95 protein-coding genes, 1 pseudogene and 1 riboswitch (2 of these 97 running past the window's edge) are annotated in these 115,343 nt (G+C 55.5%); of the genes and pseudogenes, 45 read left to right on the forward strand and 51 right to left on the reverse strand.

All coding sequences use genetic code 11. From position 1 onward, the window contains the following. On the reverse strand, nucleotides 1-110 hold the beginning of the coding sequence (cobO, locus tag GFR01_RS09805) for a cob(I)yrinic acid a,c-diamide adenosyltransferase (RefSeq protein ID WP_099182303.1). It extends 499 nt beyond the left edge of the window; the window shows 110 of its 609 coding nt (coding positions 1-110); the start codon lies at nucleotides 108-110; its stop codon lies off the left edge, out of view. Further along, on the reverse strand, nucleotides 107-1,429 hold the full coding sequence (locus tag GFR01_RS09810; RefSeq protein WP_099182304.1) for a cobyrinate a,c-diamide synthase: 1,323 nt from the start codon (nucleotides 1,427-1,429) through the stop codon (nucleotides 107-109). The genes cobO and GFR01_RS09810 overlap by 4 nt, the downstream gene beginning before the upstream one ends. Here GFR01_RS09810 and GFR01_RS09815 point away from each other — a divergent pair. After that, the gene (locus GFR01_RS09815) at nucleotides 1,423-2,595 is read left to right on the forward strand and encodes a cobalt-precorrin-5B (C(1))-methyltransferase (RefSeq protein ID WP_099182484.1); all 1,173 of its coding nucleotides are present in this window, start codon (nucleotides 1,423-1,425) and stop codon (nucleotides 2,593-2,595) included. The genes GFR01_RS09810 and GFR01_RS09815 overlap by 7 nt on opposite strands. Here GFR01_RS09815 and cobM read toward each other — a convergent pair. From cobM to cbiE, 3 genes are read right to left on the reverse strand one after another with little or no spacing between them, the layout of a single operon-like run. Beyond that, nucleotides 2,559-3,326 carry a precorrin-4 C(11)-methyltransferase gene (gene cobM / locus GFR01_RS09820; protein WP_099182305.1) on the reverse strand — a complete coding sequence of 256 codons (768 nt, stop codon included), beginning with the start codon at nucleotides 3,324-3,326 and terminating at the stop codon, nucleotides 2,559-2,561. The two genes, GFR01_RS09815 and cobM, sit on opposite strands and share 37 nt — an antisense overlap. Then, the gene (locus GFR01_RS09825; protein ID WP_082872654.1) at nucleotides 3,323-3,709 is read right to left on the reverse strand and encodes a cobalamin biosynthesis protein; all 387 of its coding nucleotides are present in this window, start codon (nucleotides 3,707-3,709) and stop codon (nucleotides 3,323-3,325) included. Before GFR01_RS09825 ends, cobM begins: the two co-directional genes overlap by 4 nt. Next, complete coding sequence (gene cbiE / locus GFR01_RS09830) at nucleotides 3,706-4,926, reverse strand: precorrin-6y C5,15-methyltransferase (decarboxylating) subunit CbiE (RefSeq protein ID WP_099182306.1); 1,221 nt, start codon at nucleotides 4,924-4,926, stop codon at nucleotides 3,706-3,708. Before cbiE ends, GFR01_RS09825 begins: the two co-directional genes overlap by 4 nt. Nucleotides 4,927-4,955: 29 nt before the next feature. Between cbiE and GFR01_RS09835 the strand changes: the two genes are divergently transcribed. Then, nucleotides 4,956-5,717 (forward strand): cobalt-precorrin-6A reductase, encoded by a 762-nt coding sequence (locus GFR01_RS09835; RefSeq protein WP_099182307.1) that lies wholly within the window; start codon nucleotides 4,956-4,958, stop codon nucleotides 5,715-5,717. Here GFR01_RS09835 and cobJ read toward each other — a convergent pair. The 8 genes from cobJ to cobU form a co-directional block, all read right to left on the reverse strand. Continuing rightward, nucleotides 5,690-6,442 carry a precorrin-3B C(17)-methyltransferase gene (gene cobJ / locus GFR01_RS09840; protein ID WP_099182308.1) on the reverse strand — a complete coding sequence of 251 codons (753 nt, stop codon included), beginning with the start codon at nucleotides 6,440-6,442 and terminating at the stop codon, nucleotides 5,690-5,692. The two genes, GFR01_RS09835 and cobJ, sit on opposite strands and share 28 nt — an antisense overlap. Beyond that, nucleotides 6,439-7,164, reverse strand: a complete 726-nt coding sequence (locus GFR01_RS09845; RefSeq protein WP_099182309.1) for a precorrin-2 C(20)-methyltransferase — start codon at nucleotides 7,162-7,164, stop codon at nucleotides 6,439-6,441. Before GFR01_RS09845 ends, cobJ begins: the two co-directional genes overlap by 4 nt. Continuing rightward, nucleotides 7,161-7,802, reverse strand: a complete 642-nt coding sequence (locus GFR01_RS09850) for a precorrin-8X methylmutase (protein ID WP_099182310.1) — start codon at nucleotides 7,800-7,802, stop codon at nucleotides 7,161-7,163. The genes GFR01_RS09845 and GFR01_RS09850 overlap by 4 nt, the downstream gene beginning before the upstream one ends. Next, a complete protein-coding gene (gene cobG / locus GFR01_RS09855; protein WP_099182311.1) occupies nucleotides 7,799-8,983 on the reverse strand; it encodes a precorrin-3B synthase in 1,185 nt (394 codons plus the stop codon). Before cobG ends, GFR01_RS09850 begins: the two co-directional genes overlap by 4 nt. Next, nucleotides 8,980-12,351, reverse strand: a complete 3,372-nt coding sequence (gene cobN / locus GFR01_RS09860) for a cobaltochelatase subunit CobN (protein WP_099182312.1) — start codon at nucleotides 12,349-12,351, stop codon at nucleotides 8,980-8,982. The genes cobG and cobN overlap by 4 nt, the downstream gene beginning before the upstream one ends. Before the next feature lie 7 nt (nucleotides 12,352-12,358). Next, complete coding sequence (gene cobW / locus GFR01_RS09865; RefSeq protein WP_082872655.1) at nucleotides 12,359-13,411, reverse strand: cobalamin biosynthesis protein CobW; 1,053 nt, start codon at nucleotides 13,409-13,411, stop codon at nucleotides 12,359-12,361. Then, entirely contained in the window at nucleotides 13,408-13,800 is a 393-nt protein-coding gene (locus GFR01_RS09870) for a DUF1636 family protein (protein ID WP_099182313.1), read from the reverse strand. The genes cobW and GFR01_RS09870 overlap by 4 nt, the downstream gene beginning before the upstream one ends. A gap of 121 nt (nucleotides 13,801-13,921) precedes the next feature. Further along, a riboswitch (cobalamin riboswitch) is annotated at nucleotides 13,922-14,156 on the reverse strand. A 37-nt stretch (nucleotides 14,157-14,193) separates the two neighbouring features. After that, complete coding sequence (gene cobU / locus GFR01_RS09875; RefSeq protein ID WP_099182314.1) at nucleotides 14,194-14,781, reverse strand: bifunctional adenosylcobinamide kinase/adenosylcobinamide-phosphate guanylyltransferase; 588 nt, start codon at nucleotides 14,779-14,781, stop codon at nucleotides 14,194-14,196. Nucleotides 14,782-14,784: 3 nt separating this feature from the next. On the opposite strand from cobU, the gene cobT reads away from it, so the two are divergent. The 5 genes from cobT to bluB all read left to right on the forward strand — a co-directional run bounded on the left by cobT (nucleotide 14,785) and on the right by bluB (nucleotide 18,399). Further along, the gene (gene cobT / locus GFR01_RS09880; protein WP_099182315.1) at nucleotides 14,785-15,846 is read left to right on the forward strand and encodes a nicotinate-nucleotide--dimethylbenzimidazole phosphoribosyltransferase; all 1,062 of its coding nucleotides are present in this window, start codon (nucleotides 14,785-14,787) and stop codon (nucleotides 15,844-15,846) included. Continuing rightward, on the forward strand, nucleotides 15,843-16,610 hold the full coding sequence (gene cobS, locus GFR01_RS09885) for an adenosylcobinamide-GDP ribazoletransferase (RefSeq protein ID WP_099182316.1): 768 nt from the start codon (nucleotides 15,843-15,845) through the stop codon (nucleotides 16,608-16,610). The genes cobT and cobS overlap by 4 nt, the downstream gene beginning before the upstream one ends. 170 nt (nucleotides 16,611-16,780) lie before the next feature. After that, nucleotides 16,781-17,005 (forward strand): CbtB domain-containing protein, encoded by a 225-nt coding sequence (locus GFR01_RS09890; protein WP_099182485.1) that lies wholly within the window; start codon nucleotides 16,781-16,783, stop codon nucleotides 17,003-17,005. Nucleotides 17,006-17,020: 15 nt separating this feature from the next. Then, on the forward strand, nucleotides 17,021-17,764 hold the full coding sequence (locus GFR01_RS09895; RefSeq protein ID WP_099182317.1) for a CbtA family protein: 744 nt from the start codon (nucleotides 17,021-17,023) through the stop codon (nucleotides 17,762-17,764). Beyond that, nucleotides 17,761-18,399, forward strand: coding sequence for a 5,6-dimethylbenzimidazole synthase (gene bluB / locus GFR01_RS09900; RefSeq protein ID WP_099182318.1), 639 nt, complete (start codon nucleotides 17,761-17,763; stop codon nucleotides 18,397-18,399). The genes GFR01_RS09895 and bluB overlap by 4 nt, the downstream gene beginning before the upstream one ends. Here the strand turns inward: bluB and GFR01_RS09905 are convergent. Beyond that, nucleotides 18,389-18,940, reverse strand: a complete 552-nt coding sequence (locus GFR01_RS09905) for a histidine phosphatase family protein (protein WP_244902239.1) — start codon at nucleotides 18,938-18,940, stop codon at nucleotides 18,389-18,391. The genes bluB and GFR01_RS09905 overlap by 11 nt on opposite strands. Nucleotides 18,941-19,078: 138 nt before the next feature. Between GFR01_RS09905 and GFR01_RS09910 the strand changes: the two genes are divergently transcribed. Further along, nucleotides 19,079-20,797 (forward strand): M20/M25/M40 family metallo-hydrolase, encoded by a 1,719-nt coding sequence (locus GFR01_RS09910; protein WP_099182320.1) that lies wholly within the window; start codon nucleotides 19,079-19,081, stop codon nucleotides 20,795-20,797. A gap of 47 nt (nucleotides 20,798-20,844) precedes the next feature. On the opposite strand, the gene GFR01_RS09915 is transcribed toward GFR01_RS09910, so the two are convergent. Beyond that, nucleotides 20,845-21,735 (reverse strand): NAD-dependent epimerase/dehydratase family protein, encoded by an 891-nt coding sequence (locus GFR01_RS09915; protein WP_099182321.1) that lies wholly within the window; start codon nucleotides 21,733-21,735, stop codon nucleotides 20,845-20,847. Between the two features lie 119 nt (nucleotides 21,736-21,854). On the opposite strand from GFR01_RS09915, the gene GFR01_RS09920 reads away from it, so the two are divergent. Then, nucleotides 21,855-22,760: a LysR family transcriptional regulator gene (locus tag GFR01_RS09920; RefSeq protein ID WP_099182322.1), complete on the forward strand. Its 906-nt coding sequence runs from the start codon at nucleotides 21,855-21,857 to the stop codon at nucleotides 22,758-22,760. Here GFR01_RS09920 and panS read toward each other — a convergent pair. Then, nucleotides 22,742-23,677: a ketopantoate/pantoate/pantothenate transporter PanS gene (gene panS, locus GFR01_RS09925; RefSeq protein WP_099182323.1), complete on the reverse strand. Its 936-nt coding sequence runs from the start codon at nucleotides 23,675-23,677 to the stop codon at nucleotides 22,742-22,744. The two genes, GFR01_RS09920 and panS, sit on opposite strands and share 19 nt — an antisense overlap. 201 nt (nucleotides 23,678-23,878) lie before the next feature. On the opposite strand from panS, the gene GFR01_RS09930 reads away from it, so the two are divergent. Continuing rightward, a complete protein-coding gene (locus GFR01_RS09930) occupies nucleotides 23,879-26,512 on the forward strand; it encodes a M1 family metallopeptidase (protein ID WP_099182324.1) in 2,634 nt (877 codons plus the stop codon). A 43-nt stretch (nucleotides 26,513-26,555) separates the two neighbouring features. Here GFR01_RS09930 and GFR01_RS09935 read toward each other — a convergent pair whose 3' ends face one another. From GFR01_RS09935 to GFR01_RS09970, 8 genes are all read right to left on the reverse strand, one after another. Next, nucleotides 26,556-27,773 carry a cation:proton antiporter gene (locus GFR01_RS09935; protein ID WP_099182325.1) on the reverse strand — a complete coding sequence of 406 codons (1,218 nt, stop codon included), beginning with the start codon at nucleotides 27,771-27,773 and terminating at the stop codon, nucleotides 26,556-26,558. 113 nt (nucleotides 27,774-27,886) lie between these two features. Beyond that, on the reverse strand, nucleotides 27,887-28,822 hold the full coding sequence (locus GFR01_RS09940) for an ABC transporter permease (RefSeq protein ID WP_099182326.1): 936 nt from the start codon (nucleotides 28,820-28,822) through the stop codon (nucleotides 27,887-27,889). Between the two features lie 2 nt (nucleotides 28,823-28,824). Continuing rightward, a complete protein-coding gene (locus GFR01_RS09945; RefSeq protein ID WP_099182327.1) occupies nucleotides 28,825-29,871 on the reverse strand; it encodes an ABC transporter permease in 1,047 nt (348 codons plus the stop codon). After that, nucleotides 29,868-31,454 carry an ABC transporter ATP-binding protein gene (locus GFR01_RS09950; RefSeq protein ID WP_099182328.1) on the reverse strand — a complete coding sequence of 529 codons (1,587 nt, stop codon included), beginning with the start codon at nucleotides 31,452-31,454 and terminating at the stop codon, nucleotides 29,868-29,870. Before GFR01_RS09950 ends, GFR01_RS09945 begins: the two co-directional genes overlap by 4 nt. Further along, entirely contained in the window at nucleotides 31,447-32,550 is a 1,104-nt protein-coding gene (locus GFR01_RS09955; protein WP_099182329.1) for a BMP family ABC transporter substrate-binding protein, read from the reverse strand. The genes GFR01_RS09950 and GFR01_RS09955 overlap by 8 nt, the downstream gene beginning before the upstream one ends. Then, on the reverse strand, nucleotides 32,541-33,101 hold the full coding sequence (locus tag GFR01_RS09960) for a glutathione S-transferase family protein (protein WP_099182330.1): 561 nt from the start codon (nucleotides 33,099-33,101) through the stop codon (nucleotides 32,541-32,543). Before GFR01_RS09960 ends, GFR01_RS09955 begins: the two co-directional genes overlap by 10 nt. Then, entirely contained in the window at nucleotides 33,098-33,709 is a 612-nt protein-coding gene (locus GFR01_RS09965) for a Rieske 2Fe-2S domain-containing protein (protein ID WP_099182331.1), read from the reverse strand. Before GFR01_RS09965 ends, GFR01_RS09960 begins: the two co-directional genes overlap by 4 nt. Then, on the reverse strand, nucleotides 33,706-33,933 hold the full coding sequence (locus GFR01_RS09970) for a hypothetical protein (protein ID WP_099182332.1): 228 nt from the start codon (nucleotides 33,931-33,933) through the stop codon (nucleotides 33,706-33,708). The genes GFR01_RS09965 and GFR01_RS09970 overlap by 4 nt, the downstream gene beginning before the upstream one ends. A 128-nt stretch (nucleotides 33,934-34,061) precedes the next feature. On the opposite strand from GFR01_RS09970, the gene GFR01_RS09975 reads away from it, so the two are divergent. The 8 genes from GFR01_RS09975 to GFR01_RS10010 all read left to right on the forward strand — a co-directional run bounded on the left by GFR01_RS09975 (nucleotide 34,062) and on the right by GFR01_RS10010 (nucleotide 45,346). Continuing rightward, nucleotides 34,062-34,901 (forward strand): aromatic ring-hydroxylating oxygenase subunit alpha, encoded by an 840-nt coding sequence (locus tag GFR01_RS09975; RefSeq protein WP_099182333.1) that lies wholly within the window; start codon nucleotides 34,062-34,064, stop codon nucleotides 34,899-34,901. After that, a complete protein-coding gene (locus GFR01_RS09980; RefSeq protein WP_099182334.1) occupies nucleotides 34,898-36,247 on the forward strand; it encodes an amidohydrolase family protein in 1,350 nt (449 codons plus the stop codon). Before GFR01_RS09975 ends, GFR01_RS09980 begins: the two co-directional genes overlap by 4 nt. After that, entirely contained in the window at nucleotides 36,241-36,735 is a 495-nt protein-coding gene (locus GFR01_RS09985; RefSeq protein ID WP_099182335.1) for a nucleoside deaminase, read from the forward strand. The genes GFR01_RS09980 and GFR01_RS09985 overlap by 7 nt, the downstream gene beginning before the upstream one ends. A gap of 106 nt (nucleotides 36,736-36,841) precedes the next feature. Next, nucleotides 36,842-38,248 carry an 8-oxoguanine deaminase gene (locus tag GFR01_RS09990; protein WP_174694703.1) on the forward strand — a complete coding sequence of 469 codons (1,407 nt, stop codon included), beginning with the start codon at nucleotides 36,842-36,844 and terminating at the stop codon, nucleotides 38,246-38,248. A 146-nt stretch (nucleotides 38,249-38,394) separates the two neighbouring features. Beyond that, the gene (locus GFR01_RS09995) at nucleotides 38,395-40,029 is read left to right on the forward strand and encodes a S10 family peptidase (RefSeq protein ID WP_099182336.1); all 1,635 of its coding nucleotides are present in this window, start codon (nucleotides 38,395-38,397) and stop codon (nucleotides 40,027-40,029) included. Between the two features lie 210 nt (nucleotides 40,030-40,239). Beyond that, nucleotides 40,240-41,526, forward strand: a complete 1,287-nt coding sequence (locus GFR01_RS10000; RefSeq protein ID WP_099182337.1) for a cation:dicarboxylate symporter family transporter — start codon at nucleotides 40,240-40,242, stop codon at nucleotides 41,524-41,526. Nucleotides 41,527-41,672: 146 nt separating this feature from the next. Further along, a complete protein-coding gene (locus tag GFR01_RS10005; RefSeq protein WP_099182338.1) occupies nucleotides 41,673-44,108 on the forward strand; it encodes a TonB-dependent receptor plug domain-containing protein in 2,436 nt (811 codons plus the stop codon). A gap of 65 nt (nucleotides 44,109-44,173) precedes the next feature. Beyond that, complete coding sequence (locus tag GFR01_RS10010) at nucleotides 44,174-45,346, forward strand: FAD-dependent oxidoreductase (RefSeq protein ID WP_099182339.1); 1,173 nt, start codon at nucleotides 44,174-44,176, stop codon at nucleotides 45,344-45,346. Nucleotides 45,347-45,439: 93 nt separating this feature from the next. Here the strand turns inward: GFR01_RS10010 and GFR01_RS10015 are convergent, their stop codons facing one another. From GFR01_RS10015 to GFR01_RS10045, 7 genes are all read right to left on the reverse strand, one after another. Further along, the gene (locus GFR01_RS10015) at nucleotides 45,440-48,520 is read right to left on the reverse strand and encodes an efflux RND transporter permease subunit (RefSeq protein ID WP_099182340.1); all 3,081 of its coding nucleotides are present in this window, start codon (nucleotides 48,518-48,520) and stop codon (nucleotides 45,440-45,442) included. Between the two features lie 11 nt (nucleotides 48,521-48,531). After that, the gene (locus GFR01_RS10020; RefSeq protein ID WP_099182341.1) at nucleotides 48,532-49,686 is read right to left on the reverse strand and encodes an efflux RND transporter periplasmic adaptor subunit; all 1,155 of its coding nucleotides are present in this window, start codon (nucleotides 49,684-49,686) and stop codon (nucleotides 48,532-48,534) included. Then, on the reverse strand, nucleotides 49,683-50,966 hold the full coding sequence (locus tag GFR01_RS10025) for a TolC family protein (RefSeq protein WP_244902240.1): 1,284 nt from the start codon (nucleotides 50,964-50,966) through the stop codon (nucleotides 49,683-49,685). Before GFR01_RS10025 ends, GFR01_RS10020 begins: the two co-directional genes overlap by 4 nt. Before the next feature lie 19 nt (nucleotides 50,967-50,985). Continuing rightward, nucleotides 50,986-51,252: a metal-sensing transcriptional repressor gene (locus GFR01_RS10030; protein ID WP_063903826.1), complete on the reverse strand. Its 267-nt coding sequence runs from the start codon at nucleotides 51,250-51,252 to the stop codon at nucleotides 50,986-50,988. Nucleotides 51,253-51,531: 279 nt separating this feature from the next. Next, nucleotides 51,532-54,630: a TonB-dependent receptor domain-containing protein gene (locus tag GFR01_RS10035; protein WP_167384236.1), complete on the reverse strand. Its 3,099-nt coding sequence runs from the start codon at nucleotides 54,628-54,630 to the stop codon at nucleotides 51,532-51,534. 615 nt (nucleotides 54,631-55,245) lie between these two features. After that, the gene (locus tag GFR01_RS10040) at nucleotides 55,246-56,604 is read right to left on the reverse strand and encodes a carbohydrate porin (RefSeq protein WP_244902241.1); all 1,359 of its coding nucleotides are present in this window, start codon (nucleotides 56,602-56,604) and stop codon (nucleotides 55,246-55,248) included. Nucleotides 56,605-56,794: 190 nt separating this feature from the next. Then, a complete protein-coding gene (locus GFR01_RS10045; RefSeq protein WP_244902242.1) occupies nucleotides 56,795-59,263 on the reverse strand; it encodes a membrane-bound PQQ-dependent dehydrogenase, glucose/quinate/shikimate family in 2,469 nt (822 codons plus the stop codon). Between the two features lie 239 nt (nucleotides 59,264-59,502). Between GFR01_RS10045 and GFR01_RS10050 the strand changes: the two genes are divergently transcribed. The 5 genes from GFR01_RS10050 (at nucleotide 59,503) to GFR01_RS10070 (ending at nucleotide 67,228) form a co-directional block, all read left to right on the forward strand. Then, nucleotides 59,503-60,267, forward strand: coding sequence for an IclR family transcriptional regulator (locus GFR01_RS10050; RefSeq protein ID WP_082872658.1), 765 nt, complete (start codon nucleotides 59,503-59,505; stop codon nucleotides 60,265-60,267). A 49-nt stretch (nucleotides 60,268-60,316) separates the two neighbouring features. Next, nucleotides 60,317-60,997 (forward strand): hypothetical protein, encoded by a 681-nt coding sequence (locus tag GFR01_RS10055; protein ID WP_174694704.1) that lies wholly within the window; start codon nucleotides 60,317-60,319, stop codon nucleotides 60,995-60,997. 433 nt (nucleotides 60,998-61,430) lie between these two features. Continuing rightward, the gene (locus GFR01_RS10060) at nucleotides 61,431-64,601 is read left to right on the forward strand and encodes an efflux RND transporter permease subunit (protein ID WP_099182491.1); all 3,171 of its coding nucleotides are present in this window, start codon (nucleotides 61,431-61,433) and stop codon (nucleotides 64,599-64,601) included. Then, nucleotides 64,594-65,745 carry an efflux RND transporter periplasmic adaptor subunit gene (locus GFR01_RS10065; protein WP_174694705.1) on the forward strand — a complete coding sequence of 384 codons (1,152 nt, stop codon included), beginning with the start codon at nucleotides 64,594-64,596 and terminating at the stop codon, nucleotides 65,743-65,745. The genes GFR01_RS10060 and GFR01_RS10065 overlap by 8 nt, the downstream gene beginning before the upstream one ends. 55 nt (nucleotides 65,746-65,800) lie before the next feature. Beyond that, on the forward strand, nucleotides 65,801-67,228 hold the full coding sequence (locus GFR01_RS10070) for an efflux transporter outer membrane subunit (protein WP_244902260.1): 1,428 nt from the start codon (nucleotides 65,801-65,803) through the stop codon (nucleotides 67,226-67,228). Nucleotides 67,229-67,845: 617 nt separating this feature from the next. On the opposite strand, the pseudogene GFR01_RS15975 reads toward GFR01_RS10070, so the two are convergent. From GFR01_RS15975 to GFR01_RS10100, 7 genes and pseudogenes are all read right to left on the reverse strand, one after another. Beyond that, nucleotides 67,846-68,347: pseudogene (locus GFR01_RS15975) on the reverse strand (Hint domain-containing protein). A gap of 66 nt (nucleotides 68,348-68,413) precedes the next feature. Next, complete coding sequence (locus GFR01_RS15980) at nucleotides 68,414-68,863, reverse strand: hypothetical protein (protein WP_244902243.1); 450 nt, start codon at nucleotides 68,861-68,863, stop codon at nucleotides 68,414-68,416. Between the two features lie 213 nt (nucleotides 68,864-69,076). Then, complete coding sequence (locus tag GFR01_RS10080) at nucleotides 69,077-71,257, reverse strand: TonB-dependent siderophore receptor (protein ID WP_244902244.1); 2,181 nt, start codon at nucleotides 71,255-71,257, stop codon at nucleotides 69,077-69,079. Nucleotides 71,258-71,287: 30 nt separating this feature from the next. Further along, a complete protein-coding gene (locus GFR01_RS10085) occupies nucleotides 71,288-72,418 on the reverse strand; it encodes an LLM class flavin-dependent oxidoreductase (protein WP_099182346.1) in 1,131 nt (376 codons plus the stop codon). Nucleotides 72,419-72,667: 249 nt separating this feature from the next. Next, the gene (locus GFR01_RS10090) at nucleotides 72,668-73,273 is read right to left on the reverse strand and encodes a nitroreductase family protein (RefSeq protein WP_099182347.1); all 606 of its coding nucleotides are present in this window, start codon (nucleotides 73,271-73,273) and stop codon (nucleotides 72,668-72,670) included. A 27-nt stretch (nucleotides 73,274-73,300) separates the two neighbouring features. After that, nucleotides 73,301-74,035, reverse strand: a complete 735-nt coding sequence (locus tag GFR01_RS10095; RefSeq protein WP_099182348.1) for an ABC transporter ATP-binding protein — start codon at nucleotides 74,033-74,035, stop codon at nucleotides 73,301-73,303. Then, entirely contained in the window at nucleotides 74,032-74,871 is an 840-nt protein-coding gene (locus GFR01_RS10100) for an ABC transporter permease (protein ID WP_099182349.1), read from the reverse strand. The genes GFR01_RS10095 and GFR01_RS10100 overlap by 4 nt, the downstream gene beginning before the upstream one ends. A gap of 185 nt (nucleotides 74,872-75,056) precedes the next feature. Here GFR01_RS10100 and GFR01_RS10105 point away from each other — a divergent pair, with 185 nt between their 5' ends. Both GFR01_RS10105 and GFR01_RS10110 read left to right on the forward strand, forming a co-directional pair. Then, the gene (locus GFR01_RS10105) at nucleotides 75,057-75,995 is read left to right on the forward strand and encodes an aliphatic sulfonate ABC transporter substrate-binding protein (RefSeq protein WP_099182350.1); all 939 of its coding nucleotides are present in this window, start codon (nucleotides 75,057-75,059) and stop codon (nucleotides 75,993-75,995) included. A 45-nt stretch (nucleotides 75,996-76,040) separates the two neighbouring features. Beyond that, entirely contained in the window at nucleotides 76,041-77,204 is a 1,164-nt protein-coding gene (locus tag GFR01_RS10110) for an acyl-CoA dehydrogenase family protein (protein WP_099182351.1), read from the forward strand. 53 nt (nucleotides 77,205-77,257) lie between these two features. On the opposite strand, the gene GFR01_RS10115 is transcribed toward GFR01_RS10110, so the two are convergent. Genes GFR01_RS10115 through GFR01_RS10135 form a run of 5 tightly spaced genes read right to left on the reverse strand, consistent with a single transcriptional unit; the run spans nucleotide 77,258 to nucleotide 82,392 of the window. Further along, the gene (locus GFR01_RS10115) at nucleotides 77,258-78,865 is read right to left on the reverse strand and encodes a rhodanese-like domain-containing protein (RefSeq protein WP_099182352.1); all 1,608 of its coding nucleotides are present in this window, start codon (nucleotides 78,863-78,865) and stop codon (nucleotides 77,258-77,260) included. Next, nucleotides 78,862-79,458: a cysteine dioxygenase family protein gene (locus tag GFR01_RS10120; RefSeq protein ID WP_099182353.1), complete on the reverse strand. Its 597-nt coding sequence runs from the start codon at nucleotides 79,456-79,458 to the stop codon at nucleotides 78,862-78,864. Before GFR01_RS10120 ends, GFR01_RS10115 begins: the two co-directional genes overlap by 4 nt. Nucleotides 79,459-79,472: 14 nt before the next feature. Continuing rightward, entirely contained in the window at nucleotides 79,473-80,279 is an 807-nt protein-coding gene (locus GFR01_RS10125) for a class II aldolase/adducin family protein (RefSeq protein ID WP_099182354.1), read from the reverse strand. Nucleotides 80,280-80,298: 19 nt separating this feature from the next. Further along, nucleotides 80,299-81,294 (reverse strand): NAD(P)-dependent oxidoreductase, encoded by a 996-nt coding sequence (locus tag GFR01_RS10130; protein WP_099182355.1) that lies wholly within the window; start codon nucleotides 81,292-81,294, stop codon nucleotides 80,299-80,301. A 3-nt stretch (nucleotides 81,295-81,297) separates the two neighbouring features. After that, on the reverse strand, nucleotides 81,298-82,392 hold the full coding sequence (locus GFR01_RS10135; protein WP_099182356.1) for an LLM class flavin-dependent oxidoreductase: 1,095 nt from the start codon (nucleotides 82,390-82,392) through the stop codon (nucleotides 81,298-81,300). A 143-nt stretch (nucleotides 82,393-82,535) separates the two neighbouring features. Between GFR01_RS10135 and GFR01_RS10140 the strand changes: the two genes are divergently transcribed. The 7 genes from GFR01_RS10140 (at nucleotide 82,536) to GFR01_RS10170 (ending at nucleotide 89,072) form a co-directional block, all read left to right on the forward strand. Next, on the forward strand, nucleotides 82,536-83,420 hold the full coding sequence (locus GFR01_RS10140; RefSeq protein WP_082872661.1) for a LysR substrate-binding domain-containing protein: 885 nt from the start codon (nucleotides 82,536-82,538) through the stop codon (nucleotides 83,418-83,420). A 97-nt stretch (nucleotides 83,421-83,517) separates the two neighbouring features. Beyond that, nucleotides 83,518-84,204 carry a peroxiredoxin-like family protein gene (locus GFR01_RS10145; protein ID WP_099182492.1) on the forward strand — a complete coding sequence of 229 codons (687 nt, stop codon included), beginning with the start codon at nucleotides 83,518-83,520 and terminating at the stop codon, nucleotides 84,202-84,204. Then, complete coding sequence (locus tag GFR01_RS10150; protein WP_099182357.1) at nucleotides 84,194-84,739, forward strand: flavin reductase; 546 nt, start codon at nucleotides 84,194-84,196, stop codon at nucleotides 84,737-84,739. The genes GFR01_RS10145 and GFR01_RS10150 overlap by 11 nt, the downstream gene beginning before the upstream one ends. Nucleotides 84,740-84,762: 23 nt before the next feature. Then, nucleotides 84,763-85,839 (forward strand): ABC transporter substrate-binding protein, encoded by a 1,077-nt coding sequence (locus GFR01_RS10155; protein ID WP_099182358.1) that lies wholly within the window; start codon nucleotides 84,763-84,765, stop codon nucleotides 85,837-85,839. After that, nucleotides 85,836-86,831, forward strand: coding sequence for an ABC transporter permease (locus GFR01_RS10160; RefSeq protein ID WP_099182359.1), 996 nt, complete (start codon nucleotides 85,836-85,838; stop codon nucleotides 86,829-86,831). Before GFR01_RS10155 ends, GFR01_RS10160 begins: the two co-directional genes overlap by 4 nt. Continuing rightward, entirely contained in the window at nucleotides 86,825-87,601 is a 777-nt protein-coding gene (locus GFR01_RS10165; RefSeq protein WP_099182360.1) for an ABC transporter ATP-binding protein, read from the forward strand. The genes GFR01_RS10160 and GFR01_RS10165 overlap by 7 nt, the downstream gene beginning before the upstream one ends. A gap of 427 nt (nucleotides 87,602-88,028) precedes the next feature. After that, nucleotides 88,029-89,072, forward strand: a complete 1,044-nt coding sequence (locus GFR01_RS10170) for a LysR family transcriptional regulator (RefSeq protein WP_099182361.1) — start codon at nucleotides 88,029-88,031, stop codon at nucleotides 89,070-89,072. 32 nt (nucleotides 89,073-89,104) lie between these two features. Here GFR01_RS10170 and GFR01_RS10175 read toward each other — a convergent pair whose 3' ends face one another. Further along, a complete protein-coding gene (locus tag GFR01_RS10175; RefSeq protein ID WP_063904044.1) occupies nucleotides 89,105-89,527 on the reverse strand; it encodes a RidA family protein in 423 nt (140 codons plus the stop codon). A 154-nt stretch (nucleotides 89,528-89,681) separates the two neighbouring features. On the opposite strand from GFR01_RS10175, the gene GFR01_RS10180 reads away from it, so the two are divergent. Then, entirely contained in the window at nucleotides 89,682-90,500 is an 819-nt protein-coding gene (locus GFR01_RS10180; protein WP_099182362.1) for an aldo/keto reductase, read from the forward strand. A 70-nt stretch (nucleotides 90,501-90,570) separates the two neighbouring features. Here GFR01_RS10180 and GFR01_RS10185 read toward each other — a convergent pair whose 3' ends face one another. Further along, complete coding sequence (locus GFR01_RS10185) at nucleotides 90,571-92,631, reverse strand: hydantoinase/oxoprolinase family protein (protein ID WP_099182363.1); 2,061 nt, start codon at nucleotides 92,629-92,631, stop codon at nucleotides 90,571-90,573. A 171-nt stretch (nucleotides 92,632-92,802) separates the two neighbouring features. Between GFR01_RS10185 and GFR01_RS10190 the strand changes: the two genes are divergently transcribed. From GFR01_RS10190 to GFR01_RS10215, 6 genes are read left to right on the forward strand one after another with little or no spacing between them, the layout of a single operon-like run. Then, the gene (locus tag GFR01_RS10190) at nucleotides 92,803-94,098 is read left to right on the forward strand and encodes an NAD(P)/FAD-dependent oxidoreductase (RefSeq protein ID WP_099182364.1); all 1,296 of its coding nucleotides are present in this window, start codon (nucleotides 92,803-92,805) and stop codon (nucleotides 94,096-94,098) included. 50 nt (nucleotides 94,099-94,148) lie between these two features. Continuing rightward, nucleotides 94,149-95,702: a hydantoinase B/oxoprolinase family protein gene (locus tag GFR01_RS10195; protein ID WP_099182365.1), complete on the forward strand. Its 1,554-nt coding sequence runs from the start codon at nucleotides 94,149-94,151 to the stop codon at nucleotides 95,700-95,702. A 22-nt stretch (nucleotides 95,703-95,724) separates the two neighbouring features. After that, nucleotides 95,725-96,438: an SDR family NAD(P)-dependent oxidoreductase gene (locus tag GFR01_RS10200; RefSeq protein ID WP_099182366.1), complete on the forward strand. Its 714-nt coding sequence runs from the start codon at nucleotides 95,725-95,727 to the stop codon at nucleotides 96,436-96,438. Then, on the forward strand, nucleotides 96,435-96,752 hold the full coding sequence (locus GFR01_RS10205) for a (2Fe-2S)-binding protein (RefSeq protein ID WP_099182367.1): 318 nt from the start codon (nucleotides 96,435-96,437) through the stop codon (nucleotides 96,750-96,752). Before GFR01_RS10200 ends, GFR01_RS10205 begins: the two co-directional genes overlap by 4 nt. After that, entirely contained in the window at nucleotides 96,742-98,148 is a 1,407-nt protein-coding gene (locus tag GFR01_RS10210; RefSeq protein ID WP_167384237.1) for an NAD(P)/FAD-dependent oxidoreductase, read from the forward strand. The genes GFR01_RS10205 and GFR01_RS10210 overlap by 11 nt, the downstream gene beginning before the upstream one ends. Continuing rightward, nucleotides 98,148-99,251, forward strand: coding sequence for an NAD(P)/FAD-dependent oxidoreductase (locus GFR01_RS10215; RefSeq protein WP_099182369.1), 1,104 nt, complete (start codon nucleotides 98,148-98,150; stop codon nucleotides 99,249-99,251). Before GFR01_RS10210 ends, GFR01_RS10215 begins: the two co-directional genes overlap by 1 nt. A 31-nt stretch (nucleotides 99,252-99,282) precedes the next feature. On the opposite strand, the gene GFR01_RS10220 is transcribed toward GFR01_RS10215, so the two are convergent. Continuing rightward, a complete protein-coding gene (locus tag GFR01_RS10220; RefSeq protein WP_099182370.1) occupies nucleotides 99,283-100,092 on the reverse strand; it encodes an IclR family transcriptional regulator in 810 nt (269 codons plus the stop codon). Nucleotide 100,093: 1 nt separating this feature from the next. Beyond that, complete coding sequence (locus GFR01_RS10225) at nucleotides 100,094-101,380, reverse strand: MFS transporter (protein ID WP_099182371.1); 1,287 nt, start codon at nucleotides 101,378-101,380, stop codon at nucleotides 100,094-100,096. Nucleotides 101,381-101,626: 246 nt separating this feature from the next. On the opposite strand from GFR01_RS10225, the gene GFR01_RS10235 reads away from it, so the two are divergent. Next, entirely contained in the window at nucleotides 101,627-104,056 is a 2,430-nt protein-coding gene (locus GFR01_RS10235; protein ID WP_244902246.1) for a TonB-dependent receptor, read from the forward strand. Between the two features lie 248 nt (nucleotides 104,057-104,304). Here GFR01_RS10235 and GFR01_RS10240 read toward each other — a convergent pair whose 3' ends face one another. The 4 genes from GFR01_RS10240 to GFR01_RS10255 form a co-directional block, all read right to left on the reverse strand. Next, on the reverse strand, nucleotides 104,305-105,597 hold the full coding sequence (locus GFR01_RS10240) for an NAD(P)/FAD-dependent oxidoreductase (RefSeq protein ID WP_099182493.1): 1,293 nt from the start codon (nucleotides 105,595-105,597) through the stop codon (nucleotides 104,305-104,307). A 184-nt stretch (nucleotides 105,598-105,781) separates the two neighbouring features. Beyond that, nucleotides 105,782-107,173 (reverse strand): NAD-dependent succinate-semialdehyde dehydrogenase, encoded by a 1,392-nt coding sequence (locus GFR01_RS10245; protein ID WP_099182373.1) that lies wholly within the window; start codon nucleotides 107,171-107,173, stop codon nucleotides 105,782-105,784. Nucleotides 107,174-107,394: 221 nt separating this feature from the next. Beyond that, nucleotides 107,395-107,991, reverse strand: a complete 597-nt coding sequence (locus GFR01_RS10250; protein WP_063903898.1) for a TetR/AcrR family transcriptional regulator — start codon at nucleotides 107,989-107,991, stop codon at nucleotides 107,395-107,397. 402 nt (nucleotides 107,992-108,393) lie between these two features. Further along, complete coding sequence (locus tag GFR01_RS10255) at nucleotides 108,394-109,071, reverse strand: helix-turn-helix domain-containing protein (RefSeq protein WP_167384238.1); 678 nt, start codon at nucleotides 109,069-109,071, stop codon at nucleotides 108,394-108,396. 336 nt (nucleotides 109,072-109,407) lie between these two features. Here GFR01_RS10255 and GFR01_RS10260 point away from each other — a divergent pair, with 336 nt between their 5' ends. From GFR01_RS10260 to GFR01_RS10280, 5 genes are all read left to right on the forward strand, one after another. Then, the gene (locus GFR01_RS10260) at nucleotides 109,408-111,498 is read left to right on the forward strand and encodes a TonB-dependent receptor (RefSeq protein WP_373317620.1); all 2,091 of its coding nucleotides are present in this window, start codon (nucleotides 109,408-109,410) and stop codon (nucleotides 111,496-111,498) included. 1 nt (nucleotide 111,499) lies between these two features. Beyond that, nucleotides 111,500-112,789: an MFS transporter gene (locus GFR01_RS10265; protein ID WP_099182375.1), complete on the forward strand. Its 1,290-nt coding sequence runs from the start codon at nucleotides 111,500-111,502 to the stop codon at nucleotides 112,787-112,789. After that, nucleotides 112,786-113,154, forward strand: a complete 369-nt coding sequence (locus GFR01_RS10270) for a cupin domain-containing protein (protein WP_099182376.1) — start codon at nucleotides 112,786-112,788, stop codon at nucleotides 113,152-113,154. The genes GFR01_RS10265 and GFR01_RS10270 overlap by 4 nt, the downstream gene beginning before the upstream one ends. 437 nt (nucleotides 113,155-113,591) lie before the next feature. After that, nucleotides 113,592-114,773 carry a nitrate/nitrite transporter gene (locus GFR01_RS10275; RefSeq protein ID WP_099182377.1) on the forward strand — a complete coding sequence of 394 codons (1,182 nt, stop codon included), beginning with the start codon at nucleotides 113,592-113,594 and terminating at the stop codon, nucleotides 114,771-114,773. Continuing rightward, on the forward strand, nucleotides 114,773-115,343 hold the 5' end (the start) of the coding sequence (locus GFR01_RS10280; RefSeq protein ID WP_099182378.1) for an alginate export family protein. Its footprint extends 1,076 nt past the window's final position; only the first 571 of its 1,647 coding nucleotides appear in the window; its start codon is at nucleotides 114,773-114,775; its stop codon lies beyond the right edge, outside the window. The genes GFR01_RS10275 and GFR01_RS10280 overlap by 1 nt, the downstream gene beginning before the upstream one ends.

Below are 115,343 nucleotides of genomic sequence, written 5' to 3' on the forward strand. Positions count from 1 at the left end.
ACAGCCAGAACACCTTTTTCCACGGTCTTGGACGCGACTTCCTGATCCTGCACGTCCTTGCGTTTCTGCATTTTTTCCCGATGCCGGGCGTTTTCATCCGTATTGCTCATGCCGCGTTCCTGTCCCTGCATGCCATGACGTGAAAAAATGAGCCTGACACGTGCCCGCGATACCCGCCCGCCTGTCCCAGATCGTTGCCATTGCCGTCCCGGAGCGTTGCCAACGGATTATCTGTTCCAGCATTCGTCACGCGGGCATAGTGGAATTCGTGCCCGCGGAAAACTGTCCCTTTCATGCCCAGAGCACAGTCCGTTTGAAGGGCCGCCTCCCGATAGCCGAGGTTCATTTTCCGCTTTGCAAAGCTGGTTTCGTGGCCAAGCAGACCGGCCATCCGATGTGTTGTGCCATTGGCATCCTCAAGCGTCTGCCCCAGAACCATGAAACCTCCACACTCTCCGTGAACGGGGCGTGTTCTGGAAAAAATCTCCAGACGGCTGAGAAATTGATTCGCCGTCGCCAAAGAGCCTGCATGTAGTTCCGGATATCCGCCGGGAAGCCAGCAGGCATCACAACTGTCGTCCGGCCCTTCATTGGCGAGCGGAGAAAACGGGACCAGCTCCGCCCCCGCTTGCCGCCAGCTTTTTGCAACATGCCCATAGAGAAACGAAAATGCCGCATCATCCGCAATAGCGATCCGTTGTCCCGGCGGCAAAACGGCAAGCTCCCCCTTGTCGTGCGCGTTCAATGGGGCCGCGGCCTGAAGAATCCCATCGAGATCAAGCGCCTCCTCCGTTCGGGTTCGAAGACGTTCTAGAAGTTCTGTTAATGTCGTCTGTTCGCGCGCCTGGACCAGACCAAGATGGCGCTCTGGCAACGCCAGAGAGGGATCACGCATGAAGGCCCCGAGAACCGGAATTCCTGCGGCCAGTACGGCCTCATGAGCCATGGACAGATGCCGGGGAGAAGCGACCTGATTCAGCACAACACCCGCGACATGGACGTCCGGGTCAAGCGTTGCGAAGCCATGCGCGATGGCTGCGGCAGACTGCCCCTGCCCCGAAACATCCAGAACCAGTACAACCGGAATACCGAAACGTGCCGCGATATCCGATGGCGCTCCACGCGATTTCTCCGGCCCGAGTAGCCCGTCGAACAATCCCATGGCCGATTCAACCACGAGTAGATCGGCACCCTCCGCGGACCGGGCCAGTATGGTTTCCAGCAGGTCGGGCGTCATAGCCCAGCTATCCAGATTGAGGCTGGGACGTCCCGTCACAACCTCATGAAACGCAGGGTCAATATAGTCCGGCCCGGTTTTCGCGGCCTGCACGGCAACGTTTCTTGCGCGCAGTGCAGCCAGTAGCCCAAGGGTCGTCGTCGTTTTCCCCCCACCTGAGCGAGGGGCGGCAATCATGATAGCGCGTGTCATTTTTGGCCTCCGCTCAGAGAGTGTGGCTCGCTTTCAGGTTGAAATATCGTATTCTGCACCCAATGACTGCCCACGCGCCCCCACTCCGATATGGCTGGACGACCGGAAGCTGCGCGACTGCGGCGGCCAAGGCGGCATGGACGGCTTTGAAGACGGGTCAGTTCCCCGACCCGGTCGTTATTACGCTGCCCGGTGGCAAATCTGTCAGCTTTGCTCTGGCCGGTCACGGATTCAACGAAAATGGCGCATGGGCGGCGGTCGTCAAGGACGCGGGTGATGACCCAGACGTCACGCATGGTGCTCTCATTCATGCTGCGGTCCGACAGCCGCCAGAGGGCCAAGGCGTTACGTTTATAGCAGGTGCTGGCGTCGGTACGATCACCCGCCCCGGTCTGCCTTTGCCGCCCGGAGAACCTGCCATCAATCCTGTCCCCCGCCAGATGATTATCCGAGCCCTCGAAGACGTATCCGGCCCGGATGTTTGTGCAGAAGTGACGGTATCCGTCGAAAACGGCGTGGCTTTGGCCCAGAAGACGCTGAACAGCCGCCTGGGTATTCTCGGGGGCCTTTCCATTCTGGGCACGACCGGAATTGTCGTGCCCTTCTCCTGTTCCGCATGGATCGACAGCATCCACCGGGGCATTGACGTGGCACGGGCCCTGAATCTTCCCCATTTGGCGGCGACCACCGGAAATGTGTCCGAACGTGCGGTTCAGGCTCTTTACGGGTTGCCTGAGACGGCTCTGATCGAAATGGGAGATTTCGCAGGCGGCGTTCTCAAATATATCCGGCGCCATCCTGTCCCGCGCCTGACGATCGGGGGCGGTATTGCGAAAATGACCAAGCTGGCTCAGGGCCGAATGGATCTGCATTCCAAACGTGGAAGCGCCGATATGCCTGCCCTCGCGGCGCTTGCTACTACTGCCGGTGCCGATATGGAGCTTGCCGCGTCCATTGCGGCTGCGCCCACCGTCGCGGAGGCGTTTCTGCTCGCATCCCATGCGGAGATTCCGCTTGGAGATCATATCGCTCAGGCTGCTCGGCAATTTGCGCTCAGCGTGCTGGAAGGCAGTGATGTCGTGCTGGACGTTCTGGTGTTTGACCGGCATGGTCAATGCGTTGGGCGCAGTCATCCAGTGGGTAATCCACCTCTGAAGCGTCTTTGATACTCGGGATCGTACAGCGCACTTTCGCGAAACCCCTCGGCCCCCAGAGCCGAACCGACCAGCACAAGCGCGGTGCGTTCAACCGGGTTTTCAGCAGCTTTTTCCAGCAGTGTGCCGAGTGTTGCCCGTACAGTGATCTGGTCCGGCCAGCTGGCCCGCGCGACAACGGCCACAGGGCAATCTGCACCATAAAACGGCAGCAGTTCCGTCACGATCCGCTCAAGCGCATGAACCGCGAGATGAATGGCGAGCGTCGCCCCTGTCGCGGCGTAAGCGGCCAGCGTTTCGCGGGCAGGCATAGACGACGCCCGCCCGCTGACACGTGTGAGCACGACAGTCTGCGCCACTTCCGGGACTGTGAGTTCTTTACCAAGAACAGACGCTGCCGCAGCGAAGGCGGGAACACCCGGTGTCATGGTCCAGGGGATACCAAGCCTGTCCAGACGGCGCGTCTGTTCGGCGATTGCGCTGTAAATGGAGAGATCACCGGAATGTAGACGCGCAACGTCCTGCCCGGCTTCGTGGGCGCGGACGTATTCCTGCTCGATCTGGTCGAGGGAAAGTGGTGCAGTGTTCACTTTGCGGGCATCCTGAGGACAATGCTCCAGCATGTCCTCAGGTACAATGGAGCCCGCATACAGACAGACCGGGCAGGACGCCAGAAGGTCACGTCCACGCAGGGTCAGAAGGTCAGCAGCGCCCGGACCGGCACCAATGAAATGAACCGTCATCCGTTCTCTATTCCTGTCATGTCTGATGATGTTGCGAGAGCGCAGGTCACGTCTCTGTCGCTTTGGCGCGTGACCAGAAGACGGCTCTTAGGTCCTGCACCGGCAAGAGCACAGGCCTCTGCAACGGAACTGAAGCCGGTTTTTTCAAAGGCAATTGCGGAATGCGTTTCACATTCCACCTGCCGTTCGGTCATGTCCAGAGCACCGACCCAGATAAGCTCGACCTTCAAAGCTTTTGCAAGGTCGGGAATGGCCGCCTCTCCCTGTCGAAACGACGGTGCAGCCAGCCTGTCCAGTGTGTGACGTCCCGCGACACGCTGAACGAGAGCCAATAGGGCGTCTGTAGTGATATCCGGCCGACAGCCAATTCCTGCGACAATCACGCTCCGTCTCCTGATACCGTGGTCGCGTACTGGGTCACACGCATGGCTGGTCGGAACGCATGCAGACGGCCAACTGTATCAAGCCGTTCAATGCCAATGCGCGTTAGGGTGCCACCATATTTCGCATGTTGAGACGCCAGTATGGCCTCCCCTTCGAGGGTCACGGCATTGGCAACGAGACGCCCTCCAATACGAAGCGCCTCCCTCACCTGTATGAAGATGTCTTCGCTGGTCAGGCCGCCGCCAATGAAAACGACGTCCGGTCGCTCCAGAGACCGCAGGACATCTGGCGCACGCCCTTCGACAACCTGCAAACCAGGAACGCCGAGCGTCAGTGCGTTGCGGCCAATACGGGCGACACGATCCGAATTCTGTTCAATGGCAATCGCGCGATTAGACGGATGACGCAGCATCCATTCAATAGCGATAGACCCAGCACCGGCGCCGACATCCCATAAAACCTCACCAGCTTTCGGAGCGAGTGTAGACAGCGTGATGGCACGGATTTCGCGTTTCGTAATCTGCCCGTCATGCTCGAACAGGTCGTCATCAAGCCCGGACACCAGAGGAATGACCCGCGCGTTTTCGTGCGCCTCAACTTCAATGCCCATTAGATTTAAAGCGGCGACAGAAGAGAAACCGTCTTCGGCCAGGCAACTCTGTGTACGTTCGTCAGGTCCGCCCAAATGCTCTATGACGTGCACTTTGGATTTTCCAAAGCCGCGATCAGCAAGAAAACGACAGACGGTGTCTGGCGTCGAACCGTCTGCGGAAAGAACAATCAGTCTTGCGGCCGGTTGTAATTGCGGTGCAAGCGTCTCGATGGGCCGACCACATAGCGAGATGATGCGCACGTCCTGTTGTGCCCATCCAAGACGAGCACAGGCCCATGAAATCGACGATGGCGCAGGCACGCAGAACAGTTCTCCGGGCTCAAGATGCTTTGCAAGCGTGCTTCCGACGCCAAAAAAGAATGGGTCTCCCGATGCGAGAACGGTAACCGGCCTTCCCCGCATTGCGAGAACGCGATGCACCCCATCAGAGAATGGAGTACCCCAGATCTCAGTCGTCCCCCGGATCAGGCTGGCCGCCAGCTTCAGATGACGCTCTCCACCGATAACGCTCTCGGCCTGAGCAATGATCTGGCGCGCCAGAGACGAAAGTCCCTCGACACCATCCTCGCCAATTCCGATAACGCTGAGCCACGGAGCTTTCATCGGCCCGCTCCGATAAAGGAACCAATCCTATGCGCGTCCTGATCCTTGGGGGCACCACCCAGGCCAGCCAGTTGGCTCAGCAGCTTGGCTCTCATGAGGGTTATGAGACCGTTTTTTCCCTTGCCGGAGTAACTAAAAATCCGGTTTTGCCAAACACTTCGGTCAGAATTGGCGGGTTCGGCGGCGTGGACGGTCTGCGTGATTTCCTGCGGGTTCAGAACATAGAGGCTGTTGTAGATGCCACTCACCCTTTTGCAGCCCAGATGAGTCGCCATGCTGCGATGGCCTGTGCCAGCAGCGGTGTTCCTGTGTTGCGCATAGACCGCCCAGCCTGGACGGAAGGTGCGGGAGATCGATGGACGCATGTTTCGAGCATTGAAGACGCCGCGGCAGCCCTTGGAGACAGCCCTCGGACTGTCTTCCTGACAACCGGCCGAAAGGATCTCGGCCCGTTTCAGCGCGCCTCTCAGCATCACTACATTCTGCGCAGCATCGACGCGCCCGAGCCATCGTCCTTGCCACGAAAGGTGACGCTTCTCCTCGCCCGTCCGCCATTTACCGTTGCCAGTGAAATGGCGCTTATGAAAGACCATGCGGTGACCGTGCTCGTTACGAAAAATGCCGGAGCTGAGGCTACGGCCGCCAAGCTTGTTGCTGCCAAGATGCTTGGTCTGCCGGTCATCATGATTGATCGCCCTGTATTGCCCCCAGTGAAGACGGTTTCGACCATTGAGAGTGCCATCGCATGGCTGTGTGAGCGTCGTCATGCTGGGACAGACCGGGACGTGTAGAGCCACGCCTCTCCCTGCGGGCGATCAATCTTCCGGGTCAGTTCGCTACCAATCAGAACCAGCGTGCTCATATCCACAAGCTCCGGATCAGCATGCGTAAGATCCGTCAGAACCAGCCGCTCGTCCGGGCGGCCGATGGCGCGGGCAAACGCGACGGGTACCGTGTCGGGCAGGCTTTTCCGCAGAACGTCCAGCGCCTCGCCAAGCTGCCAGGGTCTGGCTTTGGAGCGCGGGTTGTACAATGCGATCACGAACCCGGCCTCTGCCGCCAGTGTCAGCCTGCGACAGACCATGTTCCACGGTTTGAGATTGTCCGAGAGGGACATGACGCAGAAATCACCGCCCAAAGGTGCACCCATCCGGGCTGCCGCAGCAAGTACGGCCGAAACGCCGGGAACAACAGTCACGTCTGTGGCACGCCAGTGCTCCGGTCCTTGATCTATGGCCTCAAACAGAGCGCTGGCCATGCCAAACACGCCCGCATCGCCTCCAGAAACAATCGCTACACAGCGTCCTTGCTCCGCGAGTTCCAAGGCATGGCGGGCACGATCCAGTTCCACCCGATTATCGGACGGATGGCGCACAACAGTCTCAGGCAAATCCACTCGATCCACGTAAGGACCGTAGCCAATCACGTCCGTTGCCAGAGACAATGCATTTCGCGCTTCCGGAGTCTGCTGATCCGGATTGCCCGGACCAAGACCGATGACGAAAATTCGGCTCATCTAACGCCTCGGCGCCCCGGCAGGAGAGCAAGAGAAAAATATGGTGCAGGTTCACACATGTCGGCCAAAGGCATGACGCGGGCATCGTCCTGTGTGCCGCGCTCGACATAGACTGCGTCCTGCATTCTGCCTGCGCGTTTCAGGGCCGTCTGAAGTTTGGGAAGGTTACGCCCAAGCTTCATCACTACTGCTGCATCTGCCCGTTCAAGCCAGTGAGCCAGATCATCTTCCGGCATGGTGGCAGGCAGGACGCAGAGCACGTCATCGCCATGGGTCATGGGAAGCGCGGCTTCCGTCCAGCACCCGCTCATGCCCGTGATGCCCGGAATGACTTCACAGGAAATACCCGCTTTCAGACGATCAAACAGATACATGGCGGACCCATACAGGAACGGATCTCCCTCACACAGGATCGCTACATCTCGTCCAAGCCGGATTTCAGCTTCGATCCGGCTCGCACATTCGTCATAAAAAGATGACATATCAGGATGATAGGACGGATCATTCACCAGACGCTCTGTGGTGAACGGATAGGCAAATCTCAGCTCCCGCGTCCCTTCCGCAATATGAGCGTCAGCGATGCGACGAGCGTGACCCATCCGGTCATGGCGGCAGAAATACGCCACAGTGGGAGATCGGGCGATGACCCGCGCCGCTTTGAGCGTCATGAGTTCCGGATCGCCCGGGCCCACACCCACAACATAGACCGTAGCGTCTGTCATTCGGCTTCACTGGCCAGTGCATTAATGGCTCCAGCAGCCATTGCACTTCCCCCCAGACGTCCACGAACGATCACATGCGGTAGATCAGGCCTCTCGGCGAGCGCGTCCTTTGATTCAGCCGCTCCAACAAATCCTACCGGCATCCCGATAATGGCCGCAGGTCGTGGGCCGCCTGCGTCAATCAGTTCCAGAAGATGGAACAAGGCAGTGGGTGCATTTCCGATTGCAACAACGGCGCCCTCAAGCTGGTCTCCCCACAGATCAAGTGCCGCCGCAGAGCGTGTATTACCGATCTCCCGGGCAAGGTCAGGGGTGCGAGGATCACGAAGGGTACAGATCACAGCGTTATTCGCTGGAAGCCGCGCCCGGGTGACACCATGCGCGACCATCTCTGAATCACACAAAATGGGCTTTCCAGCCTTCAAGGCATTTCGCGCGGCACTCACAAGATCGGCTGTCATACTGACCGACCCCGCAACATCCACCATCCCGCAGGCATGAATGATGCGAACCACGATCTGTGCCTGCTCAGGGGTGAAGGCAGACAGGTCAGCTTCGGCCCGGATGGTGGCAAAGGATCGGGCGTAAATGGCTGCGCCATCCCGGATGTAGTCGTAAGAATAAGGTCCGGCGCTCAAGCCTGTATCTCCTTCAGTTCGCGGGACAGGAGGGCCCGGATGTCGGGTAAGTCCCTGTTACCCCATGAGATTATATCTTTCGTGCACCCATTGCGCACAACATCATATCGTCCGTTCCTGGCAATGAGCGTCATATCCGCTCCGCCGGGATGAGCGCATCCTTTTACGCAGCCTGAAACATGCAGCACACAGCCAGGAGGGACGTCAGATGCCAGAGCCAAGGCGGTTTCGGCAACATCCTCTGTTGCTCTTTCACATCCGGAAACGCCTACACAAGCCTCAACACGAAGACGCGGGTCAGTAGCGTCCATGATGAAACCCGGATGATCCATGGTTTTGTCTGGCATGATGACATTTCGCCATGGCGTAACACGCAGGCGGTCTTCTCCCTGCTGTTTAGCAAGAAAATAAAAATCGGATGCAGGAAGGCGCCCAAACGGAACCCCGAGGCCAACCCTGTGTCCAGGTAATTTCCCTACAGGAAGGGCAAAAGTCGGGGGCATCGTGGATTGGAGGCAGCCCTGCAACCCTGCCTTTTCCAGAACCTTCTTCGTAATGTTCGCATCGTGTGCAGGGCGTTTGACCTCAGGCTGCCGCGCGAACGTAAAGGAAATAGCCTGCACAGCGTTTACAGCCTGAGCTTCGTTGAGGGCTTCCGTAACAACCTCCCCGCAGCGCACTGACCACCCGTCTTGTCCGGCCTGAAGAACGAGATCGGCGGAAATCGCTCTCACAGGCAGTAATCCGCCGCCGTCCACACCCCAGCCAAATTTTCCCGGAAGGCTTGCAAGACGATCATCCGCAAGAAGTGCGGCCTGAAGTTTCCGGGCGACCGCGATTGTGTCAGGGTGACAGGCAGGGTCATATCCAGCCAGCGGCGAGACCAGAACCGCCCGTTTCCGCTCTCGTGCCGGGTCGGGATCGGCAAGTCCGCATTCTATCGCAGTTCTGCCCGCCAGACGCGCACTGTCCCGCGAAAAGCCACGCAGTTGCAGATTGCCCCGGTTTGTCAGTTCAATCGTACCATTGCCGTGATCGGACGCCAGGGCGGCTATGGTCTGCACCTGACCAGCATCAAGCCCTTCTATGGGAGGCCTGATCCGCACAAGAAAACCATCGCGGGCCTGCATTGGAGCAAACAGATCGGGACACCAGCCACGGACCAGAGGCGCATCGCTCATCCCTGCCCGTCCTCCAGAAGTGCTGCTACACTGTTAAGTCGGGGGTGCCACAGACCTCGAAGCATCATGTCGTGAAAGCGCTTTTGCATCGCACGTCTTGCCTGCGGGTTAGCGCTCCGCAGAAACACGTCGCACGTCTCATCCCCAAGCGTTGCTGCAAAGACAAGATCGAACTGATGATCGAACCTCGTCGGTAAAGTTGCGGCGAACGCACACAGTCCGTCCAGCCCACGCGCTATTTCCGCCGCCCCGCGATAATCATGTCGCTGCATGCCCTCAAGCCATCGCGGGTTCGCCAGACGCCCGCGTACGATCCGCGCAACTTCAGCTTCGGTATCGCGCAGACGTGGTGCTTCCGGGCGAGACGTGTCGCCATGCCAAAGGACGGGGTCTGCGCCTAGCAGCTCGGCCGCCGCTGAGAGACCACCCTCATGAGCCGCCACGTCGGGGCTTTCCAGAATATCGGTTTCTGCATGATCCTGAACATGCAGAATGGCATCTGTCCGTGCGAGCTTTTCTGCCAGCGCATCTGCATTCCGTGTGCCGTCCCGGCCTCCCCCATACATCCAGTCATTGCCATCAAGATAGGACTGACCGAGTTCAGACCGGTTCTCCCATGTTCCCCTTGCCAGCGTCTCCTCGATGCCGGTTCCATACGTTCCTGGAGCAGCCCCGAAGATCCGCGCCGTTGCCGCTTTGCGCTCTTCGCCTTCAAGGTGGAGGACACTGGCAGCAAGGGGATTCCACTCTTCCCCTTCTTCACGGGCTGCGACCGCCTGAACGGCCTGATCGAAAAGCGCGATCTGCCCCGGAAAAGCATCCCGGAAAAGGCCGGAAATCCTGAGTGTCACGTCCACACGCGGCCGATCCAGAACAGGCAGAGGCGTAACCTCAATTCCGGAGACACGTCCGCTTGAGGCATCCCAGACAGGCTCAACGCCCATCAGGAGAAGTGCCAGTGCCAGATCTTCGCCACCGGTTCTGAGCGTGGAGGAACCCCATAGGTCCATGACGATGCGCTGAAGTGGCTCTCCCTCTTCCTGAAGGTGCCGCAACAGGATCTGCTGGGCCTGCGCTTTCGCCAGTTCGACGGCAGACGCTGTGGGGACGGCCCGTGGGTCCATGGTAAACAGATTGCGACCAGTTGGAAGAACATCCACCCGCCCCCGCGTCGGCGCACCAGACGGCCCTGGCTGAACGAAACGTCCCTCCAGCCCAGCAAGCAGCGCATTCATTTCCGCGCCTGCGCTGGCTTCGATCAGTGCGGTTATGTCCTCCTTGGGCACCTGAGCAATTGAGGACACCATTGTCGCAAGCCTGTCTGCATGCGGAGCGACTTTTCCGAAGACGTGCAATCCATCGCGGATCTGCAGGTCCTTCACGTCACAGAGATAGGCATCCAGTCGGGCCAAAGCCTCGGCTTCATCGCCTTCGCCCGGCTTGACACCGGTCTCCGCCAGCAGACCCATTCCGGAAGCACGGTCCAGAATATCACGCCGCAGGATTGCCCCACGCCGGCGGTCCAGACCGTCTGCTTCCGCGAATTCGTCAATCAACTGCTCCAGATCAGCCATGCCAGCGTCCAGTCCGGCCTTCATGACGGGTGGGGTCATGTGCCCAATGGTCACAGCGCCAAGGCGTCGCTTGGCGGCGGCTGCTTCGCCGGGATTGTTGACGATAAAGGGATAGAGAACTGGCACTGAACCCCTTAGAACGGCAGGAGCACAGTTTTCCGACAATGCGACGGCTTTTCCGGGTAGCCATTCCAGAGTGCCGTGCGTTCCAAGATGGACCATCGCGTGGATCTGGCAAACCTGACGAAGCCAGATATGAAACGCGACATAGGCATGTCGGGGCGGCGTATCGGGGTCGTGATACTGCGTCTTGCGATCCTGTGGTGCGCCACGATCCGGCTGCACTGCGATGGTGATGTTCCCCAGCGTCAGGATTTTCAGGCAGAACGCTTCCCCCTGAACCGCCGCATCGTCCTGTGGCTCGCCCCATGCGGATAGAACAGCTTGCCGGAACTTATCCGGTAGCGCTTCAAACGCAGTCCGATAATCTTTCAGGCTGAGAACCTGCTTTGGTGGTTCCCCACAGAGCGACTGCACCAATGCCGCTTTGTTGGACCAGGCTCCGACCTGACCGCAGTCGTATCCAGCGTTCTTCAGCGTCCCAAGAATGGAGCAAAGGCTGGCAAATGTATCCAGCCCGACAGCATGTGCGGACTGACCTTCTGCGCCCGGATAGTCGGACAGGATCAAAGCCAGATGTTTGTTTGCAGGCTTGAGATGTCTCAGCCTCGCCCAGGCGCGCGCCTGGGCAACGATAGCCGATATGCCCGCGTGATAAGGGGCATGTCTGGCCGCATCACCGGGAGCTGTTTCCGACTTGAACGAAATTGGCCCTGCGGAGAGGCGTCCGTCCAGTTCCGGCAGAACGACCTGCATGGCGAGGTCGGACTGAGACAGGCCTCGGCCACTCTCTTCCCATGACTGATGGGTTGATCCGGGTTGCAGGACCTGAAGAACGGGCGCATCCGCATGGTCCAACGGGGAAGATCCTGTCTCGCCCCGGGCGGAAAAAAATGTTGCGTTCAGGATGATGTCTGGGCGCGTCTGTGCCAGATGACTGCGGACATATTCTACGGCGTCAGGGTTCTTGAGGGACGAGACGTACAGCACATCTGCTGACAGACCAGCCTCTTCCAACGCGTGCGCCAGGCAATCGATGGGAGCTGTATCAGCAGCGAGAAGATGGGCACGATAAAAGACAACAGTCGCACGCAAGGAAAGATCAGGCTTCCCGGCGCGATAGAGCCCAGCAAGCGGTAGAGGCTCTGGCGTCCCGACCAGATCCTCGCCACGACCAGCCAGATGCGCCATCAGAAGTAGTGCACGACGGGCGTTGTCCGGGCCTCCCTCTTTCAGAAAGCCGGTCAGACGTTCATGGATACCCACGTCAACATTGGACCAGTCTTCCAGTCGCGCATCCTGACGCGCATCTCCTGGAAGCAGGGCCAGCGGGATAGAGTTTCTGGCGCAGGAGTTTCGTACTTCTTCCGCACCATAGCGCCAGTAATCGACGCCTCCCAAGAGACGCACCACGACACAACGCGCTTCTGAAAGAGTCTGCTCCACATACAGATCAACAGACATCGGGTGCCTGAGCCGGGAGAGGCTTACTAATCTCAGCGAGAAACCAGCGCCTTCTGGCGACAGCGCGCTCAGGTCTTCATACGCTCGCTCAAGCGCCAGAAGGTCGCTATCCGAAAAAGACAGGAACACGACGTCAGCAGGCGCATGACCGAGATCCTCGGCCACGTCCTGGTCGTCTATTCCATGTCTTTCCCGGACGAGCAGATGCATGATGGGCTCAGGCGGCCAGTAGCGCTGCTTCGATGGCAGCCCGATCCAGACCGGTCTGACCAATCACGACAAGGCGTCCGTCACGCGTGTCGCCTGTCAGGGGCACATCGAATTCATGGCGGAAACGCGTGCCGACGCCCTGCACAGCCAGGCGCATTTTTTTGCCCTGTACGGCCATGAAGCCCTTCATCCGCAGGATATCGAACGTTCCAGCCACGTCGCTGAGACGCTTCAGCACTGCGTCAGCACTGGTTTGCTCCGGCAGAACGACAACAAAGCTTTCGAAATCATCGTGTTCATGATCATCCGCGCCATCATGATTGGATGGCCGCCCCTCAAGGTCATCTTCAGCGCCCGCTCCAATTCCGAGAAGCACAGCCGGGTCCAGTCGCCCTTCCACGGCCCGAAGTGTCACCACCTTGCGCGGCACAGCTTTGACGATCGCCGCCTCAACAGCATCCGTTTCGGTGCTGTCCAGCAGATCGGTCTTGTTGAGGACGATCAGATCCGCAGCGTTCAGCTGATCCTCATAAACTTCGGCGAGAGGGTTATCGTGATCAAGGGAAGGATCAGCCGCGCGCTGGGCTGCGACGGCAGCCGGATCATCAGCAAAACGGCCAGCCGCCACCGCAGGGGCATCGACCAGCGTGATCACGCCGTCCACTGTCATACGAGTGCGGATTGCGGGCCAACTGAAGGCTTTCAGAAGAGGCTTGGGCAATGCGAGGCCGGACGTCTCAATGACGATATGCTCTGGCGGATCTGCGCGATCAATCAGAGCCTGCATAGTGGGGATAAAGTCGTCTGCGACGGTGCAGCACAGGCAGCCATTTGTCAGCTCGACGATATCTTCGTCAGGGCAGTTTTCGATGCCGCAGGACCGCAGAACCTCGCCATCAATCCCCAGAGAACCAAACTCATTGACCACAATGGCAATCCGGCGACCATTCGCCTGCGCCAGGAGGTTCCGGAGAAGCGTGGTTTTCCCAGCCCCGAGGAAGCCTGTGATAATCGTGACCGGAATCTTGCGACCGGCACCTGAAACAGATTGGGACATCATGAAAGTTCCTGTGAGGCAGAAAGAGATGCTGGCAAACGGGCGAGGATCATATCAGAAAGAGACGCAGGCCGCTTCGATGGCATGACTGTTCCTGTTTTCGAAGTCCGATAGACGTTCAGGAATGTTAGCAGATCCTCGACCTTCTCAGGGCCAAGCTGCCCCAGAAGCAAGGTCCATTTTTTCGGCATGGAAACAGCCGCAACACACCCGCGGCTGCATGTGGCCATACATTCCACAGGCTCAACGCTGAAATCGCCGTTCTCAGCGTGGCTGGTCAGGGCATCGTAAAGCTGGCGCCCCTGAACGGGATCGTCCGTCAGTGGCAATCCGCGGCGGCATGTTATGCAGACATGCAGGACAGGCCTGGTCTGAGGCAGGTTTTCTGCCATGGTTTCGTCTCTCTTGCAGCCCGAAGAGGCATAACAAAAGGCGCGACAGAAGGCCTCCGCAGTTCGGAGGGGACGTGCCTGTATTGGCGCGACCTCACAGTCCGGGCACCCCGCCGGATCATGACACTCGGCTCAGATGGCAGGTCTCCTGACTTACGGTCGAGACGCCTTCAGCGCCTCCTCTCCTGCCAGACCTTCCCGGACTCAAGCCCAGTGGTCGCACACCCCAAAAAGATATGCCGACAGGACAGATAACCGTCCACAGTTGCGGGGGCAGTGCCGGATTTGACCAGTTTGGCCGCACCGGCTTCCCTTTTCATCCTCCTTTCGGAGGAACCATCACGTTCTTTCCTATCGCTGGTCTAGCAGAGTGTCAAAAGCCTTGGTGGTCGCTCATTTGAGTTTCACTGGCAAACCGGCGGCAACGAAGAGCACCTCGTCTGCGATGGCGGCAATCCGCTGGTGAAGCAGACCCGCCTCGTCCCGGAAACGTCGTGCAAGTGCATTGTCGGGAACAATCCCCAGCCCAACTTCATTGCCCACGAGCACGGTCTGATGCTGACGCTCGCAAAGCGCCGATAACAGCCCCTCCGTTGCAGCGCTGATGTCCCTCTCATCCAGAATAAGGTTCGTGAGCCAAAGCGTGAGGCAATCAACCAGAACAGGTTCTGGCCCTGCCTTTTGAAGCACGGTCGTGATGTCATAGGGCTCTTCAATTGTCTGCCAACCCAGCTCGCCACGGCTGGCGCGGTGCAAGTTAATCCGGCTCTGCATTTCGTCATCATAAGCACGGCCAGTGGCCAGATAAATCCACGGTGCGGGCTGACTTGTGATCAGGGCCTCGGCAACGCGGCTTTTCCCAGATCTTGCACCACCGAGAACCAGCGAAACCTGCCCACGCCCTGCTGGCTCAGCCGAATGCACCACGATCTCTCCCTCTTCCTCATCTTGCATGCGCCCGAATAACAGCACAAAAGACATCTCATGCCGACTGATGCCGCATTTTCCGTGTCCGAATTACAATTCACCAGCATGGCAGCCCTTCGGGCCGCCTGTCTGTCCTTGCCTGAACGGGATCTGGCCTGTGGAGATCGTATCAGACAACGGGATGCGGCGCTGACCAAGCCTCCCGGCAGTTTGGGTAGGCTTGAAGAACTGGCAGTTTGGCTGGGTGAATGGCAGGGCACTGACCGGCCCGCGCTGGATAAAGTCCAGATTACGATTTTCGCAGGCAATCACGGTGTTGTTCAACGCGGGGTGTCGCCTTGGCCCTCTGACGTTACACGCCAGATGGTCGCGAATTTCGAGCATGGTGGCGCGGCCATTAATCAGCTTGCGCGCAATGCCGGGGCTAAACTCAACGTGGTTTGCCTTCAGAATCTAAAGCCGACTGAAGACCTCTCTCAAACGGCCGCGATGACGGAAAAGGATTTTCTGTCTGCTGTTTCAGCCGGGTATAGGGCTGTTCCTAAAGATGCTGATCTGTTTTGCCCCGGTGAAATGGGAATTGGGAATACAACGCCGGCTGCATCGCTGTGTGCGGCGCTCCTGGGCGGAAGGGGCAGCGACTGGGCTGGTCGTGGAACAGGTCTCGATAATGACGGGGTGAGGCTGAAAGCCGCAGTCATTGATGACGCTCTTGCTCTTCACAGTCCCATCCTGAGTGATCCATTGGAGGTCGCCCGTAGCCTCGGTGGGTATGAACTGGCAGCTATTATGGGAAGCGTTCTGGCAGCGCGCCACTATGGCATTCCCGTACTTCTGGATGGATTTGTCTGTACGGCCGCAGTGTTGCCTTTTGTAAAGATAACGCCAGAAGCACTTGATCATACACGTCTTTCTCATTGTTCCGCAGAGGCAGGGCACCGCAGATTAGCAGCAGCTCTTGCGCTGAAGCCTCTTCTGGATTTCGGACTAAGGCTGGGAGAAGCGTCGGGCTCAGGTCTGGTTGTTCCACTTTTGCGTGGCGCTATAGCCTGTCACAATGGCATGGCGACATTTGCAGAAGCTGCCGTCTCCCAGCAGTCAGCTCCCCCCACAGAATGAAACTCTGGCGCATTATCCGAGAGGATATTGCCTGCGGTGCGGGGCTATTGACGCGCCTTCCGCTCGGATGGTTGCGCGTCAGGGGCCAGGCGTGGTCTTTGCCCAGATCTGTCTGGTGCTGGCCGCTGGTTGGAGCTTTTACGGGCGTTCTGGCCGGAACCGTATTTCTGATCCTCCGTGCCCTGCATGTTCCTGCCACCATTGCGGCTGTTTGGAGCATCGGGATACAGGTTCTTCTGACGGGCGGTCTCCATGAAGATGGTTTGGCGGATATGGCTGATGGCTGTGGCGGTGGTTCCACGTTGGAGCGACGGCTGGAGATCATGCGCGATAGCCGGATCGGAAGTTACGGGGCATTGGCCCTAGGGATATGCTTACTGATCCGTGTCACAGCACTTGCCGCCTTACCGGTCATGCTGGTCCTTCCTGCCCTTGCCTTGGCGGGCGCGTTATCTCGAGCCATGCTGCCGCTCCTGCCGTTCACTCTGCGTCCTGCCCGGGAGAATGGACTGGCACGTCAGCTGATAGGCCTGACACGGGATCAGGTATTGGGATGCCTTTTCTCAGCATTCTGTGTTGCGTTGCTCTGCGTCTCGTCACACGTCGCTCTGTTGGCCTGTCTGCTGGCTTTATGTGTGGCATGCGTCTTGAGAGCCACGGCCAAGCGGCTTCTGAACGGTTACACGGGTGACGTTCTCGGGGCCACCGCAAGCATTACCGACTGTGTGGTGCTGACGGCCCTCGTCGCTGTATGGAACGGTTGACACTTCACAGCGGAAGACTACTCTCGCAACACGCAGAACAAGGGGAAACCGGTGGAAACCCGGTGCGGTCGCGCCACTGTAACGCTTTTGCTGTCGCAATGCGGAGCCAGACCTCCTTTTTCAAAACAGTTTTTCACCGCAGAACGCGCATCTTCCTTGCGGAGTCCATCATGAGCCAAAGCCTCTCCTCTAATTCTCATTCCGGCAGTATCGTTGCTCCCGTAGCCATCCCGATCAGCGCTCTTGTGCCATGGGCCATCTTCACAATCGTGCTGAGCCTCCTGCTGCTTTATTTTGTGGGAGCCGAACAGGGCGCGACGTCGCTGATCTCCGGGCACGAGGTCCACGAATTTGTTCATGATGGCCGCCATCTTCTTGGATTTCCCTGCCACTAAGGGCTGGGTTTTATAATGGCTGGTCGTCTTCTGACCCGTGGCATGATCGCCGGGGTTGTTGCCGCTTTTCTTGCGTTCCTGTTTGCCCGCATCTTTGGCGAACCTCAGGTCAATCTGGCGATTGCCTTTGAAAGTGCAAAAGATCTCGCTGCTGGAGAACCTCCGGAAGCTGAACTGGTCAGCCGAGGCGTGCAGGCGTCCTTTGGACTTCTGACGGCTGCCGTCATGTATGGTGCGGCTTATGGTGGAATTTTCGCGACGGTTTTCGCATTCGCCTATGGCCGAGTGGGGCGTTTCTCACCGCGTGCTCTTTCAGCACTACTGGCTGCTGCTGCGTTTGTAGTGTTCGTGCTTGTCCCGGATTTGAAATACCCTCCCAATCCACCTGCTGTTGGCTTGCCGGGAACGATCAATTTGCGGACCGAAACCTATTTCGGAATGATCCTTCTTTCCCTGTGTGCAGCCGTGGCATCCTTTATGACCGGTCGGCCGCTTGTCCGGCGTCTTGGTGCGTGGAATGGAACACTTGTGTCCATAGTCATGTTCATTGCTCTCATCGCGGCGGTACAGTCTGGAATGCCGGATATCAATGAAGTACCGACGGACCTCCCTGCAACAGTTCTCTGGCGCTTTCGTGAAGCAGCCCTTGGAATGCAGATCGTTCTCTGGGCCACGATCGGGCTGATTTTTGGTCCGATGGCCGGTCGTATTCTCGATGAACAAGCTGGCCGTACCGGTTCGGCTATGGAAAAATTGTGACGTCTCCTGTGTTTTCTGACGAATTTCGGCTCGATCTCGAGCGTCTTTTCACCTGGCGCCGGGATGTCCGTCATTTCAGGCGGGATCCTGTTGTGCCTGCACTCCTTGATGATCTGCTTCAGGCGTCAACACTGGCGCCATCCGTAGGGTTGAGCGAGCCTTGGCGTTTTGTTCTGGTAGAGGATCAAGCTCGGAAAGCGGCAGTTCGTAACAGCTTTGAGGTGTGCAACGCACGGGCGCTGGAAGGTTATGAGGGCGAACAGGCAGCGGGGTATGCTGCCCTCAAACTTGCCGGGTTGGATGATGCCCCTCATCATGTTGCCGTCTTCTGTGAGACTGCTCCAGATCAGGGGCACGGGCTGGGGCGTGCGACCATGCCTGAAACCACCACATGGTCTGCCGTCATGGCGATCCACACGTTTTGGCTTGCCGCAACAGCATCGGGGGTCGGGCTCGGGTGGGTGTCCATTCTGGAGCCTGAAGCCGTTTCAACAATGCTGGATGCTGAACCGGGCTGGGATCTCGTCGCCTATCTTTGTGTCGGGTACCCGATGGAACAGGCCAATACGCCTGAACTGGAACGCATGGGGTGGGAAAAGCGAAACCCTGAACGCCGCCAGTGGATCAGACGCTGACGTAGTATAACCTGCTGCTTCCCTGGGGCATTGATGGAGCAAGAAGATCGGGGCGAATTCCCCGTGCCAAGCCATCCAGCAGACGTAACGGTCCCCCATGGGAAATAACCAACGCCGGCCGCGCGGCGCGGATCAGGTCTTCCCAGAAAGACTGCACTCGCTCGCGCAGGTTAGTGCCACTCTCCCCTCCTGGAGGAGAAAAGCCTTCCGGATCGGCGGCCCAGCTATCCAATGCCTCACGCGGCACATCAGCCCAGGTCATTCCTTCCCACTGGCCGAAATTCAGTTCCTGAAGACGCTCATCCTGCGAAACTGGCAAACTACTATGCTCTGCCAGCTTCCGTGCGACAGCCAAACAGCGCATGGAGGGCGAAGTATAGACGATGGAACAACCAATCCCCTTTGCCAAGGTTAGCAGACCGGATGCAATAGGCTCCCAGCCCGCCTTTAGCGTCATGTTCTGTCGGCCGTAACAAACGCCTTCGGCACTCTCAACCTGTGGATGACGGGATAGGAGAACCGGAAGAGTGGAAATTTTCATGTGAAGAAACATGGGGTGGGCGTCTGTTTTCCGTCAACCCACCATGCAAGCGATTTTATCCCATTTCCGGAACAGCCGTGTGATGTGTAAAGTGCTCGTCATCTCATCAGAACTGCCGTTAAGACATACACTGAGGACATGATGCACACACTGTCTTTCCGCCTTCGCCTACAACTCGCTACGGGTCTGGCAGCTTTCGCTTTCGCGCCTCTGGCAGCAGGTCTTTCCGCTGCACAGGCAGCGACGAACACTGGTGCCTCCGGGCCAATTGATCCGGCTCGCATGTCCGAGACAATGCGTGTGCTGTCGTCGGATGAATTCGAGGGCCGCGCACCGGGCACGCCAGGAGAAGCTGTTACAGTCAAATGGCTGATCGAGCAGTATCAGAAGATCGGTCTTGAACCGGGTGGCGAGAATGGCGGATGGACGCAAAACGTCCCAATGATCCGCACCCGGCCTGACCCAAAGGCAACAGCGACCGTGACCACACGCGGCCATACTTTGGAGCTGCACCAGCTCAAGGATGTGGCGCTTTCCACGTTGCAGCCCATTCAGCGCCTGCGTCTGTCGCATGTTCCGCTGGTGTTTGTTGGATATGGTGTGACGGCCCCCGAACGTCGCTGGAACGATTTCAAGCAGGTTGATCTGCACGGTAAGATTGCAGTCTTCCTCGTCAACGATCCGGATTTCGATGCTGGACCAGAAGAGCCTGTAGCCGGGCGTTTTGGCGGCAAGACCATGACCTATTATGGTCGCTGGACATACAAGTTCGAAGAAGCAGCCCGTCGCGGTGCTGCAGGTGCGCTGATCATTCATGATACGCCGGGTGCGTCCTACCCGTGGAGCACCGTTGTTGCACCACAGGGTGAGGAATATGACATCCTGCATGGTGACAAGGATCTGAAGTCCGTTCCGCTGATTGGCTGGATCGAAGGCAACGCGGCGCATGCGCTCTTTGCCCAGGCAGGGCTGGATCTGGATCGTCTGCGTCGTCAGGCTCGTTCGCCAGATTTCCACCCGGTCAATATCCATGACACGACGTTCTCGCTTGATATGCCGGTCAAGGTGGATCATCTCCAGAGCCAGAACGTGATCGGTAAGCTCACAGGCTCGACCTATCCGGACGAGACCGTCATGTTCGGCGCTCACTGGGATGCATTTGGCAAGAGCACAGACGCACAGGGCAACACCGTCATCCGCCGTGGCGCGATCGATGATGGCTCCGGCATTGCCGCTGTTCTTGAAATCGCCCGCGCTTTCAAGAATGGTCCGAAGCCAAAGCGCACGGTGAGCTTTGCGTCCTGGACGGGTGAAGAGCGTGGCCTGTTGGGGTCAAGCTGGTATGTGGCGCATCCCCTCGCCCCGCTGGACAAAACTGCTGCCAATCTGACGATGGATGTTCTTCAAATGGCTGGCCCCGCTCATAATGCCTTTATCATTGGTGCCGGTCAGGACACGCTTCAGGATGACTTCTCTGCCGCAGCCCTGAAGCAGGGTCGTACAACGCAGCCGGAAGCCATGCCGGAGCGTGGCGCATTCTATCGTGCAGACCACCTCCCCTTCGCGCGAGTTGGCGTGCCCGTTCTGGCCGTGATGGACATGGCTGGCCCATTCGATCTGCTCAATGGCGGAACAGCAGCAGGCAGCAAGTGGCTGACGTCTTACATGGCCTGCTATCATCAGGCTTGTGATGCCTGGAGCGCCGACTGGGATGTTCGCGGCGCAGCGCAGGACGTCGAAGTTGTTCGTCAGGTTGGTTATAGCGCCGCCTTCTCGCATGACTGGCCGACCTGGAAGGCTGGTTCGGAGTTCCGGGCTATTCGCGAGAAGAGCGACGCCAACCGCTCGGCTCATTGAGAGAGAATATCCGAGCGGATCCTGTGTTTAGTCCGCTCGGAATTCTTTCAGGCGATATCCTGCCGGATCCAGTCCGTCACTGAATGATGGACTGGTGCCCAGCCAAGTTCCCGCCTCGCCTTGTCAGCCCTGACGCGGCTGTTGGAACTCAGGCCAAACACCGCGAGTTCACGGCCCCAGCGCTTGATCGCCTCTTCAGGGGCCCAGTCCTGCGATGGCCCAAGACCTAAAGCGGCCCCAATCGCATCCGTGATTTCACGAAACGATGCTTCGCCGTTTTCAACAAAGTAAAAGCTGCCAGCTGGCGCTTTCGTAAGAGCCAGTTCGTATAACGCGGCAACGTCTGCAATATGGACGTTTGACCAGCGACTGAGACCACGGCCGATATGTCGGCTGATGCCGCTTTCCCGGGCCTGCGCCACGAGAGGCGGAATCTGAACACTCTGCGAAACTGGCCCCAAATGCCTCCCATAGATCATGGTGTTGCACAGAACTACTGAGCGGACACCAGGTGCGGCATTCCGAATGAGAGTATCGATTGCGATACGCGCAACCTTATCTGGTGCCGGAGCTACGGGGGTTTCTTCCGTAAAAATGGCATCGGAAGGTTCACCGAGGGCTTCGTCTCCGACTAGGGAGCTGCCGCTTGTATGCAAAAACGGCTTTCCGCTGCCTTCGAGCCCCTTTAAGAGCGCTTCAACCGCGCCACGGTGATCGCTGTCGGCAGCATTGATTACAGCATCAGCATTCTGCGCCTCAACCATCAGAAGGTCGCTATCGTCGAGGGTACCAACAACGGGTTCGATACCGAAAGATCGAAGTTCTTCCGCACGGGATTCATTGCGGATCAGACCTCGGATCTGATGCCCTTTTGCGGCGAGATGGGCTGCGACCGAGCCCCCGATATAGCCACTTGCGCCAGTGATGAAGATTTTCATCTGTTTTGCCTCTGCTTCAGAAAGACTGGAACGTACGGAAAAGATGATCTTTTCTTTGTGAGTTGATAATTCTCTCAATCTGCACAAAACTTGTGAATGAAATTCATAGGTGGATTTGCATGGATAATCGCGTCGGAGAAATGCAGGTTTTCGTGCGCGTTGTGGAGAGTGGCAGCTTTTCAGAGGCTGCACGTCTTTTGAGAATGACGCCCTCGACGGTCAGCAAGCTCATTGCACGCATTGAGGCTCGTCTGGGATTGCGCCTGATTGAACGGTCCACACGTCGCCTGTCCGTGACGCAGGAAGGGCAAACCTATTACGCGCGCGCCACCGCTCTGATCGCGGACCTTGATGACATTGAACGCAGCCTTACGACCGGGAACCTGCAGCCCAAGGGCACGGTCCGGGTGAATGCCTCGGTTGCGTTCGGAACGCTCGGGCTTGAACCCCTTCTGCCTGCTTTCTGGGAGGCTTACCCGGATATTGTGATTGACCTCTCCCTGTCAGATGAAATGACCGATCTTTATCTGGATCGAACGGATGTCGCATTCCGGGTAGGGCGTTTACAGAATTCAGGATTGACCGCACGGCCTCTTGGCTCTGTCCCGCGAAAGATCGTCGCATCTCCTGCCTATCTGGCACGACATGGAACGCCCCAGACACCCGAAGATCTGAGCCATCACCGGTGTCTGGGTTTCAACTTCCAACGATCCGCGCCTGTCTGGCCTCTTCATGAAAAAGGCAGGCTGGTTGACCGGTTGGTGCATGGGCCGCTGCTGGCCAATAATGGGGAGACCGTGCGCAGGCTTGCTCTTCAGGGCGCTGGTCTGGCGCGCTTGGGGGAGTACCATGTGCGGAATGATGTTCAGGCGGGGCGCCTGATCGAAGTCCTGACGGATGCAGGCATGCAGGATGAGGAAGACATTCATGCGCTTTATCCGGGGGGCCGTCAGAGTCCGCCCCGAGTGAGAGCCTTTCTGGATTTCATGGTCCCTCGCCTTCAGGATTATCTGGCGATGTCCTGAGCGTCAGGATTTTTTACTTTCAATGGGCGGGCAGCCCAGAATGTGGCGAGAACAGACCCTGACACGTTGTGCCATACCGAGAACACAGCTCCCGGAAGAGCCGCAACCGGTGAGAAATACAGTCGACCTAGTGTGGCTGCGAGTGCGGAATTCTGCATTCCAACTTCAAGGGCCAGTGTTCGGCATACGGACTCATCAAAGCCCAGAAGGCGTCCTCCCCAATATCCTCCCGCAAGCCCGATAGCGTTATGCAGAACGACGCCCAGCATGAGCAGCGGACCAGCCTGAGCAAGGGAAGGCCCTGCTCCAGCCACCACGCAGCCAATGATCAGCAGGATCGACACCATCGCGATGGGTGGAAGGGCAGCCTCAACGCGCTTCACCATGCGCTGGCAGAGTGTATTGACGAGCACGCCCGCCAGAACAGGCAATGCAACCATCGTAATGATACTGCGGAACAGGCCCCAACTATCAACGGATACTCCCGCCGAGACATAAAGGCGGGTCAATAACGGTGTCGCGAAAATTCCAACCAGTGTGGAGAGCGCACTGATGCTGACCGACAGAGCGACGTCCCCTTTGGACAGGAAGATCATGACGTTCGAAGCAGTACCGCTCGAAACGCACCCGACGAGGATCATGCCCGTCGCCAGCGCAGGCGGCATTCCAAGCAGATGCGCAATGCCCCAGGCAGCGACCGGCATCACCAGATAATGGAGGCCCACACCCGCCAGAACAGGATAGGGACGGCGCGCGATCCGGGAGAAATCCTGCACCGTTAGAGAAACCCCCATCGTGAACATGATGAAAGCGAGAAGTGGCGTGATGATGGGCAGAAGCTTCAGGAATGGTGCAGGAAATGCAATAGCACCGACTGTCACCAGAATGGCCCAGACAGGGAAAAGGCGTGTCATCATCTAACGGGACGTCTCCATTCTCGTGCAGTGAGTTTCCTCATACCGGCATTGGGGAGGTTTTGACACACGTCAGAACGGAGCGGTTGGCAATCAATTCCGCCCTTTCCTGCCCTAACCGAGTATGCGACGTTCAGATCACCTTTGAAACACAGCGCCATACGCCGTTTTCGATATTCCTTTTACCGATCAAGGACAGACTTCATGATGCGCCGCCTCCTGGCTCTCAGTACCCTTCTTGCCGGCCTGCCCTTCACGGTAGCGCATGCCGAAGGCACCTTCTCGTTCCAGCAGACGCCGGGAGAGCTCCCAAAAACGGTCGCTCCGGAAACCTATGTCATTGATCTTGAAACTGATCCCGAGCACCTGACCCTCAAAGGGCAGGAAACCATTGACGTGAACGTCCTGACCGATGCGCAGGATATTGTTCTCAATCAGGCCGGTCTCAAACTTTCCACGGCTATTCTGGATGGAACGCATCACGCCACCATTACCCAGAACGATACAGCGGAAACAGCAACGCTTCATTTTGAGCAAGCGGTTTCTAAAGGCCCGCATACGCTCGCCATCAGCTATACGGGACCGATCCTCAAGACACCGAACGGCCTGTATATTAACGACTACACCTCAGCCAAAGGCGAGAAGCGACGGATGCTGGTGACGCAGTTTGAGGTCGCCGATGCGCGCCGGATGTTCCCCGGCTGGGACGAGCCCGCGTTCAAGGCCAGTTTCCAGCTCAACGTGACCCTGCCGTTCGATGATGCCGCCGTCAGCAACATGCCCATCATCGGAACCACGCAGCAGGATACGAAAACCAAGCGCGTGTCTTTCGCTCCCACCCCCCGCATGTCCAGCTATCTACTGGCGCTTGTTGCAGGCGATATGGGCGCAGTCCATGGCGGCGCAGACGGCACGGACATGAGCGTGTATGCACCGGCTGGTCTTGAGGAACAGGGCCGTTACGCCCTGGAATCCGCCGAGAAGATTCTGCCCTATTACAACACCTATTTCGGCGTGAAATATCCTCTTCCCAAGATGGATATGCTGGCCATTCCCGGCAATTATCAAGCCGGTGCGATGGAGAACTGGGGCGCCCTCACCTACATCGACAATGTTCTTCTCTTTGATCCGAAGAACAGCACGCCCCGCACTCGTGAACTGATCCACGAAGTTGTTGCGCACGAGATGGCCCATCAGTGGTCGGGCGATCTTGTGACGATGGGCTGGTGGAACAATATCTGGCTCAATGAGGGTTTCGCGTCCTGGATGGAGATCAAGGTCACGGACAAGCTGAACCCTCAGTGGGACATTTGGCCTCGCCAGCATGACACCCGGGAAGAAACGATGGCGATTGACGCTCTCGCCACCACACATCCGATCCAGCAGACGATCCATAATGTCAGCGAAGCCAATTCGGCGTTTGACAGCATCAGCTATGGTAAGGGTGAACTTGTCATCCGGATGCTGGAAGGTTGGCTGGGCGAAGACAAGTTCCGTGATGGAATGCGCGCCTACATGAAGGCTCATGCCTATGGAAACGCCACCAGTCAGGATCTGTGGAACGCCTTGTCCTCCACATCCGGCGAGGACGTTGCCAAGGTCGCCCGCAGCTTTACGGAACAGCCGGGTATTCCGCTGGTCAATGTGACGTCGTTCTGCCAGAACGATCAGGCGACTTATACGCTAACGCAGAGCCGCTTCACCATTCATGACCCGCAGGCCCAGCCCTTGACGTGGAGCATTCCGGTTGTTGCTGGCGGCCCCGGACTTCCCAGCAAGACGATCGTTCTGGGAACGGAGCCTGTCACCATCACGACGCCGCATTGTGGAGCGCCGTTCAAGCTCAATCTTGGCGAGAGTGGCTACTATCGCGTCGCCTACGACAAGAATGCGTTCGCTGCTCTTTCTGCCTCCATCAGCAAATTCTCAGCTGTAGACCGTGCGAATCTGCTTGGGGATCAGTATGCCCTCTTCCGGGCGGGTCAGGCAGGGCTGGCTCCGTATCTGGATCTCGTGGACCGTCTGACGACGGCACATGAAAGCGATATTGCGGTTCTTGAAGAGATTATCGACCGTCTGGAAACGATTGATCTTTACGAAATTGGCAACCCGGTTCGTGATGATTTCCAGGCTTATGCCCGAAGCCGTCTGGCCCCCGTTCTGGCGCGCCTTGGGTGGGACGAAAAGCCCCATGAGAATGTTCTGGATACGATGCTGCGTCCATCGGTCATCAGCGCACTCGGAGCCTTCAACGATCCAAAGGTCACCGCGGAAGCCAAGCGTCGCTTTGCGCTCTGGAAGAATAATCCGGCATCCCTGCGCCCTGATCTTGTCGCCGCCGTCACAACGATTGCCATGAAAAACGCTGACGAGCAGACATGGGCCTTTATGGCCGACAAGGTTCGCACGACGCAGGCAACCGAGCTGAAACTGCGCTACTTCGCCGCTCTTGCCAGCGCGACCAATCCGGATCTGATCCGCAAGACTGTTGAACTGGCGTATACCGGCGCCATTCCGAATGGACGGATTGCCCGTTCGCTCGCTGTCGTTGCGGTTTCTAGCGAAAATCCGGATCTGGTGTGGCAGTTGGTAAAGGAACACGAAGCCAATATCCGCCCCCATCTGGCACCATGGTCACAGGATGACTTCCTCGCCACAATTGCTGCTCACTCTAACAGCCCGCAGGTTCTGGCCGCTCTGCAGAGCGATCCGTGGGCCACGAAGACAACGGGATCCAAGATTGCGACGGCCAAGGCTGTCAATACGATCAACGCCCGTCAGGACGCGATCCGCGCCACCCAGACGCAAATCCACGACTGGCTTTCAACGCATCACTAATTTTTAGAAAGAATTTGGGAGGATCATCAGATCCTCCCAAATTTCAGGCTTCGACTTTGGGTCGAGGCGCGACAAGCTTGAACATCGGGCCTGTCAGGACTGTGGAAATCACAGCCAGAACCATCAGAGACGCAAAAGCAAATTCCGAGATCATGCCCTGTGCGTGGAAGATCGTTGCGGCAACAATCTCCATCAGCCCTTTGCATTGCAGAAGCACGCCGACGCTCAACGCCTGACGACGACTGAGACCTGCCGCGGGCGGGAAAATGTACACGGCGACAATCTTGGTCACGATCGAAATGGCGACCAGGGACAGCGAAGCAATGACGGAAGGCCATGTCAGGGCGTCACCATCAATATTCAGGCCGCTATGCCCAAAGAACATTGGAGCAAGCCAGATGAGGGAGAACGTTCCAACTTTTTCGACGGGCAGGCGACGGACCCAGGATGGCGGCATGATCGCGCCGGCAAAATAAGCGCCAATCAGCTCATGAAGGCCAAGCTGCATACTCGCCCAGGACCCGGCCGCAAGATAGACTGGAACGGCAAGCCAGATCACGGCCAGAGGCGGATGGCGGAAATGGCGAGACGCCCAGTTCCCAAGCAGAGCCAGTCCGACTAGCAGCGCAATCGCCAGCACTTCCAGACCGGTCCAGCCATGCAATGCGGCTGTGCCCCGCTCTGCGACCTGCAAGGCCGCCAGTCCGATCCAGAGCGCCGCGTCATCCACAACAGCAAGTTTCAGAGCAAGCTGGCCGAGTGGGCGCTGTGAGGCATCGAGTTCACGAACGACACCAATCAGAACCGGCAGTGCACTGACGGCAATGCACAGGCCAATTGATGCTGCCGCTACCCACGGCTGAGCATGCGGGGGATGCCAACCCGGCAGAGGCAGAAAGAATTCATAAGCCAGAATGGAGCCAACGAGCAGCGGACCGCCTAGAGCAACCGCCGCACCGCCCAAAAGGCGGCCTAGCGAAGGCGCAGGCAGGGTATGGTCCGCATCGGCTTTTCCAGGTGACTGCCACATCTCGAGCCCCGCTGTAAAAGCCAGAACGAGAACTGCAACCCACCCAATATCACTTCCATAAACAGAAGGAATTCCAAGAGATTTTACTGGAAGGTGCCAAACAGAAATCAATATACCGATAAGTATTGGCAATACGACAATCGGTATTGATCTGCGAAGAACGCGCCATAAAATCCATGGGAGAAAAACGAAAACCGCAGCATCTGCAATAAGTGCCGTAATGTTTGTCATCAGCCTCCCCTATATACCTACATGAACGGACAGGGTACTCGATTATAGGCTTTAAGTGCAAACCAATGGTATTAGAGAGCGTCTTATAACGGTCTCGTAAAATCTCCTGACCGTTATCTTCCGCTACGATAATACGGAGTTCCAAGAGCCGCCGGAGCAGCCATAGCGGATCTGAGTTTCGCAAAGGCAAGCATAGGTACAATGATGCAGGCGACTGTCCCGAGATACGGCAGCGTGTTGAGGATCGCAGGTGCTACTGGCCACCCTCTCGCCTGCCCCATGAAACCGATAGCTGTTACCAGCCCGAACAACAGGCCAGACAGCACAGCCACCACAGGGCGATATCCCGCAAAGATCACAAGCGCGACGGCAATCCACCCTCGCCCGGCGATCATTCCGTCTGACCAGACCGGAACAACCGCCAGGGTCAGATCAGCGCCAGCCAAACCAGCCAGAACGCCTCCCAGAATGACAGCGACTGCTCTCAGCTTCATAACAGGTACACCGACGGCATCGGCGGCAGCGGGGTTTTCGCCAACAGCACGAAGATCCAGTCCTGAGCGTGTTCGAAACATCCAGAAATGCACCAGCGCCGGCAGAACCAGATAGATTAGATAAACAAGCACATTCTGGCTGAAAAATGCAGGTCCAATAACGGGAATGGAGGACAGAACCGGGATGGAGACTGGTTCAAATACAGCAGACACGGGAATACCGGCAACAGACCGTCCGATGACGGAACTCAGTCCCAACCCCAGGAATGTAATGGCAACGCCACACAGAACCTGATTGGCGCGAAGCACCACACTGGAAAGCGCCAATACGCCGGCTCCCAGCCCACCGACTAGTCCGGCAGCCAGAAGGCCCAGCCATGGATGAGGCGTTGCCGTTACCGTCATGACGGCAACAACTGCCCCGAGAGACATGAGCCCCTCGACACCAAGATCAAGAACGCCAGCACGCTCGGCAATCACTTCGCCAAGGGCGCCAAGAGCCAGAACACTACCGGACAGAACGGCATGACCAAGAAGATCGCTGAGAAGTGCCATGGTCAGGTCCTGTTCACGCGGACATAGGCCGCCAGTTCGTCTCCCGCCGCGATGGCGAGAACAAGAAGGCCAGTGATTGCCAGAACAGCCGAGGAACTGATCTGGGTGGTCTGTAGAACGATGCCTGTATCAAGGATCAACGCCATCAGGAGAGCAGCCGGGATCAGCGCGAGGCATGATCCGCGAGCCAACAGCGCAACAACGATACCCAGATAGCCATAGTTGTTGGCAAGGCCTCCCTGAAGCCGGTGCACAGTTCCTGCGACCTCAAAGACACCCGCCAGCCCGGCCAAGGCACCCGACAGCAGCAAAACAGCCAGAATGCGGGGAGCAACACCAATTCCAGCGTAATGCGCAGCCTGTGGGTTCGAGCCACAGACCGCCGTTTCGTACCCGAAGCGGCTCTTGGCCAGACCGATCCCCAAACCGATGACGGTTGCGAGCGCCAGAATAAAGCCAAGGTGAACAGCACCCCAGAGTTCCGGAAAAGCCATATGCAAACGCTCGGTGGAGGCCAGAGCTCCGGTTACACGATCGGCCCATGGACCAGTTGCAAGATAATAGACCAGCAAAGAGGCCACGAAATTGAGCAGAAGCGAGGTGACGATTTCACTCACGCCTAACCATGCCCGAGCAGCAGCTGGTACGAAGATCCAAGCCGCACCAGCAAGCATGCCAGCGACAATCATGGCGGGCAGCGCAACAAGTGCAGGCCAGTGCGTGAACAGCCCGATCGCCGTGGCAGCAGTCGCGCCGGCATAGAGCTGCCCTTCCGCGCCGATATTCCACAGATTGACGCGGATACCGACCCAGACTGCCGCACCCGTCAGCATCAATGGGGTCATGAACAGGGCCAGATCTTCAATTCCGAACCGGGAACCAACCGTAGAGCGTACAACCAGCGCGGCGAGTTCGATGGGAGAGCGGCCCATGGCAGCCAGAGTTATGGCGACGACGCTGAGGGCTGCGAGGATGGATAATCCCCGCCCCACAGCGATGCGATAAGAGGGAACAACCGTCAGACGGGTGCGATGCGATACAGCGCTCATGCTGCCTCCGACAGGCTACGACCACTCATGAGAGCCCCAATACTGTCTCTGCCCGCGTCCGCACGCGCCATGATCCCCATGAGGCGCCCTGCATACAGGACGGCAATTCGATCGCTGAGAGCAAAAATTTCGTCCAGATCTTCCGACATGAGAACCACGGCCACACCTGCGTCCCGTGCGCGGGCAAGCATGTCGCGCATAGCGGAAATGGCGCCGATATCCAGGCCGCGGCTTGGGTAACTCGCGACCAGCACATGGCTTGCAATCCGGATTTCCCGTTCCAGAACCAGTCTCTGCTGATTGCCACCAGACAGTCCACGGATCTGAACCTGCGTTCCGGGGAGTTTGACACCGGCTTTGTCGGCCAGCATCTGAGCGAATTTGCGGGCCTGCGGCATGGAAAAGCTGAATTTTCCGCCAATGGGAGGGTGATCATACTCCCGTAGGGCCATGTTTTCCGCGACACTCAATCCCGGCATCAATGCACGTTTGAGGCGGTCTTCCGGAACATGCCCAACCCCGGCATGGGCAAACATGGCCGGGTCTGCACGGTTTACAGCCTTGCCGTTCAGAAAAATGGTTCCACTTTCAGGGTCCTTCAGGCCGGTTAGAACTTCTGCCAGCTCAGGCTGGCCGTTTCCCGTCACCCCTGCAATTCCGAGGATCTCGCCGGGGCGCAGGGAAAGACTGACATTATCAAGCCGCACGACCCCTGCATTATCGCGCACAATGACCTGCTGGAGGGAAAGTGGTTCTGCCTTCCCAACCTCCGGAGCGGAAGCCTGACGGGGATAGGACGTCGCAAGAGCAACAGGGCGCCCAATCATTTCTGTCACCAGGCTGTCAGGTGTGACATCCGCAACCTGATGGGTGCCGATCAAGCGGCCCTGACGCAGAACGGAGACACGATCTGCCAGAGCCATAATCTCGTCCAGCTTATGGCTGATGATGATGACTGCCCCACCTTCAGACCGAAACCGCCGTAGAGCCGAAAACAGCTCCCCGACCTCAACCGGGCTGAGAACTGCCGTAGGTTCATCCAGAATGAGCAGCCGCGCGCCGCGAGAAAGCACGCGCAAAATTTCGACCCGCTGCTGCTCACCAGCCGACAATGAGGAAACAATGGCTGAAGGCCGCACCGGCAATCCAAATTTGGTAGAAAGCGCTTTTGCCCGTGCCTCAATATCTTTTGCCGAGAGGCGCTTGGGCGTCTCTGACCAGCCAAGATGCAGGTTTTCCGCAACCGTAAAGCGCGGCACCAGCCGGAAATGCTGGTGCACCATGCCGATCCCCGCCGAAATGGCGGCATCCGGAGCCGGAAATGTAGTGCCATATCCATCAATGATGATTTCACCGGCATCTGGCTGATACAGACCCGTAACCACGTTCATCAGAGTGGATTTCCCTGCCCCGTTCTCACCCAGAAGCGCGTGGATTTCACCAGGGAAGACGTTTAGGGAAACATGCTCATTGGCGATGACACCGGGAAAGTACTTCGCGATGTTCACCAGTTCCAGAATGGGCGGTGTTCCGGCGGGAAGATGGCGCGGCGGAGCGTTAGGCGTATGTGTGACGTCAGCCAAGGCCGGATACTCCCTGCACCTGCCAGCTCCAGCCATACATCTCCGCGTCTGTCATGACATGACCCGGTGCAACACGGAGCTTGCCGTCTGAATCATAGATTGGTCCCTGGAATGGCGACCACCCAGCGAGCATCCGGTCTCTAACTGCGTCAGCTTCCTTCTGGACCGCCTCGGGCACGTTCTGGCCCCAGCGGTCACGGTCGACGCCCTTCCCCAGCGTCAGGAAACGACCTTCCGGGGCCCATTCCCCCCGGATTCGAGCGCCAACCTGTTGAATATAGAAATCAGCAAAATCTAGCGTGACAGAACTGACATAGGCGTTCGGCCCAAACTCTCGCATGTCGGTGTTCCACATAGCCGCCCAGACGCCGCGCTTTTCCGCCACACGCAGATAGCCCGGATCATCCATGATGCCACACAGGAAGTCACATCCACTGTCTACGAGAGCAGCACCAGCCTCGGTTGCGGCCTGTGGGTCAAACCAGGAATTGATGGAAATGACGCGCATTGTCGCGTTCGGATTGACCGATCTCGCGCCAAGAAGAACAGCATTGGCGCTTGCATAGACGGACGGTACCGGGAACGACGCCACATATCCCAGCTTCCCGCTTTTGCTGAGCCGGGCTGCCGCAATGCCGATCACATAACTCGCATACCAGTGCGTGATGTAATACCAGCCGAGATTGTTGCTGACGGTATGACCGTCACATTCCATGAACGCCACATTCGGCGCCCGGTCCGCAACGTCCTTGATGAAATCTCCATAATTCGACGTGGAGATGACCATCTGAGCGCCTTCCGCTACGAACTGGCGAAAGATGCGCGTTGCGTCCGCGGAATATGGCACGCTCTCAACAAACAGCGTCTTTACTGCCGGATAGGCGCGCTTCACGGCTTCGACGCCCTGATTATGCGCGTAACTCCACCCTCCGTCCGTGATGGGGCTGGTGTGCCCGAAGCCGACAAGAAGATCTTCTTCCCGAATAGGTGCGAAACGGCGTTCGGCAGCCTTGAGCGCGGAAGGCAGCAATAGCGAACTTCCGAGAGCGACCAATGCTCTGCGCCGGGGAAGACGTGTCAGGTCTTTCAATGACATTCCGGCACTCCTGGCATCGTCATGAATCCGGGTAGCGCCTTGAACTGCCGGATGAAATTTCGGATCGCTGGATAAAGATCCAGCGGTACTTCCAGATCCTGACTTAAAGCGACGATCGGGAACAGCAGAATATCGGCAACACCCGGATGCCTTCCCGAGAGCCAGGGACGGTCACACAGCCGGTCGTCTGACAGGCGATCCTCAATTTCAGTCATCAGACGAAACACTGAGGGAGGAACCCCGTCTGTCGGTAACGCAGCCAGAAGCGCGGCCCGGCGAAGATGTGAAAGCTGTTCCAGCGCACTCTCTGCCCATGCGTCTCGCCGTTCTTCCCCAATACCAAGATGCCAGTCCCGGGAAACTTCGGGCAGACTGGTCAGTCTTTGCAGGATATCGGCGGGGCCACGAAGACAACCCCCGTCAATTTCAAGCACGGGTCCGGTTTCCAGAGCAGCAGCGTCTGTGATGGTTGGAAGATGTACGCCCATCAATGACGCGCCCAGCCGGACGGCATAGCACCGGTCGTCGAGTGCCCAGTCTCGCAGCCTCATGCCGGAACCTTTTCGTTGAGTGCTTCGAGATGGTCTCTGGTCGTTTTGGCTCTGGCGGCAATATCCAGCCGGTTAGCCAGCGTTGCCGATGCCATGTGCAGCATTGTCAGACCGGGTTCGGGTTCATGAGCGGCCACGAGACAGTCTTCCTGCCACTTCCACCCCTCCTCCGGGAGCGCCAGAGCGACACGCACTGAAGCCAAAGGTGCCTGAACGAGAATACTGCGCGCGCCGAACGCATCCTCATCCGGCAGCTCGTCCAGACTGGCGTCCTCATTCAGGGACACCCAGATTATACCGGCCCGCTCTTCCGCCCGATAGGCATGAGCATGGATTGTTCCCGGTACACGTAATTCAGGATGCGCTGGAATATGACGGCAGGTGGCATCCGCGCCGAACTGCCAGCCGTGATACAGACAGGCCAGATTGCCATTCCGCACGAAGCCGAAGCTCAGTCGCATACCTCGATGGGGGCAGCGGTCCTCCCAGGCATGAACCTGCCCGTCTGCACCGCGCCAAAGCGCAATCTCCTTCCCGTACAAACGGGCCGGTGCTGCAGTTTCGGATGGGACATCCATCCCAAGCGCAAGGGGAAACCAGTCTGTCACGCGATGTCTTCCGCACCAGTCACGATACAGCCTGCAGGCCCCAAAAGGCAGGACATTTCAAACATGCCAAGCAGGGCTTCCTCCCCAACGATCCGGGCTTCGAAACGGGACTGTGAAACGGACATCTTTGTAATCTCCACGGCCAGAAGCTCTGCGCGGGCCATTGCAAAGCCTTGCAATGCCTCAGGATCAAAATGCCCTGTGAGACGAATCTCCCGGACCATATAATCATGCCCTCCTTATCTCATTTCACAATAAGAATTTTCCGGCTTATCAATATTCCTTATTCCACCCACACCAGATGTCATGATTAACTCAGGGTCAACCGCCACCAGCAGCAGGTCCATGCGCCATGAGTACCGTTGATCCGGAAACGTTATCACAATGGTATCCGCTCGCCATGCTGGAAGATCTGACGGAACCGCATTTCCAGACAATGCTGTTGGACAAGCTCATCGACGTTTCACGAGACGATAAAGGCGCTCTTCAGGTTCTCTGTGGGAACCGCTCCCTGCCCGCCCGCGAACGCTACGGATATCTCTGGACGTCTCTGGGCGAGCCGGTGCGCGATATTCCGTCTATCCCTGAAGCGGAGGAGCCAGATCGGCGACTGGTCTGTTGCGGGTCCATTGCCGTCCATTCATCTGGCCTCAGGGTTGTTGAGAACTTTCTCGACATGGCGCATTTTCCGTTTGTTCACACCAATATTCTCGGGGCAGAGCCGGAAACCGAGGTCCGCCGCTATCAGATTGAAACCCGTGAAGGGGGCGAAGAAATCTGGGCAACGGACTGTACATTCTTTCAGCCACAGGCCGCTCTTTCGGCTTCCGGCGGTATTCTCACCGATTATACCTACCGGGTTGCGGCGCCCTTCTCGACGCTTCTTTACAAGACCTGCCCTGCCTCTCCTGAACGGCAGGACGTGATCGCTCTTTTCGTCCAGCCCATGACACCTACACGCTCACGGGCCCATCCCGTCATGTTTCTGATCGATGAAGCCTCGCCTCTTGAAGGGCTGGTGGAGTTCCAGCAGTTCATCTTCCTTCAGGACAGGATTATTCTTGAGAACCAGCGCCCTCGCCTGATGCCACTTGATGGTAAGTATGAGATCCCGACCATGGCGGACCGATCCTCGGTGGCCTATCGGCGCTGGCTGAAGGGTAAAGGCGTCACCTATGGTGTGCTCGCGTGACTGAGACCATCATCATCGGGCGGGTTCTGACATCGGAGACGCCCCAGAGCACTCGCCTCGAAAACGTAGCTCTTCTGGTCGATACAGACGGCACCATTCAGGAACGCATCCCTCAAGGTACAGCACGCTATGACGTTCTGTCTGCACGAAGGGACGCAGTCTGGCTGCCCGATGAAACACTTCTGACCCCCGGTCTGACAGATCTGCACATTCACGCACCGCAATGGCCACAAGCTGGTATGGCGCTGGATCGACCGCTTGAAGACTGGCTCGGCACCTATACTTTCCCGCTGGAAGCCAGCTACGCTGACCCTGCTTTTGCGGAAGATGTTTATGACGATCTTGTCCGCACCCTGCTGGAGAACGGCACCACAACGGCGCTTTATTTCGCGACGATCCATGAAGAGGCCAGTCTCGTTCTGGCCCGGACCTGCCTTCGCTATGGGCAGCGCGGGTTTGTTGGCTTGGTCGCCATGGATCACCCGGACCTTTGTCCGCCGGACTACCGGCAGGCCAGCGCTCGGGAGGCTCTGGATGCAACGCGTCGGTTCATTGGGGCTGTTCGCGCTCTTCCGGGTAACGAACATGGCCTCGTTCAGCCTGTCATAACTCCCCGGTTCATCCCCGCCTGTTCCGACGCACTCCTTGAAGGACTGGGAGAACTGGCCGCCGAGCTGAACGTTCGGGTTCAAACCCATGCGTCTGAAAGTGACTGGGAACACCAGCACGTTCTGAATCGCACAGGCCAGACGGATACCCACGCGCTGGACCATTTTGGTCTACTACGTGATCATACTGTTCTGGCCCATGCTGGATTTCTAGATCAGACCGACCGGGCGCTTGTTAGAAACCGCAACGCCGCGCTGGCACACTGCCCTATTTCCAATGCGTTTTTTGCCGGAGCCGCACTTCCTGTGCGTGACGTTCTGGACGAGCATGTCCATTGCGGGCTGGGCACGGATATTTCCGGCGGCTATTCGCCCTCGATTTTCGAAAATGCCCGGCAAGCGGTTCTGACCTCCCGTCTGCTGGAAAGCGGCACAAATCCTCACCTTCCTGCTTCAGAGCGTGGGTTACCCAAAAGCCGGATCGACTTTCAGGAAGCCTTCTGGCTGGCCACACGCGGAGGGGCTGAAGCCCTGGGGGTTTCTGCCGGGCAACTCATGCCAGGTCAGATGTTCGATGCCGTCGAAATTCTGGGAACGTCTGGCGCTCTGCGACTGCATCCAAAAGACGATGCCGCCACCTGTGCGCAAAAAATCGTTTGCCACGCATCGTCACAGACCATTGGCCGCGTCTGGGTCAATGGCCGTCAAATCAAGGAAAAGGCGTCTCACCCATGCTGACAGACACTGATGATCTCCGCTTCCTTCGCATGTCCTTTGATATTGCGCGTAAATCGCGTGAAGGTGGCGACCATCCGTTCGGCTCCATCCTTGTAGACGCGGATGGGACAGTCCTGATGGAACAGGGCAACGGCTACAGCGCGGAAGGCTGCGACATGACAGCTCATGCCGAACGTCTGCTCGCCAGTCGTGCAAGCCGCGCTTATGGCTCTGAACGCCTGCGAAGCTGCACGCTCTACAGCTCCGCCGAGCCTTGCGCGATGTGTTCTGGCGCCATTTACTGGGCTGGCATTGGACGCGTCGTGTACGGCCAGTCGGAAAAAGGCCTAAAGGACATGACGGGCAATCACGCGGAAAATCCGACGCTGGATCTTCCCTGCCGCACGGTTTTCGACGCCGGGCAGCAGAACGTTGAGGTCATCGGCCCCCTTCTTGAAGATGAAGCAGCGGCCCTTCAGGCAGAATTTTGGGACGCCCATCCGGCGTGACATCCCCGCCACCCTGATGCTAGGCTGACCGTTCCTCGCCCGTTCAAGACCAGCTTGATGACGATCCGGAGTTCGCACCTTCGGAACAGGGCCTTCTGCGAAAGTCATGATCCGTCATGGCTTGCTGATGGTATCGGGAAAGGACGCCGCAATGACGGTCAGCCTCCTTATTACAAACGCCTATCTTTACATTGATCGAGACTGGGAAATCCCGAACGGATGGATCGCCCTGAAGGACGGTCGTGTTCATTCCGTGGGACATTCTGGCGACACGCCACCACCGGCTGAAAAAATGCTCTCAGCCAATGGAAAGCTGGTGACGCCGGGTCTCATCAATGCCCATCACCACATGTACCAGAACCTGACCCGCGCCTATGCGCCCGTCACGAACGGAACGCTGTTCGAGTGGCTGCAAGGGTTATATCCGCTCTGGGCCGGGCTGGATGAAGAGTCCGTTTATCTTTCAACTGCCGTGGCCATGGTTGAGCTTCTCATGGGTGGTTGCACAACATCCATGGATCACATGTACGTCCATCCCAAGCCGTTTCTGATTGATGCGCAGTTCCGTGCGGCGAAAGACATCGGATTTCGCTTCCATGCCACGCGTGGTTCCATGACGCGTTCCGTTGAGGATGGCGGTCTACCACCTGCGTCGGTCGTACAGGATGAAGACACCATTCTCGCGGACAGTGAACGTCTGGTTCATGCCTATCATGATGCCTCACCCGGTGCGATGGGTCGTGTTGCTCTCGCGCCCTGCTCGCTCTTCAGTGTTTCCGAACGGATCATGACGGAATCTGCCGCCATGGCAGACCGGTATGATCTACGCCTCCATACGCATCTGGCGGAAGATCACGACGAAGACCGCTACTGTGCGGACGTTTATGGGTGCACCCCGACGGAATATTTCGAACGTGTGGGTTGGGCCAGTCCGCGCTCCTGGATTGCCCATTACATCTACCCTTCTACGGACGAAATCGACCGCCTCGCCCATGCGGGTGTCTGTACGGCGCAATGTCCGTGCTCGAACATGATGATCGGTGGTGGCTCTGCTGATGCCATGGACATGCGCCGCAGGGGAATGCGGGTTGGGCTTGGCTGTGACGGATCGGCCTCCACCGATCATGCATCGCTCTGGCTGGAGACCCGCATGGCGCTCCTGCTGGGACGGTTCCGCAATGGCCCCCATTCCATGACGGCTCGGGACGCGCTGGATATGGCAACACGGGGTGGAGCAGCCTGTCTGGGCTGGGAGGATGAAATCGGGCATCTAAGACCCGGTGCCTGTGCCGATCTGGTCATCTGGCAAATGTCAGAAATCTCCCTCGCCGGTGCACTGACAGACCCGGTGGAAGCATGGCTTCGCTGCGCTCCTGCGACAGCGGGCACAACCATCGTGAATGGCCGTATCCTTGTGGAAAATGGACAGCCCGTCCTGAAAAACCTGGGAGACATTCTTGGAGCGCATCGCAAAGAGGCCATGCGCATCCAGCGCCTGAACGTCTCGGCGTGATCAGAAGCGGGGCGATGGCATACGTCGCCCCGTTGCAAAGCAATGTTCCATTACTGAAGGAGACGTGAAAGACTTTTCATCTCTCGGGAACTTGTAAGGCTTTCGTATTCCTTCCAGAATAATCGCACTATGTAAGGAGTTACACCGTGCGTACCAAGATTTTGACCTGCTCTCTCCTTGCGGCAGGCCTACTGGCTGCGACCAGCCTGACAGCTCATGCAGAAGCCCCTTCTTCAGAAACCGTGAAAGCACCGGAAGGCGTATCTCACTTTCTGACAACGCCCCAGAAGGTCGTTTCAGATGGGGCTGCAACCATTCGTGGGCAGCACATCGCGTATCAGGCTGTGACCGGAACGCTGATCGTTCATGCTCAGGGCTGGGATGATTCCGATACCGGCAGCAAAGATGAGAAGACCGACAAGAAGAACCCGGACGCCGTGGCGTCAATCTTCTATGTGGCCTACTTCAAGAAAGGCACCCATCCGGAAAACCGTCCGATCACCTTTGTCTATAACGGTGGTCCAGGGTCATCGAGTGTCTGGATGCACATGGGAGCCTTTGGGCCGCACCGTATTGTCACCGCAGACGATACCCATACACCGGCTGCGCCCTATCATCTGATTGAGAACAACGACAGCCCGCTGGATGCGACCGATCTGGTCTTCATTGATGCCCCGGGTACCGGGTTCGGGCGCCTCGTTGGCAAGGACAAGGAAAAGGCATTTTACGGCACGGACCCGGATGCAGCAGCCTTTACGGACTTCATCGCACAATTCCTGACACGCTTTAACCGTTTCAACTCCCCCAAATACCTTTTTGGCGAGAGCTACGGCACAACGCGCTCCGCGATCATTGCCAATCAGTTGGCGTCGGAAAAAGGTATTGATCTGAACGGCGTTATGCTGCTGTCCCAGATCCTAGACTATGACAACTCGATCGACAGTGTAAAGTCGAACCCGAGCGTCGATCAGCCCTATGTTCTGGCTCTCCCCAGCTTTGCCGCAACTGCGTGGTATCATCACAAGCTGCCGAACCAGCCAAAAGACCTGAAGCCTTTCCTGTCCGAAGTCGAGCACTTCGCCCTGACGGATTACACGTCTGCCCTCCAGGACGGCACATCCATTTCAGATGAAAAACTGGAGCAGACGGCCCAGAAACTTCATCAGTACACAGGCCTTCCGGTCGAATATCTGAAAAAGGCAGACCTGCGCGTAAGCGGCGGTGAATTTGCCAAGACTCTTCTTGGGGATGACGGCATGGATACAGGCCGTCTGGACAGCCGGTTCTCCGGACCATCCATTGATCCGCTCGGGCAGACGCCAGATTATGACCCACAGTTTGCGGCCATGCAATCTGCCTACGTTTCAGCATTCAATGATTACGTGCGCAATACCCTGCACTACGGCATAAATCCTGCGTTCGATGACGGGTATCAGGAATACAAGGTCAGTGCTCATTCGATTGGAAAATGGGCCTTCGTGCACAAGCAGCCCGGCTCAGGCCGTCCAGCCAAGGGCGCGCCGAACGTTCTGCCGGATCTGGCCAGCGCCATGAAGCAGAACCCAAGCCTCAAAATCATGCTGAACCAGGGCTATTATGATCTTGGAACACCATTCTTTGAGGGCATCTACGAGATGCAGCATCTTCCGATCCCCCGGAAACTGGCTTCGAATATTGAATTTCACCAGTATGAATCCGGCCACATGGTCTATGCCCATGCCCCAGCTCTTGCAGAACTGCATGACAACGTCGTCAACTTCATCAACAAGACGCACGGCTAAGGTTTGAAGTCGGTTGGGCAGTTGCATGGAGCTGCCCAACCTTTTCCCATCTGCATTAAATTTCACATCGAACCAGAACGATTTCGTATCGGTTTGACATCCAGATAACTGCATGTCTTCATATTCGGAAAATGAATATATTCTTCTGATCTTCGGATAAGCGCCCCATCTGGACGTCCCGTTTCAGAAGCCATCTTCCGGAGCCCCTGCATGAGCGGAAATACCCAGAGAACATCTGCCTCTTTCCGCGTACCCAGTCTTTTCGTTCAGGTTGTTCTCGCGACCGTTCTGGGAATGCTGGTTGGAATTCTTATCCCATCCATTGCCCCGGATGTCCGATGGACGACTGATCTGTTCCTGAAACTGATCGTTATGGCGGTGGGCCCTCTTCTCTTCTGCATCGTTGCTTTAGGGATTATCGGAGCTGGCTCTCTCAAGACCGTTGGACGTCTAGGAGGTCGAGCGCTGTTATACTTCGAGGGCATGACAACACTGGTTCTGTTCGCGTCGGTCGGTATCACTATGCTTCTGGGCGCAGGCAAAGGCATCCGATTTGTTCCAACGCCGGGAGATGAACAGCTTGTCGCAACGTATAGCGGCAACGCAAAGCATCTTCATGATCGGGGTATCAGTGATTTTCTGCTCTCGCTGGTTCCTCATACCCCTGTCTCCGCTTTTGCAGACGGGAATATTCTTCAGATCTTGTTTATTGCGATCCTGTCTGGCTGCTGCCTGAACCAGATGGGGTCATCGGCTGCACCAGTCGTTACCCTTCTGGAAAGCCTGTCAGCACTCTTTTCACGGATGATGCGCTTCATTATCTGCCTGGCTCCCCTTGGCGTATTTGGCGCAATGGTCACGACAACGGCGCGCTACGGCCTCGATACCGTGGTGCATCTGGCAGGTTTTGTGCTGCTGTATTTCCTCATGATTGCGATGTTCATTATTGGCATTCTCGGCGGGTTGCTCAAGTTATGCGGTCTTAGTCCACTCCGCTTTGCGCGATATTTCCGCGAAGAAAGCGCCATTGTCATGACCACCACAGCGTCGGACGCGGTCCTCCCGCGGCTTATGGAAAAGCTGGAAGCCTTGGGAATTGAGCGCCAGGTCGTCGGGCTGGTTGTTCCTGCGGGTTATTCTTTCAATCTGGATGCCCTGTCCATTTATCTGGGCGTGGCTGTCATTTTTCTTGCCAATGCGACCGGGACACACCTCACCTTCTGGCAGATCACCACTATGCTGGTTACAGCGCTCTTCACATCCAAGGGCGCACATGGCGTTCCCGGAATTGGCATTGTGATTCTGGCGGCCACACTGGCTGCTGTTCCATCTATTCCAGTCGCCAGTCTTGTCATGCTTCTTGCAGTCGACTGGTTCGTGGGGATTGCGCGCGCCGTCGGGAATTTTGCCGGAAACTGCGTGGCTCCAGTGGTGATCGGGCGCTGGGAGAACAAGATTGACCTTGAGCAGGCAAAACGTGTGCTGGCGATGCACTAGATCCACCCCACCCTTAACCCAGGGTTATGGGTCATGTGATTTTTGAGAATTTCATTTCTGGTCCGTTTCGGTAATTGTCAGTATGACGTCGGAACGAATGTGATGGTTTCCCTCGAAACCACGAGAAAACAGAGGGTTTTATTGTGATGCAGACTGCGCGTGGTCTTCTTGGATCTGTAGCTTGTATCGCCCTGATGGCCAGTTCGGCCTATGGTCAGGATACGGCAGCCTCTCCCACCGTAAAAACAGAGAAAAAGCAGGCCCATAAAGCCAGTGCCCTGAAATCCCGCCATTCTCATGCCGCGGCCGCTCAGGATGAGAACATGATCGTGACGGGAACCCGTGCGGCCCATGTCTCCGCACGCTCCAGCACCAGCCCGATTGACGTCATCAGTGCGGCAGATCTGAAACGGACAGGCCAGGTGGATCTCAGGGATGCACTTGCAAGAACCGTCCCGTCGATCAGTGTTCAGTCCATGGGCTATGATACGGGCGCTCTGACAGATTCAATCCGTATGCGTGGTCTGAATCCCAACTATACCCTTGTACTCGTTGACGGAAAGCGTCGTCACACGACGGCCAACATCTACGCGGATGCAGGACTTCAGCAGGGTTCAACCCCTGTCGATATTGACATGATCCCGGCCGGGGCAATCGATCACATCGAAGTTCTGCGAGACGGTGCGGCCGCTCAGTACGGCTCCGACGCAATCGCAGGCGTCGTGAATATCATCCTCAAGAAAACCCCTCACGGATTTAATATTTCCGGACAGACAGGCGCCTATGCTTACAAAGGTGATGGCTGGCAGAGCAATCTGAATCTTGATGGTGGTTTCAGGTTCCTGGGTGACGGTTATATCCACCTGAGTGGACAGTATATCCATACTGATATGACCAACCGTTCTTCCCCTGACGATCGGACTGGCGAGGTCAGCACCAAAATGCTCGGTCGGCCGGAGCAGACACGTGGCACGATGGGACTGGAATTCGGAAAGCGTCTGACAGACGATATCGAACTATACGGTAACGCCACTTACGCCCATCGCCATGCGCAGTCTTTCCAGTATTTCCGCCTCGCAAGTGCACTGCCATCCTACTATCCAAACGGCTTCTCTCCCGTTGAAACCAATGATGAGGATGATTACGGCGCGACGATTGGTATCAAGGGGCAAACGTTCCTCGGATTTAATTACGATCTGAGTTCGACTTACGGTCGGGATATTGTGGATATCCATAATGTCAGTACTGCCAATCTGGGGCTTTATGCCGCAACCGGTTCTACACCAACAACATTCTACGCCGCTGGGTACAGGGACTCCCAGTGGACGAACAACTTCGACCTTCATCGTCTTTTCAAGATGTGGAACATGCCGGTTAACGTCGCCCTCGGTGCCGAACACCGATATGAGGATTATACGATCGTTCCAGGGGATGAGGCGTCTTACAGCTATGGTGGCGCAGCCGGGTTCGTCGGGCTTCAGCCTGTAAATGCAGGATCCTCACATCGCAATGTTTATGCCGGCTATGTGGACCTTGACGTTCATCCGGTAAAGAAACTCGACGTCGATCTGGCAGGCCGATACGAGACCTATTCCGATTTCGGACATACATTTAACGGTAAGATTGCCTCCCGTTACGACTTTACGAAGCGAATTGCCGTTCGGGGTGCCATCAGTAACGGCTTCCGTGCGCCTTCCCTGGCACAGGAATATTACGGCAACCTCAACATCGCCCCCACAAGTGCAAGCGGACAGCTTGCCGTCAACAGTATTGCAGCCCGCAGTCTTGGGGCGAGCGCCCTTAAGCCTGAGCGGTCGACCAACGCCAGCGGTGGCATTGTTCTCACACCGCTCACCAACTGGCATGTGGCTGTTGACGTCTATCAGATCAATATTCGAGACCAGATCGTTGCCGGTGGAAATTACACGGGTCAGGCTGCACTGGACGCTATTGAATCCCAAGGTATCACTCTTCCAAGCGGGATCATCACCAGCAGCGTCAGTGCAAAGTACTTCTCGAACGGTGTCTCAACCCGTACCCAGGGTATGGATATAACGAGTGATTACAAAACGGACTTCCACCAGTACGGGAAGATCCTCTGGACGGCAGCCGTCAACCTGAACCGCGTCCGCATGCATCACCTCGGGAAGGACACACTCGGCAACTCACTCCTGAGCACAAGCGGTGTTTCCACTCTGACGACCGGCTCTCCCCGGAGCAAAATCATCCTGAACGCCAACTGGACCCTCGGTCAGTGGGACGTGAACATCCGTCAGAGCCGGTGGGGGTCTTCCAAGGTTCTCCTCGGATATTCCAACGAAGCTCCGGCGGACCTGCGTTATTCCAACACGATTTTCAAGGAATTCACCAACGCACCGCGCTGGACGACAGATCTTGAAGTGGGATACCGCCCCGATGACCACTGGCATATCTCGCTTGGCGCGAACAACATCTTCAATGTTCGCCCTAGCAAGGTGCCGACCATGAACACGCTGTATGGCATCACGCGCTATTATGTTTCGTCTTCGCAGATGGATTTCAACGGGGCGTATTACTATCTTCAGGCTGCCGCATCCTTCTAAGAATTCTGGTCCCGTATCAGTACGGGACCACGATCCACTTCATTCCCGACCGGAATTCTGTCTCAATGCGTCTTCTTTCCCGTCGTCATGCTTTGACGAGTGCCGCATCCCTGATAGGCCTTTCAACCCTGCCAGGATGCGCAGACAGAGGTCTTCGCAATCTGGATCTGGATGCGGATGTTCGCTCCCTCCCCGTCATCCGGGCACGCACGGACCGGATTGACCGCATCACGGTCTGTCTTCGTCCGTTCCGCGCAGCGGGCCCCCGTCTGGGCGTCGAACAGGTCGGACACAAAACCGTGGTCCATAATTATGGGCACGGAGGAAGCGGATGGTCGCTTTCCTGGGGAAGTGCCAAGCTGGCTGTAGAACGGGCGTTACCAGTCAGTTCCCAGAAAATCGGCGTTATAGGCTGCGGTGCCATTGGTCTCACGACCGCTATCGTGGCTCAGCAGGCTGGAGCGCAGGTGACGATCTATGCAGAGGCCCTTCCACCCTTTGTTCGCTCCGCCAGGGCTTCGGGAAGCTGGACGCCCTCTTCCCGCATCGCTCAGAAAGACGCGATGACGCCGGAATTTGCTACGCGCTGGGAGACCATGGCCCGGTATTCGTTCTCCTGTTACCAGAACCTTCAGGGGCTGCCGGGAAATCCCATTGAGTGGGATACATTCTATGGCATGAAATCGAGAGAGCCTGCTCCTTCTCACGCAGACCCGATCGGCTTTGCCAAGCTGGATGATCGTATTCAGGACATTGAGCCTCAGGGAAATCTGATCAAGATTGATGACACTCGGCTTCCCTATTCGGAAGTCCACAAAAAACCCAATCTGATTTTCAATGTCACAAGCTATTCGGACTATCTGCTACGCCAGTTTCTGGAACGCGGCGGCAAGATCAAAACCATGACCTTGCATCATCCTTCCGAACTGACAGCCCTACCCGAGCCTGTTTTCATCAATTGTACCGGATATGGCGCCCGGGCGCTCTGGAATGATGATAGCATTGTTCCTGTCCGAGGCCAGATTGCGTGGCTAATCCCGCAGCCGGAGGCCCTGTGCAGCATGAGTTTCGGGAACGTGTATGTCGTCTCCCGGCGGGATGGAATTGTTGTTCAGTGGATGGGCGATGATATGGGTTTTGGATACAACCGCACGGATGAAACGCCTGACCTGACGGAAGCCCACCGCAGTGTTTCGGTCATCAACGGCTTATATAAAAGTATGGGCTACACTGTCTGATAGAGGTTCGACTTCGAACCAACAGCGCTCTCTATAAACGCTAAGAAGGAGGAGTGCCCGGGCAAAAATCCGAACATTCCTCCCTTTTAGATCTCAGGGCTGCAGATCGCTCGACTGTTCGGACTTATCCTTGAAAAAACGTGCGTAAAGCGTTGGAAGAACAAGAAGCGTCAGTAGCGTCGAGGATACCAGACCGCCAATCACTACGGTCGCCAGAGGCCGTTCGACCTCTGCGCCAGCACTTCCGGAAAATGCCATCGGAAAGAAGCCGAGACTTGCAACGGACGCTGTTGCAATCACAGGCCGAAACCGCGCACTCGCTGCGGAAAACGCAGCCTTGGCAGCACTCATGCCTTGCAGGCGGAAGGTGCGGATCTGGCTTAGCAGAACAACGCCATTCAGGATCGCCACCCCAAAGAGTGCTATGAACCCGATACCAGCGGCGATACTGAATGGAAGGCCACGCAGAACGAGCGCCAGTATGCCCCCTGTTGCGGCGACAGGCAGGTTGATGAATACCAGCGCCGCTGCGCCGAACGAGCCCAGCGCCGCGATCAGCAGCCCAAAAATCAGAGCCAGTGCGATAGGGACGACAATTTCCAGCCGCTTCATAGCTGACTGGAGGTTCCTGAACTGACCTGCCCAACTCATGCGATATCCATGAGGCAATTTGACCTGCTTCGTCACCGCCTCCTGAGCGGCTGCCACAAATGAACTCACGTCCCGGCCCCGCACATTGGCCTGAACGATCACGCGCCGATGTGTCCCATCACGGTCAATACGGGACGTCCCGTCTACAAGGGAAATATGGGCGACGTCTGTCAGAAGGACCCAGCCCGCGCCATCCGCACGTCGAACCTGAAGGTGGGCAATCCTGTCCTGAGAGTTCACGGCGCCGTCCCGGAACTGAACCTGCGTTGGAATGATGGCGTTTTCAACTGTAACCGGCCGCCCAATATGACCGCCGATGGCTTCAACTTCCGCAAGAATATCCGCCACGGAAACCCCCAGACGCGCCGCGGAATCCCGGTCCACATCCACATGGAGATAAGGAACCGTGCCTTCGCTCTCCGACGCAACATCTGCCGCACCCGGCACACTCTGCACTACGGTGGCGACTTTCTGGGCAAGCCGGTTCAGGACGTCCAGATCATCACCATAGATGGAAATGGCAAGCTGAGTACGAACCCCTGAAAGAAGATCGTCCATGCGCATCTGAATTGGCTGCGTCCAGGAATAATGAGCGTCCGGCACTTTCCTGTTCAGTTCCGCACTCATCTTCTCGACAAGCCCCGCCTCGCTAGACGACGTTGTCCATTGAGAGCGCGGTTTGAGAAACACGAACGTGTCTGTTTCTGCCGTTCCCATAGGGTCCGTCGGGATGGCAGACGTCCCGGTATTGCTGACGACCGTCTCGACATCCGGGAAGGATTTGAGAATTTTTTCCTGCTGCGTCACACCATCCAGAACGGTCGGAAGAGACGCACTGGGAAGACGAATAGAGGTGACCAGCAATGCGCCTTCATCGAGTTGTGGCACGAACTCCCCGCCAAGACGGCTGGCAAGGAACACCGAGACCAGAAATGCTCCACCGGTAATGGCAATCAGCGTTCTGCTATGAGTTTCGCTCCATGCCAGCGCTGGCTCATAGTAGCGACGCAATGTCCGGATAAAGCGTGTTTCATGGTCAGGTGGGCTTCTGTGCATGACGAGTGCGGCCAGAACCGGAATACAGACCACGCAGTAAAGCAGCGAGGCCAGCAATGCCATAATGACGGTCTGCGCCATCGGGCTGAACATACGCCCCTCGATGCTCTGAAGCGTCAAAATGGGCAGATACACCATGATGATTACGAAGATCGCAAACGTCACAGGCCGAATGACCGCCCGAAGAGCTTCTGTCGCAAGGTCAGGCAGCGCAGCCCGATCTTTGGTTGTTCCCCGAATGGACAGAAGATGCTCGACCACGACGAGAGAACTGTCGACAATCATGCCAAAATCGATCGCGCCGAGGCTCAACAGATTGGCAGAAACGCCAAAGAACCTCATGCCGGCCATTGCAAAGATCAGGGCAGCGGGGATGACAGACGCAATAACCAGCGCGGCACGCCAGTCTCCCAGAACGACAATCAGAACGATCAGGACAAGAGCCGCACCGATAACCAGGTTTTCCTTGACTGTATCAATCGTCTCGCCTGTCAGGGTCGAGCGCTTATAAAATGGCTCGAGACTCACGCCTGCGGGAAGCGACTGTATGATCCCGGGTAGAGATGCGTTGATCGCCGCAAGTGTAGCGTTGGAACTGGCACCGTTCTGCATGAGAACCACGCCGTTGACGATTTCACCCTGCCCGTCCCGCGTTACGGCACCCAGTCTTGTCCGAGGCCCTGTTGTAACCTGCCCCACGTCCCTGAGGCGAACAACATTGCCGTTTGCCCCCATACGGACGGGGATGGCTCCAAAAGCCTCCAGGCTTCCCACGAGCGCGCGACCAACCACGACCTGCTGTTCTGCGTGGTGAGCGATCCAGCCACCACCCGCGGAGGCGTTATTCTCGTCAACGGCCTTGTAAACGTCGCCCACGGTGACGTTGAAGGCACGAAGGAGCGCAGGATCCAAAAGAACCTGATATGTCTCTTCTCCGCCACCGTTGACGTTGACGTCCACAACACCCGGAACCAGCTTGAGCTGTGGAACGACCGTCCACCGCATCAGGCGGTTGAGATCCATGGGAGAATAACCTTCTCCCTTGATCTGGATCTGCATGATTTCGCCCATGCCTGTGGCAAGCGGCCCCATGGAGACCGAGATGTTAGGGACCGTGATCGTTTCGCGCGCGGTCTGCATCCGCGCACTGACGCGGGTGCGATCAAGGTCGATATTCGTATTGTCGTCAAACTGAAGATAAACGACGGAAACGCCGGTGCGGGAGACGGATCTAAGATCCGTTACACCGGGAATTCCCGTCATGCTGGCTTCAAGAGGAAATGTAATGAGTTTTTCCACTTCTTCGGTCGCCAGACCAGGGGCAGTAACGGATACGAGAACCTGCTTGGGTGATATATCCGGTACCGGCTCAACAGGAAGTCCCGGGATCGTCAGCAGCCCCCCGATCAGAAGCGCGCAGACAAGCCCCAACAGGACGAAACGGTTCGTCTGAAAAAATTTCAGCATGATGAAAGTATTCAGCCCCCGTCCGCACCAAGGAGCGTCATGCTTTTCAGCACGAAGCTCCCATTACCGACAATCGAGGCTTCCTGGGGTAAATTCCCTTCCACCACAGCCTGATCATCGTTTTCCAGCAACAGTTTTACTTCATGGGGCTGAAATGCTTCAGGGCCGGTTTTAACATAAACGACTGTGTGCCCGTCCACTCTCTCAACGGCGGATGCAGGAACAACGAGACCATGAACTGTTCTTACAGTGTCAAGCGAAGCGTCCAACATGCTTCCTGGCCGTAACTGACCATCTGAGCGGTCTACCACACACACAACACGCACCAGTCCGGTCATGGCGTCTGTCAGGCCATCAATGGTTGTAATGTGAGCGGTAAATGGCGTGGCGGAAGCGTCACCTGATGGCCTAACGAAGACCTTGCTACCAATAGCCAGTTGAGATGCTTCCTGAGGGCGGACCTGAGCAACGATCCAGACACTCGATAAATCCACAACCGTAGCGAGTGCCTCTCCCGAATTGATATCCGAAGCTGCTGACGTACTGACGGTTTGCACAATACCGTTAACGGGTGAAATCAAACTGGATGCCTCGTCCTGAACAATCTTCTCCGTGACGGATGTGAACTCTTCGTTCACTCTGTGCTCGATTGTTCCCATGTCAGCCTGACGAGCTACGACAATGCTTCGGTCCTGCTGGAGTTGAGCAAGCCGGCGCTTGACTTCCCCTGTCGAAACGGTTGTTCCCGCCAGTGCAAGACCGCGTCGGTATGCCTGATCCGCTTCAGTAACGGCCGCCCTCGCAGATGCCAGAGCCGCCTGAACCTGCATGCGCTGCAGATGAAGTTCGTGAAGGGTGTGATCCGTGTAATTAATCAGAGTCTGGCCCTGACGAACCCGTTGTCCCGGAGTGACCAGAACATCCGTTACCTTGCCGCCTCCCGCCGGGCGGATAACCACAACACGTGACGTATCTGCGCTGACCGTGGCCATCGCAGATATGGTGGCATGCATATCGCCATATCGGGCAGGAGAAACCTGAAAATTTTCGTTTTTCTGGGCTACGACATCAAGTTTCAGCGGGAGAAGCCATGCGGGTGTTTCTGCCTTAACTGGCTGCAAGCAACTCGCCATCAACAGACCTGTCAGACAGGTGATCTTTTTCACGGCATCGTTCCTGTAGCAATTCCAATACGGATAATCGCCCCATGCCAGGCGATCTCTGCCCTGTTCAGAGCCAGAAGGCTTCTGTAAGCATCAGTGCGGGCTCTGAGAGCTTCTATCAAGGGGCTTTCTCCCAGCCGCCAGGAATGTTCCATAGCATCAGCGCGCCGGAGCATGGCGCTTGCAGAGACACGCGCGTCATCAAGTGTCGTCGTCGCAGCCTCCACACGGGCGCGGACTTGTGCCATTTCGTTCTGAACAGCCCGACGAGCCTGAATTTCCTGCCGGCTGGCAGCGGCAAGACGGTCACGTGCGGCAGATGTGACCGGCGTCGTTGTGACGGCATTTGGCAAGGGCACACGGACATTGAAACCAACCTGCGTATCCCAGGGACTGCCATACTGCGCCTGATCGATCGCATCCACACCCACCTCAGGGTTCGGCATAAAGCTGGCGCGTGCAAGACGAACCTGTGCCTGGGCCGCAATAACCTCCTCATGAGCCGCACGAACGCGCGGATCGTCGTCTTCTACCCATCGGAGGTTATTGGCACGCGTTAGTACCAGCCAACGGCGATCCGCCTGCGTAATATCAGGAATACCATCTACACCCAGCAGGGTTTGGAGTGCAGCGCGGGACGTGAATATTTCTTCCCGCGCACCTTCGAGCTCGCTTCTCGCATCTGCAAGCTGGGCCGTGACCGCCTGACTGTCGACTGAGCCAGACTCTCCCGCACGTACAGCACGAGAAACAGCACTCGAGATCCGTTCGAGAGCCGAAAGCGTAGCCTGAGCAGCAGTTTCTCTCTTCCTTGCAAGAATAGCCGCTCCGGCCGCATCGACGACGCGAACCGCGACAGCCATTCGCTCGACGTCGAGCCTTATTAACGCCGTGCGGGCATCGGCATGGGCCACGTTTTCAGTCGCAGTCCCCTGCCCCGGAAGCCACAACGGCACTGAAACGCCACCTTGCCAGGTAATATACCCCAGATGCGAACCGCCAATGCGATCATCGTAATAGTCCGCACTCAATGTAGGACCACCAGCAAACCATGATTGGGCAGCTTTTGCGCGGGCATCTGCTGACTGCTGATTGGTCTGAAGTTCCGTCCTTACCGGGTCGTTGTTCCAGGCATCTGTAATGGCTTCATGGACTGATATCGAGATGTCACGAGACGACGTCTGCCCATGTGCTGGAGCACATATCAGAAGGGCCGCGAGACCTAGAACACTACCACCATATCGACGTCCCTTAAGAAATGAGTTCGATGTGGGACCAGACATAACCATGAACATTCCTAGATCAGAGATATTTGGCCAGAGCTGCAAATTCCCGGATGGCAGTCTCACGGTTCATAGTGCCGTCCGCGACTTCATCAACAACACAATGCTCAAGATGGTCCTGAATTAGGCGCCGCTTGGCATTGTGGATTGTGCTCTCAACCGCCTGAATCTGTTGGACAAGCTCCCCACACGGTCGCTTTTCATTCATCATCTCGAGAATCTTCGCCAGATGCCCGTGCGCCTGTTTCAGACGTTGAAGAATTTGAACATGTGTTTCGTTAGTCATCTCTCCCCTATCCCCTCGGGGGGAGGGTATGTCAAGCGGATTTTTTATGAGGAAGAGCAGCTATAGAATGAGGCATGAGCCAAGTTTCTGAATTGATATGAATATCAGAATTTAGGACACAAAGAGATCGCATGGCATGATCTGCTATGTGATGATCAACCTAATTCTGGAAATCAAATATGATCTCCGCATTCTGAAATTGTCTCTTCAATAGTATTTACCAAATCAAAAAAATGCGGGAGCTATAACTCCCGCATTTCTACTTCCAAGTTTTGTTTTTTACAGGCTTACGTTCACACCGAACTGGAACGAGCGGAGAACCACGCCTTTTTGTGTCCAGGACGAGTTATACAGATAACCACCATATGTCGCGTAATCGAGCGGTGCACGGAAGCCGAGCAGGTTGTAAACGTTTGCGTAAACAGACCACCTCTGATTGACCCTGTAGTTGACCGTCAGATCAACATCCCAGAACCCTTTGACTTTGCACTGCGTCGTCGGGGCATTGTTATTATAGCTACCCGACAACGTGCCTGCGCAGGAACGGCTGTAAGTAACGCCATTTGCGTTAAGGGCAGAAGAACCAGAGTCATCCGCAACGGTCTTATACCCACTTGTGTAGTAAACGGTCGGAGTGACGGCCAGATTCTTCCAGGTCAGAGTATTAGACCAGTTAGCCCGCCAGTGAGGTGTGCCGGATGCGGATACTGCAGAGTACGGACCAAGCGTCCCTGCGAAGCGGTAGACAGTTCCGTCAGGGTTAGTCTGATTGAAACGACGAACATATGTGCCCTGCCCTTTGCTGTACCACATTACGTCATGAAAAATACCAGGCAAACGATGATGAACCTCAATGCCGAAATCAAAGCCATCCGTCATAAGGCTACGAGCATTAACGTACTGCGCACTAATGATACCCGGAGACGGTTGGGCGTTAGGATACTGCGGATCAACTGGATTAGGAGTAACAGTAATGCCTGACGGTAGGCAGGTGTTACCGCAGTTCAGCCATGAGTTAGCGACCGAACTGGCAGCAAGTGTATCACCAGTAATGTAATGGTTCTTCTTGATATACCAGTATTCAAAATCCAAGGTCATCCAGCTGGTTGGCTTAAAGATTGGCCCCGCTGAAATATTCGTGGATGTTTCAGGTTTCAGGTTAGGGTTTCCAACGTTCTGAAGACCAATACTGGTACCCTGCGAATATGCATTGTTCCCATGAGAAGCCTGCCAAGCTGGATTATTAACAGTCCAGCCCGTGTATCCGACAGTCGTACCGCCCGTTTCCGCAAAACTGGGAACACGGAAGCCCTTGGAGAAGGTGCCACGCAGTGTCAGCTCTTTAACGGGCCGGAATTGAAGGCCAACTTTTGGAGAAAAATGATGGAAACCTTCAGAGTAATTGTCATAACGGCCAGATGTGTCTATGTTCAGCATCTTCACAACTGGAATATTAACTTCGTAGAAACCGGCCTCGACCCAGCGTTGCCCATATGCACTGACAGGATTGATTTTGCTGGTGTATTGAGCACCGAGATCGCTGTAATCAATGGGGTTTGCGCTCGGATCGTTCATGGATTCCCAGCGGATATTGCCACCAACAGCAAGCTTCACCATACCGCCCGGCAATTTGAACAGCCCCTTACTGGCTGTTGCCTCACCGGAATATTCCTGCGTGCGTGCGTGAATGGTGTCCACAGGGAAAATTGAATTCAGGACCGAACGGGAATTCTGAGACGGATCTACAAAATTATAGGTGCCATTATTAATGGCGTTGTTGATGCCATTAATCGTGGGAACGCCCGTATAGGTCTCATCCAGAAGAGAATTCATACCAACAAAGTTGACGTCATAGTTCCAGTCTGAACCCCATTTAGACGGCTCCCACCCAGAGTAACGCACAGAGCCACGATAATTCTGTGTTGTCTGTGTCGTGGTGGGAATCACGTTTCCAAATGTTCCCAGAATCTGAGCTTCCTCATTCTGAGCTGCGTAAGGATTATTCGGGTTTAGCTGACCATTGATCGTCACCGGCAGCAGCGTCAGGCTGGATGTTGCAAGGCGATCCTGCGTGTAAACTCCAATGGCTGAAGGGCTGTCAGTGGTGATCGTCCGGGTCTGAGACCAGTTGAACATTGCAACCAATTGTGAGCGATCGGTGACATTCGCCGTAAAATGCGCCGTGCCTTCAATACGGCGCTGGTCAGGCGCCACCTGCGCATATTGCTGCGAATTCTGCATGCAGGTCTGGGTTGCTCCACCGGGAGCACTGACCAGATTTCCGGAAACAAGCTGCCCGACAGAACTGCATCCTGCCGATTGATTGAGCAGGCTGTAAGGCCCGGTTCCACGCGTAGCTCCTGCGGTTACCGGACGCACGACCGCGGCCGGTGTCGCTCCGAAGAAGGTTGAGTTAATCGTCCCATCGGGAGAAAGGGCATTTGTGTTCCCGTTCACACCACCAAGACTTGTCAGATCCCCATTGTTGTACGGAGACTGAAGCTGGCGATAATAGAGCGGATCGTCCTGCTGATATTCGCCGTTAATATAGAAGTTATAGCCATCACGATGCAGGTCACCATGACCGAATGTCGCGTAAAGGCGCTGGTGGCCACTGTCTCCACGCTGCGAGAGCCCGCCTTCGGCGTTTCCTTCGAAGCCTTTGATTTCTTTACGCGTAATATAGTTCACGACACCAGCGACGGCATCTGCACCATATGTCGCTGAGCCGCCATCCTGCTGTACATCAACAGCTTCGATAATCGATTGCGGAATCCAGTTCGTATCCACAAAGTTACGAACGCCGTCATCCGCCAGAGGATAGTACGAGTTTCGCTGACCATCCATAAGAACCAGCGTTGAATCCGTGCTCAAACCACGAAGCGACGGCGCAGAGCCACCCGCAGCAAAACCACCGCCTGCAGACCACGCATTTGTCAGGTTGCCAGCACCATTTGATGAGAGCTGCTGCACAACGTCAGTTGCCGTCTTCAGGCCACGCTGTTGCATGTCCTGACGCGTAAGATGGGTGATGGGCGAGGAGCTGTGGGTATTGGGATCGCGAAACAACGTACCGGTTACGACAATGCTTTCGTTCCCGGAGGGAGCGGCGGGAAGTTGAGCAGCATCTGTCTGAGCCTGCGCAATCGTCGCTTTCCGACCTGGATATGCCACTCCAGAACCGGTTGCTACTGGCGAGTTCCCAGTCACTGCTGGTTTACTGCTTGCTGTGTTAGTGGAAGTCAATGCCGTGCGATGATGCGATTTTTTGTGGCTTGCAGCGTGAGATGTAGCGGCGGCAGCCAAGGCTGACTGGGTAGATAGCACTGTTGCTCCGAGCAGCAGCAGCGTTCGATTCGTCTTCGAATGGATTAGCATGGCATTGTTAATCTTTGCATTCTGGGATTACGGACTGTATCCGCGACTTCCGAGAAGATGCTGAACGTTTCGATGTCTGACAATTATATTATTGCAATATGACATTGAATTGAGATTCTTTGAAAAATTGCGTTGTTAATCCGACACACTCGGATCCGCACCATATTGTTTCGGATTGCATATCGCCCCATTGACCCTGGTGCGGTTTATCCCGTCATGGCTGCGCGTGATATGAAGTCTCAAGGGCGAGAAATGATTTTTTCTTAGGTGTGTTTCATTGAAGATTATTTATCGAAAAACGTTACCTCAAAGCAACTCCTAATCCGTACCAAAAATTACCCAAGAATATATTTGTAATTACTTAATAAACACATCCTGTAATTACATTTCTTATTTATATTTATCAGTCGGCACAAATTTCTTTGCTCGGACTGACTGAAAGCATCAGTTACCTATCCCGTTTGCGTATCGCCGATTAACAGGTTCTACCACTGACGAGTATTTTCCTCTGTGGTTCGGGAAAATGGTCTGACAAGAGATATCTGGGTCCTTTGCAGTCAATCAGGAGAAGCGTTATCTGCCGGACCCAGACGTCACCATAGACACTATTACATTCTAAAATGTTACACCGGTCTTCAACCCTAAAACCGTAATCATGCTTTTTTGAGTATATCCACCCGGATCAACCCAGAACTGTATGTTAGGTTCTAAGTACAGCCATTTTGTCACCTGAGCGGTATAATCCGTTTCAATTGCAAACTCTGAATCACGTCTCGGACCCTTTTTTCCCGCCTGATACCAATCCAGTGTCGCAAGTCTCGAATTCACGTGATTGGTTCCGAATGCCAGGGTCACTGCATCATGTTTGCGGCCCGGAAGCCCCAGATAACGCAGGCTGGCCGTGACTTGGGAAGAAACAGGCCCAGTCTCTTTATCAACCATGGTCAATGTAACGTATGCCGTAAGCCCTTGCGTAACAATTGCATCTTCTCCTGGCGTTTCTGTAAAAGTTCCAGTCAGTTGCTGTTGAAACCACAGATAGCCGCCGTGGCTTCCACTGCGTTCAAGCATTGACATTCCTGCCATGACGGCAGGCTGCCCATTACTTGCAAGAAGCACGTCTGCTGCCGGGGCAGTATTGATCCACCCACCAATCCGGTAAGCTCCAGGATAGCCATGCGCTCCTAAATGTACACGCAAACCCGTTTCGAACGGCAGAAGAACGCCTGTTGCACCATGCAGGTAGCCAATGAACAGGTAATTATCGAGATTTCGATCATTCTGTTCATAAGCACCAGCCTGAAAATACCAGCGTGGATTGTTATATTTTACCAGACCACCCCAGACACTCACTGGCCAGTTAAGCCACCGACTTCCATCCATATTTCCCGTCGTGGCACCACAGAAATAGTTAACCATCGTCAAGCATGGAACATTGTCGAAATCAGCACCAGTTGGCAGTCGTCCGACCTTGAAACTGAAGCCGCTTCCCAAATTTTGATTATACCAAAGCTGCGTCAACCGTGTGGTCTGTCCTCTTCCCCAGACTTCCTGAGGTTGTTGTAAAGTGTACAAACCTGCGTCAGTGATCAGATTGCGACCCGACCTCCACGTGAAGGTGAAATTGAAAGACGCACCTTTCCAGTGCAGAAGCTTCTCTGCGTTGACATCCAGACCCGCCGTAATCTGGTTGGTTTGAGCAGCTGTGTGGCGATCTCCTCCTGTAACGTTTCCCGCAGTTTCATTGGTCCAACTGGCACCGAATTCTATTCCCTTGTTGCGTAAATAGGTTCTTACGCCTCCCCAATCTCCCGTCAGGGTTGCACGTGAGTTCGGGCTATTATCGAATAGAGAGTAACTGGCATCGTCGCTTTCATTGCCGTTTGTCTGATCCGCCGCTACAGCTTGACCAGATATGCTCGCAAGCAACAGCATCCAGATCGAAAAAGTTCTAGAGGAACTTGACCATTTCATAAGGGAATCCCCTTTCCCATTGGGATATTTCACCTAAATTGGTGTTTTTCTCTTTTTAATTTGGGGATTTATAAGAACTGATATTTTTAATACCGTAGTTCTATTTGATAAAATAAATACGTTTGTGAATGAAAGTGCAGATCCAGGAAGTTCTCTTCCTGGATCTGGTATCTGGAAGGCTTTTCCAGTTTTATGGCAGCGTATAAGCCATGACGTAGTCACCACGGTTTGCATTGGTACCCGTACGGGTCGCACCACCGACAACGACGACGACGTACTGTTTGCCGTCTTTGCCAATATACGACATGGGAGCCCCCTGCCCGCCAACCGGAAGTCGGGCGCGCCATAGTTCCGTACCCGTGTCGTTATCCAAAGCACGAACGTAGTAATCCAGTGTGCCATGGAAGAAGGTCAGGCCGCCCTTCGTTACGAGTGGTCCGCCCATCGTCGGCATTCCCAGCGGAATACGTACACCTGGAACAATACCATGCACCGGAGCATCCTGAATGCTGCCCATAGGAACCTGCCACTTTGTCTTTCCTGTAGCGAGGTCAATGGCAGTCATGGTGCCAAATGGCGGCTTGAAGCATGGAACTCCAAGAGGTGAGACAAACATTGAGCGCTCAACACCCCATGGTGTCCCGATCTGCTCCGAGTATTCACCTTCAGCACTTGGCTTCAGACCAATACGCTTTGCTTCGTCCTGTTTGATAAACCGGCCCCACTGAGCCATGCGAATATCATTGACAATCAGCGTTCCGGTCGAAGCATCAATAGCGCCACCACCCCAGTTGGAACCACCGTAATAGCTCGGATAGATCAGAGTGCGCTGCTTGTCAGAAAGTGGCGTGAACTCGCCCTTCCAGCGCATCTGCTTGAACTGGATCCGGCAATACAGCTGGTCGAGGATCGTACCGCCCCACATATCGGATTCCTTGAACGGCGTCGTGCCGATTGAAATCGCGGAGAAAGGCTGCGTTGGTGATATACGCATTCCCGGCATGCCATCCGTCGGAACCTTGCGGTATTCCACCGGAATAACAGGCTTACCATCACGACGATCCAGCACGAAGACTTCGCCACGCTTGGTCAACTGGATGATGACAGGCGTCGTGGTGCCGTCTTTGCCGGGAAGATCATAGAGGATCGGCTGGGACGTAACGTCATAGTCAAACTGGTCGTTGTTAGCCGTACGGAAGTGCCAGTGCTCTTTGCCGGTCTTGATCTCGACCGCAACAATGGCATCCGTGTATTCATCCGAATACGGGAAGCGATCACCGTTCCAGAAATCTGGTGTCTGGTTACCAGTCGGGAAATAAGCCAGCCCCAGCTTGGGATCGTAAGCTGCCGTGCCCCAGAAGTTCGGAGTTTGGGGAGCATAGTGCTCACCTGGAGGCAGAGGAGTGCTGTCTTTAGCCCCACGGGACGCATCCCATGCCCAAAGGAGCTTACCTGTTCGGACGTCAAAGCCACGGACTACGCCAGATGGTTCTCCAACCGAAATGTTATCGTTGATCTTGCCGCCAACCATGATGACGCCATCGGCAACCAGAGGCGCAGAGGTCAAATAATACGAGCCGTTTTCCGGAGCATCCGTCAGACCATCAAGCAGGTTAACAAAACCATGATCGCCAAAGTCTTCGCATGGCTTGCCAGTCTCGGCGTCCACTTCAAACAGGCGAGCATCATTGGTATTGGAGACAATCCGCTTACGGCATGCCCCGGAAGGGGGCGAGGCGTCCTGCGTAACAGCCTGATCCGCTCCTGTCTGATCTGTAGCAGGCTGAAGAGCTTCGGGAGGAAGCGTAGAAGTGTCTGCGTAGCCTACACCACGGCAGCGCTTCCAGCCTCTATTGCTATCAGTAATTCTCAGCTTGGGATCAAAGCGCCACAGCTCTTTCCCCGTTACCGCATCGAGGGCAATCACCTTGTTCAGCGGTGTGCACAGATACATCGTGTTATCGATTTTGATTGGCGTAACCTGATATTCTGAGCCATCAATGGCCAGGTCGCCAGTACGATAGGTCCAAGCCACCTTCAGGTTCTTGACGTTGGATTTATTGATCTGATCGAACTGGGCAAATCTGTTGCCAGCCGTGCTACGTCCCCAGGCTGGCCAGTCATTTCCACTGTCCTGCCCAGCCTGTGGCTGAATAACCGGTGCTGGACCAGAAGACTCAGCAACCACTGTAGGATGTGGGAAAAACATTCCCACGATGAAGGCGACCAGAGAGCCGAGCAGTACCACTCCCAGGCTATTGGCCACCACGCGTGGAAATGCCGGACGACCGTCTTTCTGAAACAGTCGGCGCGCAAGAGCCGTGACGATCAGTGCGATGATAATGAACGCCAGAAGCCGAGGCACGAGCTGCCAGAAGTCGAAACCGACCTCCCACAGGGCCCAAAGCACGCTAACTGCGAGCAGTCCAAGCGCAGTGTAGAGTGCGTAAGCAGCACGTTTGAAAAGGCCAAAACTAATGGCAATAATGGCGATGCCTGCTAATAGATAAAATGGTGATCCTCCAAGGAAGAGCAACCAAAGGCCGCCAAAAACCAGTGTTAAGCCTAGAACCACGCCTAAAAATTCAACAACCCAGAAGGCTGTCTTTTCCAAGGTGAGCATCAGGAACTTCTCCCAGCCCGTTTTGAACGGGGTCAACGATAATCAATCTTCTTACGGTCTGGTTTTGAAACACCCCCACTAGACGTGTTCTGTTTCCGAACGCAGATACGCCTATGGAAAACGAACATTTTCGTGATCTACCCTCGGAAAAAAGGGAGAAGTGGGTAAAATCTTTAACCAGTCAGTGGGCGTTATCTGTATCACTCAGTGGTTGAATATCAATCAAATCCTTCCCGAATTAGGGATTGGCGAAATCACAGTATGGAGAGCAGGCATTGAAGAGTGATGAAAACAGCATGCAAGGGGTGAGCCGGGCCGCCGCAATCCTGAGGGTTTTATCAAGTACGCATGTCAGTCTGGGGTACATCGCCAAGGCAACCGGATTACCGAGATCCACGGTCCAACGGCTGGTCAACGCACTCGCGGTCGAAGAACTGGTGGAAGTCACCAATGACGGCGTATCCCTGTCATGGGGAATCATGCGTCTGGCTGAAGCCGCTCAGTCCAGCCTTCTGGCGAAATTCAGAGCTGCGCTCGAAACCATGTTCCAGGAGACCCATGAGACAGTTGATCTCAGTACAATTTATGGAAAAGAGGTCGCTTTTATCGAGAAAATCCACTCAGATCAGGAAATTCGCGTCGTTCCCAAAACGGGACGCCCGATGCCTTTACACGCGATGTCGAATGGCAAAGCGATGCTGTCAGTGATGACAAAATCCGAAATGCGCAGCCTGATCGGTACCAAGCCGATCAAAATGACGTCACATACAAAAACGCATATTCCGGATATTCTCACTGAGATCGAAACCGTGAAAATGACCGGTTTTGCTTATGATTTTGAAGAGCATAGCGACGGGGTATGTTGCATCGCTTCCCCTATTCGTCTTCCTGGACACAAGCCTTACGCCATTTCAATTACGGTCCCGTTCTTTCGATTTGAAAAAGGTTTACCCGCATTCCGTGAGGCGCTTACACGGTGTAAAAATAAAATAGAGCAATCATTTAATGAAGAAAAAAAGGAACTGAAGCCAGTTGAATGAAATTTCCATTCTCTGATCACGAACAAACATATCCCAGAAAGAAATATAAATGAGAAATCCCGACTTCAGCTCTTGGCACAGTACGTTGATAACCATTGTCGGGTTAGTGTTCTTGTCTCTTATGGGTGTCGGGATTCGGCTTATAATGATGCTCACACTTCAACAGCGCAGAGAACGTTTGAACCGACAAATTAATGAACGTGTCCGGACGCTTATCGCAGCATACAAAACCTTGGGCGGCTCTTTTACTGGAGATCTGAGTGTCAGCCCGCTCCATTTACGAGACCTGAAACACCGCAATTCTAACATTCAGGATACGCTTCCTCTTGAGCTGTCCGGTAATTCTGAGCGCGCTCGGCGCATCCGGGATGCTGTCGAAGGCGCTTTGTCAGACATCATCCTTCTGGGAACCGAGGAACACGTACGTCTGGCGGTAAGAGCAGCCACAGAGCTGTCTGAGGGCCGAGACGTTCACACTCATGATCTGGTCGTCGCGCTACGTGATTTTATACGTAAGGCCCTGGATATCGAACGCATACCTTCTGACCTCAAGCTTCCACGCCAAGGGCCTAGCCGTCCCTCGGGAAGCGGAGGACGTGACAAAGGGGACAGCGGAAAAGAGGGTGGCGCAAAGGGAGGTGGCGACGGAGGCATGAATGGCGGTGGCATGGGAGGAGGTGCTTTTTCTACGCATACCTCCTCAGACGGCGCTACTGACCACCGGGAATGACTTTCCTTGTGATGGGAGAGACCTAAAGACCTTTTGTGTCATTCGGCTTTTTTTAACCCACATCAACCCGCAGCGAGACCGTCCGGCTTGAAGGTTTCGCAATTTGTTTGCGGCCCTTCAGAAGGGGAATGAAATTTTCACCCGATTGTGACCCTTATCACTGCGTTGTCGATAGACACGCAGCTTTCATTACCAGCATTAAATACGCCATAATGGCGCAACAAGAAAAATGAGTAATCCATTTCGTTGCTGCATCGAGTTGTTCACGACACCGGTTGCGTTCCACGCTACCAAAATCTTTCTGATAAATGATGGAAAGACACCACTTCATGACTCATCACAGAAGTGGCAAATGGGCCCACGTCTATAAAGTCTGCATGCTTCTCCTCAACGGACAGTTTGCTTGCATGCTCACAAGCAGTCTTCCGTCATTATGAACGCAATTGTTCGCCTGGCTTTGGCGCGGCCCTACACGTTCGTTGTCATGGCGATCCTGATTGTTATCGCAGGTATTCTGTCAGCATTCCGAACTCCCAAGGATATTTTCCCTGATATAGGAATCCCCGTCGTTGCGGTCGCCTGGACCTATACAAACCTTTCTCCTCAGGACATTTCAGGTCGCATTCAGCTCCCGTTCCAAAGATCGCTTACAACGACAGTGAATGATATCGAGCATATCGAGGGTCAGGCGCTTACAGGCATTGGCATTACCAAAATCTTTTTCCAACCGGGTGCGGATATTCGACTTGCAAATGCGCAGGTCACGGCTATCGCGCAAACGCTTCTTCGGCAATTACCGACCGGTACTACGCCTCCCCTGATCCTGAACTACAATGCTTCGACTGTGCCGATCCTTCAGCTTGCCTTGTCAGGATCAGGGCTGACAGAGCAGCAACTCTATGATTTTGGCTTCAATTTCATCCGTACCCGGCTCGTTATGGTACCAGGTGCCGCCCTTCCCTTCCCGAATGGTGGTCGTGTGAGGCAGATCCAAATGGATCTTGACCCCAGCCAGTTACAGGCCCGTGGTGTCTCCGGGCAGGATGTTGCCAATGCACTGACCCTGCAAACCCAGATCACGCCAGCCGGTTTCGTGAAAATTGGCGAATATCAATATAATTTCCGGCTGAACAACGCGCCCCTTTCGGTCGAGCAACTGAACATGTTGCCAGTCAAAACCGTAAATGGCGCTGTAGTACGTATACGTGACGTAGCTCACGTGCGCGACGGCTCTCCCCCCCAGCAGAATGTCGTGCATGTGGATGGCCAGAGGTCTGCCATGTTGACCGTTCTGAAATCAGGCGCAACATCTACCCCTGCGATCGTCGAAGGGATCAGAGCTACAATCCCGGACGCTACGCGAGGCTTGCCAAAACAGCTTCAGGTCACGCCGGTCAACGATCAGTCAGTCTTTGTCAAAGCAGCTGTAAATGGTGTTATCCGGGAGGGAGCAATCGCTGCCGGACTAACGAGCCTTATGATCCTGCTTTTTCTAGGCTCCTGGCGCTCAACACTGATTGTTGCCACCTCAATTCCCCTCTCTATCCTGGGGGCAATCGCCATTCTGTCAGCACTGGGAGAAACATTGAATGTCATGACATTGGGCGGTCTGGGTCTCGCAGTTGGCATTCTGGTCGATGAGGCCACAGTAACAATTGAAAATATAGAGCGCCATCTGGATATGGATAAGGACGTTCATACTGCAATTATCGATGGTTCTGGTGAAATCATCGTTCCGGCTTTCCTGTCCCTTCTCTGTATCTGTATCGTTTTTGTTCCGATGTTTTATCTTCCCGGTGTATCGGGGTTTCTTTTTGTGCCCATGGCGCTCGCCGTCATATTCGCGATGGTGATGTCTTTCATTCTGTCGCGCACACTCGTTCCGACAATGGCCATGTTTTTGTTGCGAACGCATAAGAGCGGCCAGCCTGCACAAAATAATGTGTTCGCTCGCTTTCAGAAAGGCTTCGAGCGTCGCTTTGAAGCCCTGAAAAACCTTTACGGCGCTATCCTGACTGTGGCGCTGACACATAGGGTAAGATCGGTTCTAGGCTTTCTCGCCGTTGGCTTTTCCAGTCTGGCTCTCCTGTTCTTTCTCGGAAGAAATTTCTTCCCAACCGTGGATGCCGGGGCAATGACCCTCCACGTCCGCGGGCCGATAGGGATGCGTATTGAAGAAACCGGTGCTCTGTTTCTGGATATCGAAAAGCAGATCCGTGCACGCCTTCCGACGGGGGAAGTCGATTCCATCGCTGACACTATTGGCCTGCCTAACAGCGCTATCAACGTCGCTTACAGCGCATCCGGTACGATCGGCCCGGAAGATGGTGACATTCTGATTGCGCTCAAGGAAAACCATCACCCGACCGAGCAGTACATCCACAGGCTACGGGCCGATCTGCCTCGGCTTTTTCCTCAGGCAGAATTCGCCTTCCTGCCATCTGACATGACGAGCCAGATTCTGAACTTCGGAGCACCCGCCCCCATCGATATCCAGATTGTGGGACCAAAACCGGAGGAGACACGCCAGTTTGCAGAACTGGTGCTACGCGAAATCCGCCACATCGACGGTTTGGTTGACGCACGGATTCAGCAACCAGCCAACTACCCGGAGCTGCGCTTCGACGTTGATCGGACCCGGATCAGTCAGCTTGGCCTGACTGAAGGGGATGTTACCAACAGTATAGCAACGTCAATCGCTGGAACCTCGCAAACGGCACCGCTTTACTGGCTTAACCCCCAGAACAACGTGACCTATCCTATCGCCGTGCAGATGCCCGAATACCGGATTGGCACACTTTCAGACGTGATTGGTTTACCGGTAACGGGAGCGCGGGCTTCAGTCATGCAGTTGCAGGTCCTCGGCGCTCTGGGAAAGATTACCCGTGGCACAACCTCTCCCGTGGAAGGGCAGTTTAATATCAGACCTTTGATCAACGTATTTGCGGGCGTTGATGGACGGGATCTTGGAGCAGTGGCGTCGGATGTGCAGACTGTTCTTGACCGGTTGGGCCACCAAAGGCCAGCGACAGTCAGCGTGACACTTGCCGGTCAGTATCAATCCATGATGACAGCTTTTTCCGGTCTTGGGGCGGGTCTTCTAGGGGCTATCGTCCTCATTTATCTGCTGATTGTGGTCAATTTCCAGAGCTGGACAGATCCGTTTATCGTCGTCCTGGCGTTGCCGACGGCCCTTGCGGGCATTTGCTGGATGCTTTTTGCAACCGAAACGCCTCTGTCTGTCCCTGCCCTCACAGGAGCTATCATGTGCATGGGGGTGGCGACAGCAAACTCCATTCTGGTCATTTCTTTCTGCCGTGAACATCTCGGCACCCATGGCGATGCACTTGAGGCGGCGCTCGAAGGCGGAAAGACGCGCCTTCGTCCCGTGCTGATGACGGCCCTGGCCATGATCATCGGCATGCTGCCTATGGCGATGGGACTAGGCGAAGGTGGCGAGCAGAATGCTCCCCTTGGTCGGGCTGTGATTGGTGGTCTGATCTTCGCAACCTGTGCATCCCTGTTTTTCGTACCCACCCTGTTCGCTGTCATCTATCATCGGCGCAAACTGAACACCCCACATGAGGCCTCTCCCCATGCCTGAGCTGGAAGTGCGCCCACGTCGTCTTCGCTGGTTCTTTCTGGCTGTGGTGATCATCTTCGTCCTCATCCTGGCAATCGGAACGGTCCTGCGCCTCCGTGCCCGGCATCAGCTTCATGATACAACGGCCGCAGCCGCTATTCTGACAGTTGCTATTGTTCATCCAGGCGGAATGGCTGCCGACAAGCTGGTTCTGCCTGGACGAATTCAGGCATGGTATGCGGCCCCCGTCTATGCGCGCACCAATGGGTATCTCCAGCACTGGTACGCCGATATCGGCCAGAAAGTGCAGGAAGGCCAACTCCTTGCGGACATCGACACACCAGATGTGGATCTCCAGCTGAAAGGCGCCCGCGCTGCGCTGGCCACACGCAAGGCTCAGCGCAACCTTGCCGGTATTACAACGCGCCGCTGGGACCGCCTGAATTCCCAAAATGCTGTATCACAGCAGGAGACAGACGAGCGACGAGGCAATTTTGCCGCCAGCGAGGCTACGGAAAACGAAGCGTCTGCTGAAGTCGGGCGGCTGGAGACACTTTCTGACTTCAAGCATATCGTTGCGCCATTTACGGGTGTGGTTACCAGCCGCGCCACGGATATTGGGGCGTTGATCGCAGCTGGATCATCAACAGCCCAACCGCTCTTTACGGTTTCTGACGTATCGCGGTTACGCATCTATGTCAGCGTGCCTCAGGCTTATAGCGCCCGAATGCACAACGAAATGACAGTAGATTTCATGGTCCCAGATTATCCGGGCCGCATCTTTCAAGCCCGTCTCATCCACTCCTCGGATGCTGTTGATCCTCAGTCTGGAGCAATGCTCGTCCAGTTCGTCTATGACAATGCCGAAAGTCTTCTGAAGCCTGGGGCCTATGCGCAGGTCTCTTTCACGTTTCCCGAGACGAATGCTTCGGGTGCAGTCCGTATTCCCGCGAGCAGTCTATTATTTCAGCGCGCCGGCCCAACCATTGCCACGATGGACGCTCGCCATCACGTCAAGATCCAGCCTGTGACCATATTGGTCGATTTCGGTACGGAACTTGAGGTTACCGGGCTCACGTCCGAAAGCGCCGTTATTAACAATCCACGGGATGATCTGCGCGACGGGGATGAGGTTAAGCCTCAGGAAAGTGGGCATGATCACTAAAGCGCCCCAACTAGAAAAACATACTTCAGGCAGCGATTACCAAGCGCGACGCCGTGTGTCAGGTTTTATTAGGAAAACCTTCTGGGCTGCTCCCTTACTTGCGCTAGCCTGCTGCAACCTTGCGCCAGAATACCGAAAACCCACACAAACCATACTGCCTCTCACCTTTAAGGAAGCAGGTCCGTGGACACCTACCCAACCAGCAGCTCCGCTCCCATCGTCCAACTGGTGGACGGTCATGCAGGACGAGCAGTTGAACGCTCTTGAGGAACGGATCGAGGCAAACAGTCCACAGCTCGCAGCGGCGCTTGCCCGGTACGATCAATCCCGCGCCATGGTACGGCGTGCACGCGCCGATTTCTTTCCCCAGATCGATGCAACAGGCAGCGCCCAACGCGAACAGACCCTGTTTTTACAGAATGGCTCCTACTTCGATTACCGCGATTATGCTGCGGGAGGTACCGTTTCATGGGAGCCTGATCTCTGGGGCCGTATCCGCAATCTCGTCTCCGCGGCTCGATCTGGTGCTCAGGCCAGCATTAGTGATCTCGCCGCTCTTCGGCTCAGCCTTCAGGCTGAACTGGGTGATGACTATTTTCAACTGCGTGGTCTGGATGCTCATATCGCAATCCTGAGACAAACGATCTCAGCTTATCGGGCAGCCCTGGAACTCACTCAGAAACGCTTTGCTGGTGGTGCGTCGAGTGAACTTGATGTCAGACGGGCCAGCACCCAGTTGACCGCGACACAATCCAGACTGGAGCAGGAAACGGCTGATCGCGCATTAATGGAACATGCCATCGCTGTATTGATTGGCGAAGAACCTACTATTTTTTCATTGCCTCCGGACAGCTCAATGGTTCCGGTACCTGTCATCCCCGTCAACGCCCCCTCTACATTATTACAACGTCGCCCCGATGTGGCCGCGGCAGAGCGACGCATGGCAGCCGCGAACGCCCGGATCGGGGTCGCAAGAGCCGCATTTTTCCCGAATATTACTCTTGGTGCATCAGGTGGCTCTGAAACGACCATCAGTACACTTCTCTCTGCCGGAACAGGCGTTTGGGCTTTAGGTCCCGCACTTGCGACGCTGGCGATCTTTGACGGCGGCCGGCGCTTTGCCGATCTGGAAGCTACGCATGCTGCCTATGCCGAGGCGGCCGCAAATTATCGGCAGGCATCTCTTCAGGCTTTTCGGGAGGTCGAGGACCAGTTGGCTCTCCTGAACCATCTGGCCGACGCTTCCGACAGACAGTCTGAGGCTGTCTCCGCGGCTATCCGGACCAATCAGCTTGCCTCGATCCAGTATCGTGAAGGGGCAGTCGATTACCTCCAGGTTGTCACGGCCCAGACGGCAGAATTACAGGCTCGGGAAGATATGATCACGCTTGTCATGCGACGTCTGGTCGCAGGAATTGATCTTGTGCGCGCTCTGGGCGGCGGCTGGCAGCCCAGCCAGCCAACTTCAAACGGGACAGGATGATCCAAAATAGCTTGAAGCATCAGATTTTGAGCCTTTGGGCACAGGGCAAACATGCTTTACGCTCCTAAATAACCAAACTGAATTTAGGCCATCAAAGCGGTAGGAATGCCTTTTCCGGCCAGCCGCTTTGACATCGATAGCCAAAATAACATGACTGTTCCGATCACGTCTGCTCAGGGGCAAAAAGGCATCCCCGTCGGTCCAAGGACAGAAAATGGCTTCCCGACCATGCCAGCCCGGCAGATCAATCGTCAGATGAATATTGATGTCGTAGGTGTTCTCCGTATCGAAAACCGTAATACGTCCAATCATAACCCCCAGGCAGCGTCGATCATCCACGAATGGACCAATGGTATCGCACGGCCGTCCCCAGCGGGATATCAGCTGAACGCTGTTTGCAGAGGAGGGAGTGAAAATATATGCCGAGCGCTGGCGACGCGGAGGGGCCGTACCTTGGGGCCGTCAGGAAGGAGGAGCCCAAACGCAGGCTCCTGCATGCTATCGGTTTTCGGACTGGAACCAACATATCCCATCTCCAGTGCACGTCTCACGATACGACCATAAAAGGCCTCAATAAATGCTTGATCCGTGCAAAGGAGGGAAGCTGCATGATCAGATCAGTTCCGCACTGGTCCATTGAAGGCAGACACAACTGCGCCGTTCGCTAACGGTCGGAAATGACGGCGGTTTCCCGTATCGAGATAGCTTTGCTTCAAAGGACCATTTGTCTGAATGACAGCGTGATCGCAGGTCTCCACATGATAACATTCATACGAGCGGATTTTATGGGCGTAAGCGATGGTGACGCCGTTTACGAGCATCCGAACTGGTACGAAACGCCCATCGAAATACAGGCAATGCTCAGGCGTGACCAGAAAGTCCCTATGAGGCACACCAGCCTGCAAAGTGTCCTTACAGATGCGGACTGGCACACTGGCATCCTACCCAGATGATATCTTTTGGTGTCGCCCCACCATGATCGAAAGTCAGAACTGACATGCCCGGACGCAGGGTCTCAACTGCGAACTCTTCGGCCGGGGTCGCAATCATACTCCCGGGTAGGAAACATACAACGTCCTGAAGGAGCAGAGATCTATCTGTATATTTTGCGATTTCCATGTATTACAATGAGTCTGCAAAATAGACTGTCAGCGTATAATGTACGTTATTACTGATAATATTTACCTAATCACCTGAAGTACTGATCGTCGCCCCCGTACCATAGAAAAATTCGGAAAAATCTACACTGTTCCCGGTGGAAAAGTTTAAAAGTTCTACTAAGAAGGACGATGCACTTCCAAGAACAAGCAATGCCCCGGTACTGAAGGTAACGGTTTCAGTAGAGGGTGCGCTTCCTTGCGCCGTTAACGTCCCATTCTCTGCGAACGAAATTGTAGAATAGGATTGCGTTCCAGAAAGAACCCAGCTCCCGAAGACCGACATATTTTCGAAGTTGATCGCGCCGTCGAACGTGCCTGAGCCCGATAGATTTACGGTGTCAGTCCCTGCCCCGCCATCGACTGTTCCAGAAATAACGGAACCTGTCAGGATATGGAGTGTATCGTTGCCATCTCCGAGCAGGATGGAATCTACAGTCCCGGAAATCGTTCCTGAATTTGTAATCGTATCTCCCAAGGTATCAGTGATAGAAATCCCATATCCATCCAGTCCCTGAATGGTTCCATAATTGGTAATGGTCGTCTGGTAAGGAGCGTCTCCCTGACTGCTGTTATCAACCAGAATACCATTTGCCGTTCCCCTAATAAGAGCGCCGTTTTCGTTTACAATGACGCCGGCGCCAATAGAAATACCCTCACTGGTATTCCAGCATACTGTTTGAATAACGTCTTAAAGATCAAATCGCGCGTTGAGAGACACCGTCCGAGGTGCGCCAGGAAACAGGTTCCTGTTTCCACGACTCAGCCAGTAACGGACATTACCAATATTTTCGACGGACGCTCTAAGTACAACGTGATGACTTCCAATTTTCGTGCTGTAAGCCGCTCCTAAATTCCCGACAATATAAGAGGGCAATCGAACCGTATTGGCAGCGTCGAGCCAACTTTTGGAAACATAATTGAAGCCAGCGTTAAAGCTCAATCCCTTGATTACCTTCAAACGGTACTCCGCGTTGAATGACGCCTGAAAGGGAGCCACAGCCTCCAGCTCATGGTTTTGATACCCAGCCGCCGCCTCGACATAACGTGCATCGAGATAAGCTAAACTTCCGTTGACATTGAGATCACGCGTAAGCAGCCAGGAACCTGCTGCCTCCACACCTTGGTACCGGGAGAGGCCGTCCTGAACATAATAATTTTGAGCATTTGTGTAAGCTGCTCCAGTATCCATACGAAAGACAGCGAGAGTTCCGGTCCATTTCTTTTTCTGTATTTTGACGCCGAGCTCATACTCGTCACTGCGAATGGGCCCGAAAACCTGCATGTAATTGACGTTGGATGTGGCCGCCTGCCCTCCGGACTGCATGGCCTGCACCCAACTGAAATAGGTGTTTATTTCTGGTGTAACCTTGTAGCTCAGCGAAACGAGAGGCGTGACAGGATTATTCCTGTGAGCCGCCGTCTGGGTGCCTGACGTCGAATAGTCGTTTTCAAGATAGTTCGTGTATCGGGCGCCCGCCATGAGGGACCAGCGATGATAGGTAACCGTATCACTCCAGAACGGTGCGATTTGCTGGTAATCAATGTACCGATACATCCGTGGATTAAAACTGGTCGCACTCGTCAATGTCGGGCGATTAACAAAAATATTTCCGTATTCCACAGCGCCTTTAACGCCAGAGTTTGCGTCTGCATCAAACATCTGCCGCAACCATGTAACCCCGGCAATGACATCGTGATGAAATGGCCCAGTCTCGAAATGCCCCTGCGTTGTAGCATCAACCTGATGATAGGTCAGAACACGAACCATCTCGAAGGCCTGGCTCATATAGTCGCCGTTTGTGCCGGTAAACGTCACCTGATTGGAGGGAAATTTCTCATCAAGATGCGTATAACCATATGTCAGGTGGGCACTCCAGTTCTTGGAAAAATCCCAGTCAAACCCAGTACTGAAACGCTTCATGTCGTTGGTTTTCCATGAATCCGGAGCACCAAAGGCTTCACGCCCGCTCATGGTTTCCACGGCCCCCACGCCATTGGCCGAAGCAATTGTATTCACCATCCCTTTCTGGAGGGTATTCATGTAAAATGAATTGAAGTGCCAGTGTAGATTGTTCGTGATGCGAACGTTTGTTGTAAAAGACAAAGACAGGTTGCGTACGAAACTGTCATTCACCTGATTTCCGACTTCGCTGGCAAAAACAAATCGCGTCTGCACCCGATGGTTTTTATCCAGGGACCCGCCAGCATCCACCATCTGCCTGAAGACTGCATCAGAACGATACCCTGCTTCCAGCGTCAGCTTTCGTTCCTCAACTGGCGCTTTCAACTGATAATCCAGAACACCCCCGGGTGAGCCAAAGCCATACATAAACGCCGAAGCGCCTTTCACGACCTGCACCCGATCAAAATTCGCCAGAGGCAGATCAATATACCAGTAAGGAATAGCCAGACCGTCGATCTTGTAGCCATTCGTCCAGTCAAGGTTTAAGCCGCGCACCCTGACACTCGAGCCGGAAGCTGTGGACGATCCATTAGAATTGGCCTGAACACCCGGTTCATAACGCATGACATCGTTGATATCGGTCGCCTGCATCTGTTCGATCCGATCAGCCGAAATCGTGCTGACCGAGAACGGTGTGTCAAACTCCGAACGGGTTCCAAATGCGCCAAGCGGGACCTTACGCGCCAGTTTGGGTGCCTGACGTGTTACATGGACCGTAACGGACTCCTGCGTATCGCTGTTAATATCGTGCGGTGCGGGATGGTGCGCGGGCGAGTTGGCTGCTGGCTCCCCAGTAGACGTATGATGGATGCGAGTTTGCTTTCGTGTGTCATGATGGACTGTCGCAGCCATGGACAGGTCAGGCAGACTGATAAGCAGAAATGCGCGCAGGCTGAGACGCTTCATAATAAACATATCCCTGGATAACTGGAGTTTTCAACCTGACTTGCGGCGGAGCGTGTCTTCCTGCTCCACCAGTGCACGGACCCGGGGAATTAGATCCCGACCATACCGCACGGCGTCCGTCAGAGGATCGAACCCCCGTATGAGGAAGGTTTCAATTCCAAGGCGATAATATTGAAGAAGGCTCTCCGCCACCTGATCGGCAGTGCCCACCAAAGACGTGGAATTCCATCGGCCTCCTGTAGCCTTCGTTACCCCCGTCCAAAGACGATCATCATGTCGGGCAGACTTTGCCGCGATCGCCTGAAGCCGTCGTGACCCCTCATTTGTCGGAAGCGTCTGCTCTGTTGGGGACGGGCCTGCATGATCGAGAGCTATTCCGTTTTGTGCTGGCAGAACGGCAGCCTGTCGTTTTTCGATTTGCTGCTGGATAGAAGCTGCCCGTTCCCAGGCCTCTTCTTCCGTATCCGCAATGATCGGTCGGAAGGAGACAGAGAACCGCAAAGAACGATGATGATGTTGGGCTGCCGCCTGCACTTTCCCAACAAGTTCTGCGGCATTGGCAAGCGGCTCACCCCATAGGGCGTAACCATCGGCCAACTCCCCCGCAACTCTGATCGCCTCTTCCGACGCGCCGCCGAAATACACCGGAATGCCATTCGGTTGAAAAGGCAAAACCACGGATGAGGCGCCTCGAAGGCGATAGAACTCACCATCGTGATCAAAAGGTGTGCCACCAGCCCATTCACGTCGTAAGATTTTTAGATATTCAGACGTTCGTTGGTAGCGTTCTACTTTGGACAGATGGTCCCCATCCGCCTCGAGTTCACGGTCATTCCCACCGGTAATGATATGAACAGCCACCCGCCCCCGACTAAGATGATCAAGGGTTGCGAGTTGCCTTGCTGCAAGAGTAGGCGCCGTAAACCCCGGTCTATGTGCAATCAGCAACCCCAACGTTGATGTGACGGACGCTGCATACTGGGCAATCAGCGTGCTATCTGGAGACGTGGAATGAGCGGCAACGAGAACTCTGTCAAACCCGCCTTGTTCGTGAACAAGAGCCGTTGCGGCGATATAAGCCGGATCAATTGCAGGCCCAGGAAGATCGAGAATTTCTGTCTGCTCTCGCGCACTGACGTAACCGATAAATTCGACGGACATAAACCACCTCACAGGAAAGTGGTTCCATTTTAATAACTTTTTCTATTCATACATTTTAATAATCAAAAAATCTCATTTGAAAATATAAAATGTTTCTGTGTTTTTATCTCATGTTAACTTTAATGAAATTAATTTATAAGTTTCGATATTAATTAAATATATTCCTTCTGAGAAACAATAAAAGGCCCCTCCAAATCTGAAGAGGCCCTCCTTACAGAGCTTGGAAAAAGATGATGTTTGAAGAGCACCTCACACCTCTACTGGGCTGAAACGCCCTTCAAACGCGAGCTTCTCCAGCGGAAAGCGGTGAGAGGGTTTTTCGCGTTGACGTATTTCTTCCGGCAGAGCGGTCGCATCCGCCTGCTGGCCAATGACGAGCGCTGCATGAACCTGATAGTCTTCCGGCAATTCCAGCCCGGCTCGCGCCAGATCATGATCAAAACCACTGATCGGATGGACTGCCCACCCTGCGTGTGAGGCCTGGAGCTGTATGAGAACAGAAGCCGCGCCAGTATCGAAAGCATGCGTTGGTACTGGAGAAGGCTCTCCCGTTCTACTGGAAATTATGATTGTTCTGGAAACGATATAGACAATTGCAGAGGCATTTTCTGCCCAGTTTCGGTTGAACGGAATAAGCCATGACAGGAACCGCTCCCAATCCGAGGTGTTCCGGCGCGCATAAACAAAGCGCCATGGCTGAATATTATACGCCGATGGTGCCCAGCGCCCCGCATCCAGAAAGCCGAGCAGATCTTTCAGATCAATGTCCGTCGGCTGAAAAGCCCGTGGAGACCATCGATCGAGAATAACCGGTAGGACGTCAGAATCCGGCGCACGGTCAGGGGCAGTTGTCATGAAATTGGCCTTATAAGAAATCCAGATTTACGCAGCATGAACGCCCAGAGCGTCGAGTAGTAGGCTCCGTAGCCCCTCGAATCCCGGATCGGAGTGTCGCCGAGGACGCGGTATCGTAATGGGAACATCCACACGGATGCGTCCGCGTTCAAGCACCACAGCCCGGTCAGCGAGAAGAAGCGCTTCATCCACGTCGTGTGTCACAAGCAGAACTGCACAGCCGTGCTTCTTCCAAAGATCAGCCACCAGTTGCTGCATCTTCAGCCGCGTAAGGGCGTCCAAAGCAGCAAACGGCTCATCCAGCATCAGAAAGGCCGGTTCCCTCACAAGAGCCCGGGCAAGCGCCGCACGCTGAGCTTCGCCCCCTGAGAGCGTGAGTGGCCATGCATTACTGCGATGAGACAGTCCAACCTCTTCCAGCACGGCTTCCGCACGCTGCCGAATTCCTTTGTCTTCCTGCCCCAGCACAATATTTTTCCACACACGTTTCCATGGTAGCAGACGGTGCTCCTGAAACACGACCGAGACTTCACGGGGGCGGGTCACAGCCCCATCCGTTACCGGATCAAGACCCGCCAGCGTTCGCAACAGAGTCGACTTTCCGGAGCCGCTATGCCCCAACAGGGCGACAAACTCACCGGGAGCAATCGCCAGATCCAGGCCGTCCAGAACAGGAGGACCATTATTGAACCGCCGCGTCAGCTGTTCCACGATTACGGCCGTGCCTGGATGAGGGTCGGAGTGAGAATGCGTGTGGGTCATGCCGAGCGACCTTTCCGTCCATCAGGGCGCCAGGCCAGCAGTGTGTTCTCCAGAAAACGGACAATCTGGTCAGACATCAGACCGAGCACACCGTAAACAAGAAGCCCGACAAGGATGATGTCCGTGCGCAGGAAATCCTGAGCATCCATCATCATGTGCCCGATCCCACTTTCCGCATTCACCTGTTCGGCAACGACCAGCATCAGCCAGGACACACCAACGGCATAGCGCAGTCCCGTCAGGAAATCAGGTAGCGCCCCGGGAAGAAAAACGTCCCTGATGGTTTGCCACCGCGACAGACCAAGTGTGGACGCCATTTCCACGAGCTTCGGATCAATAGACCGGATCCCCTTGTGCAGATTCAGATAGATCGGAAACATTGCTCCAACCGCAACGAGAAGAATTTTGGGCGTTTCACCAATCCCAAACCACAGAATATATAGCGGAACGAGCGCCAGCGCAGGCAACGTCCGCAGGATTTGCAGAGGCGCATCAACAACATCTTCTCCGATACGAGACAGACCTGAAATCAGCGCCAGCGCCACCCCTAAGGTAATGGCAAGACCTAGACCACTTCCCGCCCGCAGAAGCGAAACACCAAGATTGAAAGGCAGCGTCCCGTCACGCACCAGCGTCCAGCCCGTCACAACAATCTGAAGCGGAGACGCAACCAGCCGCGTTGAAAGAAACCCTAGGGAGCATGCAACCTGCCAGAGACAGACCAGCACAAGGGGAGACGCGTAACGCCTTATGGAAACAAGCGTCCTCAAACTCCGGGTTTTCCCCTTGGCTTCGGCAGTCTTGTAAGGTCCAGTCAGTGTGATGGCGTCTGACATCGGGCGTCCTCCCACAGGCAGCAATAGACGTCCAGCTTCCCTATTCTACGCGCCAATGTCAGGTGAATATTTTAAATACCAATGTTTGACGTGATTTAATTGTTCTTGAGCAGACATGGAGTCAGGCTGGAGACTTTCCTGTGGTGTGCAGGCCCCATTTCCCAGACCTAAACGAGTTATTTGCCATGGCCTCTGTAAGAAAATTTCTGCCCTTCATGGCGGCTCTCCTTTTGGGAACCTCGTTTGCCCAGGCAGAAGACACCCTGATTGTCGCCGATCAGAAAGGCCAGCAAAAAGCCCTTCTTGAGGCGGCCGGACAGGACAAAAACCTGCCCTACACTCTTCATTGGACCGAATTTGAAGCCGCGGCGCCTCTTCTACAGGCGCTCGCGGCAAACGCCGTGGATACGGGAATTGCGGGAGATGGCCCGTTTCTTTTTGCGTGGGGCGCTCATCTCCCCATCAAGGCAGCTTTCCTAGTTCCGCCCCGAGGCGGCGGAGAGTCTACGGCGGTAGTCACGACCAGTTCCTCACCCATTCACAACGCGGCTGATCTGTCAGGGAAAAAGATCGGAACCGGCAAAGGCTCGATCGGCCATCTCCTACTTCTACGCCTGATTGCGACTGGCGCTATTCCTGCGCCCGCTCCGCATATCGTATTTCTTGCTCCTGCTCAGGCTAAAGCGGCCCTTGATACGGGGCAGATTGATGCCTGGTCCACATGGGAACCGTATGTCTCGCTGGCGGTCGTCCAGAGCCATGCACGCAACATCGTGGATGGCCGAAACGTCATGCCCAACAACAGTTTCTTTGTTGCCACCAACGAGGCTCTGGCAACAAAACACGCGCAACTTGCAGACTTCTACAAGCGAATGACGGCAGCTTATGCGTGGGGGACAGAGCATCAAGCCGAATATGCCGCCATTCTGGCCCGCCAAACCGGCCTGCCCTTGCCCGTCGCAACCGCCGTAGCCAAACGCCTTATTGCCTCTCCTGCGCCTTTGACACCGAAGGTCATTCAGCAGGAACAGACCACACTGGACGCCTATCGTTCAGGCGGTTTCCTGAAAGATGCCGGGAAGCTGGAAGACGCTTTCGATCTGACTGTTTCCACGTCACGATAAATAGGCTCTAGTATCTGCCAGATCGAGGAAAGACGGAGAACCGCCATGGGTGACAGTCCATTTTCCCCCACAACCAGTACCGCCGCCACGGACAAGACACTCGATGAACTGGTTCACGTCTTTGCCGAGCGCGCGCCACGCTATGACCGCAGTGGGAATATTGCGACCGAGAACCTGCATGACCTCCATGACGCGGGCTTCCTCGCTCTGGCACTCCCAAAGGAGGTTGGTGGAGGGGATATCTCTCTTCGCACCGTGACGCAGATCATCAGCCGCCTTGCCCAAGGCGATCCATCAACCGCCCTCATTCTGGCGATGCAGTATCTTCAGTCCGGAGCTTTCGCACATTCGCCGCAATGGTCCGATGATGTGAAGCAGGAACTGTTCGAGAGCATCCGTCAGGAAGGTGCTCTCATCAATGCCCTGCGCGTAGAACCGGAACTTGGCACGCCTGCCCGTGGTGGACTTCCCGCAACGACGGTCAGCCGGAACGGTTCTACGTGGCGTATTTCGGGGCGCAAAATCTTCTCAACAGGCTCCACAGCTCTTCAATGGGGCGTAGTCTGGGCAAAAACCGACGATGCTGAACCCAAAGTCGGGCCGGTTCTCGTTCCACTCGACCTGAGGGGCGTGCGGATCGAGAAAAGCTGGCATCAGCTCGGAATGCGCGCCACAGGAAGTCATACGATCATCTTCGATGACGTGGAGATTCCGGAGCGCTATCTGGGCCTTCTGGCGCCTTCACCCGCAAAAGAAACTGGTCCGGTCGCGATTGCAAGCTGGCATGCCGTTGTCATCGCGGGGCTCTATAATGGCATCGCCATCGCGGCGCGGGACTGGCTGGTGACATTTCTCCACAGCCGCATCCCCTCCAATCTTGGGGCATCTCTTGCAACCCTACCCCGCTTTCAGGTCCTGCTGGGAGAGATCGATGCTCTGCTTCTGTCAAATGAAGCTCTGATCGATCACGCAATCACCCTAGCGGAACAGGGCACAGAAAGCGATACCCGCGCTGGACTGGCCAAACAGGTCGTCACTGAAAATGCCATTACAGCCGTGAGTAAAGCAGTCGCTGCCATTGGGAATCCCGGACTGAGCCAGGATAATCCTCTTGAACGGCATTATCGCAATGTCCTGTGCGGTCGCGTTCATACGCCGCAGGGCGATAGTGCCTTTCTAACAGCGGGCCGCGAGGCATTGAAAATCTAGACACAAAAAACCCGGCGACCATGAAAGTCGCCGGGGAAAAGGGTTATCAGGCTTCAGATATCTTCCAGAACCCTGAAACCATGGGTTCCATCCTTTTCAAGCTGAGCAACCAACCCGTACTCCCAGTCCAGATAAGCCTGCATGGCTTCTGTCGCGTTGTCCGTCCCTTCATAAGGGCGCTTATAAACATCATCCGGCTCCGAGAGCGCTTGCGCCTCATTTAGCCCTGCCTCAAGCCCATACCCTTCTGCCTGCCATGCTTCCGTCCCCCCTTTCAGGACACGAACACGGCGGCTTTCCCCAGCAAGATCCGGCGCTGCCAGATGAGCTGCAATACCATTCGGGGACACCAGAACGATTTCTTTGGCCTTCCGAACTGCCGAGTGAGACCCCAGATCCGGGCGGATCACGAACCTTGCGCCCGGAATATGTCCTTTTCGGAAAGCCGGACTGGTGGCGAGATCCAGAACGAGAATATCGCCAGTTACAAGACTCTTTTGCAGCTCAACGGCAGAAATCGTCTCCACATCTGGTAAGGGCTGCGAAAGCAGAGGTGCTTCCTGTCCAGTTTCAAAGGGCAGACCATCCCATTTATCCAGAACGTAGACTTCGTTCCACCCCAACTGCCTGAGCCAATGGGCCGTCATTCTGGCCCGAACCCCATCATCGTCCGTCAGAACAATGGTTCCATGCCGCACTCCGACCCATTCGTCCGTAGCCTGCACAAGCTGGCCGCCCGGTGCGGAACGGAAATCCTTCAGATGGCCTTCCACATATTCTTCAGGGGAACGGACATCCAGCCGATAGACAGTTCGTTCCGGATCAGCCTGGAGCCTATCCAGGCCATCCGCAGTAATAAGTCGAACACCTGTCCGTTCCGCCAGAAGTTCCGCACGGGCACGTGCCGCCTGATGGTTCTGCTCTGAAACGTCTGTTCCCTTGCGGCTAGCCCCATGTTCGAGCGAAAGCCCTTCGAGCGTCCAGCCAATCGTACCGTTTCGAAGCGCAAAAACCGGGTTGGGAATTCCAGCATTGACGAGGGACTGCGTGCCAATGATGGATCTCGTCCGTCCCGCGCAGTTCACAATGACAGTTGTTTCCGGCGAAGGCGCAATATCCCGGACCCGCAGCGCCAGTTCGCCGCCCGGAACCGAACGACCGCCAGGGATGGCCATAACATTGTATTCGATGAACCGGCGTGCATCGAGAATGACAAGATCATCGCCGCGCTTGATCCTGTCATGAACCTCACGCGCTGGCAGGGACGGTGTGTGCCGGACATGTTCGACAAGTTCGCCAAATGCCTTGGACGGGACGTTCACATCAATGAAGATCTCACCCCCGGAGCGTTTCCAGCCTTCCAGACCGCCCTCCAGCGCCGAGACGTCCGAATATCCAAGGAACTGGAGTAGTCGAACAGCTTTTGCCGTACGGCCTTCCCCGTTATCATACACAACAATTGGAGCATCCTTGCGCGGCACCAGCCCGGCAATGCGCTCTTCGATGCGTCCAATGGGAAGATTGACAGCGAAGAGCGGATGCGCCGAGGCAAATGGTCCTTCTTCACGTACATCCAGAAGCGCGATTTCAGCACCGTTTTTCAGGCTCTGCCGGACAGCCTCGGAAGAGGTCACTGGCAGAAGGTTTGTAATGCTGTTCATGCAGCCTTGCTCCTGGAACGATCCCAGAGATTGGGAACATCCTCGCTCGAATATCCGGATATGAAAGTCTTCTCGGTGCCATTGGCCTCATCATAGACGGCGCGGGAAACGCCGCCGATATTGGCGCCATAGACATGGATGGAAATGGACGTCTGATCTGGCAGGGCGTTGGCCACGAGATGATAGTCATTCACCCCCGGCGCCAGAAACGCGACTTCACCCGGTTCAAGGAAATCCGTTTCGCCTTTTTCAAATCTTCCGTCGTCCTTTCGTGTGAACTGCGTTTCGCTCTCCTTTCCGCGCAGCATCCCGATCAGCCCCCAGACGCGATGGTCGTGCAGAGGCGTTTTCTGCCCCGGGCCCCAGACGAAACTGACGACAGAAAACCGCTCCAATGGATCACAGTGCAGGAGATACTGGCTGTAGCGTTCGGGATGTGGCCGGGTATAGGTTTCGGGTAGCCAGTCATCGCGCGAAACAAGAGTTTTCAGAAGCTCCGCACCTGCTTTCTGGATCGACGCAGCATCCGAATGTGTCTCGAAAAGCCGCGTAAATCCGGAAACGAACTCCCGCAATGGCTCAATATTCGTCATTGATTTCGCAGTCCTTAATCGAGCAGATCTGGCTCAAGTGCGACGATCCAGTCCCAAAGAGGCTGGAACGAATAATAGGCGCCCTGTGCCGTCCCGACCTGGCTGGCGGTCAGACGGGCAATATCCGGCGCGATAGGCTTCAGCGGCCCGGCGGCCTGCGCCAGAAGCTGAGTATGGGCAGCGTTATCCATGGCCAGAAACCACCACGCCACGGCCTCAACGGTTGGCCCGGCGGTCAGAAGACCATGGTTCTGAAGGATCAGGGCTTTCCGGTTTCCCAGCGTCGCGGCCAGACGGTCGCCTTCACTGTCATCCAGAACTACCCCACTGAAAGGATCGAAGACCGCATGGTCCTCATAAAAAGCGCAGGAATCCTGCGTGATGGGCAGCAGTTCGGTCCCTAAGGCAGAGAACGCCTTGCCATATGTGGAATGGGTATGTGCCGCAGCGACTACATCCGGACGCGCACGGTGCAGAGCCGAATGAATGGTGAAGCCGGCCGTATTGATCGGGCGATCCCCGATCAGGATATTCCCTTCATGATCCACAAGCTGAAGGTCAGAAACCTTGATCTGCGAGAAATGCACAGCCAGCGGGTTAATCCAGTACCGGTCCGGGAACTCCGGATCACGGGCAGTCACATGGCCTGCAAGCCCCTGATCGAAGCCATAGCGCCCGAAGAGCCGGAACGTCGCAGCCAAGCGCTGCTTCCGATGGAGGCGCTCCTCTTCAAACGTCGCTGCGGGTTTGCGCGGCTGAAGACGATGGGTCCGTGCACGGACTTCCTGCAGGGACGAGATGTTATGCTGTGTCGCACTCATGAGAGTCTTCCTTGAGAAATCAGTAGCCACGGCTCAGATCCAACCGGGCTTCCAGCGGCCGCCCCTGAAGGAAATTTTCGAAATTTCGGGTAATGCGCTGCCCCAGACTGGCCAACACGTCTGGTCCGGACCAGGAAATGTGTGGCGTCAGCCGAATTTTGGGGTGGGTATAAAAAGGATGCCCCGCAGGAGGAGGCTCCGTCGCCGTAACATCAAGCGTAGCCGCCGCGACACGTCCATGATCCAGACTGCCTAAAAGCGCTGCTTCATCTATCAGCTTTCCACGCGCCACATTGACGAGATGCAGCCCGGGCTTTGCTCGCGCCAAAACAGCCGCTCCCACGATCCTGTCCGTTTCTGAAGTCAGCGGCAGAGCCAGCACCAGATGATCCGAGCGTTCAAACAGCGTCCCCAGATCGGCCACAGGCTGCACATTTTCCCGGCCGACCTCTCCATCCGTCCAGGCGCTTCTGCGCCAGACGAGAACAGTCATCCCGAAACTCCGTGCCAGACGAGCAATCTGCTGCCCAATGGCCCCATACCCCGCGAGACCAAGTGTCTGCCCTGCCAGCGATCCCAATGGCGCGTTGTGCTTAACGACGGAAGCCTGCTGGACCCACTCCTCCGGAGATAAGGGCTTGAACGTTTCGAACCGCTTGGCCCGGGCCAGAAGGGCAAGAAGGACGTACTCAGCAATTGGCCCGGCAGCATTGCCACGGCCCGTCGTAATCTCGCGTCCCTGAAGCAGCCATTCCGGAAAACCATCGACACCAGCCGATGCAATTTGCACCCAGCGGAGAGACGAATTCCAACCAACGGGAGGCGTATCAGGGGCGTTGCGCCATGCCGCTGATGGTCCCGTCAGCAGAATATCTGCCTTGCCCGTCTTCCACGGCTCGGAAATATCCCTGCTCTGAGCCACCACCCGAACGCGTTCACCCAGCCCAGAAAGAATATGGCTGATTTCCGGCCCGATCTGGTTGATGACCGTCAAGACGTTGGAGGCAGTTGCCATATTTCAGGCGGCCTTCTGGCCAGAGCGCTGATCTTCCTGTGCCACCAGTTCACGAACACGCGGCAGCAGATCCCGCCCGTAGTCATATGCATCCACCAGCGGGTCAAACCCACGGATCAGGAACGTTGAAATTCCCAAGCGGTAATAATCCAGAAGGGCTTCGGCCACCTGATCCGGCGTTCCGACCAGTGACGTGGAATTGCCCTTGGCGCCTGTCAGAGCGGCAATGCCCGTCCAGAGCCGCTTATCCAGCCGCGAACCCTGCTCAGCCGCAGCCAGCAGACGGCGAGACCCTTCGTTCGGAATGAAGGAAGAACGCGTGTAGCCCGTCTTTTCCTGGAGAGCCTTGGCCTTTTCGAGAATGGCATCTGCCTTCGCCCAAGCGGCCTCTTCTGTCTCGGCCAATATGGGCCGAAGGGAGAGCGAGAACCGCAGGTTGCTGCGCCCCGCCTTTTCCGCCGCGGCCCGAACACGGGAAACGGTTTCCCGAACCTGCTCGTAGGTTTCACCCCATAGGGCATAAACGTCCGCCTGTTCCCCGGCTACGGCAATGGCTTCGTCCGAAGACCCGCCAAAGTAAACCGGAATGGCGTCACCTTGTTTCGGGAGCACGCGGGACTGGGCGCCACGCACATTGTAGAATTTGCCCTGATAGTCAAACGGCTCACGGCTGCTCCACTCTTGGCGCACAATCTCAAGATATTCGCGAGTCCGGGCATATCGCTCCGCCTTGACGGTATGATCACCGTCCGCCTCGAGTTCCGTATCACTACCGCCGGTAATGATATGCACCGCAGCGCGGCCGCCGCTGATTTGATCAAGCGTTGCAAACTGGCGAGCCGCCAGAGTCGGGGCCGTAAAGCCGGGACGGTGCGCCACCATCAAACCCAGCGTCCGCGTGGACGCAGCAACATGCTGGGCCAGCAGGATGCTCTCGGGCGAATTGGAATGGAAAGCAATCAACACCCGGTCGAAACCGCCATTTTCATGAATTTTAGCGGCCGTCTCGATGTGGGCAAGATCAATGACCGGCCCAGTTGGAGGAATAATCTCGGAATGGTTCTGACTGCTCACGAACCCGATGAATTCCACAGGCATGGCTAACACCCCTAAAAGACTATAATAAATTGTTGTATTGACAATATACTCGTTTTCTTACGTCATAATTCAAACAAGAAACACAAATGCCACACTTTTGCATGGTTAATTATAGAGCCATGCCTCCAGCACGGAGCGCTGCTATGTCCAACACGTCCCTTCCCCAGCGCATGGCACGTAATGTTCCGACCGAGCTTCTGCGGTCTTTCGTCGCGATCGTGGAAGCCGGGTCCATGGCGCAGGCAACCGAGACAATCTTCCTGACCCAGTCCGCCCTGAGTTTGCAGATGAAACGGCTGGAAGACGTTCTCCAGCAGAAGCTCTTCCGCCGGGACGGGCGAAAGCTGGTTCTCACGCCCGCGGGCGAAGAACTCGTGGCCTACGCACGGCAGCTTCTCGCCCTCAATGACAGGATCATGCACAAGCTTGGCGATGTTTCCGAGCCGGAACCGATTACGATCGGTATGGTACAGGACTTTGCAGATACCATCCTCCCCGACGTTCTTGCCCGTTTCCGTCTTGAGCATCCCCGTTGCAGGCTGACCGTCCGCGTTGGCGGATCAGCAGAACTGCTGGAGATGTTTGATCGCTCCCGGCTGGATATCGTTCTCTGCCTGGGTCAGCACGGAGATCGTCCCAATTCGTCCTGGCGCATTGTCGGACATGACAGGATGGTCTGGATCGGAGATCCGAGTGTTCTGGATCAATCTGAAATTCCACTTGTGCTTCTGGAGCCACCCTGCCGTTTCCGAGAAGCGGCGCTCAGAACCCTTGCGAAAGCGCGTCGGGACTATCGCATTGTGCTGGAAACCCCTCACCTTCCCGCCATGCGCGCCGGCGTCCGAAGCGGGCTTGGTGCAAGTTGCCGGACACGTCGCTTTGCGACTTCCGAAGGGCTTTCCATCTTGCCAACAGGCATTCTGCCGGAAGTCCCGGAAATTGAAACCATCCTCGTGCAGAGAAACGGGCTGCCTGAAGCTGCACAGGATCTTGCCGAGCTTCTGGGTCAGGCGACAGCGGATCAATGACCGGGCGCAAATTGCCACATAAGAAAAACTCCTTGGAAACCGTGCTCGGTTCTCCCGCATGGTGAGCCAATCAGGTCACCTTTTGGGTCTATTGAGCATGAGCACTTTCTCTTCTTCTCTCCAAAGCCGGTATGAAGCCGTTGAGGCTGAACGTCGCAGGACATGGTCCCCCGAAGCTCTGGCTGTAAATATCGCACAACGAGAGGCTCTTGTCCGGGCACAGCCTGAAACGAAGCACGTCAAAGCAGGCGACGTTCTTTCGCCCCACGTGCTCTTGAACGCAGAAGGTACCACGATTTCACTCGATGATCTGACATCTTCGGGCCCTGCCGTTCTGGTATTTTTCAGGTTCGCAGGTTGTCCTGCCTGCAACATTGCGCTGCCCTACTATGCAGAAACGCTAGCCCCCGTCCTGAAAGCCGCTGGTATCCCGCTTGTCGCAGTCTCCTCCCAGCCTTTTCCGGAACTCGACAGTATCAGAACACGCAATGATCTGCCTTTCCCGGTCTTGAATGACCCGGAACTGACGCTGTCTCGTGCTCTGGGTATTACCTATCTCTTCGATGAGGCCGCGCAAGAAGCTGCGATTTCCAAAGGTGGCCGAAGCGAGACCCTGAATGGAACATCGAGCTGGGAACTTCCTAAACCTACTGTTCTGGTTCTCAGTCCCGGCCGCGTCGTGAGTTTTATCGATATCTCGCCTGATTGGATGCGCAGAACCGAAACTCCAGCCATCCTGAAAGCTCTTGGGCTGGAAAACAGGAGCGTTTCTCATGCCGCATGACACTGCAACCCTGTTTCCACAGACCACCTTTGAAACACCTGCCGTCAGTCAGGACCAGTTCCGGGAAGCCATGAGCCTGCTTGGGGCTCCGGTCGTTCTCGTCACGACAGACGGCCCCGGAGGACGTCAGGGATTGACGGTTTCAGCCATCAGCAGCGTCAGTGACACGCCTCCCACGGTGTTGGTCTGCCTTAATCGCAGTAATCGTTCTCATCAGGCGTTTCTGAAGAACGGGGTCATCGGCATCAGCGTTCTGTCGCCGACTCATCATAATCTGGCGCGGGTCTTTGCCAGCCGATCCGTAGAGCCTGACGAGAAATTCGCGCAAGGCGACTGGGTTCTTGGCGAGACAGGATCAGCACTCCTTTCTGACGCACTCGTCACGCTCGACTGCGAAATTGACGCCATTCACAGCGCAGGCACGCACGACGTCCTGTTCTGTGCCGTTAAATCCATTTCCACCAGCGCAGACGCCGAACATGGGCTTGCCTGGTTCTCCCGTGATTTTCACCACTTGCCCGTCAAACGGGTCTGATTGATTTTTCAGGATAACTGCTGATGACCAATGCGTTTCATCCTTCACGCCGTACTGTCCTGACTGGCTCGCTGGCAAGTGCATCCGTGTTAAGCGTGCACGGACGCGCATTCGCACAGGCCATGGATCATATGGACATGGGAGGAACGCAAAATCAGTGTCAGGCCGCAGGCCCTGCGACCGTCGAACCCGTTTCAGGACCGCCGCGCAACCTGACAATTGCCTGGAACGAGGCCTCGATCTGCACCGCAGCCGTTCCGGTCGCGAAGGAGAAAGGGTTCTTCAAGAAATACAATCTGAACATCGACTACGTGAATTTTGCAGGGGCAACCGATCAGCTTCTGGAAGCGCTTTCGACCGGCAAGGCTGATGGCGCGCCCGGCATGGCTCTGCGCTGGCTGAAGCCGCTTCAACAGGGTTTTGACGTCAAGCTCGTGGCGGGGCTACATGCGGGTTGCATGTACCTCATGACGGCGCCATCCACGGGTATCAAAACGCTTACGGACTTGAAGGGCAAGACCGTCGGCGTAACGGATATTGGTGGTCCAGACCGAAATTTCTTCAGCATTCGCCTGAAGGAAGCGGGACTTGATCCCGAAACAGACGTTCAGTGGAGGCAGTTCCCGGCTGATCTCCTGCCTCTCGCTCTGCAACGCGGAGACGTTCAGGCTATTTCTGATGCCGACCCATTTTCTTACCCACAGCGGCGTCAGTTCGGTCTTCTCGATATTGATAACAACATGAAGGGCGAATGGGCTCATTTGACATGCTGCGTCATTGGGTTGCGTGGAAGCCTCATCCGGAATGAGCCAAAAGTCGCGGCGGCCGTCACGCGTGCGATCATGGAGGCCGGTGCCTGGCTGGCCTGCAATCCCGAGGAGGCCGCTACCATTTTTCAGCCATACGCTCCGAAAGCAAATATCAAGGATCTTGCGGCCATGCTTCAGATGCAAGGCCATCACCATCAGACGCTGACGGGCGATTTCAGGCAGGAGATTGCTCGATATGCCGACGCTTTGAAGCAGATCGGGGTTTTCCGCCCTTCCTTGGACACTGAGCGGTATGCACAGCGTGTCACGCAGGACCTGTTCAGCGGATGAGCGACGCACAGACTTCGTTGGGTCATCCTCGTGCCTTAGGGACGGCCGCCCAAACAACGAAAAGCCGCTTTAGTCCAACGCAGCTCTGGCGTTGGACCGCAGGGCCTGCATGGCTGCTGGCAGCACTGGTGACATGGAAATGGCCAGACGCAGATGACTTCCCTGCCACAAACGAGTTCGCAGCCCTTCTACTGGCGGTCGGCCTTGTGCTGATTGCCGTTGCAGCAACAGGTCGCTTGAAAGACCGTGCTCCCTGGACTGTTGTTCTCGGACTTGGCTTCGGGGCATGGGAACTCATTCAGGCAAAGCTCCTGCTTCTTCCGAGGCCATTTTTCGGAACGCCGCAGGATTTGCTCGATGTTTTCCTGACCGACTGGAAACGTCTTGGAGACAGTCTGTTCCACTCTCTGCTTCTGTTGACAGGAGGGTACCTACCCGGCTCTATTCTCGGAATTATCATAGGGCTTGCTCTGGGACGCTCCCATCACGTCCGTTACTGGGTTCGTCCGGTGATGCGGGTGATCGGTCCATTGCCACCCGTGGCACTCCTGCCACTGGCCTTTGTCGTCATTCCCTCAACCCGCTGGGCAGGTGAAGCTCTTATGGCGCTTGCAGCTGGATTTCCGGTCGCTGTCCTGACATGGTCCGGCGTGTCCGCCGTCGATCCGGCCTATTACGATGTCGCCAGAACAATGGGGGCGAAAAACCGCTTTCTGGTTCTCCGTGTGGCCCTTCCCGCCGCAACGCCACAGATTTTTGTCGGGCTGTTCATGGGGCTTGGCGCGTCTTTTGCAATGCTCGTCGTGGCAGAAATGCTGGGTGTGAAATCAGGACTGGGCTTTTACATGCAGTGGGCTCAGGGATGGGCCGCTTATCCAAACATGTATGCCGCCCTGTTCGTCATGTCCCTGATGTGCACAACACTCATGACGGTGCTGTTCAAGGTCCGGGATCATCTTCTCAAATGGCAGAAGGACGGCCTCAAATGGTAAACTCCACGCACCCCGAAGCTCCCCTTGGCCTGACATTATCTCACATCCATCACAGCTATGACATGCCATCAGGCTCCAGGCTCGTTCTGGAGAATGTAAGCCTTGATGTGGAGCCGGGTGAATTCGTGGCTCTGATCGGACCATCCGGGTGCGGAAAATCCACCCTTCTTCGTCTGGTCGCTGGTCTCGAAGCTCCGGATGCCGGGACGCTTCTTGCGGATGACACTCCCATTACGGAACCTGATCCCAGCCGCATCATCATGTTTCAGGACCCCACGCTTTATCCATGGCGTACAGTGCGTGGCAATATTTCTCTTGGTCTGGATATCCGCAAGGAAAAGGACCCCGAGGCGATTGATGCGGCAATTCGCCTCGTCGGTTTGCAAGAGTTTGCCGCAGCATGGCCGCATCAGCTCTCAGGCGGCATGGCCCAACGCGTTGCGCTGGCGCGCGCGCTGATTAACAATCCGCGTCTGCTTCTTCTGGATGAACCACTCGGCAAACTCGACAGCCTGACCCGACTGGCCATGCAGGCAGAGCTTTACCGCCTCTGGAAATCCCAGGGCTTTACGGCGCTGATGGTAACCCATGACATAGAAGAAGCGCTTCTTCTGGCAACCCGCGTCATTGTTTTCAGCCCGCGCCCCGCACGCATACTGGCCAACATCCCTTTAGAATGGCCCTCTCCTCCCCATCGAGAAGATCCCCGTCTACAGGAACTCCGGGCTGAAATTCTGCGACATCTTGAAGCTGTCATGGCTTCGGGGTGATGTAGCGGGACCAAATCAGCCCCACTGAAGGTCTCCGCTTTGTTGTATAGTTTCAGTCCAAGCAGCGCTCAGCGCGTATTTGCATAAATCCTAGGCGGGCCAGCCTCCCCCAAATCCCCCCATGAGCTTCCTCAATCGCCCCCGCCGCAAGGCTATACGGGGCAGAGCGCGCGCTGATAACGCGCCCGCAAGGAGGTATTTTCCGAATCGAATCTGATCATCATTTCCAGAATCTGGACAGCTGTAATCCGGTTTGTATTCCAATATATGGAACTAATATTTTTTATGTTGCAAGAAAAAGAATATGGTTTGACATCGATCTCATATATTTGCCTCTAATTCACCACGGGCCTTCCTCTTCCGATTGGGGCCGGTTCAGCATTTTCGGACATCACACGGCGCAAAGCTGTACGAGAAAGGTTGGGCGATGAATGTCAGGGATTTGGAATATTTTATTTCGGTAGCGGAATGCGGTTCATTCTCCCGCGCTTCCGTTCAGCTTGGACGGCCGCAGCCCGTCCTGAGCCGGCATATCCGTGACCTTGAAACAGAATTACAGGTTACGTTGCTATATCGGAATGGTCGTGGCGTCGTCATGACGCAGGCAGGTGAGCGCCTCAAGCAACTTGGCGCAACGATCATTCAGCAGATCCAGGAAGCTCAGAACCAGATCCGTCACCTCTCCCCGGATCACCTTGGCTCCGCGGCCATCGGAATGCCTGCGAGTGTCAGCGCCATCCTGTTGCCGCCCCTCGCTCGTGCCCTGCGCGACGCCCATACCGATGCCAAACTTCACTTTCGCGATGGCTGCAACGGTGATCTGCTGAGCAGCCTGAATGCGGGTTCACTGGATGTCGCACTCGTTTATGACGCTCCCGGTATCGCCCACCCCAACCTCGAAGCCCTGCTGTCACAACCGATTTATCTGATTGAATCCACCCATAACACCCCGAAAGCACTTGTCGCCACCGACACAATCGAAGCGGCTGAACTCATGGATATTCCACTTGTCCTTCCGGGCACACGACATGGTTTGCGGCAGATCGTCACGTCCTGGGCTAACCGGAACGCACTCGGTCTGAACGTACAGTTCGAATGTGATTCCTATTCCTCAATGCTTCAGGTTGTGTCTTCTGGACTGGCCGCCACCCTGTTACCTGCGGCTTCCCTGAAACGTGAAATTCTCTCCGGATATTTCCGGTGTCGCCTCATCACGAAACCAGCGCTCTACCGCACGATCGCATTAGCTGCATCGCAAAGCCGCCCGGTTAATGCTGGGCTCGTTACGCAGATCAAAAAGATGGTCGAAACAATGCGCGGTGATTTCCTGTGGCCCCAATCCCATAACACCCTACAAACCAGTGCCCGTGTCACGTCCCCCCCTGCCGTCACACATGCATTACAGAACAACAGAACAGAAGTTTTTGGTGAGACCTTTCTCAGAAGTCTTCAAGAAGCGTCGCCTCTTTAAAAAGGCGACGCACAGAATTTATACTCTGTCTTTCAGACTGAGATTTTGACGTATTCCTGCGATCGCTTTGAAACCCCACGAATAGCTGTGACTTCAAACTCGACCTTCAGATCATCGCGCGCGAGAGGCGTGCACGCTGTGGTGGCCGCAGGATCAATCCCCTTAAAGACCTCGCCTAAAACCTGGGCGACAGCCTCCATATTGGCACGATCTGGAACGTGTGTGATGATCCGCACCACATCAGAAAGCGATGAGCCCACCGCTTCCAGCGCCCCCTCAATCGTCTGAAGTGCACGACGGGCCTGAATGGCCACATCCGGCGAGATTTCACGCGTTTTGTAATCAACGCCCGCCGTATTCGCGACGAACAGCATGTCACCGACTGCAACCAGCCGCGAATAGCTATTGCGCTCCTCATACATGCTACCTGATTTGACCTTTATGACGTCCGACATCTTTGGCTCCTCAATGAAATGGACCTCATCAGAAGCGTCTCTCATCACGAAGTTTTTTTCCTTCCATAACAGCTATACGGGAACCAACCTTGGCCACATCCCGCCTGCCATGGGACAATGAACGCTGTACATTTTCATTAAAGGAGTCCGTATCATGGTCGAGCTACCCACCGTCTCCCTGACGCCCGGCATCGAGATGCCCCAGTTCGGCCTTGGCGTCTGGCAAACGCCTGCCGATCAGACAGCCGATGTCGTACGATCTGCCATCGACGCTGGCTATCGTGCCGTCGATACTGCTGCAATCTATGGCAATGAAGACGGGGTCGGCACCGGTCTGGCAAATCATCCAGAGATTTTCCTGACGACGAAGCTCTGGAATACGGACCAAGGCTATGACAGCACGCTACGCGCGTTCGATCTAAGCTGCGAAAAACTCCAGCGCGAGACTCTCGACCTCTATCTGATCCACTGGCCCGCCCCGCGCCTCGACCGCTATGTCGAGAGCTGGAAAGCCATGATCCGCCTGCGCGACGAGGGCAGAATTCGTGCCATCGGTGTCTCGAATTTCACACAAGAGCATATCGAACGGGTTATCGCCGAGACGGGCGTTGTTCCAGCCGTCAACCAGATCGAACTACACCCCGAGTTTCAACAGCACGCCCTGCGGAACTTCCACGCCACAAAAGGCATTCACACGCAATCCTGGAGCCCGCTCGGTCAAGGCCGGACACTCAGCAGCCCGGTCATCGCCAAAATCGCGCAAAAGCACGGGAAAACCCAGGCGCAGGTCATTATCCGCTGGCATCTCCAAAGCGGCCTGATCGTGATCCCGAAATCCGTTACCCCATCGAGAATTGCAGAAAACATTGCCGTTTTCGACTTCGCGCTCGATACGGACGACATCGCTGCCATTGCCACAATGGATCGCCCGGATGGGCGTATGGGTCCTGACCCAATGACCGCAGATTTCTGATTTCCATAAAATGAAATGCCGGGATCAAGGTCCCGGCAAAATCCAGATATGACGCTGGTGTAAACGGGGCTTAACGCCCCGTTTCAACAATCAAATTCAGATGTGGCTCGACAAGACCGCGGGTTCCCGGCGGTAAAACAGTTGTCGCATCCATTTGCTCGATGATGGCTGGCCCGAGGATCTCATGGCCACTCCTAAGCAGACTGCGTTCATAAATCGGGCAGGAAACGAAGCCTTCTGTCTCCGGAAACCACACGTCGCGTGCGCCGGTGACAGCCTCCTGCGCATTCGTCTCTCCACTGGGATGCGATGTGAATGAGGCCTTTTCCACCTTACCGGTCGCCTCGATACGGAAGGTCACGAATTGCACGGGATCGGTCTGCGAAGCAAAGCCGTATTGCGCCTCGTGGGTTGCAACGAAGTTCTGTACCATTTCAGTGACCGTCTCTGCGCCAATCGCTTCGACCGACACTGGCATGTCCACAGCCAGTTCGTAATTCTGTCCGACATAACGCATATCAGCGCTCATCTTGAGACCACGATCTCCCGCCAGCACCCCTTCCTGTTCGAACCAGTGATCAGCCTGCTTCAACAGTTCCTGGAAGATCGACACAATCTCCGTGTGCATTCCAGGCCGCGCCACCATGATCTGCGTGCTGGAAAAGTCTGCCCGTAGATCGGTCAGCAGCAAGCCAAGCGCACACATTACACCGGGCGTTAGCGGGATAATGACCCGCTTCATATCAAGCTCCTGCGCCAGACGCACAGCATGCAACGGGCCTGCCCCCCCCAACGCCATCAAAGCATAATCCCGTGGATCATGGCCTTTCTGCACGCTGATTACGCGTACCGCCCGCGCCATATTCGCGGTAACGACTGAAATGATACCCTGCGCCGTAGCCATCACGTCCATGCCGAGTTCATCAGCGAGCAACCCGATACGCTCCAAAGCAAGATCCCGCCGGATCGCCATGCGACCGCCAAGAAGATACTCAGGATTAAGCGTCTGCAACACCACATTGGCGTCGGTAGTCGACGGGGTCAGATTGCCCTGATTGTAACACACAGGCCCTGGAAATGCACCGCAACTCTGCGGTCCGACCTTCAGCAGCCCACCATTGTCTCGATAGGCCAGTGAGCCTCCGCCTGCCCCGACAGTATGGATGTCCAGCATCGGAGCCTTGACCGGATAGCCATGCACTTCGGCCTCACCGGTCAGACGACAGATCCCATCCTTCAGCAGTGCGACGTCCGTACTCGTTCCTCCCATATCGAACGTGATGATGTTGGGAATCCCGATGGCACATCCAATGGCCTGTGCGGCAACAACACCCGTGGACGGCCCAGACAGAACCGTCCGCACCGGCAAGGCGCGCGCCAGGTCGAAGCTGATGACGCCACCATTGGATTGAGTGATACGCGGAGCAACAGAAAGACCCAGCTCCAGAAGACGCGCACCCAACCGCGCAATATAGACTTCCATTACCGGGCCGAGATACGCATTCACCGCCGTGGTCGAAAAGCGTTCATACTCGCGGAATTCTGGTGCAACCTGATAACTGGCGCACGCAAACGCTTCGGGGAATTCCTCCCGGACAATTTCATAAGCCCGCCGTTCGTGCTGCGGACTGATAAAAGCATAGAGGAAGCCGATGGCAACCGCTTTGACACCAGCCTCCTTCAGGGCACGGGCAGCATCGCGCACGCTTGCCTCATCGAGAGCGACTTCTACAGTGCCGTCATGTCGTACGCGCTCGGGCACCTCGAACCGCAGGGCCTGAGCAACCAGTGTTTCGGGCTTGTCTTCCTGCGTGTCGTAGAGGCTGGGGCGTTGCTGACGACCAATTTCCAGCAGATCGCGAAAACCATCCGTCGTAATAAAGCCCGTCAGGGCGCCCTTATGCTGAATAAGCGCATTCGTACCGACAGTCGTCCCATGCCCTAGGAAAATGATATCCGAAGTCCTGGCTGAAACGGTGTCCAGCCCCTCGGTAATACCAGTTAAAATCCCACGGGATGGATCGTCAGGCGTCGAAGAGACCTTCCAGATCGCGAATCTTTTCGATTCCGTATCATAAAGACAGATGTCACAGAATGTGCCTCCAGAATCGACACCAAGCCTCCACGCCATTTTCCGCTCCGCTCATTGATTGCGTCGTGATCAGTGAACGATACGCTTCTCTTTCAGCCTTAAATAAGATGCGTTTTGAAATAACAGCTATGCCAAGACAGGCAACGAACCCTCATGGCATCCCTCGTTAAAGATAGAAAACGACCCTGAGTCATTTCGAGGACGAAAAATATGGCGCCGAAGGTTACTCCCGTTCGGTCGGATGAAAGTCTGCCAGAGGCTGTTGATGTCGTCATTATCGGCGGCGGCATCATCGGTGTGACAACCGCGTTTTTTCTTGCTCGCGCTGGCGTGTCCGTTGCGCTCTGTGAAAAAGGCGCAATTGGCGGAGAGCAATCGAGCCGAAACTGGGGCTGGACCCGCGTCATGGGCCGCGATGAGCGCGAGCTGCCGCTGGGAATGAGCAGCCTCGGTCTATGGCGTGAGATGAATGAACTGACCGGTCGGGAAACCGGCTTTCGCCAGTGCGGCATCCTCTATGCCTGCGATGACCAGAAGCAGCTTGATGAATTTCAGGACTGGAAAAAAATCGCTGATACCTACCAGATCCAGACCACGCTCATGGATGGCGCAAAGACGGCTGAAATGGCGGCAGGATCCCAGCGTATGTTCAAGGGAGGTCTGTTCTGTGCCACGGATGGCCGCGCAGAACCCACGATGGCGGCACCTGCCATTGCTGAAGCAGCACGCGAGCACGGCGCAGCAATCCTGACGAACTGCGCTGTCCGCGCGTTAGATCGTCAGGGCGGTCAGATTTCAGGCGTCATCACGGAGCACGGGCGCATCAAATCCAGTACGGTCGTTCTGGCTGGTGGCGCATGGTCGCGGCTTTTCGGGGGAAACGAGGGCATCAACCTGCCCGCCCTGAATGTGCTGGGTAGCGTCATGCGGGTGGATAATGTGGAAGGCGCCCCGGAAGAGACAGTCGGTGGCAGTGACTTCGCCTTTCGGCGTAACATTCAGGGCGGCTACAATATCAGCCGTAGGAATGCGAGCGTTTCGGAAATCACTCCGGATACATTCCGCCAGCTACGCCAGTTTGCAGGCTCTTACCTGAAAAACCGCAAGGAACTTAGGGTGCGGCTCAGCCGTGCCTTCCTCGATGAGTGGAAAATAGAGCGCCACTGGACGGTCGACAGTGTCACGCCCTTCGAAAAAATCCGTACACTGGACCCCGAGCCGTCCCATGGATTGCTCGAAGAGGCAGCGCGGATCATCAAACGTGATTTCCCGCCCTTCCGAACCATGCGCGAAGTGGAACGCTGGGGCGGCATGATCGACGTCACCCCCGACGCCGTGCCGATCATCGACCGTGCAGAGCAAATTCCGGGTCTTGTACTGGGGGTCGGTTTCTCCGGTCATGGGTTCGGCATCGGACCAGGCGCAGGGAAACTCCTGTCCGAAATTGTCCGCAATGTGACGACGACAGTCGACCCCACTCCCTTCAGCTTTAAGCGCTTCAGCTGATCCTTTCAGCCCTACACCACATAAAGACGACGCATCGGAGATCCCGCATCATGACCCTTTTCCAGCGCATCGCCCTAGACCCAGTCACCGTCGAAATCATCGGAAGCGCACTGGCTTCAGTGGTGGAAGAGATGGGCGAAGCCCTCGTCCGCACCAGCTATTCCACGAACATCAAGGAGCGCCGGGATTGCTCAACGGCCCTATTCGACCAGTTCGGCCATACGCTCTGTCAGGCCGAACATATCCCGATGCATCTTGGGTCGTTTATTGAGTTCATCCCGCTGGTCATGAACCGGTACCCGCTCAGCCAGATCGAGCCGGGGGATGTCTTCATTGGAAATGATGCCTTCGTTGGCGGCGGCACACATCTGCCAGATATCGTGCTGGCTGAACCCGTCTTTGTAGAAAACAAGCTGGTCGCCTGGGCGATCAACACCGCCCATCATTCGGATTTTGCCGACCGCGGAGATGCCCATATCTTTCAGGAAGGCATCCGTATTCCACCGATCAAGCTCTACAAACGTGGCGTTCTGCAACAGGATGTGCAGGACCTTATCCTGCTTAACTGTCAGGTGCCCGACGAACGCATTTCGGACTTGCGGGCGCAGATGGCAGCCAACAGGCTTGGTGTCAGCCGTTTCACTGGCCTTTGCAAAAAATACGGCGTCGATGTCATGGTGAGCGCAGGTTTGACGCTTCAGGATTATGCGGAACGCAAGATGCGCGCTGGCATCGCTGCCATTCCGGATGGCACCTATACCGCGTCAGACCTTTTCGAGACCATTGACCACCCAGAGATCATGGAAATCGGCTGCACTATTACCATCACAGACGACGAAATGACGCTGGCCTTCCAAAGCCCGCCACAGGTCCGCGCGAACATGAACATGACGCGCTCAGCCCTGCTCGCAACCGTCTATTATGCCATCAAATCAGTCGTGGATCCGACGATCCCCCCCAATGCTGGTCTTGCCCGCCCCCTGCATGTCGAAGCAGAGACTGGAACACTCCTCTGCTGTGCACTTCCCGCCGCCGTCATGGGGCGCATTTCCACCTGCCAGCGCGTTGTGGACGTCATTATGGCGGCCCTTGCTCCCGTATGCCCGGAAAGCATCACGGCAGCTGCAAACGGATGTGTCGGTTCCGCTACCTTTAGTGGTACACGCAAAGGCAGCAACAAGTTCTGGATCTACCTCGAAACCATCGGTGGTGGCGCAGGCGCTCGACACAACAAGGATGGGCTTGATGGCGTTCAGGTTCATCTGACCAATACCTCCAACCTGCCGATCGAGGCGCTTGAAACGGAATATCCGCTTACGCTCCTGCGTTATGAACTGGTTGAAGGTTCAGGAGGCAATGGCAAATTCAAGGGCGGCAGAGGCCTCCGCCGCGTCTATCGGGCGGAAGAGGAATGCTACGTTTCCACCAGCATGTCCCGGCTTTCTACAGCTCCGTGGGGTCTGAATGGTGGTGAGGCTGGCGGCATGGCGCAGGTGAAATGTACTGCACCAATGGTCCGCGGCAACGCGACGCTGGCGCCATCGGACATCGTGGAGATCGTGACACCGGGCGCAGGTGGGTACGGGATACCAGACGTTCTCTAACTAACAGTAAGGAATCCACACGATGACGACAGATCGCTCCGCCTTATCCTCCAAGCGGGTTGCCCTGATTTCAGGCGCATCACGAGGGATCGGGAAATCCATTGCGGAACGTCTGGCAGCGGAGGGTTGGCTGATCAGCGCCGGGATGAGGGATGTCAACACAAGCTGGCTCTCTGCGCCGCACCTCACCTGCCCCTTTGACGCAGTTGATCCGGCGTCAGAAACTGCCTGGGTTGCTCGCACGATGGAGCTGTTCGGTCGGATCGATGCTGTCATCCTCTCAGCGGGAATTATGATCCCCGGCTCGATCCTTGAGACGGAAGATGCTGATCTTGAGAGGATGTTCCAGATCAACGTCCGCTCACCCACCCGGCTGGTGAAAACTGCATGGTCCGCCTTGGCCGCTGGGGGTCGCGGGCGCGTCGTGCTCCTTTCATCGATGTCCGGGAAACGGGTCAAGTCGGCTCGTTCCGGGCCCTACGCCATCACGAAGTTCGCCGTCACAGGCCTCGCTGCTGCCATCCGCCGTACAGGCTGGAATGACGGAATTCGTTCGATCGTGGTCTGCCCCAGCTTCGTCGCCACCGATATGACCAGTAACGTCGACGGCTGGGCACCGGAGGAGATGACACAACCCGTTGATATTGCAGCCATGATCGCCGCGACGCTTGATCTGCCCAATGCAGCCAGCGTCTCTGAACTCTGCTTTACCTGCCAGGATGAGGACATGGTATGACCCTGGCGCACGCCCGCTGGAAATCCTGTGCGCCAGACAAGGCACCTACTGTGCAGGTTTCCATCGATGGGCAAAAAGTTACGGCCATCGCCGGGATACGTGTGGCCGCATTACTGCTCCAGAATACGTCCGCTGAAACACGCCACAACCATGATGGCACTCCTCGCACGCCCTACTGCATGATGGGCGTCTGTCATGAATGCCTTGCCGTTATCGACGGCAAGACGACGGAGCGCACCTGTCTCATTCCGGTCTATAACGGGATGCGGATCACCAGATGTTCAGGCCCCTTTCAGCTCCCTGATGTTCGCTGACCACACCCACCCTGATCTCCTCATCATCGGTGCAGGACCAGCCGGGCTGAGTGCAGCATCAACCGCCGCCGCCTATGGGCTCCACACGGTCGTTATCGATGCTTACGACACCATTGGTGGCATGATCTGGCGGGGTATGAGCGGAGAGCTACGGGATCTGGCCCAGACGCTTCCCGGCATCAAAAATGCCGAAGCAACAGCGGAAATCCAGCGTTTCCAGGCTTCAGGCGTTCCTTTCTTCGGGCAAAACCGAGCCTGGCACATTGCAGATGACAAACGCGTTTTCGTCACCGGTCCGAAAGGAACCGGCAGCCTTTCACCTGCCCGCATTCTTCTCGCAACTGGAGCACAGGAACGCCCCTTTCCCTTTGAAGGGTGGACGCTGCCAGGCGTCATGACCATCGGTGCGGCGCAACTTCTGCTCAAGGCGTCCGCCACGGTTCCGGCGCAAGCCGTCTGGCTTTGTGGTCACGGTCCGCTTCTGCTGCTCTATGCCAACCAGCTTATGGCGATGGGCGGACAGATCGCCGGAATTCTGGACACGTCCGGGCCGCGCGCATGGGGGGCCATTATCCATGCCCTTCCAAAAGCGCTCTGGTATGGATGGCGCGACGTGGCCAATGGCATCCGTCTTACTGCCCGCATCCACTGCGCGAAAATTCCCATTTTCCACGGCATAGGCAATCTGCGCGCTCATGGGGACAACGCTCTCACCGCCATTTCATTCCGTGATGCCCGTGGCAATGCCCATTATGTCGAAACCCCGTGCCTTCTTGTCCACCACGGTCTTGAACCGGGTCTACAGGCAGCCCGCACAGCAGGCTGTGCGGTGACATGGGATGCGGAAAACGGGAATTTCCAAACCATTCATGATTTTTGGGGAGAAACGACCATCCCCCATCTGTTCATCGCCGGGGACGGCGCCAGCATTGGAGGCGCGCAGGCTGCGATCGCACGCGGACAGCTCAGCGCGCTGCGCATAGCCAACCAATTCGGCAAACTGAGCGATGACGCCCTTGTGCGGCAAGCCGAACATCCACAAAAAATACTTAAGGCCACTCGCGCCACCCGTAAGCTGATCGACGCCGTTTACCGGCCGGACACCAGCCACTTCACCCCCACCGACAGAACCCTGATCTGCCGGTGCGAGTCCGTCTGTGCCGGGCAGATCCGCGAAGCCATTCGCAGCGGATTACACGCACCCGATCAAATCAAGGCCTTTACGCGCGCTGGAATGGGCGCCTGTCAGGGGCAACAATGCGCGGGTTCTCTCAACGCAATGGTGGCACAGGAAACCGGCCGTCCTCCCGAAACCGTCAGCCTCTATCGCCGTCGTCCGCCATTCGCCCCCCTGACGCTCGGTGAACTTTGCGCCCTCGACGAGGAGGCAGGCTAATGGCTCTCCAGGTGGATGTCGCCATTCTCGGCGGCGGCCTGCACGGCCTGTCCTGTGCACTCCAGCTTGCCCGGCAGGGTGCTGAGGTCGTGGTGCTGGAGCGAGACTGGATCGGGCGCCATGCCTCCACGGCCAATGCCGGCGGGGTACGCACGCTCAACCGCGATCGACAGGAACTGGACCTCGGACTGGCTGCGCTCACCCTCTGGTCGTCGCTTCCTGAGATGCTCGACGAAGACTGTGGGTTCCGTCCGGTAGGCCAAGTGCGCATCGCACGCACGGAAACAGATTTTGCGACTGAAGCCGCCCGCGTGCAGGCCTTGCAATCCGATGGCTATACCCATGAGGAAATGATCAACGCAAATGATCTGAAAGCGCTACTTCCTCAGCTTGGCCCAGAATGCGCAGGCGCGTCCTATGCCCGTAACGACGGTGCAGCCGACCCGCACCTCACCCTGCGCGCCTTTCGCAGGGCAGCGGAGCGAGCGGGCGCACGAATGATGGAAGGTGTAACAGTTACGCAATTGAGCCGGCACAACACATATTGGGATCTCGACGGGATCGTCCATGCTCCAAACATTGTCGTCGCCGCTGGAGCCTGGAGCGGCTCACTGGCGCGCTCACTCGGAGACGAACTCCCTTCTCGTGTCCGCGCATCGATGATGACTGTAACAGAGCGAACGAGTCCTTTCCCCGGACCCGTCGTCGGTTGCGTCGGGGCAGCGCTATCCCTGAAGCAGACGACGGCCGGAACACTCGTGATCGGCGGCGGCGTTCAGGGCAGAGCAGATCTCAACACCGGGCGTAGTCAGGTGGACTTTGAGCGCCTCGCCATCGGCCTGCGTCTGCCACTACAGCTGTTCCCCTGTCTGGAGCATGTCCGAATTACCCGCTGCTGGACCGGGATCGAAGCCCTCACCCCAGATCATCTCCCGGTCATTGGCCCCTCACCCCGGAGAGAAGGAGTGTTCTACTGCTATGGTTTCTCGGGACATGGCTTCGAACTCGCTCCGATCACAGGGTTCGTCCTCGCCGATCTCATCGCTGGTCATGCCCCCAGATGGCCTTTAAAGGCCCTTTGCCCGAGCCGTTTCTGGAAATAACTTACGCAGGCGGCCCTGAAAAGCCACGGCATCAGGCAAGAAGCTCAATATAGCTGGCAATCTTTTCAACAATCTTCCCTGCTTCCCGATCCGATAGCGCCTCCGTCGGCTTGGACACGGTTACGGCGGCACAGCACGTCCCGTCTCCTTCCCAGATTGGCAGGGAAATACCAGACATCCCGTGCAGCACCGCGTTACGTCGAAAGTCATATCCTGTGTCGCGGACACGGCCCAGAAGCTCGCGCAATGCCGCGACATCCAAATTCAGTGCCTGATAGCGCGGCTCGTTTGCGCAGAGAATCGCCAACTGGTTGTCAGAGTTCTGGTTCGCCAGAATAACCGTGCTTCCCATGCCATAGCCCAGTGGCAGGCGCCCACCCAATCCATCATGACCTAGAACGGGAAGACGGCTGTCCGTGATATACATGTCGGTAATGATCGCATCGAGGCCAGAGCGCTCCAGCAAAAAAGCCGAAGCCTTGAATTCACGCCCCAGAGACGCAAGAGAAGACTTCCATTGGCGGATTCTTTCCACTGGGTTTGCCCGACGACGGCCGAGCGCCAAAGCTGCCGGCCCCAGACGATAGCGCCCCCGCTGCGCTGCCTGAGACACCAGTCCATGCCGCCGCAGCGCGAGCAAGGACCGATGAACAGCCGATTTTTCAGCGTCCACCATTTCAGCCAGTTTGCCCAACGCCAACCCTTCTGGCCCACAGGAGTTCAGCACGATGAGAAGTTGGGCGGCGCGGTCGGAATTCTGGGAATACTGGGCCTGGCTTACAGCCGCAGACACTTTTTCCCGCGACGTGTTTTCCTGAGTCAACAAAACCGGTGCTACCACGCTATGCTCCCTCGACTGGCCCTTCGATCGGGCGTTCCGGATGCGTGGCTGAACAGCAGACAGAACCGATCAGACCCGCCACGAACGGTAGAAGCAGAGCAGTCGACCAGCTTCCCGTCATCCTGACGATATACACCATGACAATCGGTGCAATACCACTAGCCGCATTTCCCCAGAATGTGGTCCAGCCTGCAACAAGACCTGTCTGTCCCCGCGTAAGATCCTGAACCGACGTCCAGATTGAGATCTGGCTTAGACCGGAGCAGCCCAGTGCAAAACTGAAGATCACGATCATCACCGGAATATTCTGTATATGATCGCCGATCAGAACCAGCGTACCGCAGCAAAACGTGCCGATCATGCCCATTGGAGTCCTGGCTTTCCAGAGTGACCGGGTGCGTCGGAGAACTAAATCCGCGATCATCCCGCTGAGGAAAACCGATACATAAAGAAAGGACCAAGGCATGGAATAAAGCCAGCCCATCGAAGTAAACTGAAGATGCCGGTGATCCATAAGATAAAACGGCATAAGCGTGAGAAAGAAAGACTGGATGGTGAGCAGGCACATGTAATGAATACCAATGGACCAGAACTGTCTTGACTGAAGAAGCTGCTTCATTGGAAGGCCGGGCAGTAGAGTCCTCTCCCCTTTGGCCACCTGTACTTCAGGTGGTCTATCGCGCATGAAAACAGCCCAGAGGCAACTCCAGATCACGCCACCAAATCCGAAAATATAAAAACCAAGCTTCCACGACCAGTGGGCCGTAATCTGCGTCAGAAGCGGGCCGCCAATCACAGAGCCCATGTAGAGGAAGCCCAGCAGGACAGCATTTGCTTTTGCCCGCCTGCCAGCGGGAAACCAGTTATTGATCGCTACAATACTTGATGACCAGTCGGGCGCTTGCCCCACACCCATCGCGAGCCTGACAACCATGAAACCGAAGAACGAACTGCATATAGGCGTCAGGATCGTGGCGATGGACCAGGCGAGGCAACCGACAAACAGGCATTTGCGCGGCCCATAGCGATTGACGAGTGCCCCAGCGGGGATCTGGAGCAATGCGTAGGTCCATAATACACAGGCGATGATAAGGGATATCTGAACCAGAGAAAAACCGAATTGCTGCTGAATGCGCGGAGCAGACAGTGTCATAGCCTGCCGGTCCAGCGACATGAGCAGATTAATCGGAGCCACAAGCGAGAAAAGAACGATCCAGCCCCTACTCCATGATGTTCGCACAGGCTTTTCGCCGCACGCGTCGATGAGGCCCGCATCAGTCTCTGTCACGCCTGTCCCCTTTTTCGAGCATCATACACTATGTCGAATTTATAACGGAACGTTCCGGATAGACATTATGACATGTTCAAAATCGGAACCTGTATATCAGTTATATCCCCAGCTTAGCGGAACGGGAGTCCTACAGGTTTTTGAATAACAGCTATGTATTGGATTTTTACGAACCCCAGAAGATGCTTTCCATATCGTAATGACAACCCCAGCCTGCGGCGAGTCCTGAGAACGGAGACCATGTCAGTGGCATCTTTCACATCTTCCAGAGGTCTGTCGGCAACTGCCCTCCTGCTCGCAGCAAGCGCGATGTCGCCCATCACCGCATTTGCTGCACCTGAGCCGCAGACCAATCATCCACGTACCAGACAGCCTGCGTCTACCCCTGCGACCCAAGCAGCGCCTGCTGCGGCCCATAAGAGAAATGCAACTGCCAAGGTACAGTCGGACCCTGAAGAAATTCATGTCTCCGCAGGGCGGAGAATGGCGGGTGGCTTCATGAAACGTCAGATTGCACCAGAATCGACAAGCTCCATTACAGCGGCTGCCATAGCGCGCAAGTCAGCGATTGCCTCGCCACTACAGCTCATTTCTACAATGCCAGGCGTCAATTATGGGACACAGGACGCATTCGGCCTTAGTATCCGTAATACGATTAGCGTCCGCGGTTTCCAGCAGACGCAGCTCGGGTACACGATCGAAGGCGCGCCAGGCGTCGATCAGGCCTATTACAACCCCTATACCGAAACCTACGCCGACAACGAAAACCTGTCGGACATCACACTCATCCCGAGCACCTCGCGCATCAATGATCCTGTGCAGTCCTCCTCGGGTGGAGAACTCATTGAAACAGTCCGCGATCCTTCGGAAAAAGCGGGGGGAATGATCTCCTATGCAGCAGGCTCCTATCGTTCGCAGCGCGTATTCGGTCGCCTCGACAGCGGGTATATCGGCCATTCCGGAATTCGTCTGTTCGGGTCCGCCTCTTACACGGCCGCCGATATCTTCGCCGGCTCCGGCCGCAGCAACAAGACACATGTTGATTTCAAAGCCATCAAGGAGTGGGGGAATGTTGGTCGCACCAGCCTTTTCCTGTCTTACGACGCCTGGAAAAATGCTCGAAGCAACCCCTATACTCTTGCTGCCTATGAGGCTGCTGCCCGTGTGAATAACAACTATTCCGCTGGAAACTACGCTTCGACCTACGTTCCCGGCGTGACGACCAATTACTGGAAAAATTACATCTACCACCGCAACAGCGTTCTGATTTCCCTACAGAACGAAGTCTCCCTCGGGCGTCATCTGAACCTCCACATCACACCCTATTTCCACTGGAATTTTTCCAACAGCCCAGGCCAGACATCTCTTAATCCCGCCTCGCTCTATTCCGGCGAGAACCCTGTCACGTTGGATACGTCGAACCTGACTGTCGTCAACGGGAACGTCAGCGGCCTCGCCAACACCGCACAGCGGGAATACGACACTGGCGTCAACACCTATCTCCAGTATGACCCGATCCACAGCAACCATTTGATTTTCGGCTACTGGTTCGATCACTGGAACATGGATGCGACGTCTGGCGTCACCCCTCTGGACATTCACGGCAACGCATCCAGCTATATGGGCAAGGATTTACTCTATGCCACAGATGGAAGTCTCATTGCCGGTACAAAGTACCAGATATCCACGATGATCAACGAATTTTACCTTTCTGACACGCAGACTTTCTTTAACGACAAACTGAAAATTACTGCGGGACTGAAGGAAATGATGTTTTACGTCTCCGGCACCAACCAGCTGGCCGGACCGCAATATCATTTCTCACAGGCGATCACACAGCCCATGCCGCGTGTGTCGATTTCTTACAACATCAACAAAGACATGCAGGTCTACATCAATGGTACCACGAATGCGCGTCCACCGGTGCCACTTTCAACCTACCCCAACATCTACAGCACAGCGACGGGGGCAATTTCTCAAAGCGGGTCGAACACTGCCCGTATGGAATATACGATCAGCGAAGAACTGGGCTTTCGTTATTACGGCGCATTCAATTTCGATGCGGCATTCTTCAATGCCAATCTGACAAACCATCAGGTCACGACGCAGGCCTTCATTAACGGTGCCTCAACCAACACTGCCATCGCAGCAGGCGGCCAGACTGTGCGCGGTGTTACGGCAGAAGCCTCCCTCCACCCGTATTACGGCTTTTCTCCTTATGTAAACGGTCAATATCTCCATTCCACAATGGACAACAACTTCACCACAGCGTCAGGGACCCTGCGAACCGCCGGAAAAATTGCTGTTCTCAGCCCCAAATTCATGGCCAACGTCGGCGTGATGTACACAAACGGACCGTTCTTCGCCAACGTGACATTCAAATATGTTGATTCCCAATATTCGAGCTTTATGAACGACCAGTCTATGCCCGCCTACAAGACCGTCGATCTGGGATTGGGCTATCATTTCCCGAAATGGTTCATTCTGCACGAGCCGGTACTCCGTCTGAACTTCATGAATCTGACGAACAAGGCTTATCTGGGTGGTGTCAGTACCGTCGTCGCCAATGCCCGGCCGGCCCGCGCTACCAATGGGCAGACCGTCGCGGCTTCAACTCCCGCCTACTTCCTGGCAGCGCCGATGACTTTCGTTATCAACGTTTCATCATCATTCTAACCAGAAACAAATTCAAAAGAGGAAAAGTCTTTAAGTTTAGAACAAGGATGATTTGCAATATCTGATTGTATTATAAGAATTTTTACCACTATCTTCAAGAAACCTGAATCCTTGAATATCAACAATAATATCTAACTCTAGAAGCAAGACTGATTTCAGGCGCCTATGACACTGCTAAAATATATCTCCAACCTATCATGGCTGTCGTAAGGAAAAACAACAATCAATGGAGAGAGTTTTAGACTGGTTTAATCCAGTCTAATCGATGGACGAACAAATGTTTCAACCCAGTTCGAATAACATGAAATAAGCCCACGATAGAGGCCAAACAACTCAACCTGATGCTGGCGATACAGCATGGCGTGCCCCAGACGTGCAGAAAGACCGTGCGATATGCCGCCTCCCCAGACCGTACCACCGGGCAGAGCAGCCCAACCATTATACTTGCCAAGTGCGACAATCGCACCTTTGTTGTGAAATACACATCCTGGAACCGGCTGTCCGTTTTCTATAAATGCAGGAAGGTGTCGGGCCAGATGACGCGCCTGCTGCCGCGCGACCTGGGCAGTTGCTGGCAACGGATCGTCTGAAATGAACGAGCAGTCTCCAACAGCAAAAATTCTATCATCGTCAATGGAACACAGATTGGGGTGCGTCAGGATCTGACCTGTCCGATTAAGCGGTAAACCGCCATAAGTTGTTGTAACTTGCGGAGCTTTGACGCCGGCCGCCCAGACACGAAGTTTCGCTGTCACATGACTTCCATCCTTAAGCGTGAAGCCTGTGGCGTCAGCAGCAGCAACGCGCGCGGAAGTCCGAACTGTCACACCAATGGACTCAAGCTCTTTCTGCGCAGCCTCAGAAACGGATTCAGGAAAAGCCGGTAGAATGCGGGCGCCAGACTGCAGCAATGTTACGCGCAGTTTGGGAGGCGGCCCACCGAATGCATGAAGATTGTACGGCCCGACAATCTCGAGCGCTTTATGCAGTTCGGCTGCAAGCTGTGTTCCAGTAGCCCCGCCACCTACAATCGCAATATCCAGCTCAGAATTATTGGCAAATGCTCTCAGAAGTTCCATGCGGAATTTCTCATTGAAAACATTGGCTTCCACCAGATTATCAATGGAAAGACAGTGGTCCTTGACACCCGGGGTTCCGAAGTCGTTTGCGCAACTGCCAATGGCAATAACAATGGTATCGTACCGGATACTACGGCTTTCCAGTACAACACTTCCGTCCGAGGCATGAAGCGGGCTTAACACAACCTCGCGTTTTTCGCGGTCAATCGAGACAACCTCTCCAGGCCAAAACTCAAAGTGATGTCCGCTTGCCTGAGAGATGAAATTCACTCGATCATTTTCATTACTGACCGTCCCGGATGCAAAGCAGTGCAACATTGGCTTCCAGACATGAGAAAAGCTTTTGTCAATCAGTGTGATCCGCGCTCTTCCATGCCTACCCATTGTTTTACCAAGACGCGTCGCAAGTGAAAGACCGGCTACACCTCCACCAACAATCAGAATTTCAGGTTTGGACGCCATACGTTTCAGGCCTCTTGCAAGGAGTATTCCAAAAGGAATTGATCTGGTTTTCGGGATTGTATTGAGCAGTTCTATGATCAGGATCTGTATTTTCTGGAAATACAGATCCTTTGTCACGTCCAGCTTCAAATTATTCGATAGACATGAAAAGAACTATTCCCCTTCTTTCCATGCCTCATTTACATCAAACTGGGGCGTCAATATCCACGATATTGATCAGCTTGTGATTAACAAACTCCTTGATACCCAGACCGATGAGTTCACGCCCGTAACCTGATCGTGCAATACCACCAAAGGGAAGATCGGCTTTTGGAATCAGAGGATGGTTCACAAAAACCATTCCCGTGCGAATTTTTGCTGCCACACGGGCACCACGTTCTTCATCGGCCGTGAAAATAGCGCCACCCAGACCGTAGGGAGAATCATTGGCGATGCGAATGGCATCGTTTTCGTCTTTTGCACGGTACAGCTGTGTGACGGGGCCAAAGAACTCCCAGTGGCGAGCTTCGTTGTTTTCGTCCAGACCGGTCATCAGAAGCGGTTGAAAGAAAGCCCCTTTCTCAGGAACCGGCGCTCCTATGACTTCTACCTTGGCACCATGCGCCTTGGCTTCTTCCACCTGCTTTTTCAAATCGTCAGCAGCCCCCTGTGAGGAAAGCGGAGCCAGTGTGGTGGAGGGGTCCATCGGGTCGCCTGCCTTCAGTTCAGCCACGCCCTTTTTGTAAATTTCGAGAAAGCGGTCATAGAGAGTATCGGCGACGATGATGCGCTTTGCTGAAACACAGACCTGGCCAGCGTTCCAATGACGCCCCATGACAGCCCATTTTGCAGCTTTTTCAACATCTGCATCATCAAGAACAATGAAGGCATCCGCGCCACCGAGTTCCATTGTGGCCTTCTTGAGCGCCTTGCCCGCTGTGCCGGCAATGACCACACCAGCCCCCTCGGAACCTGTCAAAGCCACGCCACAGACACGAGGATCGTTCAGGATCATCGCAGTATGAGGACGCGCTGCATAAAGGTTACGAAATAGCCCTTTGGGAAGACCAGCTTCAATCATCAGGTCTTCGCAAATTGCTGCGCATTGCGGCAAGTTGGACGCGTGCTTCAGCAGGACGGCGTTTCCTGCTGAAAGCTGGGGAGCAATAATGCGAACAACCTGGTAAAATGGAAAATTCCAAGGTTCGATGGCCAGCACAATGCCAAGAGGCTCGTGCACCAGGATTGCCTTTCCTTCGGCAGGGTCCGCAACCGGAAGAACTTCCGGCTTCAGAAGCTCTTCCGCGTACTTGGCATAGTATTCAAATATTTCTGCCGAAAGAATGACTTCTTTTTTGGACTCTTCAAATATCTTTCCCATCTCAAGCGTTCCAAGCCGGGCATACTTATCAATGTCCCGACGCAGGATTGCTGCCGCAGCTGCCATGACATTGGCGCGGTCTTTGAAAGATGTTTCACGCCAGCTTTCATAAGCAGAATGTGCTTCAGAAAGTGCAACCTGAACTTCTTCATCTGTCGCATCTGCAAATGTCGCAACGACTTCGCCCGTATAGGGATTTGTGCTTGCGTAGGCCATCTTTACCTCAGGCTGTAGGAAATGCAGGAAAGAACCGGAAAACGCCGGTTCCTGCTCTTTCGCAGAGAAAAAACGCTGGAGCGCTGACCATAACGAGCATCATGAAGGTCGACATTTGTATCATCACACCTGTTTCAGCCATATAGTTGACCGGTCTACTATTATTAGACCGGTCAACTATATGGCGTCTTCACAAAAGCTTTGGCTCAGTGCTGCCGCTGTCAGGTATGATCCAAAACCCTTTGAGTCGCCACCCAAGCTGTATCAAATGGATGTGATGACCGTGTGATCTTCACCATGAGTGTTGCTCCCAACCACCCTTGGTAAACGGCTGCAGCTAAGGTTCGGGCCTCGGCGTTCGAGCGAATGGAGCCGTCTTTCTGACCTCGCAACATCAAGATCGTAATGCGCTCAATGGCAGCTTCTGTTCCAGCTTCAAGCACCTGCCGCATGGGTTCCGAGAGATCCGAAATTTCCGCACCAAGCTTTACAATCAAACACTTATCGCCAACTTTTCCGTCGACATGAGTGTCCCACCAGAAACGACAATACGCGAAGAGCCGTTCTGCGCCCGAGCCTTCGGGTTCCATAAAAAGATGATCCATGTTCGCCAGGTAGTCGGACACATATTGCCGGAGAAGCTCCTCTCCAAATGCTTCCTTGGACTCAAAATAGTGATAAAATGACCCCTTGGGGATTTGGGCAACCTCAAGGATTTGTGAAATTCCAACGTTAGAAAACCCACGCGCACCAATAAGAGGGCGCGCCGCTTCTACGATATGACGTCTTGCTGCATCTTGTTTGTCTGCAATCTTCATTCCGATCTTCTGACAGTTTGAGCGAACATCGGTCAAGAATATCTTGCCTTTATCCCTAGGCGCCCAGTTCCTCCCAACAGTCCTGCCCTTTCATGAAAATAACGGGGGAACGCATTGGACATGTCAGTTTTTTCCAGACATTTGGTAAAATCCACTGATATCGGGCGTTATACATAACCAGGGCATCATCCGGCCTTCTGCGTTTACCAACCAATTACCGACGGCAGAAAATAGGCAGACTCATTCGCGTAAAAACAGTTCATGACAATATGGGACAAAGACAAGCCTTACGTCTTTTAGCTTATTAATAGAAGTACAAATATTTCTTGGTATTCCAGTCTTCTTCGACAAACTTCAAAAAAGGAAGTTGATAAAAATTTTGACCGATATCAAAAGTAGTTTTTATAATATTTGGCACTGCCATTTTCTTGGAGTACATCCAAACTGCTTCTGAAAAGCCGCACTAAAGTGGCTTACATTGCTATACCCAAGCTCCATTGCTGTTTCTGTTACATTTTTCTGTTGCAGTAAATGGCGTGCATGTTCCATCCGATGCATCTGGTAAAGAGCGTAGGGTGCACACCCAAACTGCTGGCGGAACAGCTCCTTGAAGCGCGTCTGGCTGAGGTCGCACATCGCTGCCAGTTGCGGGATCGTGGGGGCCTGATCAAAGTGTTTCAGCAGAGCCAGCCGTGCATTTTCGAGAGACGCCGTAGTCCTCGCATTCAACTGCGGTAACTTCATGTTCCTCGGCGTAAAGGCATGCCCCAGTGTGGTCATTGCCAATCCGTAGCCGACTAACATGTCAGAGCCGCGAGCCTGCGAGCAAGAACGTTGCGTGGCACGCAAATAACCAAAAAGTTGTCTGGCCGTTTTTATGACTGGGTCCTGAAGGCCCAATGATCGTGTCTGGATGCCAGAAAGAGATTCAATCTTCAGCTGTTCAAGGAACAGCGATGGAACATGGATTTCGAGAGCGGAAAACTCTGCACTGTTCTCAAATGTAAAACTCTCAGGAGATGTATGAGCCAGGACAAGATCACAGGCCTGGAAATAATGGCTCTGACCGCCTGCCTTCATACTGCATGCCCCTGACAGAATGACCGTGCAACGGGTTGTCAGGCCAGGCTCGTCGAAATAACCGCTCAACTCATCCGCCCGAGCTGCCACAAACCCACTCGTCTGCAGACCTCCGGGAAAGCACTGCGAGTGCGGATACCGTAGGGATGTCCCCGCAACACGGTCCGGGTGCGGTTGATGAACCTGGGTTGAGCTGACGTCTGCCATCAAGGAGCGGCCTTTCCTGTCCGATCGGGGTAAACAGACTGATCCGGGTAGCGAAGATAATAAGAATTATTATCATCACGAACCATGAATAAAAACCTCCCCCTTCCAAGGCTCAGGAACAGCTCCCGTGTGCGGAATGTCAGTTCCTTGACCTTCGTTTGTACGGCTCTGACTGCGCTGCCTGTCTCTGGATGGGCGGCACAAGAACCAACAGTAAAATGCGTCCACAAACCCGGAGGCAGCCCCTCAAATCCTGCAGCTCGATGTCTGAACACCAAGGACACTCTCACTGTATGGGGCAAGCGCTCTGCCTTTACTTCCCCCGTCAGCACAACCCGTATTTCTGCCCAGGACATGCAGGCTTACAGAATGCAAACTCTGGGCGACATCGCTGAACGGGTTCCCAATCTTTCTTTCACCAACACAACGGCCAACAATCCCGTTCTGATGGTACGTGGGCTTGGTGGCACGGAAGATGAAGGGCCTGTACTTTACACGACAGTTCTGATTGATGGCGTACCTGTCCCAAGTTTTGCCATGGGACAGATGTTCGATTTCAGCAATGTGGACGTCCTGCGCGGCCCTCAACTTACGGAGGGCATCAATGCATTTGGCGGTATGGTCTCAGCCCAGTCACGTGATCCAGGAAACCGTTTGGCGGGAGCGCTGGATTTCGAATACGGAACCGGAAACCGTAAACGGGCAACATTTTCGGGTGATCTTCCCATTAACGCTTCCACCAGCCTGCGCCTATCGGTCGGCGGAGAAACTGCTGATGGCTACATCCATAACCGCGCCCTGAACCGGCGTGATACAGGGGGGTGGCACGGCTGGTTTGGCCGCATCAAGCTACTGCACAAAGATAATGCCGGAGGAGAATGGCGCTTCAGCCTGCATCATATGCTGAACCACGGCGGCAATGATTACTTTGAAACTCCAGAGAATGCCCGTAACCACGTTTCCTATAATACATCGGAAGGTGTGAACGATACGGAGTACCTCATCGGTTCCGCGCAATACCACCGGAAGTTCAGCCAACACGCCATTCTCGATGTTACGTTCGGAGGGACTTCCACCGACTGGCGCTACAGCAACCCCTACTCCGTTTTTTCCGCCAACTCCGGCTTTACGTTACCAACACGCCAGATTGGCGGTTCCGTCATGCTGTCAGGAACCTCCAGAACCCTGGACTGGAAAGGTGGGATCTATGGGCAGCAGGTCAAACGTTGGGCACCCTATGATTTTGACATGTCGCCCTACTATGCCAGCCGCACGACTGCGACATTGGGAACAGCCAACGTCGCCTTCATGGGTGAACTGGGCTGGCATTTTTTGAAGAACTGGCGTCTCGTGCCCTCACTGCGTATCGAGCATGTTGATAGTTCTCTCAGCAACTGGACTAGCTCCATGAGCGGAGACACGCCCTACGTCTACAGCATGCAGGAGAGCCTCCCCCGGCAGACGCTTTCCAAGACTGCGCCTCTCCCCGGCCTGAAACTTGAGTACACTCCCCAGCCTTCCGGGAAGCTGAGCCAGTTCGGGTGGTTAAGCTATTCACGCTCACTTCTGCCTCCGAACTACAGCCCTTACGGGTCCTATGGCAGCACGGTTTCAGTGCCTTATGCCTCCAGTTACGGCAATAATATTGAATTGGGTTACCGGCTCGGAGATCTCACGGGTCGATGGTCCGTGGAAGCCACGGGCTTTGCAAATTTCCTCTCAAACCTTCAGGTTTCCGCAACCAATGGCGCAGGGGAATCCCTTATCGGGACAGCCGGCACCGCACATTCACGAGGTATGGAAGCAACAGCACACTGGAAGCCGCTCGACACGCTTCAGCTTAACGCTTTCCTTGGGCTAACTTATGCTGCCTATGATCGCTTCGTGTTCGGTGGCACGGATTACAGCGGCAAACAGATGGCCGGGACGCCACGGAGCAATTTCGGCTTCTCGGGCGAATGGCATCCTGCTCCCGACTGGACCGTCAACGCAAGCGTTGTGCGGCGCGGACGGACAACACTCTACCCCAGCAGCAGTATCCAGAACGCACCTTATGTACTCGTTGATGCGCAGATCGAGAAACGCTGGAAACACTGGACTGTAGCGCTTTACGGACACAACCTGACCAACTCGAGCTATTTTACACGCGGTCTGTCAGGTGGATATGTCGTGGCCGCCAATCCGCGTCAGCTTGGCTTCCGCGTCGGGGTGAATTTCTGACATGGAGACCGCATTATACTCCAGCCAGAATATTGGAACCGGAGACGAGGCCGGAAAAACGCCCTTTAGGCGTTTTCTGGCCATCGGATTCATGTATGGCGCTCAGGGCATTCCAGCAGGCTTGGCCTTCAACGCGTTTGCAAGCATTCTGCGCCACGGCGGCACGCCCTTGAAAGAGATTGGCCTGACAGGACTGATATTTCTCCCTTGGGCATTGAAATGCTTCTGGTCCAGCTTGGCCGATAATGCTGGCAAACGATGGGGTTACGGAAATCTCGCAGTATGGACGCATGTGTCAGCCGTGGTTGTCTGCCTGCTTCTGGGATTCGCCTCCCCTGACCGGTATTTTCTGCTGGCCCTGTCGGGCATCCTGCTTCTGAACACGATTTTTGCCACGCAGGATATTTTCACAAATGCCTGCGTCGTATCCCATATGAAGGGCCGCGATGCCGGACTGGCCAATGCTCTACAGGTTATTTCATTTCTGCTGGGTATGGTGGTTGGTGGGACAGGATCGCTCTTCATCTATGAGCGCTTCGGCTGGTCCGGCGCCATGTGGGGGATGGCGTGTGAACTCTCCATTCTGTGGTTGGCACTTCTGCCATTAAGAGCCTGCATCGAACCGGCCAATATCTCTCAAAAACCATCTCGATTCATGGATCTCTTTCAACAACGGGGATTTCTCTGGGCATTCCTGATGGCCATTGCCTTCAAGTTTGCAAGCTCCTCCATTGCCATGCTGCTTCAGCCCTGGCTGATCGACAGGTCTTTCAGCCTGGAGTTTGCCGGAACACTACAGATGTCCAACATCATCTGTGGGGCTCTGGGCGGAGCGCTCATTGGTTTTCCGTCCGTCAGATTTCTGGGATGTCGTCGCGCTGTGGGTGTGCTCATCTGGCCCTCCACTCTTCTACTTGGAGCCCTCGTGCTTCTACAGGCTGCGAATATTGCAACCCCGGCGCTTCTATATATAGGCCTTGGCGTAGAAAATTTTATTGATGGAGGGTTTTATGTCTCCGTCTGGGCCACGCTCATGAATTGGTCTTCGGAAGAAAGACCCGGAATGGACTACAGCTTTCTCCAGTGCGGGGAAAGTCTGGCGAATGTCCTCGCTGGCATCTCGATTGCTCCACTAGCATCTGTCGTCGGATACAACAGAAGCTTTCTGATTACATGGATCGCTGGTGCATTCACGCTCTTGCTTGTGGTGTCAGTAACCAGAAAACTTGCGGGCCTGTGTGGTAGCAAGCCGTCCTCTATGCAAACATCCAATAAATTGAGACACTCATGACTATCTTCAATCTCCCTAAAGAAGCCGCCGATCTATCGGTTATTGATATCGAAAAAAAAACAGAAACCGTTTCGTCAAACGGGCTCAAAATGCTTTTCCCGTTTGGAACACATGACGTTGGACTTTTGCGTTTCAAGGGTTCTACCCCTTGGGAAGAACACCCCAACGATGAATTTCTTCTTGTGGTCGAGGGAGAAACAACGCTGACTCTTCGCACGGAAGATGGTGAAGCCAGCTCCACAGCAACGCAGGGAGACGTTCTGGTTATTCCGGGAAAGACCTGGCACCGGCAGGATGCCCCGGTTTCAGTAACTCTGATGTTCATCACCAATCATGATGGCAATCGCCATCAGGCTGCTTCTTAGACTTCAAATTTATAGCCAGATCATGACGGTGACGACATGACAGATGTCTGGTGAAAAGACGGTCGGGCATCTGTCATCGTGTATGACGTCATATCGCCATGGTTGCCTAACACCCATTGCATTTCTTTCAATTCGTAATGCTTTCTTTCCTTCCACGATTTACGTTCCAACAGGGAACGTCCTGCAATATTCCTTCCGGGAACGCGGGGGAAACTGAGTGTCGGTCAGAGCTGACCCAGAAGAATATTATTATTTTGACATCGGATCATTCCATAATATAGTGTTCTTCCTGCAGTATGATGACACTTCGTCAGTGGCGGTGAGGTGTTAGGTTTGTCCGGTCAGGACAGAGACGCATGGGGTGGATCAATGGCGGTCCACTGGCCCCGAAAGGGCGATGAAGCAGCTTTATTCGATGCTTCATCTGGAAACGTATTGTGGACAGAGGCTTCCTGAAAGCCGGGCACGCACCAACCCTGCTGGCCGCTTTTCTGTATTTCGACGTCTCATTCATGATCTGGGTGTTGCTGGGCCCTCTCGGCATTGCCATTGCGCATGACCTGCATCTGAATGCCGGGCAGAAAGGCCTTCTTGTCGCAACTCCAGTCCTGGCTGGGGCCGGGTTTCGCGTGCTGGCAGGTGGCCTCGTGGACGTGTTCGGACCTCGCCGTGTTGCGATTGCCGCACAGCTTACGGTCATTATCGGCCTTGCCCTGACTTGGTACCTTGCGCCGCATACCTACCCCCAGATGTTTGGGCTTGCGGGTATTCTTGGCGTTGCAGGCGCGTCTTTCGCAATTGCTCTTCCCCTCGCCTCTGTCTGGTATCCCCCACATTATCAAGGCACCGCGCTCGGTATTGCTGGCGCAGGCAACTCAGGAACTGCTCTGGCTTCCCTCTTTGCGCCTGGACTTGCGGTTCTGGTCGGATGGCGCAATGTCATAGGACTTGCGACGCTTCCGCTCATCTGTGTTCTGCTGCTTTTTCTCGTTCTGGCCAAAGAACCTGCCAATCGACCGCCATCCCCCGGCCTGCGCGCATGGGGCCCCGTTCTGGGGTCAGTCGATAGCTGGTTGCTGATGTTTTTTTACAGCGTAACCTTCGGAGGTTTCGTTGGTCTTGCGTCGTTCCTGACCATCTATTTTAATGACCAGTACAACCTTTCACCCGCACTTGCCGGTGCATGCACGGCGTTTGTCGTTTTCGTCGGCTCTTTTGTGCGGCCGGTTGGCGGAGCTTTTGCCGATCGCGTGGGTGGGACAAAGGCTCTGACCGTTCTGTATGCAATCGCAGCGTTCTGCTTTGGCATCATCTCTCTCGGGCTGCCGACGATTTATCTCGCCTTCCCGGCATTCTTCTTCGGGATGTTGACACTCGGTCTGGGAAATGGAGCCGTCTTCCAGCTTGTGCCAACCCGTTTCCCACGTCAGGTCGGCATTCTGACAGGCTTGGTTGGAATGGCTGGCGGTGTTGGCGGATTTTATCTGGCCCTGTCACTTGGTGAAGCCCGGCAGATCGTCAATTCCTACGGGCCTGGATTTCTTACCTTTGCCGGGATTTGCCTGATTGCCTGTCTCTCCGTTGGTCTGTGTCATCGTCGCTGGATGGAGAAAGCATGATGGCTGGCCTCTCCATTTTTACTCCCCGTCCCTATGCCCCAGTTCTGGCAGGTCTCGCATTGGGAGCGCTGGCATTCTCCAGTTCTTTGAAAGCTGACGATAGCCCTCCCTCCAGCACGAAAATTCACCCGACCGGAACATCAAAAGTAAAAGCAGTCAGCCAGACGGTTTATTCTCAGCAGACCCGGCCTCTCCACTCCCCGGACTGGGGCGTTTTCAATGCGGGGAACGGAGCCGCTTCCGGTTTCGGGTCAATGGCGGGCTTTGGTCAGGTTCGTTGGGCGGAAGACTGGAGCGATATTGTCAACACGCCGCCAGAACAGCGCAGAAATGACTGGTTCAATCGCCTGAAATACATTCGTTTGAATGAGAGCGGAAGTATCTGGCTGTCTCTGAACGCGGAGGAACGCTTCCGTTACATCTATGAAAATCAACCCTTGATGGGAACGGCAGGCAAAACCAACGCCAACCGTATTCTTCTTCGCAATCTGTATGGCGCGGATCTCCATCTGGGGGAGCATGTCCGCGCCTATGCCGAGTTTCTGTATGGCATTGCAGGGGGCTCTAATA

The sequence above is a fragment of the Gluconobacter frateurii genome (assembly GCF_002723955.1).
GTDB classification, from domain to species: domain Bacteria; phylum Pseudomonadota; class Alphaproteobacteria; order Acetobacterales; family Acetobacteraceae; genus Gluconobacter; species Gluconobacter frateurii.

Bases quoted from the DNA above. Each gene is read 5' to 3' on its own strand.
- GFR01_RS09810 (WP_099182304.1), bottom strand. From the start codon at position 1,429: ATGACACGCGCTATCATGATTGCCGCCCCTCGCTCAGGTGGGGGGAAA.
- cobM (WP_099182305.1), bottom strand. From the start codon at position 3,326: ATGACGGTTCATTTCATTGGTGCCGGTCCGGGCGCTGCTGACCTTCTG.
- cbiE (WP_099182306.1), bottom strand. From the start codon at position 4,926: ATGAAAGCTCCGTGGCTCAGCGTTATCGGAATTGGCGAGGATGGTGTC.
- GFR01_RS09835 (WP_099182307.1), top strand. From the start codon at position 4,956: ATGCGCGTCCTGATCCTTGGGGGCACCACCCAGGCCAGCCAGTTGGCT.
- cobJ (WP_099182308.1), bottom strand. From the start codon at position 6,442: ATGAGCCGAATTTTCGTCATCGGTCTTGGTCCGGGCAATCCGGATCAG.
- GFR01_RS09845 (WP_099182309.1), bottom strand. From the start codon at position 7,164: ATGACAGACGCTACGGTCTATGTTGTGGGTGTGGGCCCGGGCGATCCG.
- cobG (WP_099182311.1), bottom strand. From the start codon at position 8,983: ATGAGCGATGCGCCTCTGGTCCGTGGCTGGTGTCCCGATCTGTTTGCT.
- cobN (WP_099182312.1), bottom strand. From the start codon at position 12,351: ATGCATCTGCTCGTCCGGGAAAGACATGGAATAGACGACCAGGACGTG.
- cobW (WP_082872655.1), bottom strand. From the start codon at position 13,411: ATGATGTCCCAATCTGTTTCAGGTGCCGGTCGCAAGATTCCGGTCACG.
- GFR01_RS09870 (WP_099182313.1), bottom strand. From the start codon at position 13,800: ATGGCAGAAAACCTGCCTCAGACCAGGCCTGTCCTGCATGTCTGCATA.
- cobU (WP_099182314.1), bottom strand. From the start codon at position 14,781: ATGTCTTTTGTGCTGTTATTCGGGCGCATGCAAGATGAGGAAGAGGGA.
- cobT (WP_099182315.1), top strand. From the start codon at position 14,785: ATGCCGACTGATGCCGCATTTTCCGTGTCCGAATTACAATTCACCAGC.
- cobS (WP_099182316.1), top strand. From the start codon at position 15,843: ATGAAACTCTGGCGCATTATCCGAGAGGATATTGCCTGCGGTGCGGGG.
- GFR01_RS09890 (WP_099182485.1), top strand. From the start codon at position 16,781: ATGAGCCAAAGCCTCTCCTCTAATTCTCATTCCGGCAGTATCGTTGCT.
- GFR01_RS09895 (WP_099182317.1), top strand. From the start codon at position 17,021: ATGGCTGGTCGTCTTCTGACCCGTGGCATGATCGCCGGGGTTGTTGCC.
- GFR01_RS09905 (WP_244902239.1), bottom strand. From the start codon at position 18,940: ATGAAAATTTCCACTCTTCCGGTTCTCCTATCCCGTCATCCACAGGTT.
- GFR01_RS09910 (WP_099182320.1), top strand. From the start codon at position 19,079: ATGATGCACACACTGTCTTTCCGCCTTCGCCTACAACTCGCTACGGGT.
- GFR01_RS09915 (WP_099182321.1), bottom strand. From the start codon at position 21,735: ATGAAAATCTTCATCACTGGCGCAAGTGGCTATATCGGGGGCTCGGTC.
- GFR01_RS09920 (WP_099182322.1), top strand. From the start codon at position 21,855: ATGGATAATCGCGTCGGAGAAATGCAGGTTTTCGTGCGCGTTGTGGAG.
- panS (WP_099182323.1), bottom strand. From the start codon at position 23,677: ATGATGACACGCCTTTTCCCTGTCTGGGCCATTCTGGTGACAGTCGGT.
- GFR01_RS09930 (WP_099182324.1), top strand. From the start codon at position 23,879: ATGATGCGCCGCCTCCTGGCTCTCAGTACCCTTCTTGCCGGCCTGCCC.
- GFR01_RS09935 (WP_099182325.1), bottom strand. From the start codon at position 27,773: ATGACAAACATTACGGCACTTATTGCAGATGCTGCGGTTTTCGTTTTT.
- GFR01_RS09940 (WP_099182326.1), bottom strand. From the start codon at position 28,822: ATGGCACTTCTCAGCGATCTTCTTGGTCATGCCGTTCTGTCCGGTAGT.
- GFR01_RS09945 (WP_099182327.1), bottom strand. From the start codon at position 29,871: ATGAGCGCTGTATCGCATCGCACCCGTCTGACGGTTGTTCCCTCTTAT.
- GFR01_RS09955 (WP_099182329.1), bottom strand. From the start codon at position 32,550: ATGTCATTGAAAGACCTGACACGTCTTCCCCGGCGCAGAGCATTGGTC.
- GFR01_RS09960 (WP_099182330.1), bottom strand. From the start codon at position 33,101: ATGAGGCTGCGAGACTGGGCACTCGACGACCGGTGCTATGCCGTCCGG.
- GFR01_RS09970 (WP_099182332.1), bottom strand. From the start codon at position 33,933: ATGGTCCGGGAGATTCGTCTCACAGGGCATTTTGATCCTGAGGCATTG.
- GFR01_RS09975 (WP_099182333.1), top strand. From the start codon at position 34,062: ATGAGTACCGTTGATCCGGAAACGTTATCACAATGGTATCCGCTCGCC.
- GFR01_RS09985 (WP_099182335.1), top strand. From the start codon at position 36,241: ATGCTGACAGACACTGATGATCTCCGCTTCCTTCGCATGTCCTTTGAT.
- GFR01_RS09990 (WP_174694703.1), top strand. From the start codon at position 36,842: ATGATCCGTCATGGCTTGCTGATGGTATCGGGAAAGGACGCCGCAATG.
- GFR01_RS10000 (WP_099182337.1), top strand. From the start codon at position 40,240: ATGAGCGGAAATACCCAGAGAACATCTGCCTCTTTCCGCGTACCCAGT.
- GFR01_RS10005 (WP_099182338.1), top strand. From the start codon at position 41,673: ATGCAGACTGCGCGTGGTCTTCTTGGATCTGTAGCTTGTATCGCCCTG.
- GFR01_RS10010 (WP_099182339.1), top strand. From the start codon at position 44,174: ATGCGTCTTCTTTCCCGTCGTCATGCTTTGACGAGTGCCGCATCCCTG.
- GFR01_RS10015 (WP_099182340.1), bottom strand. From the start codon at position 48,520: ATGCTGAAATTTTTTCAGACGAACCGTTTCGTCCTGTTGGGGCTTGTC.
- GFR01_RS10025 (WP_244902240.1), bottom strand. From the start codon at position 50,966: ATGTCTGGTCCCACATCGAACTCATTTCTTAAGGGACGTCGATATGGT.
- GFR01_RS10030 (WP_063903826.1), bottom strand. From the start codon at position 51,252: ATGACTAACGAAACACATGTTCAAATTCTTCAACGTCTGAAACAGGCG.
- GFR01_RS10035 (WP_167384236.1), bottom strand. From the start codon at position 54,630: ATGCTAATCCATTCGAAGACGAATCGAACGCTGCTGCTGCTCGGAGCA.
- GFR01_RS10040 (WP_244902241.1), bottom strand. From the start codon at position 56,604: ATGAAATGGTCAAGTTCCTCTAGAACTTTTTCGATCTGGATGCTGTTG.
- GFR01_RS10055 (WP_174694704.1), top strand. From the start codon at position 60,317: ATGAGAAATCCCGACTTCAGCTCTTGGCACAGTACGTTGATAACCATT.
- GFR01_RS10060 (WP_099182491.1), top strand. From the start codon at position 61,431: ATGAACGCAATTGTTCGCCTGGCTTTGGCGCGGCCCTACACGTTCGTT.
- GFR01_RS10065 (WP_174694705.1), top strand. From the start codon at position 64,594: ATGCCTGAGCTGGAAGTGCGCCCACGTCGTCTTCGCTGGTTCTTTCTG.
- GFR01_RS10080 (WP_244902244.1), bottom strand. From the start codon at position 71,257: ATGAAGCGTCTCAGCCTGCGCGCATTTCTGCTTATCAGTCTGCCTGAC.
- GFR01_RS10085 (WP_099182346.1), bottom strand. From the start codon at position 72,418: ATGTCCGTCGAATTTATCGGTTACGTCAGTGCGCGAGAGCAGACAGAA.
- GFR01_RS10090 (WP_099182347.1), bottom strand. From the start codon at position 73,273: ATGACAACTGCCCCTGACCGTGCGCCGGATTCTGACGTCCTACCGGTT.
- GFR01_RS10095 (WP_099182348.1), bottom strand. From the start codon at position 74,035: ATGACCCACACGCATTCTCACTCCGACCCTCATCCAGGCACGGCCGTA.
- GFR01_RS10100 (WP_099182349.1), bottom strand. From the start codon at position 74,871: ATGTCAGACGCCATCACACTGACTGGACCTTACAAGACTGCCGAAGCC.
- GFR01_RS10105 (WP_099182350.1), top strand. From the start codon at position 75,057: ATGGCCTCTGTAAGAAAATTTCTGCCCTTCATGGCGGCTCTCCTTTTG.
- GFR01_RS10110 (WP_099182351.1), top strand. From the start codon at position 76,041: ATGGGTGACAGTCCATTTTCCCCCACAACCAGTACCGCCGCCACGGAC.
- GFR01_RS10115 (WP_099182352.1), bottom strand. From the start codon at position 78,865: ATGAACAGCATTACAAACCTTCTGCCAGTGACCTCTTCCGAGGCTGTC.
- GFR01_RS10120 (WP_099182353.1), bottom strand. From the start codon at position 79,458: ATGACGAATATTGAGCCATTGCGGGAGTTCGTTTCCGGATTTACGCGG.
- GFR01_RS10125 (WP_099182354.1), bottom strand. From the start codon at position 80,279: ATGAGTGCGACACAGCATAACATCTCGTCCCTGCAGGAAGTCCGTGCA.
- GFR01_RS10130 (WP_099182355.1), bottom strand. From the start codon at position 81,294: ATGGCAACTGCCTCCAACGTCTTGACGGTCATCAACCAGATCGGGCCG.
- GFR01_RS10135 (WP_099182356.1), bottom strand. From the start codon at position 82,392: ATGCCTGTGGAATTCATCGGGTTCGTGAGCAGTCAGAACCATTCCGAG.
- GFR01_RS10140 (WP_082872661.1), top strand. From the start codon at position 82,536: ATGTCCAACACGTCCCTTCCCCAGCGCATGGCACGTAATGTTCCGACC.
- GFR01_RS10145 (WP_099182492.1), top strand. From the start codon at position 83,518: ATGAGCACTTTCTCTTCTTCTCTCCAAAGCCGGTATGAAGCCGTTGAG.
- GFR01_RS10150 (WP_099182357.1), top strand. From the start codon at position 84,194: ATGCCGCATGACACTGCAACCCTGTTTCCACAGACCACCTTTGAAACA.
- GFR01_RS10155 (WP_099182358.1), top strand. From the start codon at position 84,763: ATGACCAATGCGTTTCATCCTTCACGCCGTACTGTCCTGACTGGCTCG.
- GFR01_RS10160 (WP_099182359.1), top strand. From the start codon at position 85,836: ATGAGCGACGCACAGACTTCGTTGGGTCATCCTCGTGCCTTAGGGACG.
- GFR01_RS10165 (WP_099182360.1), top strand. From the start codon at position 86,825: ATGGTAAACTCCACGCACCCCGAAGCTCCCCTTGGCCTGACATTATCT.
- GFR01_RS10170 (WP_099182361.1), top strand. From the start codon at position 88,029: ATGAATGTCAGGGATTTGGAATATTTTATTTCGGTAGCGGAATGCGGT.
- GFR01_RS10175 (WP_063904044.1), bottom strand. From the start codon at position 89,527: ATGTCGGACGTCATAAAGGTCAAATCAGGTAGCATGTATGAGGAGCGC.
- GFR01_RS10180 (WP_099182362.1), top strand. From the start codon at position 89,682: ATGGTCGAGCTACCCACCGTCTCCCTGACGCCCGGCATCGAGATGCCC.
- GFR01_RS10185 (WP_099182363.1), bottom strand. From the start codon at position 92,631: ATGGCGTGGAGGCTTGGTGTCGATTCTGGAGGCACATTCTGTGACATC.
- GFR01_RS10190 (WP_099182364.1), top strand. From the start codon at position 92,803: ATGGCGCCGAAGGTTACTCCCGTTCGGTCGGATGAAAGTCTGCCAGAG.
- GFR01_RS10195 (WP_099182365.1), top strand. From the start codon at position 94,149: ATGACCCTTTTCCAGCGCATCGCCCTAGACCCAGTCACCGTCGAAATC.
- GFR01_RS10200 (WP_099182366.1), top strand. From the start codon at position 95,725: ATGACGACAGATCGCTCCGCCTTATCCTCCAAGCGGGTTGCCCTGATT.
- GFR01_RS10205 (WP_099182367.1), top strand. From the start codon at position 96,435: ATGACCCTGGCGCACGCCCGCTGGAAATCCTGTGCGCCAGACAAGGCA.
- GFR01_RS10210 (WP_167384237.1), top strand. From the start codon at position 96,742: ATGTTCGCTGACCACACCCACCCTGATCTCCTCATCATCGGTGCAGGA.
- GFR01_RS10215 (WP_099182369.1), top strand. From the start codon at position 98,148: ATGGCTCTCCAGGTGGATGTCGCCATTCTCGGCGGCGGCCTGCACGGC.
- GFR01_RS10240 (WP_099182493.1), bottom strand. From the start codon at position 105,597: ATGGCGTCCAAACCTGAAATTCTGATTGTTGGTGGAGGTGTAGCCGGT.
- GFR01_RS10245 (WP_099182373.1), bottom strand. From the start codon at position 107,173: ATGGCCTACGCAAGCACAAATCCCTATACGGGCGAAGTCGTTGCGACA.
- GFR01_RS10250 (WP_063903898.1), bottom strand. From the start codon at position 107,991: ATGAAGATTGCAGACAAACAAGATGCAGCAAGACGTCATATCGTAGAA.
- GFR01_RS10255 (WP_167384238.1), bottom strand. From the start codon at position 109,071: ATGAAGGCAGGCGGTCAGAGCCATTATTTCCAGGCCTGTGATCTTGTC.
- GFR01_RS10265 (WP_099182375.1), top strand. From the start codon at position 111,500: ATGGAGACCGCATTATACTCCAGCCAGAATATTGGAACCGGAGACGAG.
- GFR01_RS10270 (WP_099182376.1), top strand. From the start codon at position 112,786: ATGACTATCTTCAATCTCCCTAAAGAAGCCGCCGATCTATCGGTTATT.